The 115343-nt window shown below is 64.2% G+C and carries 90 protein-coding genes, 4 pseudogenes and 1 riboswitch (2 of these 95 cut by a window edge); of the genes and pseudogenes, 34 read left to right on the top strand and 60 right to left on the bottom strand.

Annotation, left to right across the window (positions count from 1 at the left end; translation table 11 throughout):
* The 3 genes from J2W14_RS11785 to fabF form a co-directional block, all read left to right on the top strand.
* Positions 1-723, top strand: partial view of a beta-ketoacyl-ACP synthase III gene (locus J2W14_RS11785; RefSeq protein ID WP_307462594.1) — the 3' portion only. It extends 339 nt beyond the left edge of the window; the window shows 723 of its 1062 coding nt (coding positions 340-1062); the start codon falls outside the window, past its left edge; the stop codon is at positions 721-723.
* A 129-nt stretch (positions 724-852) separates the two neighbouring features.
* A complete protein-coding gene (locus J2W14_RS11780; protein WP_079554778.1) occupies positions 853-1098 on the top strand; it encodes an acyl carrier protein in 246 nt (81 codons plus the stop codon).
* A gap of 156 nt (positions 1099-1254) precedes the next feature.
* The gene (gene fabF / locus J2W14_RS11775) at positions 1255-2490 is read left to right on the top strand and encodes a beta-ketoacyl-ACP synthase II (protein ID WP_307462593.1); all 1236 of its coding nucleotides are present in this window, start codon (positions 1255-1257) and stop codon (positions 2488-2490) included.
* A gap of 168 nt (positions 2491-2658) precedes the next feature.
* Here fabF and J2W14_RS11770 read toward each other — a convergent pair whose 3' ends face one another.
* The 5 genes and pseudogenes from J2W14_RS11770 to J2W14_RS11750 form a co-directional block, all read right to left on the bottom strand.
* Positions 2659-3162, bottom strand: coding sequence for a DUF3145 domain-containing protein (locus J2W14_RS11770; RefSeq protein WP_056426723.1), 504 nt, complete (start codon positions 3160-3162; stop codon positions 2659-2661).
* Between the two features lie 301 nt (positions 3163-3463).
* Entirely contained in the window at positions 3464-4390 is a 927-nt protein-coding gene (locus tag J2W14_RS11765) for a tyrosine recombinase XerC (protein WP_307462590.1), read from the bottom strand.
* A 111-nt stretch (positions 4391-4501) separates the two neighbouring features.
* Positions 4502-5692: a DNA-processing protein DprA gene (gene dprA, locus J2W14_RS11760; protein ID WP_307462588.1), complete on the bottom strand. Its 1191-nt coding sequence runs from the start codon at positions 5690-5692 to the stop codon at positions 4502-4504.
* Between the two features lie 73 nt (positions 5693-5765).
* Positions 5766-7073, bottom strand: a pseudogene (locus J2W14_RS11755) (YifB family Mg chelatase-like AAA ATPase); the annotation flags it as partial.
* 18 nt (positions 7074-7091) lie between these two features.
* A complete protein-coding gene (locus J2W14_RS11750) occupies positions 7092-7643 on the bottom strand; it encodes a hypothetical protein (protein ID WP_307462586.1) in 552 nt (183 codons plus the stop codon).
* A gap of 84 nt (positions 7644-7727) precedes the next feature.
* Here J2W14_RS11750 and J2W14_RS11745 point away from each other — a divergent pair, with 84 nt between their 5' ends.
* On the top strand, positions 7728-8390 hold the full coding sequence (locus tag J2W14_RS11745; protein WP_307462584.1) for a hypothetical protein: 663 nt from the start codon (positions 7728-7730) through the stop codon (positions 8388-8390).
* A 388-nt stretch (positions 8391-8778) separates the two neighbouring features.
* A complete protein-coding gene (locus J2W14_RS11740) occupies positions 8779-9360 on the top strand; it encodes an HNH endonuclease (protein ID WP_307462582.1) in 582 nt (193 codons plus the stop codon).
* Positions 9361-9614: 254 nt separating this feature from the next.
* Here J2W14_RS11740 and J2W14_RS11735 read toward each other — a convergent pair whose 3' ends face one another.
* From J2W14_RS11735 to J2W14_RS11705, 7 genes are all read right to left on the bottom strand, one after another.
* On the bottom strand, positions 9615-10112 hold the full coding sequence (locus tag J2W14_RS11735; RefSeq protein WP_307462580.1) for a hypothetical protein: 498 nt from the start codon (positions 10110-10112) through the stop codon (positions 9615-9617).
* Positions 10113-10528: 416 nt separating this feature from the next.
* The gene (locus tag J2W14_RS11730; RefSeq protein WP_307462579.1) at positions 10529-11335 is read right to left on the bottom strand and encodes a hypothetical protein; all 807 of its coding nucleotides are present in this window, start codon (positions 11333-11335) and stop codon (positions 10529-10531) included.
* Positions 11336-11682: 347 nt separating this feature from the next.
* Positions 11683-12849 (bottom strand): competence protein CoiA, encoded by a 1167-nt coding sequence (locus J2W14_RS11725; protein WP_307462578.1) that lies wholly within the window; start codon positions 12847-12849, stop codon positions 11683-11685.
* A gap of 209 nt (positions 12850-13058) precedes the next feature.
* Positions 13059-14306 carry a YDG/SRA domain-containing protein gene (locus tag J2W14_RS11720; RefSeq protein WP_307462576.1) on the bottom strand — a complete coding sequence of 416 codons (1248 nt, stop codon included), beginning with the start codon at positions 14304-14306 and terminating at the stop codon, positions 13059-13061.
* A 243-nt stretch (positions 14307-14549) separates the two neighbouring features.
* The gene (locus tag J2W14_RS11715; protein WP_307462574.1) at positions 14550-18011 is read right to left on the bottom strand and encodes an SNF2-related protein; all 3462 of its coding nucleotides are present in this window, start codon (positions 18009-18011) and stop codon (positions 14550-14552) included.
* Positions 18008-22036 carry an Eco57I restriction-modification methylase domain-containing protein gene (locus J2W14_RS11710; RefSeq protein ID WP_307462572.1) on the bottom strand — a complete coding sequence of 1343 codons (4029 nt, stop codon included), beginning with the start codon at positions 22034-22036 and terminating at the stop codon, positions 18008-18010. The genes J2W14_RS11715 and J2W14_RS11710 overlap by 4 nt, the downstream gene beginning before the upstream one ends.
* A 258-nt stretch (positions 22037-22294) precedes the next feature.
* A complete protein-coding gene (locus tag J2W14_RS11705) occupies positions 22295-23446 on the bottom strand; it encodes a hypothetical protein (protein WP_307462571.1) in 1152 nt (383 codons plus the stop codon).
* A gap of 794 nt (positions 23447-24240) precedes the next feature.
* On the opposite strand from J2W14_RS11705, the gene J2W14_RS11700 reads away from it, so the two are divergent.
* The gene (locus J2W14_RS11700) at positions 24241-24582 is read left to right on the top strand and encodes a nucleotide pyrophosphohydrolase (RefSeq protein WP_307462569.1); all 342 of its coding nucleotides are present in this window, start codon (positions 24241-24243) and stop codon (positions 24580-24582) included.
* Between the two features lie 10 nt (positions 24583-24592).
* The gene (locus tag J2W14_RS11695) at positions 24593-25738 is read left to right on the top strand and encodes an MrcB family domain-containing protein (protein WP_307462568.1); all 1146 of its coding nucleotides are present in this window, start codon (positions 24593-24595) and stop codon (positions 25736-25738) included.
* Positions 25739-25857: 119 nt separating this feature from the next.
* Here J2W14_RS11695 and J2W14_RS11690 read toward each other — a convergent pair whose 3' ends face one another.
* The 6 genes and pseudogenes from J2W14_RS11690 to J2W14_RS11665 all read right to left on the bottom strand — a co-directional run.
* The gene (locus J2W14_RS11690) at positions 25858-26649 is read right to left on the bottom strand and encodes a hypothetical protein (RefSeq protein ID WP_307462567.1); all 792 of its coding nucleotides are present in this window, start codon (positions 26647-26649) and stop codon (positions 25858-25860) included.
* Between the two features lie 96 nt (positions 26650-26745).
* Complete coding sequence (locus J2W14_RS11685; RefSeq protein ID WP_307462565.1) at positions 26746-28731, bottom strand: DUF6804 family protein; 1986 nt, start codon at positions 28729-28731, stop codon at positions 26746-26748.
* 295 nt (positions 28732-29026) lie between these two features.
* Positions 29027-31003 carry an SIR2 family protein gene (locus J2W14_RS11680; RefSeq protein WP_307462564.1) on the bottom strand — a complete coding sequence of 659 codons (1977 nt, stop codon included), beginning with the start codon at positions 31001-31003 and terminating at the stop codon, positions 29027-29029.
* Positions 31004-31690: 687 nt separating this feature from the next.
* Positions 31691-32230, bottom strand: coding sequence for a hypothetical protein (locus J2W14_RS11675; RefSeq protein WP_307462562.1), 540 nt, complete (start codon positions 32228-32230; stop codon positions 31691-31693).
* 34 nt (positions 32231-32264) lie between these two features.
* Positions 32265-32558, bottom strand: coding sequence for a hypothetical protein (locus J2W14_RS11670; protein ID WP_307462560.1), 294 nt, complete (start codon positions 32556-32558; stop codon positions 32265-32267).
* A 248-nt stretch (positions 32559-32806) separates the two neighbouring features.
* Positions 32807-32893: pseudogene (locus tag J2W14_RS11665) on the bottom strand (transcription initiation protein); the annotation flags it as partial.
* A gap of 85 nt (positions 32894-32978) precedes the next feature.
* On the opposite strand from J2W14_RS11665, the pseudogene J2W14_RS11660 reads away from it, so the two are divergent.
* Positions 32979-33159 (top strand): annotated as a pseudogene (locus J2W14_RS11660) (integrase core domain-containing protein); the annotation flags it as partial.
* Between the two features lie 16 nt (positions 33160-33175).
* Here J2W14_RS11660 and J2W14_RS11655 read toward each other — a convergent pair.
* The 3 genes from J2W14_RS11655 to J2W14_RS11645 all read right to left on the bottom strand — a co-directional run bounded on the left by J2W14_RS11655 (position 33176) and on the right by J2W14_RS11645 (position 38271).
* Positions 33176-35170: a hypothetical protein gene (locus tag J2W14_RS11655; protein ID WP_307462558.1), complete on the bottom strand. Its 1995-nt coding sequence runs from the start codon at positions 35168-35170 to the stop codon at positions 33176-33178.
* A gap of 1092 nt (positions 35171-36262) precedes the next feature.
* Positions 36263-37198, bottom strand: coding sequence for an endonuclease NucS domain-containing protein (locus tag J2W14_RS11650; protein WP_307462557.1), 936 nt, complete (start codon positions 37196-37198; stop codon positions 36263-36265).
* Between the two features lie 251 nt (positions 37199-37449).
* Positions 37450-38271 (bottom strand): hypothetical protein, encoded by an 822-nt coding sequence (locus tag J2W14_RS11645; RefSeq protein WP_307462554.1) that lies wholly within the window; start codon positions 38269-38271, stop codon positions 37450-37452.
* A 446-nt stretch (positions 38272-38717) separates the two neighbouring features.
* On the opposite strand from J2W14_RS11645, the gene J2W14_RS11640 reads away from it, so the two are divergent.
* From J2W14_RS11640 to J2W14_RS11630, 3 genes are all read left to right on the top strand, one after another.
* A complete protein-coding gene (locus tag J2W14_RS11640; RefSeq protein WP_307462553.1) occupies positions 38718-39764 on the top strand; it encodes a DUF4238 domain-containing protein in 1047 nt (348 codons plus the stop codon).
* A gap of 495 nt (positions 39765-40259) precedes the next feature.
* Positions 40260-42131 carry a restriction endonuclease gene (locus J2W14_RS11635; protein WP_307462552.1) on the top strand — a complete coding sequence of 624 codons (1872 nt, stop codon included), beginning with the start codon at positions 40260-40262 and terminating at the stop codon, positions 42129-42131.
* Positions 42132-42303: 172 nt separating this feature from the next.
* Positions 42304-44385: a KAP family NTPase gene (locus tag J2W14_RS11630; RefSeq protein ID WP_307462551.1), complete on the top strand. Its 2082-nt coding sequence runs from the start codon at positions 42304-42306 to the stop codon at positions 44383-44385.
* 549 nt (positions 44386-44934) lie between these two features.
* Here the strand turns inward: J2W14_RS11630 and J2W14_RS11625 are convergent.
* The 6 genes and pseudogenes from J2W14_RS11625 to J2W14_RS11600 form a co-directional block, all read right to left on the bottom strand.
* A complete protein-coding gene (locus J2W14_RS11625; protein ID WP_307462550.1) occupies positions 44935-47100 on the bottom strand; it encodes an AAA family ATPase in 2166 nt (721 codons plus the stop codon).
* A 211-nt stretch (positions 47101-47311) separates the two neighbouring features.
* Positions 47312-47557, bottom strand: a complete 246-nt coding sequence (locus tag J2W14_RS11620) for a hypothetical protein (protein WP_307462548.1) — start codon at positions 47555-47557, stop codon at positions 47312-47314.
* 117 nt (positions 47558-47674) lie between these two features.
* Positions 47675-47884: a hypothetical protein gene (locus tag J2W14_RS11615; protein ID WP_307462546.1), complete on the bottom strand. Its 210-nt coding sequence runs from the start codon at positions 47882-47884 to the stop codon at positions 47675-47677.
* Between the two features lie 133 nt (positions 47885-48017).
* Positions 48018-49529, bottom strand: coding sequence for a recombinase family protein (locus J2W14_RS11610; protein WP_307462545.1), 1512 nt, complete (start codon positions 49527-49529; stop codon positions 48018-48020).
* Positions 49530-49550: 21 nt separating this feature from the next.
* A pseudogene (locus J2W14_RS11605) lies at positions 49551-49802 on the bottom strand (magnesium chelatase domain-containing protein); the annotation flags it as partial.
* Positions 49803-50159 (bottom strand): YraN family protein, encoded by a 357-nt coding sequence (locus tag J2W14_RS11600; protein WP_307462543.1) that lies wholly within the window; start codon positions 50157-50159, stop codon positions 49803-49805. It abuts the pseudogene before it with no gap.
* A gap of 235 nt (positions 50160-50394) precedes the next feature.
* Here J2W14_RS11600 and J2W14_RS11595 point away from each other — a divergent pair, with 235 nt between their 5' ends.
* Both J2W14_RS11595 and J2W14_RS11590 read left to right on the top strand, forming a co-directional pair.
* Positions 50395-51015 carry a hypothetical protein gene (locus J2W14_RS11595; protein ID WP_307462542.1) on the top strand — a complete coding sequence of 207 codons (621 nt, stop codon included), beginning with the start codon at positions 50395-50397 and terminating at the stop codon, positions 51013-51015.
* 337 nt (positions 51016-51352) lie between these two features.
* The gene (locus J2W14_RS11590) at positions 51353-51748 is read left to right on the top strand and encodes a hypothetical protein (protein ID WP_307462540.1); all 396 of its coding nucleotides are present in this window, start codon (positions 51353-51355) and stop codon (positions 51746-51748) included.
* A gap of 269 nt (positions 51749-52017) precedes the next feature.
* Here J2W14_RS11590 and J2W14_RS11585 read toward each other — a convergent pair whose 3' ends face one another.
* Positions 52018-52188, bottom strand: a complete 171-nt coding sequence (locus J2W14_RS11585; protein ID WP_307462538.1) for a hypothetical protein — start codon at positions 52186-52188, stop codon at positions 52018-52020.
* 500 nt (positions 52189-52688) lie between these two features.
* On the opposite strand from J2W14_RS11585, the gene J2W14_RS11580 reads away from it, so the two are divergent.
* Positions 52689-53510: a hypothetical protein gene (locus J2W14_RS11580; RefSeq protein ID WP_307462536.1), complete on the top strand. Its 822-nt coding sequence runs from the start codon at positions 52689-52691 to the stop codon at positions 53508-53510.
* A gap of 174 nt (positions 53511-53684) precedes the next feature.
* The gene (locus tag J2W14_RS11575) at positions 53685-54038 is read left to right on the top strand and encodes a hypothetical protein (protein WP_307462535.1); all 354 of its coding nucleotides are present in this window, start codon (positions 53685-53687) and stop codon (positions 54036-54038) included.
* 21 nt (positions 54039-54059) lie between these two features.
* On the opposite strand, the gene J2W14_RS11570 is transcribed toward J2W14_RS11575, so the two are convergent.
* From J2W14_RS11570 to J2W14_RS11515, 12 genes are all read right to left on the bottom strand, one after another.
* Positions 54060-54386 carry a DUF2469 domain-containing protein gene (locus tag J2W14_RS11570; RefSeq protein WP_069952106.1) on the bottom strand — a complete coding sequence of 109 codons (327 nt, stop codon included), beginning with the start codon at positions 54384-54386 and terminating at the stop codon, positions 54060-54062.
* A gap of 96 nt (positions 54387-54482) precedes the next feature.
* Positions 54483-55154, bottom strand: a complete 672-nt coding sequence (locus J2W14_RS11565; protein WP_307462534.1) for a ribonuclease HII — start codon at positions 55152-55154, stop codon at positions 54483-54485.
* Positions 55155-55165: 11 nt separating this feature from the next.
* Positions 55166-56029: a signal peptidase I gene (lepB, locus tag J2W14_RS11560; protein ID WP_307462533.1), complete on the bottom strand. Its 864-nt coding sequence runs from the start codon at positions 56027-56029 to the stop codon at positions 55166-55168.
* On the bottom strand, positions 56030-56710 hold the full coding sequence (lepB, locus tag J2W14_RS11555; RefSeq protein WP_307462531.1) for a signal peptidase I: 681 nt from the start codon (positions 56708-56710) through the stop codon (positions 56030-56032).
* 118 nt (positions 56711-56828) lie between these two features.
* Entirely contained in the window at positions 56829-57188 is a 360-nt protein-coding gene (gene rplS / locus J2W14_RS11550; protein ID WP_307462529.1) for a 50S ribosomal protein L19, read from the bottom strand.
* A gap of 229 nt (positions 57189-57417) precedes the next feature.
* Positions 57418-58227 (bottom strand): tRNA (guanosine(37)-N1)-methyltransferase TrmD, encoded by an 810-nt coding sequence (gene trmD, locus J2W14_RS11545; protein ID WP_307462528.1) that lies wholly within the window; start codon positions 58225-58227, stop codon positions 57418-57420.
* Entirely contained in the window at positions 58228-58872 is a 645-nt protein-coding gene (gene rimM / locus J2W14_RS11540) for a ribosome maturation factor RimM (RefSeq protein ID WP_307462526.1), read from the bottom strand.
* 113 nt (positions 58873-58985) lie between these two features.
* Positions 58986-59228 carry an RNA-binding protein gene (locus J2W14_RS11535; RefSeq protein ID WP_224046810.1) on the bottom strand — a complete coding sequence of 81 codons (243 nt, stop codon included), beginning with the start codon at positions 59226-59228 and terminating at the stop codon, positions 58986-58988.
* A gap of 1 nt (position 59229) precedes the next feature.
* Complete coding sequence (rpsP, locus tag J2W14_RS11530; protein ID WP_104175432.1) at positions 59230-59652, bottom strand: 30S ribosomal protein S16; 423 nt, start codon at positions 59650-59652, stop codon at positions 59230-59232.
* Positions 59653-59856: 204 nt separating this feature from the next.
* Positions 59857-60294 (bottom strand): hypothetical protein, encoded by a 438-nt coding sequence (locus J2W14_RS11525; RefSeq protein ID WP_307462522.1) that lies wholly within the window; start codon positions 60292-60294, stop codon positions 59857-59859.
* Between the two features lie 378 nt (positions 60295-60672).
* Complete coding sequence (locus tag J2W14_RS11520; protein WP_307462521.1) at positions 60673-61548, bottom strand: VOC family protein; 876 nt, start codon at positions 61546-61548, stop codon at positions 60673-60675.
* A 69-nt stretch (positions 61549-61617) separates the two neighbouring features.
* Positions 61618-62730 carry an amidohydrolase family protein gene (locus J2W14_RS11515; RefSeq protein ID WP_307462520.1) on the bottom strand — a complete coding sequence of 371 codons (1113 nt, stop codon included), beginning with the start codon at positions 62728-62730 and terminating at the stop codon, positions 61618-61620.
* 77 nt (positions 62731-62807) lie between these two features.
* Positions 62808-62915, top strand: a riboswitch (TPP riboswitch).
* Here J2W14_RS11515 and thiC point away from each other — a divergent pair.
* Positions 62910-64736 carry a phosphomethylpyrimidine synthase ThiC gene (gene thiC / locus J2W14_RS11510; protein ID WP_307462519.1) on the top strand — a complete coding sequence of 609 codons (1827 nt, stop codon included), beginning with the start codon at positions 62910-62912 and terminating at the stop codon, positions 64734-64736. Its footprint overlaps the riboswitch before it by 6 nt.
* Here thiC and J2W14_RS11505 read toward each other — a convergent pair.
* Both J2W14_RS11505 and ffh read right to left on the bottom strand, forming a co-directional pair.
* Positions 64733-65482, bottom strand: a complete 750-nt coding sequence (locus tag J2W14_RS11505) for an alpha/beta fold hydrolase (protein WP_307462518.1) — start codon at positions 65480-65482, stop codon at positions 64733-64735. The genes thiC and J2W14_RS11505 overlap by 4 nt on opposite strands.
* A gap of 58 nt (positions 65483-65540) precedes the next feature.
* A complete protein-coding gene (ffh, locus tag J2W14_RS11500) occupies positions 65541-67127 on the bottom strand; it encodes a signal recognition particle protein (protein WP_307462516.1) in 1587 nt (528 codons plus the stop codon).
* A 152-nt stretch (positions 67128-67279) separates the two neighbouring features.
* Here ffh and J2W14_RS11495 point away from each other — a divergent pair, with 152 nt between their 5' ends.
* Positions 67280-68668, top strand: coding sequence for a glucose-6-phosphate dehydrogenase (locus J2W14_RS11495; protein ID WP_307462514.1), 1389 nt, complete (start codon positions 67280-67282; stop codon positions 68666-68668).
* A 90-nt stretch (positions 68669-68758) separates the two neighbouring features.
* Here the strand turns inward: J2W14_RS11495 and J2W14_RS11490 are convergent, their stop codons facing one another.
* Together J2W14_RS11490 and J2W14_RS11485 are read right to left on the bottom strand one after the other, a co-directional pair.
* A complete protein-coding gene (locus tag J2W14_RS11490) occupies positions 68759-69097 on the bottom strand; it encodes a P-II family nitrogen regulator (RefSeq protein ID WP_024366371.1) in 339 nt (112 codons plus the stop codon).
* Positions 69094-70467, bottom strand: coding sequence for an ammonium transporter (locus J2W14_RS11485; protein ID WP_307462513.1), 1374 nt, complete (start codon positions 70465-70467; stop codon positions 69094-69096). The genes J2W14_RS11490 and J2W14_RS11485 overlap by 4 nt, the downstream gene beginning before the upstream one ends.
* A gap of 246 nt (positions 70468-70713) precedes the next feature.
* Here J2W14_RS11485 and J2W14_RS11480 point away from each other — a divergent pair, with 246 nt between their 5' ends.
* Entirely contained in the window at positions 70714-71964 is a 1251-nt protein-coding gene (locus tag J2W14_RS11480) for an MFS transporter (protein WP_370871267.1), read from the top strand.
* Positions 71965-72066: 102 nt separating this feature from the next.
* Positions 72067-73758: a hypothetical protein gene (locus J2W14_RS11475; RefSeq protein WP_307462511.1), complete on the top strand. Its 1692-nt coding sequence runs from the start codon at positions 72067-72069 to the stop codon at positions 73756-73758.
* 98 nt (positions 73759-73856) lie between these two features.
* Here the strand turns inward: J2W14_RS11475 and ftsY are convergent, their stop codons facing one another.
* Positions 73857-75068, bottom strand: a complete 1212-nt coding sequence (gene ftsY / locus J2W14_RS11470; RefSeq protein ID WP_307462509.1) for a signal recognition particle-docking protein FtsY — start codon at positions 75066-75068, stop codon at positions 73857-73859.
* 245 nt (positions 75069-75313) lie between these two features.
* On the opposite strand from ftsY, the gene J2W14_RS11465 reads away from it, so the two are divergent.
* Both J2W14_RS11465 and J2W14_RS11460 read left to right on the top strand, forming a co-directional pair.
* Positions 75314-76225, top strand: coding sequence for a hypothetical protein (locus J2W14_RS11465; RefSeq protein WP_307462507.1), 912 nt, complete (start codon positions 75314-75316; stop codon positions 76223-76225).
* 98 nt (positions 76226-76323) lie between these two features.
* The gene (locus tag J2W14_RS11460) at positions 76324-76779 is read left to right on the top strand and encodes a hypothetical protein (RefSeq protein ID WP_307462505.1); all 456 of its coding nucleotides are present in this window, start codon (positions 76324-76326) and stop codon (positions 76777-76779) included.
* A gap of 71 nt (positions 76780-76850) precedes the next feature.
* On the opposite strand, the gene smc is transcribed toward J2W14_RS11460, so the two are convergent.
* Complete coding sequence (gene smc / locus J2W14_RS11455) at positions 76851-80459, bottom strand: chromosome segregation protein SMC (protein ID WP_307462504.1); 3609 nt, start codon at positions 80457-80459, stop codon at positions 76851-76853.
* A gap of 365 nt (positions 80460-80824) precedes the next feature.
* On the opposite strand from smc, the gene J2W14_RS11450 reads away from it, so the two are divergent.
* Complete coding sequence (locus tag J2W14_RS11450) at positions 80825-85576, top strand: DUF4082 domain-containing protein (protein ID WP_307462503.1); 4752 nt, start codon at positions 80825-80827, stop codon at positions 85574-85576.
* Between the two features lie 103 nt (positions 85577-85679).
* Here J2W14_RS11450 and J2W14_RS11445 read toward each other — a convergent pair whose 3' ends face one another.
* The 8 genes from J2W14_RS11445 to coaD all read right to left on the bottom strand — a co-directional run bounded on the left by J2W14_RS11445 (position 85680) and on the right by coaD (position 92030).
* Positions 85680-86708, bottom strand: coding sequence for a TolB family protein (locus J2W14_RS11445; RefSeq protein ID WP_307462501.1), 1029 nt, complete (start codon positions 86706-86708; stop codon positions 85680-85682).
* Entirely contained in the window at positions 86705-87997 is a 1293-nt protein-coding gene (locus J2W14_RS11440; RefSeq protein ID WP_307462500.1) for an MFS transporter, read from the bottom strand. The genes J2W14_RS11445 and J2W14_RS11440 overlap by 4 nt, the downstream gene beginning before the upstream one ends.
* Positions 87998-88001: 4 nt before the next feature.
* Positions 88002-88694: a hypothetical protein gene (locus J2W14_RS11435; protein WP_307462499.1), complete on the bottom strand. Its 693-nt coding sequence runs from the start codon at positions 88692-88694 to the stop codon at positions 88002-88004.
* Between the two features lie 130 nt (positions 88695-88824).
* Positions 88825-89799 (bottom strand): bifunctional DNA-formamidopyrimidine glycosylase/DNA-(apurinic or apyrimidinic site) lyase, encoded by a 975-nt coding sequence (gene mutM / locus J2W14_RS11430; protein WP_307462497.1) that lies wholly within the window; start codon positions 89797-89799, stop codon positions 88825-88827.
* A gap of 9 nt (positions 89800-89808) precedes the next feature.
* A complete protein-coding gene (gene rnc / locus J2W14_RS11425) occupies positions 89809-90570 on the bottom strand; it encodes a ribonuclease III (protein ID WP_307462495.1) in 762 nt (253 codons plus the stop codon).
* 21 nt (positions 90571-90591) lie between these two features.
* Positions 90592-90795, bottom strand: a complete 204-nt coding sequence (gene rpmF, locus J2W14_RS11420; protein ID WP_009356569.1) for a 50S ribosomal protein L32 — start codon at positions 90793-90795, stop codon at positions 90592-90594.
* A gap of 36 nt (positions 90796-90831) precedes the next feature.
* Positions 90832-91356 (bottom strand): YceD family protein, encoded by a 525-nt coding sequence (locus J2W14_RS11415; protein WP_282380402.1) that lies wholly within the window; start codon positions 91354-91356, stop codon positions 90832-90834.
* Positions 91357-91529: 173 nt separating this feature from the next.
* Complete coding sequence (gene coaD, locus J2W14_RS11410) at positions 91530-92030, bottom strand: pantetheine-phosphate adenylyltransferase (protein WP_307462492.1); 501 nt, start codon at positions 92028-92030, stop codon at positions 91530-91532.
* A 48-nt stretch (positions 92031-92078) separates the two neighbouring features.
* On the opposite strand from coaD, the gene J2W14_RS11405 reads away from it, so the two are divergent.
* The 3 genes from J2W14_RS11405 to J2W14_RS11395 are packed head-to-tail and all read left to right on the top strand — an operon-like array spanning position 92079 to position 94923.
* On the top strand, positions 92079-92936 hold the full coding sequence (locus J2W14_RS11405) for an SDR family NAD(P)-dependent oxidoreductase (RefSeq protein WP_307462491.1): 858 nt from the start codon (positions 92079-92081) through the stop codon (positions 92934-92936).
* The gene (locus tag J2W14_RS11400; protein WP_307462489.1) at positions 92933-94141 is read left to right on the top strand and encodes an aminotransferase class I/II-fold pyridoxal phosphate-dependent enzyme; all 1209 of its coding nucleotides are present in this window, start codon (positions 92933-92935) and stop codon (positions 94139-94141) included. Before J2W14_RS11405 ends, J2W14_RS11400 begins: the two co-directional genes overlap by 4 nt.
* The gene (locus tag J2W14_RS11395) at positions 94141-94923 is read left to right on the top strand and encodes a spermidine synthase (RefSeq protein WP_307462488.1); all 783 of its coding nucleotides are present in this window, start codon (positions 94141-94143) and stop codon (positions 94921-94923) included. Before J2W14_RS11400 ends, J2W14_RS11395 begins: the two co-directional genes overlap by 1 nt.
* Here J2W14_RS11395 and rsmD read toward each other — a convergent pair.
* Genes rsmD through thiL form a run of 4 tightly spaced genes read right to left on the bottom strand, consistent with a single transcriptional unit; the run spans position 94920 to position 99934 of the window.
* Positions 94920-95525 carry a 16S rRNA (guanine(966)-N(2))-methyltransferase RsmD gene (gene rsmD, locus J2W14_RS11390; protein ID WP_307462487.1) on the bottom strand — a complete coding sequence of 202 codons (606 nt, stop codon included), beginning with the start codon at positions 95523-95525 and terminating at the stop codon, positions 94920-94922. The two genes, J2W14_RS11395 and rsmD, sit on opposite strands and share 4 nt — an antisense overlap.
* Before the next feature lie 30 nt (positions 95526-95555).
* Entirely contained in the window at positions 95556-97805 is a 2250-nt protein-coding gene (locus J2W14_RS11385) for an ATP-dependent DNA helicase RecG (protein ID WP_307462486.1), read from the bottom strand.
* On the bottom strand, positions 97795-98856 hold the full coding sequence (locus J2W14_RS11380) for a DAK2 domain-containing protein (RefSeq protein WP_307462828.1): 1062 nt from the start codon (positions 98854-98856) through the stop codon (positions 97795-97797). The genes J2W14_RS11385 and J2W14_RS11380 overlap by 11 nt, the downstream gene beginning before the upstream one ends.
* Positions 98857-98878: 22 nt before the next feature.
* Positions 98879-99934: a thiamine-phosphate kinase gene (thiL, locus tag J2W14_RS11375; protein ID WP_307462484.1), complete on the bottom strand. Its 1056-nt coding sequence runs from the start codon at positions 99932-99934 to the stop codon at positions 98879-98881.
* Positions 99935-100122: 188 nt separating this feature from the next.
* Between thiL and J2W14_RS11370 the strand changes: the two genes are divergently transcribed.
* The 9 genes from J2W14_RS11370 to J2W14_RS11330 all read left to right on the top strand — a co-directional run bounded on the left by J2W14_RS11370 (position 100123) and on the right by J2W14_RS11330 (position 114389).
* Positions 100123-100719: a YdcF family protein gene (locus tag J2W14_RS11370; protein ID WP_307462482.1), complete on the top strand. Its 597-nt coding sequence runs from the start codon at positions 100123-100125 to the stop codon at positions 100717-100719.
* Between the two features lie 68 nt (positions 100720-100787).
* Entirely contained in the window at positions 100788-101069 is a 282-nt protein-coding gene (locus J2W14_RS11365; protein ID WP_307462481.1) for a hypothetical protein, read from the top strand.
* A gap of 60 nt (positions 101070-101129) precedes the next feature.
* On the top strand, positions 101130-102275 hold the full coding sequence (wecB, locus tag J2W14_RS11360; protein WP_307462478.1) for a non-hydrolyzing UDP-N-acetylglucosamine 2-epimerase: 1146 nt from the start codon (positions 101130-101132) through the stop codon (positions 102273-102275).
* A 240-nt stretch (positions 102276-102515) separates the two neighbouring features.
* Entirely contained in the window at positions 102516-103214 is a 699-nt protein-coding gene (locus J2W14_RS11355; protein WP_307462477.1) for a phosphocholine cytidylyltransferase family protein, read from the top strand.
* A 105-nt stretch (positions 103215-103319) separates the two neighbouring features.
* On the top strand, positions 103320-105101 hold the full coding sequence (locus J2W14_RS11350) for a hypothetical protein (protein ID WP_307462475.1): 1782 nt from the start codon (positions 103320-103322) through the stop codon (positions 105099-105101).
* A 219-nt stretch (positions 105102-105320) separates the two neighbouring features.
* The gene (locus J2W14_RS11345) at positions 105321-108989 is read left to right on the top strand and encodes a CDP-glycerol:glycerophosphate glycerophosphotransferase (RefSeq protein WP_307462473.1); all 3669 of its coding nucleotides are present in this window, start codon (positions 105321-105323) and stop codon (positions 108987-108989) included.
* A gap of 92 nt (positions 108990-109081) precedes the next feature.
* Positions 109082-112918 carry a CDP-glycerol glycerophosphotransferase family protein gene (locus tag J2W14_RS11340; protein WP_307462472.1) on the top strand — a complete coding sequence of 1279 codons (3837 nt, stop codon included), beginning with the start codon at positions 109082-109084 and terminating at the stop codon, positions 112916-112918.
* Between the two features lie 75 nt (positions 112919-112993).
* On the top strand, positions 112994-113842 hold the full coding sequence (locus tag J2W14_RS11335) for a hypothetical protein (RefSeq protein ID WP_307462470.1): 849 nt from the start codon (positions 112994-112996) through the stop codon (positions 113840-113842).
* Between the two features lie 58 nt (positions 113843-113900).
* On the top strand, positions 113901-114389 hold the full coding sequence (locus J2W14_RS11330; RefSeq protein ID WP_307462469.1) for a hypothetical protein: 489 nt from the start codon (positions 113901-113903) through the stop codon (positions 114387-114389).
* 51 nt (positions 114390-114440) lie between these two features.
* Here the strand turns inward: J2W14_RS11330 and J2W14_RS11325 are convergent, their stop codons facing one another.
* Positions 114441-115121: an acyltransferase gene (locus J2W14_RS11325; RefSeq protein WP_307462467.1), complete on the bottom strand. Its 681-nt coding sequence runs from the start codon at positions 115119-115121 to the stop codon at positions 114441-114443.
* Between the two features lie 74 nt (positions 115122-115195).
* A protein-coding gene (locus J2W14_RS11320; protein WP_307462465.1) for a fibronectin type III domain-containing protein crosses the window boundary here: on the bottom strand, positions 115196-115343 show its 3' end. It continues 2399 nt past the right edge of the window; the window shows 148 of its 2547 coding nt (coding positions 2400-2547); its start codon lies beyond the right edge, outside the window; it ends in the stop codon at positions 115196-115198.

Genomic DNA, 115343 nt, shown 5'->3' with positions numbered 1-115343 from the left:
CCGGCGCCGGCCTTTGACATCTCCGCCGCGTGCGCCGGATACTGCTACGGCATCGCCCAGGCCGACGCGCTGGTCCGCTCCGGCGCGGCCAACTACGTCCTCGTGGTCGGCGCGGAAAAGCTCTCGGACGTCATCGACAACACCGAGCGCACCATCTCCTTCCTCCTCGGCGACGGCGCGGGTGCCGTGGTAATCGGCCCCTCCGACACCCCGGGCATCGGCCCGTCGGTGTGGGGCTCGGACGGCAGCAAGTGGGACGCGATCGGCATGACCGGCTCCATGCTGGACCTCCGCGAGCTCGCCACGGCCGGCAAGCAGGGCGGTGCCCTGAGCGCCGAGGAAGCCGCCGTCACCGACGCTGCGGTCTGGCCGACCCTGCGCCAGGACGGGCAGACGGTGTTCCGCTGGGCAGTCTGGGAGATGGCCAAGGTGGCCCAGCAGGCGCTGGACGCCGCCGGCATCAGCGCCGGTGACCTCGCCGCCTTCATCCCGCACCAGGCGAACATGCGGATCATCGACGAGATGGCCAAGAAGCTGAAACTGCCGGAGACCGTCATCATCGCGCGGGACATCGCCGACGCCGGCAACACCTCCGCAGCGTCCATCCCCCTTGCCACCCACCGCCTGCTGCAGGAAAACCCGCAGCTCAGCGGCGGGCTTGCACTGCAGATCGGCTTTGGTGCCGGACTGGTTTTCGGTGCCCAAGTGATCGTGCTTCCGTAGGCGTCCTTGTCCCCCCGTCTTTCCCCAGCTTTAAACCCCACAGCAAACCGAACCCTCGGTTTGAACCATTTCCGCCCGAAGCTCCCGGCACACCGGCAGCCCACGGCAACAACAAGAAAAGGAGCCATCATGGCTAGCAACGAAGAGATCCTGGCCGGCCTGGCTGAAATCGTCAACGAAGAGACCGGCCTGGCCACCGAGGCCGTCGAAATGGACAAGTCCTTCACCGAGGACCTGGACATCGACTCCATCTCGATGATGACGATCGTCGTCAACGCCGAAGAGAAGTTCGGCGTGCGCATCCCGGACGAAGAGGTCAAGAACCTCAAGACCGTCGGCGACGCCGTCAGCTTCATCTCCAACGCGCAGGCCTAATTTCGGCCCCGGCCGGTCCGGGGGCGCAACTGCACCCCCGGACCGCGCCTTTTGCCGCACCATCCAGTGCAACACCCCAGAATTTTTCAAACGCAGGCCCCGGCAACCTTTCCCCAAGTCCCGGATACGGCAGGCGCACCGACAGAGAGTGATCCCATGGCACGCAAAGTAGTCATTACCGGTCTGGGTGCCACCACACCCATCGGCGGCGATGTCCCAACAATGTGGAAAAACGCGCTGAAGGGCGTCTCCGGAGCGCATACGCTCGAGGACGACTGGGTGGCCAAGTACGAACTGCCCGTCCACTTTGCCGCCCGCGCTTCCAACGCCGCGACCGAGGTCCTGAGCCGGGTCGAAGCCAAGCGCATGGACCCGTCCACGCAGTTCGCGGTTGTCGCCTCCCGCGAGGCATGGGCCGACGCCGGCATCACCGAGGTCGACCACGACCGCCTGGCCGTGGCCTTCGCCACCGGCATCGGCGGCGTCTGGACCCTCCTGGACGCCTGGGACACCCTGCGCGAAAAGGGCCCCCGCCGCGTCCTGCCCATGACCGTGCCCATGCTGATGCCCAACGGCCCGGCAGCGGCAGTAAGCCTTGACCTGGGTGCCCGCGCCGGCGCCCACACCCCCGTCTCAGCCTGCGCGTCCGGCACCGAGGCCGTTCACATGGGTCTGGACCTGATCCGCTCCGGCAAGGCCGACGTCGTCGTCTGTGGCGGAGCCGAAGCCGCCATCCACCCGATGCCGATCGCCGCGTTCGCCTCCATGCAGGCACTCTCGCGCCGCAACGACGACCCCGAGCACGCCTCGCGGCCGTACGACCTTGGCCGCGACGGCTTCGTCATGGGCGAAGGCGCCGGCGCCCTGGTGCTGGAGGCCGAGGAGCACGCCCTGGCCCGCGGCGCCCGGATCTACGCCGAACTGGCCGGCACCTCGGTCACCGCCGACGCGTATCACATCACCGCCCCGGACCCCCAGGGCCTGGGCGCCACCCGCGCGCTGAAGGCTGCCATGTTCGACGGCCGGATCCAGCCGGAGGACGTGGTGCACGTCAACGCGCACGCCACCTCCACCCCGGTCGGCGACAAGCCCGAGTACGCGGCCCTCAAGGCCGCCCTGGGCAAGCAGCTGGACAGCGTCGCAGTCTCCGCCACCAAGTCGCAGATGGGGCACCTGCTGGGCGCCTCCGGTGCGGTCGAAGCCGTGCTGACCGTCATGGCCATCTACGACCGCAAGGCTCCGGTGACCATCAACCTCGAGAACCAGGATCCGGAGATCCCGCTCGACGTCGTCACGACTGCCCGTGACCTGCCGTCCGGCAGCATCGCGGCGCTGAGCAACTCCTTCGGCTTCGGCGGCCACAACGCCGTGATCGCGGTGCGGAGCATCTAGCTCCCGCCACCCTCGTCACGCCAACGACAGATGGCGGCAATGTTCCTTGTGAACATTGCCGCCATCTGTCGTTTGGCGCTGCTATGGAGTGTGTTTGCGGGGGGACCTGGCGGTCCGGCCGACTTGGCGGTTCCGGCCGACTTGGCGGTTCCGGCCGACCTGTGTGTTCTAGCCGACCTGGTGGAGCCAGCGCACGGGTGCGCCTTCGGCGGCGTGCCGGAAGGGTTCCAGCTCCTCGTCCCAGGCCTCGCCGAGGGCCAGGGAGAGCTCATGGTAGACCGCTGAGGGGTCGCCGGCGCCGGATTCGTAGGCGTAACGGATGCGGTCCTCGGAGACCATGATATTGCCGTGCACGTCCGTGACGGCATGGAAAATACCCAGCTCCGGTGTGTGCGACCAGCGGCCGCCGTCCACGCCCTGGCTGGGCTCTTCCGTGACCTCGTAGCGCAGATGCGCCCAGCCCCGGAGGGCAGACGCCAATTGAGCCCCCGTGCCCGGGTTCCCGGTCCACGACAGCTCGGCCCGGAACATTCCGGGCGCAGCTGGCTGAGCAGTCCACTCAAGGTCCGTCCGCTTGTCCACAACAGAACCTATGGCCCACTCAACGTGGGGGCACAGGGCAGTTGGGGCCGAGTGAACGAACAACACACCGCGGGTCAGTGCAACAGACATTCCATCCTCCATAGCTGTAGGTACGTCTTCCCCAACGACCTCTGCCTGGATGTCTGTCTGTTGCGCGGGTCCGCCGTGAGACGGGTGGTCCTTGCCAGACTATTAAGCTATTGCCCGGTTCCTGGGTGGAACTTGATGCTCAAGAGCTTCAAGCGACACTTGAAAGTTGCCGGGCGTGACTCCTATTCTGCCGTACGCCTCCGCATTACGCCAGTGTAATTCGGCGCGTCTTCCCCGGCGCGCCGCGCGGCATGCCGTATGGGGCCATTTCCGTGAACAGGCCCGGCCCGAAGCGCCGGGCTCAAGCCCGGGGATGGGCCTGCTGGTAGCTTTGCCGGAGCCTCTCGACGGAGACGTGAGTGTAGATCTGGGTGGTGGCCAGGCTGCTGTGGCCCAGGATTTCCTGCACCGCCCGGAGATCGGCCCCGCCGTCGAGCAGGTGGGTGGCGGCGGAGTGCCGCAGGGCGTGCGGACCGGTGGCCGCGGTATCCCCCAGGGCTTCCAACAGATCGTGGACAACACTGCGGACCTGCCGCTGGTCCACGCGTTTGCCGCGGGCACCGAGGAAGAGTGCCGGGCCGGAGGTGTCCGTGGCGAGGGCGGGCCGGCCCCGGCGCAGCCAGTCGTCGACGGCGAGCGCGGCGGGCACGCCGTAGGGCACCGTACGTTCCTTGTTGCCCTTGCCGAGCACCCGCAGGGTCCTGCGGTCGGCATCGAGGTCGTCCACGTCGAGGCCGGCCAGCTCGCCGACCCGGATCCCTGTGGCGTACAGCAGCTCCAGCATGGCGCGGTCCCGCAGCGGCACGGGACCGCCTTCGGCCGCCGCGGATTCCGCGCCCTCGACCAGCCGGAGGACCTGCTGCTGATGCAGTACCCCGGGCAGGGACTTCTCCCGCTTCGGTGCCTTCAGCCGCAGGGCGGGGTCAGTTTCGATCAGTTCCTCGCGGACGGCCCAGGCGGTGAATGCCCTGGCGGTGGCCGAGCGGCGGGCCAGCGTGGCGCGGGACATCCCGGCTTCGCTCTGCGAGCCGAGCCAGCGGCGCAGGGTGCCAAGTTCCAGCCCGGCGAGGTCTTCCACCCCTTCGGACGCCGCGTGCTCAAGCAGGCTCCCGACGTCGGAGAGGTAGGCGCGCACCGTGTGGGCCGAGCGGCCGCGTTCCGCTTCCAGGTAGCGGCCGAAACCCTGGGCCGCCGCGGCCAGCGCGGCGGGGATCTGTTGTGTGGACACCCCCTTACTCTCGCAGGAATCGCCGGCTGATCAAGGAGCCTGACGGCGAGCCGCGGTCCGGTGCCGGGCCGGGACCTGCCGCCGCCGGCCGCCGCGGACGCCGGCGGCCGGTCAGCCCGCCGTGCCGGACCGTTTCCAGCCGCCGCGGTGTGATTCGGCCAGACCCAGCAGCCCGAGCCGGCCCAGGCCCGCGCGGACTGAATCCGCGGACAGGCCCGCGACGGCGGTGAGCTTTTCGACCGAGGTGGTGGCCCTCAGTGGCAGGGCGTCCAGCAGGATGAGATCCTCCAAGGTCAGCCCATCCTGGACTGCCGCCCGGCCGGCCTTGACCTCGGGCAGTGATTCCCCGCTGGGCGAGGCGAGCTCCGCAACCTCCCCGGCGTCGGTGACGCAAACCGCCCCTCCTTCCCGGAGCAGCCGGTGGCAGCCCGCGGAGTTGGGACTGTGCACTGACCCAGGCACCGCACCGACGGCTCTGCCCAGCATTTCGGCGTGATGCGCCGTGTTCAGCGCGCCCGATCTCCACCGGGCCTCCACGACGACCGTGACGGACGCCAGCGCAGCGATGAGCCGGTTGCGCTGCAGGAACCTGTAGCGCGTCGGGGCGGAACCCGGTGGGACCTCGGCCAGGACCGCTCCCTGGTTCGCGACGGTCCTCAGCAGCTCCTCGTTGCCGGAGGGGTAGAAACGGTCCACTCCCCCGGCCATCACGGCGATGGTGGGCATGCTGCCGGACGAGCCGCCGGCGAGGGCTGCCCGGTGCGCGTGCGCATCGATGCCGTAGGCGCCGCCCGAGATAATCGTGAAACCCCGCTGTGCCAGCGAATATGCGAGGTCGCCAGTGACGGAGGCGCCATAGGAGGTACTGTCCCTGGAACCGACCAGCGCAACGGACCTGGCCGGCGCGGGCAGCTCCTGTTCGACGCCGCGCCACCACAGACAGATCGGTTCCTGGAGTCCGAGGTCCGCCAGCTGGCGGGGCCATAGTTCGTCCGAAGGAATGATCAGGCGACCGCCGAGCCGCTGCATTGTCGAAAGGTCCCGTGCCGGCGCCAGATCAGGGACCCTCGGTGCCCAGCGCTGCCGGGCGATCGCCAGGCCCGTCCAGCCGCTGCCCGAGCTGTTCTCGTCCAGCAGCTGGAAGATCTCCCGCTCCAGCTCCGCTCCGTGGGCCAGCTGACCGGTGGCAATCTTCAGCGCGTCCTCCGCCCCGGCGATGCGTACGAGCGCGAGGCCCGCAGCGTCCTGCGGTTCAAACAGCCGGGACAGCGCTGCCCGGGCCGTCCGTTCGCTCTCTGTCATGGTGTTGTCCTTTCGCAGGCTGGCGGTCAGTGATGGCGCCGCGCTCCTGCGGCGGCGTCGGCGGAACGTTCTGCTAGGCGGCGACGGCTGCCTGCCGGAGATTGAGGGCCAGTCCGATGTCGTCCGGCTCCGGGACGGCCCGCAGCGCCAGGTCCGCCAGGGTCCACGCGAGGCGCAGCACGCGGTCGTAGCCGCGGGCTGTCAGCACGCCGCGTTCCATGGCGTGGTCAAGGATCCGGGTGGTCGGGGCGCCGAGCCGCAGGGCGCCCCGCAGGACGCGCCCCGGGACCTGGGCGTTGGTTTCCATGCCGAAGGGAAGCAACCGTTTGAGCTGCCGCTGCCGTGCAGCGTGGACGCGCGCCGCGATGGTGGCGGTGTCCTCCTCGGCCCCGGGCACCCCAAAGTCGGCCAGCGACACCCGCTCAACCTGCAGCTGGATGTCGACTCTATCCAGCAGCGGCCCGGACAGTCGGGCAAGATACCGCCGGCGCATTGTCGGGGTGCAGATGCATTCGACGCCTTTGCCCGTGGCCTTGCCGCACGGGCACGGGTTAGCCGCGAGCACGAGTTGGAAGCGGGCAGGGTACGCCGCTGTTCCTGCCGCACGGTGCAGCACGAGCTCACCGCTCTCCAGAGGCTGCCGGAGGGCATCCAGGACACGGCGCTCGTATTCCGGGGCCTCGTCAAGGAACAGCACTCCGCGGTGGGCCCGGGATGCGGCCCCGGGCCTCGGCAGCCCGGAGCCGCCTCCGATGATGGCCGCTGCGGTCGCGGTGTGATGCGGGTTCTCGTACGGGGGCCTGCGCACGAGCTGGAGTGAGGCTGAGGTCAGCGAGCAGAGCGAATGGATGGCCGTCACTTCCATGGCCTCGGCGTCACCGAGGTCCGGCAGAAGGCCCGGCAGCCGTTCGGCCAGCATCGTTTTTCCCGCGCCCGGCGGGCCTGTCAGGAGCAGGTGGTGGGCGCCCGCGGCGGCGACTTCCAGCGCCCGCCGGGCGTCCCCCTGCCCGGAGACGTCCCGCATGTCCGGGGGCGAATAGGACAACGTCTCAGCTCCGTCCTCCGGTTCGCCCGGGTCAGGGGCGGGGTCGAAGTCGAGGGCCAGATCCCGCGGATCGGCACCGAAATCGAAGGCCAGACGGGCCAGCGTGGTGTATCCCTGCACGCGGGCGCCGGGCACGAGTTCGGCTTCGGCGGCGTTGGCCTCCGCCACGACGACGTCGGCGTAGCCTGCCCGCACGGCGGCCATCACGGCGGGGAGGACGCCGCGGACCGGTCGCAGCCTGCCGTCCAGGCCCAGTTCGGCGATGAAGACTGTCCGGCCGGTGGACCGGACGTCGTTGGAGGCCAGCAGGGCGGCCATGGCGATGGCCAGGTCGAAAGTCTAGAAAAGACTCTTCTAAGCGGCGTGGCTCTTGATCCCAATACCCTCATGAATGCCGCTGGTTTGGTTGTCGCGCTTTGCGTACGTACCCAGGTCCTTGCGGACCGCCATGACATAGGCGTCCCGGAGTTCCACCAATCGTCCGGCGGCGTTGCTGTACAGATCTAGGTGGCTTTCCTGGTCCCCAGGCGGCATGTCCGGGTATTGCCCATTCTGGTAAACGAATGAGGCGGTGCTCCGATAGCCGTGGAGGTGGTCCTGAAACTTACGCGCCAACACACGCACGTTCTGGGATCCCACGATTTCTATGCGGGCCAATTCGGTTTCGGGGAATACCACGTCAGCTTTCCTAGAGTCACGCAGATGGGAAATCTTCCGAATCTCTTCGTTGAGGGCCGTCAAGAAGTCGGTGTAGGCCTCCGCGCGCTGGTTGCGCCGCCACTGCGTATGTTCGTTGTATTTCCCGAGACTGCCACCGAACCAGGCGCCCGCTAACGCGAAAACACCAGTAACCACGGGGATCGCAACCAACCACCACCATTGACCCTGTCTAACTAAATCTTCCATGCCCCAAACCTACTAGGAGCCGTTAGCGCCCCCCGTCACGGCCCGTGGTCATTCACTGTCTGTCACGCTCGTTATATTGATCCAATGACCGCGCCAACGCCCACCCCGACGCCATCGCCCACTTCCGGCCCTGGACCCGCAGAGGGCATTACGCCGGAGCAATGGGCGGCCATCGGTAGTTGGATTGGCGACGCTTTCACAAACAACTCCGCTCAAACAGTGATAGCCCTCCTGGCCCTGATGTTGAGCGTCATCGCTCTGGTTAGTCAGTTCTCCCGTGGTCGCAAGGCGGACTTGAGCGTCCGTTTCGCAAAGACACCGGATTACAAGTACTGCGCGGACCGCCTGGTCGTCACCAATCACGGAGCCGCCAGCGCCAAAAACATACGTCTCGCACTCACTGTTGACCTAGAGGCCAGACCGGCCGCCGACAACAGCATAGTCAGCACCCCGGAAATCAAGGATGGTAAGCAACCCTGGCGGCCATGGCCGCACGAAACGGGCCATGACCCATTCCCCGTCCAGGTGCTTGCTCCAGGAGCGTCGCTCTATATACCCATCAACGTCTACGGGAACCGGCCGGAAGAGGCCGCATTCCCCCTGGCGGAGTTGACCTGGAAAGACAAGCGCATTCGGCGCCAGACATGGACCTCCACCGTTAGTTCCACCGGGCAGGTACTTGGCGGCCCCAGCCTTGAGAACTTCCATGCCGAGAAACAAGCAAGGTTGATGAGCCTCATGACCTAACGGGTGCCCGCGCCTGTCTTCCTGCCCCGCGATTTGGCTGCGCCGCCCCGGATCCCGCGGAACGCGGCCGGTCCGTTCCGCGGTCTGGCGGCCGTGGCCATGGTGGGGCGGCGGCCCACGGGGGTGTTGAGTGCGCGGCGCGGTGAGGTATATCCCGGCCAGCCTGGTCCCCCCGCCCCTCCGGCCGGCGGCGTCCGCCTGTTCCGCCAGGGTGCGGACCAGTTCACAAAGTGCCTGTGCTTGCAGGTGATGGCGTCTCCGGCGGCGGCCAGGGGTGGCCCCTACGGCCTCGGAATGTCGCCCCATGGTCCTTCCCTTTCAAACGTTGGTTGTTGCCTCAGTGGTGGTTTTCGTCCCGGGGTCAGGGGTCGAGGGTACGATGGCGTCCATGAACGACCGCGATCCAAGTTACGGTGATGCCCAGGCTTTGAAGCAGCAGTCGGCCCGGGCAAAGGCAGGGGCTGAGGTGAACGCGGCACTGACAGATTTCTACGAACGTCTGAGTTCTGGCCCCACGCTGATGACCGATACCGAATTCGCTGCGATGCGCCGAAGTCCGTCAACGGCTGGAAACGTTGGTAACCGAAACCTGAAGACATGGACGATGGACGACAGCGAACGTCTGCCAAAGGTTCGGCGTAGGGCAGTCATCCTGCTCCACGAGCGCGACAAGGGTATTTGCGCGATCTGCCACACAAGTGTTGCTCTGGAGTTCCGCCTCCCCCACCCCGCCTCAGCATCCATTGACCACAAAGTACTGACTTCGTTCGGCGGACCGGATATCTGGGGAAACGTCCAGTTAGTCCACCTCCAATGCAATATGGAGCGGGGAACAGAATCTGTGGGCGCACTCGCACCGTCGAAGGCATTCTCCCGGCTGGAACGGGCTATCCACAAATACGAGCGTCCCGGCCGGCTTGTTAAGGGGCTGACGCCTCCTTTAAAAGTCTGCCCTGGCCTGGAAGCATAGGGGCTGTAGACTCCCCTGATGACTAGCCCCGTGTACCACTTCACGTCCGTGTACATTGCCCCGAGGCCATTCGGGAATCCGGCGACCTGAAGAACGGCCGCGCACCCGACCCCGTCAGCATGACTGGGCGGTGGCAAAGGCCGGCACGCAGGCGCGCTCCCTTCCATCTCCGGACAGGGAAGGATGAGGGCGGCCAACTCCCGTTTTCCAGCCCTGGCCCAAGCGGTTCGAACCCTATCACCCGGGGAAGTAATTTACGCGCTCAGCAGCTTCTGGGCTTGCTTCTCGAAGGCGCGGCGGGCCGTACGGTACGCGGCCTCGTGCTCATCGAAGTCGTCGTCAAACGGGAATTTGCCGTAAACCTCCCACAGTTCCGCGACGACGTCCGCCAGCTCCGGAACTAGTATTCGAACCATTGCCGAGCGGTCAGCCAAGTCTGAAGTAGCCGCATTTATCGCTACCATCCTCTCGGTGCGCTGCGATGTGAGCGCGTCGACCTGAGGACCAGGCTCCTGTCGAGCAAGGGTTTCATTGATGCGCTTGAGCGAAACTAGCCATTCCCATGTCTTGATGTCCGCGGCGGAAAGTGCTGCCACCAGCTCTGTGTGCTCTTTGCGTCTATCATCCTTGAACCGCAGCTGGGCGCGTTTGTTCTCGGAGCGCTGTTGAATCCCGGTCGCGGCAAGTGTCCCGATCACGCCCACGAGAACACCTATCAAGGACCCGAGGACGGCAAGCTGAGCATCAGTCATGAGTCCATAGTGTCAGCCCTCGAAGTTCCCGCTGACGACCGGACCGCGAGGCATCTATATCGCTGCCGGACGTCATCAGGAAGAGCGCTGGGCAGTTCACCGCCCCCAAGCTAGGGCTCGTCTTCTTTCCTTCCCGCGCCGTTGTGGGCAAACCAGCGGGTGTCGTGAGATGGATCCGATCAGCTGGGATTATGCCGCAACCTCAGAATCAAGGGCTGGTCTACCAAATTCCATCCAAGTGAGCGCCAGCGGTCAGGTCCGCGACAAACAGTGTCCTTTTCAGGGCGAGGATTTCTGGCCAGTGCGGATTTCTGCGCCGAACACGACGTCGCTGCGGCGGAACAGGTCCGGCGGAGTACGAGGTCTTCGCAGTGGGCCTCCCAGATGGCCGCTATTAGGACGCGCATGCCTTGACGTCACTCCACGCCGTAGAATGCAGGCGCCCACGTCAGCTTCACGTCGTGCGCGGAGCAAAGCGATGTCCAGTGGCTTGGTTTCTCTGGCTCTCGTTCAAGAACGAGAAACAGTCGCGAGGCAAACCCGCGATGATTGATCCGATGGCCGTAGTCCAGGACTTGTCCGAGCCCATGTCGAATTTGGAAGGCTTCATTGCCAACCGTATTACTTTTTACCTCCGCGATCCCAAATGTCCCGTCGGTCCACTGCCATGCCAGATCGAAGTTACACAGCCGGTCGAAAGGAGACAGCGGAACCAACCCACGCAAGGTCAGCAGTTTCGCCAGAGAGTCTTGCGTATTTGAATGTGCTTGGAGCCCACGCTCCATGACATCCGGATCACGGTAATGTTCACCATCACCCTGGAGCTGCCCTTTGAATTGACCTGGACGATATGGTGCACCGACGGCCCCTCCCTTAGCGGCGACCTGTCGAGCTGCTGATTCCGGTACGTTTGGAGTCATTGCCGGGGCCGGAATACCTGACCTCAGTCCAAAGAAGCCGGTTTCATCTATGATCCGTATCCGGTGCCCGGCCGATTGCATCTCTGCGACCTGCTTTTCTTTCTTCCCAAAATTTCCGTATTTCCAACGGCCGCTCCACCCCCGAACCAGCACATCTGTTGTGGACTTGTTAATCCACTCCTTTACCCGACTGGCTCCAAGCCCCAGCGCAATCTCTGCGAGGTGTTCTTCCGGGTAGCCGTCGATGTCACCAGTGAAGACCACTTCCTTGCCGGTGAGGTCATAGACCCATTCGTTCGCCATGTTGTGAATCAAACGTCATAGCTCGGCCTTTTTCAATGGCCATCACCCATTACGAATTCTGTTGCGCCCGTACAGATGGAATTATTTCACGGTGCTCGTGCTGAGGAATCTATTGAATCAAGCACCGCGCCCCGGCGTGGATGCCCTCGTCATAGTCCTCGAATTCACCCCGCAGTCCAAGCAGGTGACTCTGAAATCATTGCCATGGTCCCTTATCGCGGGTTCTCGTGGATTGCCGCTTTTCCGCGTTCCTCCGTTCTATTGCTTCCCGCCGCCGGTTCGCTCTGCCAATGAAATAACTGCGGGTGGCTCCCAACGGGTCCGCCTTCGAATAAATCCCTCTTCCCTTAACGTTTCAGCGGACGCCCCTCGACAGCGGGAACGTCACCATCTCCAGGTACGGCCACAAGGGACCACTTGTCAGACGGAAGCAGGACAATCAGCCACTCTGGAATCTCCACACTGCAACATGGGCACAAGAACGCCCCGGCGCCACGGCTGTAGGGTGCCACGCCCCGAAGAACCGCCCTGCGAACGGCTGCGTCGGACCCCAGCAACCATTCATCGACCTTCTCGAGGGCATGCCAGTTAACCTCACGCTGCCACCGGTTCTCAGCATCCAGCCTTTCCATCACCGCAGATTCCTGCGCATGCCACACCAAGACTTCGCAGGCGCTCTCAGGACACCTGATGACCGAAGCCCAAATGTGCATTTCGTATCTCGTTCTTATCTGACGGGCCGCGGGCCACAGCACATCGGGACGCTCAGCCGCCCTGGCGAAGTTCGAACCGAACGACCCGTCAGAATATCCGCCAAAGACTTCCCTTACGCGCCGCTTGTTTTCCTGCTGAGCACGCCACTGGTCAGACGGGCTACCATGCTCCCAAGTGATGCTGCCCCCGAGCAGCCCATCTATGGATTGCCCCAAGTTCCCGCCCGCGCCTGTGAGGCAGTGTCGGGTAGCGCTCTCCATCAGCTGGGCGGGCACGTCCGGGATTTTGCTGTCCTTCGCGAATCCAGTTCCGAGCATCGGCACTTTGAGCTCACGGAACTCTTCCAGCTTCGGGACCAGCCACACAGGATGGATGCCTTCCTCAAAGTAGCGCTGGCTACGGAGGCCGTACTGTTCCCGGGACTGTTTGGATAACTGCACTTCGAACGCGAAGCGTTTCCCGTCCTTACGCTCCGCCAGGACATCAGCAATCCAGGCCCGACTGCCCGGGGCATACTCAACGGTCGCCGTCCAGCCTTGAGCGGCGTTGATGCGTTCGGCGACGGCCCGCTTCATCACCAGGTGAGCCTCTGACTCCGCCTTGTGCTTTACGGTGCATTTGATACTGCCCCTGCCGTAGTGGGCAAAGTACGGTGTGCCCTTGCGTGAGGTGTAGCGGATGGCGCGTATTCCGCATTGGGGCAAGACCAGCTCAGGGTAAAAATCCTTGCGATCCATCGCCCTCCATTGTTGATAATCCATCTGGGTGGCGTCGACACGCTCACTATTCAAATAGGCCACCAATTGCACTCCGCCACCCCCGTTGACTGGGAAACGCGCCTGAGGAATTCGTATAGAACAAATGTTGCAGCTGTCAATGCTCGGAGACCTCTAGGCTTTGAGCTGTGCCTTAGCGGTTTGGTAGTACCCGGGCTCGGTCCGAGCCCGGGTATTTTCGACATGCGGTGGCGACAAGACGCCCCCACTCCAGCTCCAGCTCCAGCTCCAGCTCACGTACTGTCCACTCCCCCGCGGCCGAGGTTCGACACACCAGTCGAAATCTCCAGCTGGTATGCAAGGTTTGAAAAGTTCAGGTTATGTGCGGTTGAGACTGTGAGCGTCCCGGCCGGCTCGCCACGCTTCAGGACTGTGCCATCGGGTTGCACCGTAAGTGCGTGACCATCGAGCAGGACGTGGCAGTTCGGGCAGAGACACAAGATGTTATCCAGGGTGTCCGGTCCGTTATGGGGAATGCCCAGCGGACGGATGTGGGCGCCTTCGGAGTAGGGCCCGGCAGCCGTCTCGAGCCGAGTACTGCAAATCTGGCAGGTGTTGTCATAGAGCCTCTTGACGGAGGCAGCCACTTCATAGTTCCGCACGATACGGTTCACGGTTGAACTGCGGCGCTGAGTGGGTGTTTCTTCGCCGCGCGTCAGGGTCTCCGCAGTTTCGTCAGCGGTGATACTGTCACCAGCTACTGCCCGCAGCTGGTAAACGAGGACCTTGAAGCCGTCGCGCATGCCCCAACTCCAACCAGCGACTACGAATAGGCCAAGGTAGATGTATTCGGTGTCGGCCCGCCTGCCGGTAAGCACGGATTCCTTGACCAGGACACGGACCGGCCTGCCAAGCTTGTAGTTTTCGACAAGCCCGAGGTTTCCCTGTTCAAGTTTCTGATCAGCGATGTGACGCCCCGTGTTTGCATCTCTGCCGCCAAAACCCGTATATGTGATGAGGTCGCCCTGGATCTCATCGTCCGAGTACCCATCCGAGAGACACACGGACTGTGTTCCCTCAGCCTGGCCGGCGATACCGGCCTGAGTGGTCCGGTGCACGCCCGCGTCATAGGCTTCCCGACGATTCTTGAACACCGTTCCAGCCGGGCAGTCCGGAATCTTCCCATAAACAACGGAGGGGCCGCCTGCAGATAACGGCAACTCGACAAGGTCATGGCCGAAGCGACGCAAGGCCCGCCTGCTCTCCTCACCTCCGGAAAAGAACCGAACTTCAAGGGGGCCACGATCCGGATACTGAAAGCCGTAGGCGACCGATAACAGAGGCTTGGAGTCGATGTGAAGTCCGTCGATATGAGCGAAGTATCTAGCCGATGGCCGATGCCCGTATTTCAGTAGGAACGATTCCCGCCCCAAAGCCCTAAATTCACCGACCGCCCGGTCAACAGCCGTTGCCTCAGTAAGGTCTGATAGTGCACCCATAAACAATCCCCCCGAACGGCAAACCTTGTATTCAAGTCCCAAGCGTATCCGCCATCTGTCGTCCCCTCAGCATCCAAGGGGAATGGCTTCGGAGCGGCCCTGCCTTCCGAAACGACCATCCGCTGACCAGCGGTGACGCGAATAGCAGTGGTCGTAGAGACGCTCACTTTTAGCCGCAGCCGCGACCTCCGCGCCCGGACAACAAATCTCTCGGTCAAGCGTCATGCAGAAAGTTTGGGCAGCGTTGTCTCCCGATCTGGCAGGCCCCGAGGACAGAAATAGTAGCTATCCACCGGCGGTCGTGCTGTGTGTCCCCCTTACCGCCATCCACACGACGAGCCGAACTTCACTCTCGTTTACCACTGGCAATGGGTGGACCTTAGCCGGCGGCTGAATGCCCGCCGCCTCCAGTTCATGGGCGACCATCCCGATCCGTTCCGTCGGGGTGCCTCCGGTGTTCAAGGCTGAGCGAACCGCACGGGCGACCTTGGCGGAAGGGACGCTGCCGAGTTTACGGAGGAGCTCGCGCTGGTCTTCTGGCCCCAGAAAGGACCCGCTCTTGTAGACCAAAGCACTTGCATCCCTGAATGACTTTGGCGGTTCGGGAAGAAGATTGTTCACGTCGGTCAGGCTTCGCCAGCTCCCGAAGGCATCGTCGCGTGCAGCTTCCCAAGCATCGAACGCGCGATCATAGACTTCTTCAGTCATCCAGCGAGGAACATGTGGAGACTGAGGGTCGGCTGCTACCAGGCTGCGGAGTGTGTCAGCCACGATCCTCCGGCTACCGGGCTCTCCCGTCATCTTCCAGTGCTGATCTGCCGGCACGTATCTGAACCAGGGCTGGGAGTGGCCAGCGATTTTAATACAGAATACGTAACCGTTCCCTTCAATATGGGGGTTCTCGAACCCGCTTCCCGACCCGTAGGGCAGAGATGTGATTTCGTGTTCGGCCATGAGGTCGCTGGTGATATCGGTGAAGAGGCGGCGGCGGTACTCTTCCCCTGATAACGCTGCGCTGCTGCCTCGGGATTCGAGCAGGTCCTCGATCTGTTCGACGGCCCGGACCTTGTCGGTGAGGACGACTTCTTTGGCTGCCTTGCGTCCAGGTAAGACTTGGCCTGTTCCGACCGCCGCTTCCGCCTGGGCCAGTTTGCGTTCGAGTGTTTCTTCCAGCTTGAGCAGTAAGTCGAGTTCATCCGAAGGAAAGAACAGTCCTAGTTCGACGGTGTCGTGTTTGCTTCCGATGCGGTCGACTCGGCCGTGCCGCTGCACGATCCGCATGGGATTCCACGGCAGATCATAGTTAATGATCTGCCCGGCCTGTTGCAGGTTCACCCCCTCGGCAAGCACGTCCGTGGTCAGCAGAATGTCGTACTTGTCCTGGGCATGCGGTGTTCCGTCGTCTCCCATGCGGCCTGCGGTCTCCGGCGCGAATCCTTCGACGATCGCAGCCCTGCCGCCCTGGTCCACGCCGCCCGATTTCCCGGCTCTCTGCGTTGAGGCATATGCCCCCATCACAGGTGGAGGCAGCCGCCCGACGTAGTCGGCCAGGGCTGAATCAGGGTTCGCCGCAAGTGCCGCCGTGACGCGTTCGTGGAGATCAACGATCGTGTCGGAGTATGTGGAAAACACGATAACTTTGCGCCGGTCACTCGACGACAGCCCGTTGGGATCAATCACCCGTGCCTGGCGGGCGATTTCGGTGAGTTCGTGGATCAGCCTGTCTGCCTTTGAATCTCCGTCTTTGGCTGTTGCGACAGCCAGCTGTCTGAGCTGTTCGAGCAGCGCAAGGTCGGAAGTTACGTCCTCTCGGAGGGCTTCGTAGTGGAAACCCGAACGGCTCTCGGCCTGGCCGACATCGCTTTCATCGAGGTCGGCGACAAAAGTCTCCAAGTCGTCAGATTCGGAGGAGGCCCAATCCCGCAGAGCCTCGCCGCGCAGTACATATCCCTTGTCGAGAGCATCGAGGAACGTGTGGTGCGCGGCCGTCAGCACACCGAGAGTGTTGGCAAGGGCCTTTGGGCTGCTTTCCAGCCGCTTCAACAGCGCCGAGCGCAGGAGACCGGCGTTGCTGATCTGGAATGCTTCAAGCTCTTGGCTTAGTGAGTATGCACTGGAGGTATATCTTGCCAGCACGAGCCGGTTTGGATCCATTCGGCGTTCTGAGTACTTCGCGACCAGAGGCGTGTCGTCGGGCAGGTCAAGCGCGTAGACAACGCGCTTGATCAGCTCGGTACCCGAATCGTCGAGGTCGTAATCGATACGGCGAACCTTAGGTTTCGGGAATTTGATAACGACTGGTTTGCCGTCCGGGCCGTCGATGGTCTCATTGGGGTACTGCTCTTTGACGAACTTGCGGGTGCGACGAACCGCAACCTGGTCCATGAGGTCGAAAAGATGTTCGGGCGTCAGATTTTCCGGTTCCAACGCCTGCGCCGCCTTGATATACCCGCGGATGCTCGGAATATTGAGGCTGGCAAATTGCGCGTCGTCCCTGACGAAGTACTTGATGAGTGTTTCGAGATCAGAGAGGCTGTTGTTTACTGGTGTTGCGGTCAGCAGGACGACTTTCTTAGGGACTTTTCCCCCGAGTATTGCCCGGTCAACGGCCTCGGCGCGAGCCGTGGATGCATTGCGGAGGTTGTGAGCCTCGTCGATCACAACCATCGCGTACTCCTCGATTTGACGCCGGAACGATTCGTGGAGTGGATGGCTCTCGTCCATCCGGTTACGAATCTCCTCGTAGGAGAAAACGTCTGTCAGGCGAAAACCCCTCTTATGCAGGAAGGGCTCCCACATTCCTTTCTTGAGGGATGCGGGACAGATGATAAGCACGCGCTGACGGCGTTCTTCTGTGGCGCGGTGGATCACTTCGCCGGCCAGGAAGGTCTTGCCCAGACCAACTTCGTCGGCAACGAGAACGCCGCCGAGAGTGTTGAGCAGCCGCTCCATTCGGGCCACGCCATCGCTTTGGAATCGGGCGAGGTTGAACGCGGTGGACGGAGTCCGCTCCTCCTCAATGTTTGCCCCGTAGAGCTCCCAAAGCATGCGCATGAAGATCGTCCACGGCGTGTGGGCGTGCCACTGGTGTTCGTACAAGCCCTTGAGGTCGAACTGTTCGCTCTGCTCCCAGTAATGTTCGAACCAGTCCACGACCTTGGCTGCATGGTGCGTGTCTCCGGCGGGGTAGCCCAGGTTGAGTTCTGCGTTCATGCTGAGCCCGGCAAAAGTCATGTTGCTGGATCCGGCCAGTACTGCGGGCATCGTCGGGTCATCTGAAATGAACGCCTTCCCGTGGAGGAATCCCTTGGCGTAGCGGCGTACCTCAACTTTGGCCTCGCCCAAGGGATCGACGGATTGCAGCCATTCCACAAGCCTTTTTGCCTGCATGGTGGATTCGCGGCTAAAGCCCATGGTGTCGCGTTCAGCGTGAAGCCAATCGTCATGGTTGCGCAAGGCGGCGGACACTCGTTCGTCCCGGTCGCCGTTGTTCTCGGCGATGGCGCGTACGGAAGCCTGTTCGGGTTCCGCACCGAGCAGCAGACGGATACATGGCGCTTTTTCAAGCTCGTCAGCCAGAAGGCTGAAACCGCCAGGGTTGATGTAGGCGGTCGCGATAGCAACGGCGGGATGTTCTGCGTACTTCTCACGCAGGATGCGGAACATCTTACTCACTTCGCCCGCAACAGTTTGATTTAGGTCGGCCCTGTTGCTTGCGAAGGCAGGGAGCGTCTCCTTGCCCGTCACGCCTTATCCTTCCACGCAGCATAGTGCTCCAGAACCGCATCGAGCCGGGGAAGGTAATCCCACCCACGATGAAAGGTCTCGAAAACGTGAGTTGTCTGCGCCTCGCTGAGTCCGTACAGCAAGGCCACCAGCGCGTCGAGCTCGGCCGTCAGATCAAACCTAATTGCCGCATCTGTGACCGAACCACACGAAACGCCAACCTCAGCCGCCCAGTCAGCATAGCGGTCATCGACCGCGGCCAGATGCCCGGCGATGGCTGTGACGCGCTGACGCAAAGGATCGCTGCTATCGGGCCTAGGCACAGGACTCGGGTTAAGCAGCTCGTAGGAGAATGTCAGCTCCACCCATCGACGCATGTACCAGTCGAAGGGGATGGAGCACATCACACCTAACAAGAACGCTGTCGTCTTTGCATCGCCGGCACGCTGAACAAGCACAGGTGCCTTGTGTGTCGCCGAAGTTCCTGGAGGGATAAGGCCAACGATAGTAGTGCGCGTGTCATTCGATCTAGCGATGTCACGGAATGCGATTCGCGGCTTGTCGAGAGGGAGACCTTCGTTAGGGAAGTCAAGACCGAAATATGCAGAGCGGCGGCTCTTCCCCGCTGCTTTGAGTTTCTTAAGCAGGTGCGCCTTCAGTTTCTCCGGGTCTGCGTATGCATATGGTTTCCCTAGATCGGGATCCCAGAGATTGAAAGAGGCGCCGGCGAACACGGGAATCCGGCCTCCGGGCTCATCAACATCAAACTGCAGCAGCGCCTTGTCATTGCTGGCATCCAATTCTCGGAATGGCCGAAACTCCCACGTGTCGTCCGCTCGATCAAACCTCGGCTGCTTCCTCATCAGGCGGAAGACCTCCGCGGACGAAGCATCAGGGATGAGTGGAAAGGCGGCAGTGTCCGACCAGGACAAGAACTCATCGGCGTTCACAGCGGACAGTCTCTCCTTGGCCCGGCTCAGCTCTTCCGCGTTGCTGAACGGTCCACAGGAACGGACCACCGATTCGCCGCCGCGCTCGATTACTGTTAGGCCCACCGTGTAAGAATTGTGGACGCTTTCGAAGATCCAACCACCCGCGTTGGTCAGAAAACAGACATCCGCGAACGATCCTCCGTTGAGAACCTCCCTGCGCCAGGGAGCCACACCTGAACCGGACAGTGCACCGCGCGGGAGCACGACGGCTGAGCGTCCTCCCTCGCGAAGCAGGTGCCAATTGCGCCAGGCGAATGCCTGATACAGATCAGGGTCGCCACTGGACCCAAGTCCAGGGTAGGGCCCCTTGATCAGCACCGCCCGCAGTGCGTCGACTTTTTCAACTTCTGCCTGATACTCGGCCATCAGATCAGGCCGCGCTTGCTGGAAGGCCTTCAGTGCTGCGTTTTTCTGCTTTTGCGGCATGCCTCGCAAGCCAGGTATGCGGAGCCCCCACCACTGGTGTTCTTCCACCTTGACCTTTTCCCATGGCGGGTTGCCAAGCAGAATGTCGAAACCGGGATTTTCCCGAATGAAGACCTCCGGGAAAAGGTAGGGCATGTGTGCTGGCGCAAGCTTATCGACCGCCTCGGCCACGGTATGGCTGTGTGATAATTCGTTGAGCTCCTCCTCGGTGAAGATCGCGTCAGCGTTCACCGCTCCGAGCCGCGCGGCCACCGCCGCGTCGAAGATCAGTTTGGTCGGTTCTGCAGCTTCCTTGGCTTTTCGGGCGAGAGCAACTCCGTCTCGCACTTCTTTCTTGCTGGCTTCTCCGGCGTTGGCCGCATCGAGCAGCAACGCCTTTGCGGTGATGAGGTTGCCATCGATTATTTCGTCGAAAAAGGTGGCCTGGCCCGGGGTCCTTTTCGGTTGCAGCGCGTCTAAGGCTTCGTTAATCGTGCCGATGCCAGTGAGGCTGTTTGCGCAGACTAGACCGTGGTCGAGGCTCGACATTGGCAGGCCTGGGACGAAGGTATGGATCCATAAGGCGAGTCGGGAGAGCTCAACGGCGAGTGGGTTGATGTCCAGACCGTAGATGCATCTCCGAGCAACCTGCCTGCGCAGGAGTGCCGCTGGTTCGACCTCCCCGATCGCGGCCTCATCTCGGCCCAGGGCCGCCTTGGCTGCGCCGGCGAGGCGCATGAGTTCGTCTTTGACGCCGGGAACCTGCGTGTCGGGGTCGGCGAGGAACGACCGCATCCTTGACTCGATCCGGTCGACCGCTGCGACGAGGAAATGTCCTGACCCCATGGCGAGGTCCGCGACACGGAAGTCGAAGAAGTCGCGCGCCGCAGCTCCGTCATCGCCTGCCTCGATGTGTTCGCGGATGCGCTCGAGGTGGGTGTCCAGGGCCGGATCTAGGGACCTTTCAATCAGGTGATCGACCACGATTGCGGGAGTAAAGTAAGACCCAGTCGCTTTACGTTCGCCGGACGCGGAATGGAAGTAGACAGTGCCTGACGCCGCCTCCACTGCATCGCCGACTTTCGCCGGAATCCAGGTACCCTTCGTGTCAAGGGTGAGATCGATGTCTGTCACGGAAAGGCTGCTCTCCAGCAGACCCTCATAAATCGTCCCGAATTCACGCACGCTCAGGGATCTGAAGTCGACAGGTCCGCGCACCCCGTCCTCACCGAGGTCGATGAGCATGTGCTGCAGGGCAGGCCCCAGGACATCATCCGTGAGGCTCAGCTTTTCGAGAAGTGCGCCTTCGGGATGCAGATCGGGATCGGACCCAAAGAGTCCCCCGTTATACGCCGGCACCTCCCACAAGGGGTTGCCTTCATCGATCGCGTTCCATACCTGCACAAGGTCAAACCACAGCGATTTGGCGCCTGTACTGAATTCCTCAGGCTGGGTGTCGATCTCGCGCTGGGCGATGGTCTTGAGGCTGTTAGCGTCATAACGTGCATTACGGCCGGCAGGTAGAAGGCCACGGTCCTCGGCATAGGCCTGGAAGAGCAGCCTGAACAGCAGACGAAGGGTCAGCCGGTAAGCCGTCCCCAGGCCATCGGCGTCAGCCTCGAGCCCGAGTTGAGGAAGTTGCTTTGCCACCGCTTTAGCAATGCCCGGCACGACATGTTCGTAGACCCGTTCGCGTAGGCGCACTCCGAGGCGCGCGGCGTACCGGCTGCTGTCATCCAACAACTGCTTCGCGGTGCCGTTGGGTTCGAGTGCTTCTGCGGAGAACACGAGGGGTAACAGCGCGGCATGTGCTTCGTCGATCGCGGCTAGGTCAATTTCGAAGAAGGTCTCGACCTGGCCCTTTTGACCTACACCGACGCCATCCTTGCCGGGATAGAGACGGATCTGATCTTTGCGCAGCACGATAAGCCAGGGAACTCCCTGCCTCGCTGCCACATTAAGCCCCCATGCAACCGGAGACAGCTGAAACCGTGCACTCTTACTCTCAAAGTGTTCGGTCTCGTCCAGGAGCACAGCCACGGCACGGGGCGATTCGGTGCTCGCAGAGAGTACCAGCGCATTTCCGACGGTACTCTTGGCAGTAAACCCTAGACCGTGAATGAGCTTGAGATGCCGTAGCCCCAACAGATTCTTCGCAGCAGCGTTTTTTTCACCCCAGTCGGCGCGCTTGGGCACATTCTCTCGAAGGTGGTAGCTGGCGAACAGCCCATTATTCGTAAATCCTGGGATACTCGTGCTGTCCAAGGCCCGCCTGAGTGAGCCCAGCCTCGTATAAGCTGCCAGACTATCGGGTTCGTCCAGCGCGGACTGCAGCTGGCGCAGTCCCTGGTCGAGGGTCAGGTTGTCTACCACCGCTGTTTGCTCGTCGGGGCCAAGCAACCAGATGTTGTCACCGTTCACAGCGGCGACTACAAGGCTGATGTTGCGCTTTCCCTTGCGTGCGGCATGGAGTGAAAGCATGGTCTCGCGCGACGGCGGAGCGCTTACCTCGGCGATTGCTACTTGAAATCCGCCCATACCGTAGGGGTCCGGCCCGATATAGACCTTGCGCGGTATGGCACCGTTGGTGGCGGTGCCATTCCAGTCCACAGCTTGCGGGGCGGATAGTTGGTATCGGTTCACACTCATATAATCACTGTAGTTTCCGCGCACCCACTATCTGACCTGCCACGCACAGCCCGGACACGCAGTCGGCCTTGGCTTCGGACTGGCCGCACCCGACAGGGACCCCGACGTTGGGAGCTCATCGGAAATACCCATCCATGCCGAACAGCAGTAGTTATCAGTCTTTAGATTGGTCCTTAGGATTAGTTCTCCGCCTGACTGCTGCGAAACGAAAGCTCCGGAAAGCAGCTCCTATAGGAGGGGGATGTGCTCTGTTAGGTTCTAATCGGCCGGTTTGTAATGCACCTCAGCCAGCTGTCTTGCTAAGACTGAGAGCCGACTGATTTCCTGGGACATGTGGCCGAGACTTGTGTCTGCGTCAAACTGAATACGGGCACCGAACATGCAGGAACCGGAAATCCGTGCCTGTGCTTCGCCAAAGCCGATTCCGACCCATCTCGGAACGCCGGCAGCCCGCATTTGAGCGATCCCGGCTTTCTCATGCTCGGCTTTTCGGTTCGGAGAGTTTCGAACCCAGTCATCCCTGGCTGCCGCCATCGTCGGCCACAGCGCTTGGAGGTAGTTCCAGTCGAATCCATCGGACGAGCTGACGCTTCCCTGCCACAGCATGACTTTCGCCGAGGGGCCTAGAGCTTTGTGACGATTGGACGCTCGGTGGATCGCGGGGTAGTTCCGGACGGGCAGGCTTTCCTCGATTTCAACTTTAATCCAGTATCCGGGAACGGCTGTTTCGGCCCAAAGCGAAAGGACCCAACTTATGCCAGCGCTAGAACCGGTCAGCCCGGCCGTGTTTCTAGCATCGCGACCCAACTGACCGAACAGCCAAGACATACGGGCGCGCATAGCAACAACAAAGTCCTCCCCCTCAGTTAGGGCGTTCCAGACTGTATCCGTTCCGACCCGAGGCAACCTTGCAGCCATATGGTCTAGCCAGGATTTCGCCGCAAGCGTGACCCACTCGCTTTCACTTTCGAGATATGCCTCAAGGATCTTTTCCCAAGATATCCCTCGCCAGGGAGGGGTAGCCTCAACATCGACGGCCAATGACGCCGGGAAGACCAACGCATATGCAGTGGCGTTTGGCTCGGCTTCGTAGTAGCGATCCAGTTGCCGGGGACCGATCCCGGCCATGACCTTGGCTTCGAGCACAGCTAAGGTTGCCCCCGCCAGTTTCAGGATCACGTCGGGGCGATTGGCCGCGTTCAGGGACAGCTCGCGGTGGACGACTACTTGTTCAGGATCGACGTCTAGCCCCAGAACGCGGCAGATCGGACCTGCGTCGGTGGACACGAGAACTGCTAGCATGTCCGACCATCGATTTTCGGAGTTCAGCGGCAGGGCAAACCCAATCTTGACGCCACTGCCGGCGGGGCTGGACTCCACCTCGGCCGAGCGCTGCATTGTCGATTCCATAAAAGTCCTCCACGGGGTCAAACTTAAGACGAGCTGCTAACAATCATCTTGGCGTAGACATGACCAACTTGGATATCATTGGTGACGCCTAAAGGTCATACCTTGCGGACTGATGGTTTTCTTCCGAATATTGCAATCTGGGTTCTTCGCAGACACGCACTACCCGCCGCATGGTGACCACGGTTGCGAAATGCTGCAGTGCATCTTCATACGCACTGTAATACGGTTCGCGCTTCTCGCCGAGTAATCTGTCTTGCTACTTCTGATACTGAGATTCCTGAAGTTCGATTTGGGAGTGGATGCCCTGGTTACTTGCGCGCGGGAAAGCCGCCGCCAATGAGGGCCTCCATGGACCCAACCATGGCCGGTAATAACACGTCAGAGAGTGCCTTTCGACGCATACGACGCATCACAGTGAGCTTCTTGCTTTCAACGTGCGGGTTTCTTTAATGTGCATATCGCCGGTCAGATTCACCGCATAACGCCAAAGCTTCTGGGAGAAAGCTGGAGTACGAGGGGCAGGGGCAGATTGCCTTAGGAGCCCTTTGAAGACCGCTAAGGTAGCGGCAGGATGTCATGGGAAGGTGGGGAGCGCTGGAAGATAGGGCGCCGCTCTAACACTTTTGTGGGACAGAACGCCTACATTTAGATGAAACCATCGCCTACGTGACCGGCGCCCAAGAAGATGCGGCCCTACCTGGCACGCTGTGCGATAACGCCAGCATCCGCGATAGTTCGGACGTCCCCGCCACGGATTTAGCCGAACGACGTCCCATCGAAGGAGTGATGAATCAGTGACTAGCGATTTTGACGACCTTGTCCTCGCACTTGAGCAGTTTAAAGAGGAACGAGATTGGGGGCAGTTTCATACCCCGAAAAATCTTGCATTGGCTATATGCGGTGAGGCAGGTGAGCTTGCTTCGGAACTTCAATGGGTTGGCCCCGAGGAACTGTCCGATAACACTGTGGACAGGGCTATGGAAGAGGCCGCCGATGTCCTGCTATACCTGATTAGCTTCTCTCGATCCGTAAATCGTGACTTGCTCGCCGCTGCCTTCGCAAAATTGGAGAAAAATGGGCGGAACTACCCTGTGGACAAGTCACGCGGCACCTCGGCGAAGTACAACCAACTATGAGGACCGGTTCGTGAATCTGACGCAAGCGTTGAAAATCAGCGCCACACACTCTTATGACCGCCTATCTCCGTTGGGCGTCAAACAACCTATATTCGCTTCTCTGAACGATTTCAAAATAGCCTTGGAAGATGCAGTCCCGGAGGGCTACCGAGTAAAGGTTAGCCGCGGCGTTGGCGCCCTTCCAATTGGTCTCTGGGTAGCAATTCTAAATGAAGAGGTCACGGTCACTCCGACCGAAGGGCTATACATTGTCTACCTTTTCGATGAAGGCCGGCAGCACGTTTCCCTCAGCCTGAACCAGGGCGTAACTAAGGCGGGAGATCGAGCAAAGCTCCTGCCGATTTCGGCGAATCAAATGCTCCGCAATGAGGCGTCCGAACTTCGGACACTGTTGCCGGCACAGTCCACTGCAGGCCTATCTGCAACTGTCAGCCTAGGAGCAGGCAATATGCTCCGTGCCTACGAGGCCGGAAACGTATTTGCCAAGACGTGGACGCTCACTGGCCTGCCAGAAGAAGCCGAATTCAGTGCCACGCTAGATCTGTTCATAGATCTATACGATGCCGCTGTCGCCGCCAAGGAGAATGCGCTCACACACACTCCGGGAAGATTCGCCACCCCCGCCCGTGGCGAACGGGAACCTGCCCGTCGGCCCGTTTTCGCTCCGAAGTCCAGCGAAGATTATGTGGTAGCGGCGAAGTCCTACGTAGAACCTCAACGCCGGCAAAGAAAGCACGAACAGCTAGTCAAGGATTTCGGAGAGTTTGCGCAGGCTCGGGGACTGGTCCCGGCAACGAATCATCACCCCATCGATTTGTTGCTTCTGAATGGTACTGCGGAGTTCATCGTGGAAGTAAAGATACTCAACGATAGACACCCAGCCGGCGGCGTCCGCGAATCAATTGGCCAACTCTTCGAATACCGAAAATTCCTAAGATCACAGGCTCCGGATACGCCACTGGTGGCTGTCTATGACTGGTACCCCAACGAAGCTTTCACTGATCTGCTGGAAATGCTAGGAATTGCTGTGTGCTGGCGGACACCTTCCGGATTCGCCGGGACAGACAGGGCCGCTGATCTAGGAATTGTGGACAGGCTGGTGACCCCCCGACAGGATCGACTCGAAACCGTCACCGCACTGGAGATCGCTACATAACACGTGCAACCAAGTCAGGCACGACGGGCCGCCACAACGGGGAGTCTTGCGCTCCCCCAAAGCGGGAGGGCTCTTTATAGACGTGCGGCGTCCGGGTCCTCGGAAGTGAATACTCCGAATTACCCGGTCCTAGTAGGGCTCCCCGATACATCTTTCTCTGTCTTTTCCCGACCAGTCCCTAGCTTGGCAAGGAACTCATTTGTCAAGGATCCCTTGCCGTAAAGCGGGATTCTGTCCTTGGCTGGTCCACGGACGCCCCACCTAGCTCGCTCTTCGGAAGAAAGATCTTCAGCGCGCACCTCGCTAACTAGCCCGAGCGACACTAGCGTGTTCAGCAGGGTGGTAATCGTCCCCGACAAGTTGAATCGGTCTTTGAGCTCCCCCCGCTTCCACAGTCGCGCTCGCCCCTCGCCTCGGTACTCAGGATCCTCTTCGCACATGGCGAGAACAATTCGGACGTGCGCCGCTTCTACTTGCGAAAAGATACTGATCCATACCCCAGAATCGTCAATAAGCGAGTCGTCCCTTGTTAGATCGCCTAGCGCCCGCCCCAAGGCCCTCACCTTGTCATCGAGAACAGTCCGGCGAGCCGCGTCACACGCAGCCACGAAGGGCAGAAGTCGTTCCGGCGCCGATGTAACCACTTCGACGAAGTCATCGAGGCTCATTCCAGCTTCGGCCGTTGCCTCTTTCAACATCAGGTTGACGTTTCTCTCCTGATGTTCTTGAAGCTTAGTTCCTACACCCTTCAGGGCTGCGGCGCCGGCAGCAAACACGGGGGACCCAGCTGGAATAGCAAGACTGAGAAGTGCAACTGTCCCATCGATGGCCGAATCCATGAGCACCTTCGATGTTCCTTCAGCCCCAAGCATGTGGGGGGAGGTCCCGTCGGGATCGTTTTCGTCTTCCATCGGATCAGCCTAGCGTCCGAAGTCCGCCCAACTCGCGCGCGTTGTGACGCCCAGGTAAAAATGTGGACCACCCGAAACCACGACCAGGCGACTTTCTTAGAACGACGCCTTGTCCTTGTGGGTTGCCGGCCGTGAGGCGCGCAGTTTCCTCCCCGCTGTTGCGAAGATAGCCGCGCCCACCAGGTCGGGGAGAATCCAAAATTCCCTCGTCGCAATGACCGGAATGAGAGGGTTGAAGAGCAGCGCCACGCCCGTAAACACAACGGTCCACCCGCCCCGGCGCTGGCCACTGGCCACGACGCACGTCCAGATCGCCATAGAAGTGACAGCCCAGCGCAGCACGACGTAGAACTCGTACTGGGCACCCATGAAGCCTAGGAAGAGGAAAAGGCCGCCAACAACGGCAGGTATGACGGCCGGGTACACCGTGATCAGGGGAACGCCTTCCAGATCCTTCTCCGTGAAACCGGGTGCGGGAGGATTCCTCTCAGAATCGTGGATATAGGCATTGAATTCAACGGGCTCTACGTGTGCCGAGGGCGCTGCCGCGGCCGGGGGGACTGTTCGTTCCGCCGGAGCTGATGCCGGGTCAGGGCGGCGGAGGGGTGTCGACTGCACCGACTTGTCATGCGCGTGGGACCACACGGGTGGCTTTTGACCGTTTTCGATGCTGCGAACAAATTCTTCGGCTTCACCAACCGCGGGTTGCGGCGGCGGCCACTGCGATTCGTCGGCATGAATGATGAACTCCCCGAGCGCTTCGCGAAGGTCCGATTGGTCGACTTCCGGGTTTTCTACGGGAACCGCGTCCCAAGCGTCGCCCGTGGCGAAGTTCCCGTCACGCCAGACGCACCCGCCGTCCTTGCTCCTGAGCCAGCCCACAACGTCCGAAACGTTTACGACCAGAACGTACTCAGGGACTCCTCCGATATAGATGCGGGAAATGCCGCGGTGAACAACGTCGGAATACTCCTCGGTGACGATATCTAGGGCGACGGCCATGAGTCGCTCCTGCAGGTCCATGGAACTATTCCCCTCGGTAAGGCCGGTTACCTCGTTTGAGTCGCCCACGAGTTCGCCGTCGTGCTCCGAGGCGTCATCCTCAGGATCGTGGTCTTCGGCGTGAGTGGCCTCTAGGGCTTTCCGGGCTTCATAGTCCTCAGTGGACGATTGCCAAACTCGCTGCTGGGTATCATCCAGCGGCGGAAATTCCGACTCGAACTCAGGAAGCCCAAGATCCTCCAGCCGCTCATCCTCGAATTGCTCTGCAAGTTGTATGTATGCCGTCACCCAGAGGCGTGACAGCAGTCCGCTCAACTCTGTCGAGTCATCCCAGGCGTCGCCAACTAGGCCAGCGCTCCGAGCGAGAAGTTCGAGCAGTGTTTGATCGTCTCGGGACAGCCCAACGTATTCTGCATAGAGCACAGCGACCGCCAGAAGATTGAGGGCTTGTGACGTTTCGCGGCCCTCAAGGAATGACTCAAATTCGTCAATGAGTCGCGGATCTTCAAAGCTACCTTCGCTCTCTGCAAAGCCCGGGCTGCCTGGCCGGGTCGGGATGCCTTCTGTCCCGGGGGCTCTGGCGACGAGTCCCTCGTCAGCAAACCCTTGCTCAACCTGATTCGCGAGGGCAGCAAAGCCAAACACGGCCTGTTCATCTGATGGATCGTCCAAGTAGCCATCGAGGGCTCTGTAGAACTTAGCGACAGCGCCTGCGTTTGATGCAAGTGGGTGGAACCATGCCAGTTGATGCCAGGCGTCGATCCACCCTCGGCGTCGCGCCATTGAAGCTCCCACCTCCGGTGCGAGGGCATAAGCCAAAGGCACGGCTGCATCAACTATGAGGCGTAATGCAGCCACTTCGAAGTCTGGGTCGCGGCGTATATCAGCACCCTCAGCACGGATAATTCCCGTCCTGGCCAAATGCAGCAGCTGGAGGCGTTCGGTCTGCGCCGGGGTGTGCGCCGCAGCTAGAGCCGCCACTGCCAGCAGGTCCAAGGCGCACTCAGTGTCACCGGAGCTTAAGGTTCGAGCGAATTTCTCGTGGATAAGCTCCAGCGGTCTGCTTTGCGGTGTGCCCATGCGGAAAGCATAGGGCGACAACTACCCCAGGTCGTTATGTTTCTCCCTCGGGGTCTTGGCCAGCCCTATCCCCATCAAACGAGGCCGAATTGAACATTTCGGCCCGCCTGACACATTTGCCCACCCAGATGTCCAAGCCGTCACCAGACACATCGTGATTCATGCTTGACCTGCTTCATTATGTCCCGTCTGCTTCCACGGACTTTTGTCATGTGACAGGGATGCGGATAGACGCCAACCAGTTCGGCGGCCTATCTCCCTTAGTCTGGAGCCAGCGGGCGCGTCGGCTGTGCGCTTAGCTCGCAGCCGGACTCAGGTCGCCGATCCGGAAGTTGTCCGGCACTGTGCCGCTTCGGCCAGGCATGCTGGCCATCGCGACGTCGTATCCAATCCTGCCGATACTCACGTCGACGGCACTGAATAGGGCTCTGAGATCTGCTGAACGGCCTCCACCGAATCCGGCTCGAACGAGAGGGTGCAGGTCAAGTTCCCGGGCGAGCTCGTTCAGCAGCTTTTGCCCAGTTGCGGATCTGAATACTTCGATCTGCAAATTTTGAACGGTGAGGTAGGGCCGCAGCACCATGACCTTGTCGGCCAGGCTGCCTATTCGCCGGCCATGGTTCTGGTTAGCCCGGTGGAGGGCACTCTGCGCGCCATCGTGTTCGTCTAGATCGTTGCCGCCATCGGCGGCATCCATACGTTCTTGGGCTGAATTAAGTTGTTCCTCAGCGGCTGTCGCAAGGCCGATCAGTTGGGCAGACTGCGGGTCACCGTAAGTGGATTCCACAAGTCGGAGGAACTCGAACGTCTCCCATGAGTCCTCGAAATTTCGCTGACCGACAGCGAGATGCTGAACAAAAAGGGACGACAACGTGCTGTAGATTCTGCGGCCAGGAGCGGATTCGCGGTTCCCATACACTGCTTCGGGTGCCAGCAGGGAACACAGACCGAGCTCCCTCCCATTTTGATCGTTGACACGTAAATTCAGGAGATCCCGCACTAAATCGAATCTGCCAGCAGCTGACGCTGCAACTCCGGCGGCGTAAAAAAATTTAAGGGCGCACACCCGTTGAAGCCTTCGGACCTGTGGGTCACCGCTTCCTCGTGTCTCAATTGCGAAGCGCGCGATTTCACGTTTCCACCATTGATCAGTTTTTGCGCTCCCCCAGTAGGCTGCCGTTGCAATCAAAGCGCTGGAAACGACTGTTGCTTCCTCAACTCGGGCCAGCATGCCGTCGTACCCGCCATCCGTAGACTCGGTGCCCGTCTGGCTCAGAAGCAGATCTTTGTGTTGGTGGAGTCGATCGAATTCCTGCTGGAGATGGTCATGAAGACCTATGGCAGTTGTTCGTCCTGAGAGAAACCGTTTGGCGGTCCCCACAGCTGTGGCCGCGACCAAGGGATCTCTTGATTCCCTGTCCCTCAAGGCATCAACCGCGTCCGCCAACCGGCCCAGTGCCGTATCGGCGTCGGAGGTGATCTTGACGGCGTCGATGGAAGACCTCAGCTCATTTGCTATTGCGCTGAGCTCTCCGGGTTCTACCCAGTACGGTGTGTAAATCCGGCGGGAGCTTCTAGAGAGAGCGCGAACTAGGGCGGGATCATAAGCCGCCGACCATCCGACCAAGAGCAGGCCATGGTCAAACGTGATTCTGTCCAGGAATGCGTCAACGTTCTTGGGGTACGTAGACAGCTCTGTTTTGGTATTAAGCATGGCAGTAGGGTTTAGGTAATCGCCGTGCAGGTGTACGACCAAGGCCTGCATGGTGTGAACCGGTGGCAACCCGTCAATGTCCGATGGATAGCTCACTACGACAGGCTCCACGCCTTCATCTCTGAGGGCCGTTTCCATTAGCCGATCAAAGTTGAGTGTCAGGATGACGCGCAGGGCGCCACCCGCGACGAGGCGCGCGATCGCTCGATGTGCTTGCGTCGGTTTCTTGTGTTGCAGTTCACGTTCGACCTCGGATGGTTCGAAAAACCCCCGCAGGAGCTGCTGACGCTCGTTTTGACTTGGCGCCAACCGCTCCAGCACGCCTTCGTAAGAAGGGAGTTCCCCATACTTCGTTTCGTACCATGCGAAGGGATCGCTGGCGGTCTCCCCCTCAATGCTCGCGAGCTTTTGCAGTAACTCCTCCTGGACCCCCCAGGCGGAAGGAACACCGCTGGGAATCGAAACGCCAGCGCCTAGCACACAGGCGTAGGATCCCGGCGTCGAATACAACGAAAAGGCCAAGCTGATGAGCTGATCAAAGGGCGTCCGCGGCTGCAATGGGATGTTCTCCTTGGTATGTGCACTGGCGTACTCACTTTAGCGGGGGAATTCCTGGCGAAGCAGACGATGCGCTGGGGGCGGTGCCAGTCGCCGCGGCATTTGCAGAGGCCGGAGTACTATTTCTGAACAACTGCTATTGGGCCCCTACACAGTAATCACAACGATCCCAGACCCAGCATCGATGATGCCCTCGCTGATATTGCGTGGTGAAGCACCGATCGACACGATGCCCAGTCTCGTTAACAGGACCAGCGGTGAACTCGAGCGTGCGAACTCGCGGGCCTACCATGGAGGATCAGCGACACATGAAATTGCCGGGCTACCGTCCATGGCACTAGGTGTGCGATGCCGGGCGGGGGCACTACAAGGTGTGGAACCTGCGCGAGGGCCCCCACGGTTCCCCTGTCTTTGGGAGATTCGCCGACTCCAACGACCGGGCCTATCAACAACCGAGCTCCTGCTGCATGTGGCCTCCCGCCAAGCGACATTGTCCGAGGCAGGACGTCATCTCGGCGCAGTCTGAGGACACTGGCCTGCCCCATGACAAGCAAGATGCACTGATTCGCACGCTTTAGCCCTCCCCCGTCCGCGCCCTGCCGCGCCTTCCGATTGACGGGCCGCCAGCGACCTATGCATCATCCGCGGGCTGTGGCGCGCTCTGAATCAAAGTCGGTGTCCCCACGTCTATGCAGAGGACCCGCCGACAAATGGAACCGCTGGGGCAGCTGCTCGGTGATGAGACGGCTGCGCGGGACTGCGTTGATCTCCGAGCATTCGATTTACGTCGTTCAGCGCCCGAGTGAGAGTCTCAGAATCGTCAATCCAAGTAGTTTCGACGACACCTTGGTTTGGATAGATACTTGTTTGCGGATGAAGGTTCCGCTCCAAATAGACAGCCCGTCGTTCAAAGCCTGAAAATTGGTCCAGAGTAACGTCCAGGAACCAGCCGTCCAACTCAAGCCAGGTATGGGAATCGCCATCGGGAAAGTTATTTCCGTGGCGATGAACCCATCCACCGAGTCCGGCTTCCGCAAGTACCCGCTGCAGTATTGCCGAAGTCCATTTGCAGGCCCCGCCTGGGAAGTAACGAAACCCCGCGTAATCGTCCTTATTCTTCAGCGCGATTACACACTGGCGAACGGCCCATGCCGTTTCCGCTACTAATTGCACGTTCCGATCATTCATGCCTTCATTATCGAGCCGGATTGCGAAAACCGCAGTCACGCCGTCCAAAGTATTCGAACCTGGCTGCCAGAGATCAGCGCCGGTCGAGAACGGACCGCGGCCCTGCTGGGGCAGACTGAACGCGCACGGGAATCGCGTCGATCTTGACTAACGCCCGGTGCGCCGCCACGACGAGCATAATGACACCTACAAAGCCAGCTATTAAACCGAAGACTGCTAGGCCAATGAACACCGCATTCAGGCCGCTGTCGCTTTTTGAAGCGGCAGACCACGTCCCGAAAGTTGTCCCGATAAAGGTGAGCAGCGGGCCGCAAAAAATGAGAGAAATACCGGCCACGAAAATCCCGGCTGAACGTTTGAACTGCATAATTCCCCCTGACTAGCACGAGTGACTTCGTAAGGCTACAGCCGACGTCGAGCCCTCTCCCAGTGGAACACGCCGCCGGTGGCCCGCACCCATGAAGGCCGGAGCCCGCTGTATAACTTGCCGTCTGGGCGTGCCACTATCCCGCAGGTACCCGGATCGATGGCATTGAGCCACGCCGTCCAATGGAAATGGAATCAGTCCCGAACAATCCAGGCGGAGTGCTTATAGGTCAAAGTGGCCATCCTCGCAGCGTGGGATTCGGCGGAGACGATCGGGAACTCCTCGTCGGTGAGCACCATGGCTTCGCTCGGGAAGGAGATGAGGTATTTGGTCATGTCTCGATGGTGCCCCGCTGGCGGGCCGGATAGCGACGGGTTGTGGATAATTGAAGGCAACCATTCGGCCCCTCTGGGAGCATGCCGGAATGGGAGAGTCGAAGGCCTCAACCGCACCCTGCAAACTGAATGGGCATACCGGCAGATCTTCTACCCCAACCAAGACTGCCACGACGCACTTGCACCCTGGCTTCGACGACTGCAACAATCGACGACGCCACTCAGCACTCGGAACCCAACCCCGGATTAGCCGACTGTCACCAACGTCCCTGCCGAGTACATCTAGGCCTCCGTGTCAACGCGGGCGATGCTCCGTCCGAGCGCTTCGACCTTGGCCGCGACCAGCCCCGGTGCGTCGATCAGGCGATAAGTTATGGATCGCCCTACGCCCCCCGTCGTGCGGTTGACGGAGGCGATCAGTGGGTGTTCGAGCAGCTGCAGTACTTCCTCAATGTCCTTGGTCGAGGGCCGCGGGTCGATCTCATCCCTGACGATGAGGTAGATCTGTTCAGCTGACAGGGCACCGTGGGTCACCTCATCCGCTTCACGGGCTTCTTGCGCGAGCACCGCGACCACTTGAGAGAGCAGCATAATCCGTCGCTCGGCAAGGGACCACCCACCTTCAAGGTCCTTCCGCGCCCCGGGTCGAGAATCCACCAGACTCAGGAACGTTGAGGCTGACCTCGGCGTGGTTTCGTACCGGCGGAGTACCCGGCTGAGTTCTTCAACGGTGATGAGCGCAACGCCGTTCTGTTCGGCTCGTGCGCGGACACGGCCGCCATCGAAACTGGGCCCGACCAATGCTACGAAGTCGGCGTGGTGCTTCTCCTTGTGCTCCGAGAGAGCATCGAAGGAGACCGCGCCTTCATTTACGATCCCGCTGCGAGCGGCCTTCGCATCCAGAATGACCCGCACCGGCCTCCCCTCCGAATCTTCGACCGTGGCGAGCACATCCGTCTTGCCTCCGCCCCCGATGTGCCGCGCCGCGAATCCCAAGTACGAGAAGGCATCCGCAACAGCCTTTTCCAAACGGACGGGGGCATCACCTGCGACGGCCGCTTCCTCGAGCTCGCGCGTGAGCTTCGCCGCCAACGACGGGCGGGAATCGGTCGCTTGCTCGTCCACGCCGATGGAATCATCGTCCTCGTCCAAGGCACTCTGCAGGGGGACTTCGAGCGCGATGCGCTCTCCCAACGGTGTTGGCTGGTACCTCCAGTTAGCACGCTCCGAGATAAGACCTGCCGCTTTAAGGAGCTGCATGCGAGTTCGGATGCCTCCAACATCTACCCTGGTCATTCCGTAGTGCTCGTACGCCGCGCGGGCGAGATCCGGTGCCTTGTCGAACTCTGCCAACAGCGGGATGATTTCCAGAACGAATAAGCATCTTCGGTGCAGGATTAGCACAAGGTCAAGGGTGCTCTGGGACTCGAGCCAAGCGGTGGCTGGTCCCGACGGGGAGTAGATGTTGAACCCCGTCTGCTCGAGCAGACCGGACTTGTTAAGTGTTGTCATTACGGCGCTGAAGGAACTTTCTGAGACTCCGAAGGTTACTTGCGCGAAGGTAAGCAGGTCAGCTCTTGAGATGCGAGGAGATGCCGCGTTGACCAGGAGGTAAAGCGACTGGACGAGGTCGGTTTCACCGTTCCCGCGGGGGATATATCCGAGGGCAGGGTTTCTGCCCGCGAGGACTTCCGGCATCAGGTCCTTTATGAGTTCTGCTATCGGTTGAGGCGGCTCGGGAACGGCCACTGCTGGCGCTGTCCGAGCCATTCGCTCGGGACCCCCCAGTTGCAGACCAGGCACCATTTCCCGGCCGGCGTCGGTCAACCCCACGAGCGTGTTCGTTTTGTACTCCGTCAGCCCTATGACTGACAACCAGGTGACCCGCCTTCGGACCTGATCCAGAGTTGTCCATTGCAGCTGATACTCGGTCGCCGCCACGTTCGTCAGCTCACGCACAGTCTTGGCCCCATCCTCGAGCGCGTGCAGGAGTTCGCCGACGAACCGCACGTGACGGTGGAAGATCGCGAGCAGATCACGAGGGTCGCGTGAGGACAGCCAACGCCGCGCCTCCTCCGATAGTGCCTGGTGGTCTCGGTCTAGAGAGGTGATGAGTCCTGCTGGAGCGATCTGCTTCAGCGCGTCTCGAAGCACTCGTTGTACTCCATCGCCCAAGTCGACGGTGGCGGTAACCAGCCCTTCATTGGCATCGACAGCCGACAACAACGTCTCCAAGGTCTGGATCTGGTTCTTGCCACCGCCTGGCATGTAGGGCATCGCCAGGATCCTCGAAGCCCACGGGAGCGGGACAATCGTCGGCCGCCTGCCATTAGTAGGGTGTTCATCGCTCAATGGAGCGGCTGTTTCCTCAGTCAACTCGGCTGCGCCTTTCGGTATTCAGTGAGAATCGGGGGACCATGAGGGCCTCAGCCGTCTTTTCCACGCACGCCATCCTCATGCGGCCAAGGGCGACGCACGCCACTCGTCCCGTACGGTTTTCAAGCGATTGTGTGCCGGGCTTGCCCGTGGTTGGTGAGCCAGCACATTTTCCTATGGCGGCAGTTCAGCCCTACCGGTCCAGTGGCCAAGCAATACGTTTACAGCCCTCGCTTCTTGCTCTGTCATTCGAGCCATGAGGACAACCGTAGAGCGCCAGGTCCAACATCGGAAGCGTTCCCTCTCCCGTGCAACCAAACGTCGTCAGGGTTGTCTGACGGCCGGGCCTAGCCCCCTTCATCAGCAGCTTCCAAGCCTGCCCGCCTGGCGTGTTCACGTCCATTTGGAATTGCAGTCCCGTTACCCCCGACCCTGCTGAGGCCCGGGACCCGCAGCCGGTTCCTCAGCTCCATGGGCTCTTCTCAGGGCCGGCTTCGACGCACAAGATTTCTGCCAGCGGGCATCGCCCGATTGCGTCCGGCTCGTGAGACAGAGCGCGGAGCAGTATTCGAACGTATGTTCCATAATTGTCCAGTGATCAAGAGTGGTACTCCGGAAGACACGGAGCGGATGTTGGCTCGGATGGATGCCGAGGCAAGCCGGCCGATTGATGACCCGGCTCCCATTCGAGACTTCCCAAAGTACGGTCGGCCCTTGGTGTACGTCAACGGGGTCTACGGCAAAGCTGTCGCGTGGACACACACATACGGCCTAATAGAATGGCTTGATTCTTCCGGCAAATACCATATGGGCTGGGCACACTCGTCCAGCATCAGGCGAGTGACGCAGGAAGAGTGGAAGGGCAGCAGCTCCCTCTAATGATCGATTTCGAACATGCTGGGCATCCGAGACTCGTGTAATTAAATCGGGTACCGTCTAGAACTCTGCCGTAACGGGGGGACCGGAGGACAACCACGAGGCCCCGCACTCCCCCTATGCCGTTATGCCCTCCAGGTGAAATTCGACCCGGTACTTCATGAACCGGATATTCCGGGCCATGGACAGTGCCCGGCGGATGCGCAGGTCGTCCTCTTGGGCAATGATGACGCCTTCGACACTCTGCCCCGGCTCGAGCAGAGCGTCCTGGACGTACCCCATGTACCGCTGAATCTGACCAACGACGGCATCGCTTGCCCTCCCCCGCTTCAGCTCGACGACCAGGAGTCGGGTGCGGTCCTTGCTGATGGCAAGGATATCCATGGGGCCCGTGTCCGTTAGGTACTGCTGACCGACGGGCTGCCCGTCTTCTTCATAGATGTCGAACTCCCGGCCGAGGGAGGTGCTGGCCCAGTTGTGCACCAGGAACTCCTCTAGCTGCTTCTCCATCTGGAACGCCAGCTGCTCCTGCACCTCGGAGGTGATGACTTCGGCGATTGGCTGCGCCTGTTCGCCCAGCTGGGTCAGCGTCGCCAGCTCGGCCGCGTGAGGTGAAAGCTCCAGCAACGTCCCCACATACTTCGTCGACGTGGCCAGTGCCTCGCTCAGCTCATCCCGGCTGAAAGAGCCTCGCCAGTCAACACGGCGCCGGTGAGGCAATGCCGTGCCGGGGTGATACTCGTAGCCGCCGGTCACAACGCCGTGCTGGTACATCCGGTTCGGCTTGGGCGCCACGATGAGGTCGCCTTCCGAAATACCCACGGCGGCACGCCACAGGCTGTTGACCGCCTGCCCCGCGGCGAGCTTCGTCTTCCCGGGGTTTGTCTCGTGGAACAGCGCCGTCACTGGTGGCCGGAAGGCGTCATATCCATCGACAAGGTGTGGGGTGAGTTCGCGGTCCCCGATGAAGTCGACTCCCATGTACCCGGCCTCAATCATGTCTTCGGCGTAGGCGCCGCCTTCGCCCTGGCGCACCATCCATGCTGCCGTCATCGTTCCCCCCTTTTCATGCCCTCGTTGGGCTGCTCTGTCCGAACTTACCAAGGACTAAGCGTCGGCTGGCAGTGCTCTGGCTCATGTGCTGAGCGAGGCGCTGCTTGTTTGGCGCGAAGCTCGCGACCCAGGGGGCAGGCGTCGAACTTCTGAGGCAGCCACTGGGCCATGCTGCCGTCCCGCGTGTGCGCGCAAAAGTCGGTGCCATCGGGGCAATCTGAAAGGAATGCTTGCATTAGATGCGGATACTCTCAGCGGGGCCACGTAGTTTGCGGTGTATAGCTGTTGGGCAGGCTTTGGCCGCCTGGCAGCTCTTGCCTTAACGGGTTGCCGCAGTCCCTGTGGTTGCGCCAGCTGGAGAAATAGATGTCGAATCTGTCCATGGCGGAGTAGAAGGTATGCACCCGCAGCACAGTGCTTTCGTACTCCCGTGGCGAGCTAACTGAGTAGCCCATGCTTTCCCCGGACTTTAGTGTCACAGTCGAGGGCCGCGGCTGCCCGGCTGGGGGAACGTAATCGAAGGTCCCTTGAGTCAGGAGGATGTGGGTTTCTCCCCGCGCGTTGAGGCCTTGCACGTCGGGAATGTTCCCATCGAAGAACGTTACCGAGGCGTCTGTGGCGTTATGGATGACGCCCCGGCCGGTGATGGCAACATAGTCCACACCGTACTCCGGTGCCGGTGCCATGGAAATTTCTGTGAGGCCACCCGCCACCACTCCACCAGGGCAAGGGATGGCCGAACCTGAAGGGGTAACGTCGGCCGGGGCAGCCTGAACGGTCTGTATTACTTCCGGGGCAGTCGCCGGGAACTCTGGCAGGGGTTCGCTCGGCGCTGCAGTCGGCGCCGGGGCAGGCGTCTTCATGAGCTGGGAGGACGTAGCGGTGGGGCGGACAACGGAAAGAGACGAGACTGCGGTCGGCTGGACCGTAGGCCCGGTCTTGCCCCCAGCTGAGCTTCGGTCGGATTCGATCACTCCCGCGATGACCGCTCCGACCGCGACACCGCCTGCCACAAGACATGCCAAAATGATCAGAACCATCTTCAATGCGCTTTTCATAGCTGCGGCAGCCATATCGGAAGTGTACGCATGCATGCTCGCCCGCGTGCAGGTTATAGGTGTTCGGCCTATTCTCAGTACTTCAAGCAGCTGCTGCCTCGGGCGGCTGACTCCGCCAAGGAGTTACAGACCAAATAGGCGGCGCCGGGCTGGTGCGGGCCGGCCAATCTACGTGCACCTTAGAAAATGTCGGGCCCTGCCCGTAGCTTGCACCCATGACGAAGATGAAAAAATGTATGCCCCCTTTGCCATGGCAGAGCAGGTCAACCCGAGCCGGGATGGTGGATGTGTGACGACTGCGGGAGCGCCTGGCCTGTCGGAAGAAGTCCCGTGGCTATGTTGCGGGCGGCAAGGGCCAAGGCAGCGGATAAAGCAAGGCCGAGGAGAAGGCGCTCACTTAAGCGCTCTCGCGGCTAAGTCCTGCTCACAACAACCAGAATTTTAAGCAGTCAGGGAGATCGATGCCGAAGCCAGGAACCACCAATGATCACATAGTTCCAGTTATGTACCTCAAGCGTTTCGCCCGGCAATCAGCGAACCATCAGGTGATACAGGCCGCAATAGCTGAGACGCCCGCGGCGGACTTCACTCAAAGCATCCGTAATGTGGGGTCCTCAAAAGGCTTTTACTGGGGCACCGATCCTGACGGGGTGCCGCATCACCACATGGAGCAATTCCTTGGAATCATCGAAGGAGAAGCAGCTCCTGCTTTTCGCTACATCCTCGATAAGGGCTCCCACCCGGCTGACAATGTTTTGCCCCACAATTGGCCATCCAGGGCCGATGTTAGACACGCCATCGCATGGTGGATGGCAGCACAGATCCTACGAACTGCCAGGCAGCGGGAGCGCCTCAACAACCTGAAAACAGAATCGTTGTCCTTGCCTCGCGGCCTAGCACGCAACAACCACCACCTTGAATACATTGCAAAACAGATCGCTCCCCTGGCATTCCTCCTCACGACCCGGCCGTGGGGTATCGGCTTCACTAACCTGTGCCTCTACACCTCGGACGTTCCAGTGCAGATAATCAACGGCCAAGACGACAATGACCAGCTCAAGGCCGCAAGCTACTGGGACATCTACCTTCCCCTCGACCCGCACCGTTTCCTGTACTTGCCTGGATCAATGCACCGGGACCAACCCCGCCTGATGCGAGACCACACCATCAACCTGCCCGGGGGACTCGCCATGGCGCTCAACGACCTCATGATCGAGAATGCTCACAGGCACGTCTTCTTCCATCCGGAACACGACCCCAGAGCAAAGATGCACGCAAAGCTCATTGCCGATGCAGTAAAGCGCAGAGGCGGCAGTCCTTCAGAATCCGTCCTGTACTACGACGCTATGCCCCCGGGGACCGGGATAGAAAGAAGATGGCTGGAGCGGCATACATGGGACGACCCCAACCTGGCTAAAGAGGTAGCCGCAGCTGGCGATCCTACAGAGCACGTTGAACGAATGACAGAGCGCCTCATGGCGGCCAAAGATGCCTACCGCGGCATCTAAGAGCATTCGATCAAAGTACTCTGCACCGGCACGTTCAGAAGGCCACCTTGTGTCGGTTGCCGAGTCCTCGGCAGCGACCAGAAGTTTTCCGAGCACTTTGCGATGTATCATCAGTTTCCGCTTGGCGCAAGCGGGTAATTACGCACCGAGTGTCAGTCTACGTAGTGCGCCGCGCTGTTTTCGAGTGCTGAGTACTCAAGAGCTGGTTGAAAACGTGAGGCACACTGAGATTTGGTCGGCCACGGACACGGGGGGACATTTGATACGAACGCAGCAGGCTATCTCGCGCGAGGCTCTACCTTACGCAGACCCTTACCCACAGCAGGAATTGATCCGTCAATGGGCGTCGCTTCGGGGACGGAGGCTCTCGTTGGCGGAGAGGCAGCCGTTCCATCCTGGCGAGGACTGGGAACTCCACGGCCGCCAGGCCGGCACCCCGACGACCGGAGAAGCGGATCTCCTGCCCAATGCATTCACCGGGGAAAGGACAACTTCGTGAGCTACAACCGCGGCGATGCTGGGCGCCGGCGAAACACGGAACGCATTACGCATGGCGCCACGAGCAAGGTCATCTACTTTCTGTTCTTTGTCCTACCCCGGTTGGTGTTCTGGTACACCGTCAAGTTCATCGCTGCTGCCACGTGGCACCTCATCACGCTGACTGTCACAAATGCCGGCCTCCGCCGCCAAACGAAGGACACCCAGGCGGTTGCGTCTAGTCCACCCATAGCTGACGACACCGAACAGTTCTTTGCCGAAAAACGCCGTCGACGTAGTTCGGCGATGAAGGAATGGGATCACGAGTGGGCCCAACTTTCTGATGCCGGGCCTAAACAATCTGTTGAGGGCACCGTGCTGGGCCCGGAGCAGCGGCCAGCAAAGAAGGAGCCGCCCAACGAGCAGACCTCGAGCGGAGACGACTACCGCGCGGAACATGCCCGCCGCGCCCTCCAGCTACGCTTCCACGACGACGTCGTAAAACTGCACGCGGCACGGATCGCCCAGATGCAGGAAAAAGCCCGCCCCGAGAAGCAGATGGAAGTCCAGCCCGCTCTGGACACCGGTACCGGGCATAGAACTGTCGCCCAGCACCTCCCTGCAGGCAGAAACAACTCGGCGCCGACGGACCCAGAGCAGCTTCTCGCCAATGACCCACGAACCATGTGGGCATGGGCCGAATATAGGGAAAGGCGCCCTGCCTTGCCAGTTAGCGGCGAGGACGCCCGACAAGTCCTGTCAGCAATCCCGTCTGGAGACCACGTCGAAATATTCGGCGCCGTTACCGTAACCGAGGACTACCCCGAACGGAGCAATAACGTCCTTCCCCGGGAAGCCAGATTCGCAGCGAGAACATTCCAATGCTGGATACTGCCGTCCTCGGGGCCGCAGCCAGAGACCATACCCGCGTCAAGCACCCACTGGTACAGCTCGGAGAGCACCAGTATGGTCGACCGCGTAGCAGAGAGCCACTTCACTCTGCCCGACCACCGGCACTTTTACGCCTACGCGGACCAGAAATCGTATAAATGGTTCCACGATGGCGTAGGGCGGTCCATTCTCAGACTCCCTGACAACCCTTTGGCGCCCGCCCCGCCAGAGGTCGGGACAATACGGAGGGGCCCGACCTCAGAATCTGCTTCACCCATCCGGCTTGTTGGTGACTGGCGTACCGCGGAGGACTTAGCCCTCTGGCACATGTCAGGGCCTCTCGGCTTCTTCGGTTCCCAACTCACCGGAGGAGTCTCGGACCGCGGAGTGGACGTCGAGCACCCCGAGGCAGTGGCCCAAGTGAAGATGCAGGCAAATCCGGTCGGCTCGCCGCTGATCCGCCAGCTTAGAGGGGCGCAGCCCCATCTCACAAACCACCTCTTCTACTCGACTTCAGGCTATACAAGGGCGGCGAGCGCCGAAGCATCGGAATCTGGCGTCGCGCTGTTTACCCTTGACGGCGACGCGACAGTGCGCCCAAACGGCGCTCACGCCGCACGCCTCATCCTCGACGGACATATGCGTCACGGAGGCGACGACGCCCTCGTAGCTGGCTACATCAAGTCCGTAACCGAACGCGTGCGCAAGGCACAGGCCAACTACGGCAGCATGAACACTGACGCTTGGCTGGCCGTCTATGAAGCATTCGAGGATGAAAGACACCAGCTCCAAAGAGCCGAGAACTACCTAAAGGGTGCGGTTGACGCCATAAAACGACACCCCCGTATCGGAGCAGATACCCACAAGGCCGTCCTGAGCCACTTCCGCAATGCTGACCTGGGAGCTGCCTACTTCTGCCACGTCCTCGGCCTGCCCTATCCCGGCGACAAACCGCTCACCAGGGCGTACAGACGCTCCACAGCCGCCGACTTCTACTGAGTCTAGGAGCCAGTTGGTGGGCACAGTCATCGGTCGTACGCGAGTCGCAAGGACGTCATGAGGCAGCGACGCGCCAAACGTTGCGAAGTCCCGGTAACCGACGTATGCACTCCAACGTGGTGACGGGGTCAGAAAGTCGTTCGGGAGAAGCCCTTGAAGGTATAACTGAGAAATGCCTGAAGCTTCCCACTGGGTTGACGACCCCATCCGTTCAGCAGCTGAAGACACGCTGAATCGCTCACACATCGCTGCTCATGCGGCACGGTTGATAAATAACGCCCATTCTTGGGACACGAGCGTGGTCTTCGGCCTAACGGGACCGTGGGGCAGCGGAAAGACTTCGATGGCCACACTAATAGTCGAGGAACTTCAGAAGACTACGTCAGCGAATTGGAAGGTCGCTCGCTTCACCCCATGGGCGACTAGCGACACAGCCTCAATGATGAGTGAGTTCTTCTCGTCATTGTCGGCGACCTTGCCTCCCGGCCGTGCGGGAAAGCGAGTTCGGCAAACTCTGCAAGCATGCGCGACTGTCTCTATTCCCCTTCTGACCCTGATTCCCTTCATTGGGGGCACTATCGGAGAAGGCGCCAAACTGTTCGGCCAGGCTCTCAGCAAGTCAAAGCCTTGGGATGAAGCTTTTGCTGAGGCGTCCGTGGAATTGAAGAAATTGCAGACGCCCGTTCTTGTCATTGCCGATGACATCGACAGACTTCAGGCTGACGAGCTGGTTGCGCTACTCAAGGTTGTTCGCCTTCTTGGGCGCTTCCCTGGAGTGCATTACCTCCTCGCCTACGATGAGCAAACACTGTTGGTCAACCTCCAGCAAGCTGGAATCGGAGTGGATGACTCACAACGCGCCCGTCTCTTCATGGAGAAAATCGTCCAGTACTCGCTGAGAGTCCCCCCGCTCCTGCCCACACAAATGCTGCTTCGCTTAGATACGGGCCTCACTTCCCTTCTTTTAGATCTTGAGCGTCCATCGGACCCAAAGGACCACCGGTTGTCACATTTGACCGACGTCCTGCAATCTCAGCTATCGACGCCGCGATCGATTGAACGTTTCTTAGCGCAGGTACGCCACTACCTACCTATGCACAGGCCGGAGGACATAAATGACGTGGACTTGATCCTGTTGACTTTCCTCCACCTGCAATTCCCTGAACTGTATGAGGCCCTCCCTCGCTGGAGAGCCTTATTGACTGGGAGCCGGCAAGCCATGCGGGTCCCAGGGAACGAGGCAGAAGAGAGCCTAGACTGGGAAAAACTCTTGGCTAACGTTCCAACTCCATCACTCAGACCGGACGCCGAAGAGGTCTTACGGGCCGTCTTCCCACGCCTGCGACAATCGTCGGCGAGGCGTACCGGACCGAGTGTCTGCGTCGCAGAATACTTCGACCGGTATTTCGCTCACACCATCCCGGAGGGGGACATTGCGGATGCGGCTGTCCATTCTGCGCTAGTCGAAGCCAGCTTCGCGGGCTTGGACGCAGAAGCACTGAAATCCCTACTGACTGATCCATACCCGGGTCGTGCTGACCTTGCCATTCAGAAGTTCCGTAAAGCGACTGCCCCAGTCGGTGGCTCCTTTGCTGGGGAGCAGGTTAACCTCCATCTCATCGAAGCAGTAGCCGGATGTTTGGAAGACCTCGAGGACGCACAGCGTACGATCTTTGGACGGCAAGAGCAATGCATCTATTGGTTGTCCGAATTACTGCGTCGCCTTCCGGAATCGACACACAAGGATGACGTTGTCTCGGCTCTGGCTGCGTGCCGAAACTGGAAGCTGCGCCTGCAGGTGATGCAGCAAGCCATCAGGCCAGAGGAAGACGACAGACCCTTGCCGCTCTTAGTTCAAGTTGCCGCTGTGTTCGCCCGGGAAGCGAGCGGTCACATCCTCGAGCACCTGCGTTTGAGGGATGGAGCAGTTACTGGAAACGAAGCGCTTATTGGATTCATGTTTGTCGATCAGTTTGGCGACGCGAAGGCCCTCAAGGACTCTATTTCGGAGCGCTTGAACCTAGACTTCAGCCTAGAGGACCTGGCCTCCCGATTCGTCAGCGTCAACTACTTGATAGGCCCCACACCCATACCAAGGCTGGGTGACTTCGACGTACAAAGGTTTGCAAAGTTCGCGCCAGGAGAAGATCCGTTCTACGAGGCCCCCAGAGAACCAAATGTGGACGAGTGGGACGTCTCTTGGACGAACATGCGGGCTTACGTCCGGGGACGAGCTATCCCATCTAGTATCTGACCCTACTCGTCGGTAGTCCTCCTTGAGCAGTCGGATACGATGTCCGCTCCCAGCCCCCTGCTCGGCAGGTGAGTCCTAAGACTTACACTTCCGGCATAAATTTCGGCCAGGACGCGGACGACACCGGACGCCACATGCTGCGCATTCTCGGTAACCCCCGTAGTGAAGCGGGCAGCAAACACGAAGCCTCCCCATCGCTGCTTCCTGAGTGAAAGGACGACCACACACTGTGCAGGTCACTATGGGGCGGCGGCTGCGCGAGGGGTCAAAAGTGAAGCGGGCACGTTTAGCGCAACGCCGTCCACAGTAAATCACTTCCCGTTTGGTAGTCAGCAAGTGCCGCCCGCACTGGGAACATTCCTTCAGATACTGCTTCTCCATCTGCATGTCCTTCCTGCTTTGCTCAAATTGATCAAGGGTCATTGTTCATTCTGAAACTTCATATGCGGGGCTACCCGGGCGCGCTTCCGTCCGCGGTTCTTAGCGATCCAAACGCCCCTACCCTGTGGGCCCTGGGGAAGTGCCCACAGGGTAGGGAAGTCCAAAGGATCAGTTCAGTTGTGGCGTCCGCCTAGGTAAACCCGTGTGGCTAGCTTCTTCGAAGAGGCATTGGTTACAGAGGCTGATGCCTTTTGATGCGTTGGCGTCTGTAAGCCGGCCCGAGTGGCAGCTACTGCATGGATCGCCGGCCTGTACAGCGTTTTCTGACCCTTGCTTCCTGATTTCGGGTCCGTCCAAGTAGGAGGCAGGAAGTATAGGAACGTTAGGAAGTGTGGGAGTGGCGCTACCATACGTCGCAACCTTCCTAACGTCACCAAGCTCCTGGGGTACAGGTTCCTCGTAGGAAGGTTGGGAGCCCTTGAGCCTGTACGTGAATTCCCCGCCGAACTCGGCGTTCCGGACAGATTCCCCGACGGTGGACATGGCCATTTCGGCTACGGTCTTCCCGTAGCCGATCTGCTGCAGATGTTCCTTGAGGTCACGGGTGCGGCATTGTCCGTCCCCCTCCAATAGGTAGTCGCGTATGGCCTCCTGGCATTCTTCGGCTTTGGTTGGTTTCCTGTTGGCCTCCAGCTCCTCCTGCTTCCACTGCACCAAGAGGTTCCTGATCGTCATGAGGGCTGATGCTGGCGCTGTCAGGTGGGCTGTTGTGCCCGGGTCGTCGTTGGTTCTGGCCCGGACCTGTTCCACCGTGACATTGAACTTCACCGCGTCGACAAGGCCGGTCACGTTTGATTTGTCCGGGCCGACCCACAGGTGCTGCACGGGACTGTCGTGGTCGCTCTTGGGACGGGCCGCGAAAAGAACCATTCGGGCCTTCTGCCGGAGCACCGCCGTACCGCCCATGAGGTCCCGGATGTTCGTTGACTCGGTACGGTTGGTGTGGGTCACGAGAAGCGCTGCAAGATTGTGTCTGGTCGCCAGCTGCTTCCACGGATCCAGGGCAGCTCGCGCCTGTTGGGTGTCCCGGATGATCAGGTTACCGGCGACAGTGTCCAGCCAGGCGTCCACAACCAGCATGGCTGGTTTCGTTTCTCGTTCGTTGAGCAGAGCGTCAAGAAGGAGCATGTCGCCCTGGAATCCGCTGCCGAAGACCGGGGTTCCAGTTCCGTCGTTCTCGGCAGCGAAGAAAATGATTCTGTTCAGATCAGCGCCGGCCAGTTTCAGGCGGGACATGACTTCGGACGCTGAGTCCTCGGTGACGATGACGACGACGTCGGCGGGTTCGCGGGCGGGAATGCCGAAGGGGGCGAAGGGCTTCCCGGTGGTGATGTATGCGGCCATGTGGACCCAGAGTAGGGACTTGCCGATGCCTTCTTCCCCGACCATGACGGTGATTGCGCTTCGAGGAAGCCATCCCAGTCCGAGCCATTGCGTCGGTGGTGGGAGTTCCAGATCCGTAGCCGTCCGCAGTTTCAGTCCGTTGCCGGGTTCGCCTCTGTGATCGACCAGTTCGGTGCCCGGCTTGGGTTCGTACGCGCGAGGGCCCGGGTAAGGCTGGAGGTCGTCCATGCCTAGACCTGCGTCTAGGTGGTCGGAAACGTCCTTACCCTCTGCTGGGATCTTTACGGTCACCGCAATTCCGGCGCGTGCCAGGAGAGCCTTGGCTTGGTCGGCGTGTCGGTGTCCGGCGTCGTCGTTGTCGGCGATGATGACCACGGTAGCGCCGCGCAGATATTCGGCGTATTCGGGTTTGTTGAATTTTCCGGCGCCGTCGAAGTTGCATGTCGCCGTGTACCCCTTTGATCTCAGCCGGTCGGCGTCCTTCTCGCCTTCGACTAGGTGGACGACCTTGCCGGCTTCGATTGCGGCCGGTAGCTCCGGCAGCCGGTATAGGGGTTTCTCCGCCAGTTTCTTCACGGCCCCGGGCGGGGTGATGATGAAAGTTTTGGGGACATACCGGATTTTTTCAAATAGCACGGTTCCGGCCGCGTCGGTGTAGGGGTAGCGGGCCACTTCGACCCTGCCCGCAGCTTTGGCTGGAGGTTCGTCGAAGAGGTCCGCCATGGACAGGCCTATGGCTGACACGACGTCCTCCGTTGCGCATCCAGCGTGGCATTTCAGCACCACGCCGTGGTACTTCTCGGCGGGGTCGATCGCCAGCGACGGGTTAGAGTCATCGTGTGACGGACATTGGGCCTTGCGGCCGTTGCTGGAGAGCCGGAGGCCTTTCCTTAGGATGGCGTCAGTGACGACCTCAAGCGCCGTTCTCATTGGACCACGCCATCGGCCGCTATGACGGTGCCATCTCTGCCATGGTCTGAATGGGCTTCGCCGCTGCGGTTGTAGAGGTCCCTTTTACTGAGATCCTGTGTTGCTCGGACAGACGCTGTGGAGCAGCGCCCGTGGCTGTGAGCGAGAATCCACACATCGACCTGGGCGATGAACTTTTCGTTCGGGTGAGCAGGGCGCCGTATCTCTGCCTTCATGCGACATCACCGCCACCGGCGGCCTCGGCCTCGGCCTCAACCGCAGGGACCGGGCGTAGCAGAACGGCTATAGCGTCTAGCTGGGACTGGTCCAGCGGTGGCCAGGCCGCGACGGTCTTGCGGACGTGGTCTTCCAGCCGCGCGGCTTTGAGTCGCTGCCGGGCGCCCTGCAGTTCGGGGTCGTCCGGCTTGCGGTCGCGGGATAACGCGGCGACGCGGGCACGTTCATGAGTCCAGGACAATTTGAGCCTCCGTGGGCACGAAAAATCGCGCCCACTGTGCACAGGCCTGGTGGCGGGGGTAAGGAGCTCCCGCCGTCTCGCTACCAGCCTATAGCAGCAAACCCGGTTGGGTAGCTTCTAAACGCTATAGGTTTCGTAGATGGCCCTGAGGCGGGCGAGAGTCAGCGCTTCCACGCTGTTGGCTAGGAGCGTATCCAGGATCCGGCACAGCTTTGCAAAGTCGGCTACCTGTACGTTGTCGCGGCAGATCGTGCACTTGTAGACCCGGTTCATGTCGGTCTGCCACGTCACGCCGGGTTCGAGGGAATCCACATGTTCCCTTCCCACATCAGTGTTGTAGTCGTAGTTCCATGCATCCAAGGTGGAACGCCGGGCAAGCTTCTCCGGGCGTTGGCTGCGTGAAAGGCCAGTTGTGTCATGCCATCCTGGCGTGACCCCGGCACCCACGTTGGCGCTGCTCTCATCGACGAAGAAGAACCGCACTATGTTGGAGGGTCGGGTCTCGTGCCCGCGGCCGTTGTCGCCGGGACAGGTGACGCGGATTGTGCGTGCACTCACCTCTGGACTCCTTTGGGTGTGACGCTGACTGATTCGGGATCGAAATAGTCCTCTCCGGCGACCATCCTTTGGGCCTGCCGCGCTTCTGCGGGAGGAGACTCACGGTTGCCAGCGCGTTGATGACGGCGCGGCGGCGTCCCAGCGGGGCTTCAAGGAAGAATTGCGCTGTGTCCGGTGCTGCGAGTAGGTCCGCGAGGCCTGCCGCCCGCCCTGCCTCTGCTAGCTGGGATTCCAGCTCCAGGATTCTGCTGTCCATGCGCCCCGTTGCGATCTTTACTTGCTGTCCGTTCAGGTTGCCCTCTGCATAGTCGAGCGCGAGCTGGTCCCGGCGTGCCCGGAGCGCGGCCGCTTCCTCCCGGAGCGGGCCCACGTTGTCTGTGGTGGTCTCGCTGGAGAGCAGTCCCGCTGTTTCCGGTTGCCTGAGGACGTTGACGATGACGCGGTTCACGACTTCGTCGACGGCTGCTAGCGTCCGTGTGACGTGTGAGCCGTTGGTGCATCGGTAGACGCGCCGTCTGTCGCCGGACATGCTGGCGCGGACGGGGGTTTTGCAAACACCGCAGAGGAAGAGATTGGATCCGAGCCATTTTGGTGTGCTGCCGGTCGTGGTGCGGCGGGCAGGGTCTTTGAGGATAGACACGGCGGCGCGCCACGTTTCCTCTGTGAGGATGCCCGGCCACTGGGCCTTACCGATGATTTCGCCGCGCAATTCGGAAAATCCGGCGTTGCGTGGCCTGAGCAGGATGTTTCTGAGGTTGATTTCGTCCAGACGGAGGGACTTAGTAGACGTCGTGCGGTGGCCCTGGGCGGTCAGCTCGGAGGCGATGGAACGGAGAGATTGTCCGGCAATGAGGTTGTCTGCTGCCCGCTTCACTGCTGCGGCCTCTATCTCGCGGATGGTCAGGCCGTCCGTTTCGTATCCAAAGGGGCGAGGGCCTCCCCTCCACTTGCCTGCCTTGGCTGCCTGCTCTTTAGCCCGTCTAACGCGATCCTGGCCGTGCTCCACCTCCCGCTGAGCGATCGAGCCCAGCATCCGGGCCATCATGCGCCCGTCAGGGGTTGCCAGATCGACCTGTCCGCCCCGCACAGTGGAAACCTTCGCCCCGGTCCGCTCTATGAGGTCGATGAACTTTTCCAGCTCTGCGTTACGGCGGTGCAGCCGGTCGGTGTGCCAGGCAAGGACGGCGTTGGTCCTGCCGGATTCAAGATCGACTAACATCTGCTGGTAGCCGGTTCGGGCCCTTTTGCGCTGGTACGCGCTGATGTCGTTGTCCTCGTAGACGGTGACTACGTCCCAGCCGAGCTCGGCGGCCAATTCCTGGCAGTCCTCAGCCTGTCGCGCGACGCCGAGGCCTGCGCCTTCTTTGTCGTTGCTGATCCTGGTGTAGATTCCGGCTTTCCTTGGGCTGTTCATAGTGTGTCCAGCTTAGAGGTTCGACAGATCGAAGCCGGAGCCGCGTTTGGGCAACGACGCCGGGATGAGGTTGGCCGTGATCTTCCGGCGGCTTAGTGGTATCCCGGAGTTCTGGGCGGCCGAGCGGATCCGTTCCTTGGCCTCGTTGAGCGAAGCATCCGGAAGCCCCAGAATGATGAACGCCGGCAGCGTCTGCCCGATGTCGGCCTCCACTTCGACGATGTAGCCGTTCAGGCCGACGAGGGCCACCGCGTAGGTCCGGCCGAGTGCCAACTAACCCACCCCTTTGAGGTGCTCCACGGCGGGGTCGCCAACGCCGTCGTCGAGCACGGCGATCACATCGACCCGGCGCAGCGGCATCCGGAGTTCATGGTCGCGGCACCACGCAGAGCCCAGCCGGTGAAGCCGGGCCAGCTTGTCCACGCCGACGGCCTCGAACGGATGCCCGTACGCGAGGGACTTGCGCGTTTTCACTTCGGCGATGACCAGGGTGTCGCCGTCGAGCGCGACGATGTCGATTTCACCTTCGGGACACCGCCAGTTGCGGTCCACGATCCGCATCCCCTGGGCCTTGAGGTAGGCGGCCGCGAGTTCCTCCCCGCGCCGGCCCAGCACGTCCTTTGCTCTCATGGAACCAGCGTGTTCCCGAACGGGGCAACGGCACAGGAGCTCACTGCCCTATGTGGGTAACTTCCGAAAGTTGCCGCGGGACGCGGAACCAAGACAGGGTCTTGCGCGCACGGAACGGGATCATCTACCAGGACACGGCGAAGGCGGTTCCGGCGGATCGGGCGGATCGGGCGCGCCTTATCTTTCGTCTCTTGACGACTAGCGTAAGACGCCTCGCTCGGTTTACCGTGGGTACATGAATTCGACTACCGCCCTCAACGACTTGCAGAGCCAAGCTGTGAGCTCGCTGAGGCGCTATTACACCGTCGCCGACAACGAGCGGACCGAGACACTCCGAGAGACCGCTCGCGCCTTCATATCGGCACGCGAGCACTTCTTCACCCGCGAGGGGGCTCCAGACTGGCTTGGCCGGACCTATGCTTACCGCAGTTGGGTCCGCGAGGTCATGAGTCAGGCGAGCGTCCCCGGCAGCGACCTCTCTACGATCCAGGCGGCTATCCGCTATCACACCGGAAACGTCCTTCGCGATCGCCTGGATGACGGGGCCTTGGAAGAGCTCGGTCTCCGCTCGGCGAGCCCCCGTGAACGGTCGGTCGAAAAGCGCGAGCGGAACAGCGAAACCCTAGCCCTCTTCGGCGCGGGAGCCCCTATCTCCGACCCCGAGGTCGTCGAGTCCGCCGCCGCCCTGGTCGGGACGTTCCTACGCCGAATTGCCCTGGACGACCTCGCCGCGAAGGACCGCAGGCGGATCGCCACGGCCCTCCGCGATATGTGTGAACGCGCCAGCCTCGTCGCCGACGAGGCGGAGCGCCACGGAGGCAGCCCTTCGAGGCACGAAGCGACGCACAGTAGGTAACTTGCGCCCCCTCGTCACCATCGATTCTCCGGGCCTTCCCGGCTGAGCAGACAGACGCTCCCTGGCCCCCTTCTGCTTTGTCCAGCTGAAGGACCAAGCAGGAGACGTCCCGGAGCGACCACCCAGCCTGATACGGGTTGAGGCGTAGGGCGCCTCGCGCAAGGGAAGATCGTTAGCCCCCCGTCTCGCCGGCCGCGGCCGCCATCCGGACACTGCCGGTGTTGCATCCCTGCCTGGCGGGGAGAATTCGCTCGGCGCCGGCGCTGGGGCGACCGTCGCCAAGCTGTCGGCATCACGGCAAAGACCATTGGCCACCATTCCGAAGGAGCACTGCGAAATGATCCACGGCGACCGAGACGACCTGCTCTGGCTGGCCGGACTCCTGGAAGGTGAAGGCACCTTCGATGCCCACTGCGGGAAGTATCCTCGCATCCGACTTGCCATGACCGACCGGGACGTGGTCGGGCGCGCAGCGTCCCTCATGGACACGACGCTTCGCTTGTCCCTTCACCCCGCACCGGTCAAGGCGACCTGGCACTCCGAAATCTCCGGTCCCCGGGCCGCCGAGATCATGCGGGAAGTCCTGCCCCATATGGGCGCCCGCCGTTCGGCGAAGATTGCCGAAGTCCTCGGCGTCGTTGCCTTCCCTGCTCAGGCCCCGGTCTCCAAACCGGGAGCCTCAACTCCCGGCCCCCGAGTGACCAGACCCGCCGGCATCCTGAAGCCGGAGTGATCCGCGTAAGGCGCCTTCCGAAAGGATAGTGTTCGGAGATCCGGTGATTTGGCCGCCGGAAGCTCCCCGCCATCTGCCAGGGACCGCAGCTAGTCCCTTGACCTGAGACACCCCCGGAATGACAAAGCGGTTGTACCGTCGAGCCCTTTGCTCAGCTTCCTGTGAGGCTTCGACGGGCCGAGCGCTGCCTGGAAACAACGCTCCCCGGAGAATCAACGACCATCACGTCGACGAGACCCTGCCGACGCCGGGGAGCCGCTTCCCGGGCCCTAGGACGGCACCCAGTCCCTCACATAGGAGCCGTCCGTAAAGACGGCGATCCAGTGGCCGGGAGCTTCGGGGACGGGGAGGACGACATACCCCTCTGGAACCTTCCCCAGAAGAGATTCGTCGTCCTCCGCGCACTCGCGGGACGGCTCCGGCCCTGTCATTTCACTCATCGGCGATACCCCCCAGGTGTACCGATATTTCTTGCGTGAGGCGCCCCACTGCTTGAGCCCTCGGCGCAAGTCTAGGCCACAAGCAAGGAGAGCACTAGGGCCGGGGCAGGCCCTTCCATTGCAAAATCGTCACGAACTTCCGTCGCGCCGAATGAATCGCGGGCACTCCGGCAAGGGGCCGGCAACCGCAGTCCGCCGGCCGGGACCGGAAGGTCCGCCGGGCCATCGCCGACGGCCCGGTTGCCTCGCCGTGAGTCCGGACCGCGAAAAGATCCGGCTCCGGGTCCTGGGCGCCTCCGAACCCGGCTTCGGGGTTGTCCGCCCCGCGCTACGTCGGAGTGAAACCGTCATCGAACGCGGGCGGTGTTGCGGCTCAATAACCCTTTCCCGACTATGCTTCACGCGAGGCGCCTTGCGCAAGTACCCTCTCACTATAGCACTCACCCGAGCCCCAACGCCCGTCGTGCCAGGCTCTTCACGCCAGAACAGGAAACGAGAACATGCACAACATCGACAAGGCCCTCTGTGACATCTTCGACCGCCGCGTGACGACCGGCGAGCTTCCCCTGCAGAAGGAACGTGAGGCAATTCGCGCGGCTAAGCGCGGCGACGAGGCTGCGACCCTGAAGCTCCTTTACGCGTACGCCTGCGCCCTTCGCAAGGTCTCCGGCATGTACCGTGACGCCGGCGGCGCCTGGGCCGGCAGGCCCGGGGACTCCGGTCTCGCGGCCGACCGCCGAATGGCCGCCGTCGAGGGATTCCTGGAAGCTGTCTATGCCTTCGAGCTCGACGGCATACACTCAAGGCTCGCCGCCACTGTTGAGGGCTACGTCGCCAACTCCATCAGTACAGCCGTCATCGCTCCGGTCGCCATGAACGTACCCGAGCGGACCCTGAAGCGCTTCTACTCAATACTCCGCAAGGCCGACGGCGACCCGGTCAAGGGCGCCGGCCTTGCTCCGCAGTACAGCATGACCCCGGAGACCTTCAACTCCGTCCTTAAGGCCCTTCGGGGAACCCACTCCCTCGACTGCCCGAGCGACGACGCCGACGGCCGCATTGGCGGCCCCAGCCGACTTGAGGTTCAGGTCTGCGGCCCGGACTACTACGACGACGCCGAGGACAGGCTCCTCGTCGAAGCCGCCTTCGCCGCAGTAGACGACCTGGAAGAGGAAGTCTGCCGCCTCGCCTACGGATTCTCCGATGACGGCCCGATCCCCGACTCCGAAGTCGGACACCGCCTCGGACTCTCGCGTCCGAAGGTCCAACGCGTCCGCGCTTCCGCACTCGGCAAGATGCGCGACGCGGTCGGTATCGCGTGAGGCGCTCGTCGCGACTTGAATTGAATCGAGTGTGCTGCCTGCGTCGGCCGCTGGAGAGATGAAAGACCTCCAGACCGGCACAAATTGTCGTGGCACCGTCGTAGCCTGCAAATGCCGGCGCCCGCCGGGCCGCCGGCGAACATCATCAGTTGTTCCAGAACAAGGAGGACGAACATGACCACGAAGTCAGCATGTGAACCGTGGTGCGACGAGCACAATGGCGCCGGAGGCGAGTGCCTGACCCTGCGGTGTCTGTACTCGCACTGTGAGCCTCACTCATGGCCATCCGACAACCCTGAATTCGCGGCCTCGGCCGCGCAGTTCAGGGCCCTGGCCGGCTTCCCTGATCAGGTCGACTCAATTTTCATCGAAGTGAGCTACGTCCCGGCAGAAGAGGACCGCCCGGAGATGGTTCTTCGCTTCCGGGACATCAGCAAGGACGCGGATTCGGCAACTCTCAGCCTGACAACACTCGGCCTCAGGCAACTCCACACCAGCATTGGAGAGTTTCTGCAGGAGCTCGAATAGCCGGTACCAGGGTTCGCCGGGTCAGTTTCCGAGGTCCCCGGCCTTGGGCAGGGCGAGTTCCTCGCTGCGGGGCAGCTCTTCGACGTTCACGTCCTTGAAGGTGATCACGCGGACGCTCTTGACGAAGCGGGCGGAGCGGTAGACGTCCCAGACCCAGGCGTCCTGCAGCGTCAGATCGAAGTAGACCTCGCCGTCGGCGCTGCGGGCCTGCAGGTCAACGTGGTTGGCCAGATAGAAACGCCGTTCGGTCTCGACCACATAGCTGAACAGCCCGACCACGTCGCGGTATTCGCGGTAGAGCTGTAGCTCCATGTCGGTCTCATAGTTTTCCAGGTCCTCGGCACTCATGGTTCCATCTTGCACCATCCGGCGAGCCCCGCGCGCCACAGTACGTCCCTCGCCACCGCCGGCGCCGTCGCCGTCCGCGCGGGAGCGGTGCTGACGTCAGTCAGCGAGCAGCTGCCAGCTCACGCGGTGATACGGCGTGGGCCCGGCGGCGCGGAGCGCCTCCTTGTGCGTGGCGGTGCCGTAGCCCTTGTTCTCGTCCCAGCCGAAGGCCGGGTATTCGTGGTGCAGTTCGCGCATCATGCCGTCGCGCTCGACCTTGGCCAGGATGGACGCCGCGGCGACGCTCAGGCATTGCATGTCGGCCTTGACCAGCGTGTGCACCGGCGCGTCGCAGCCGGGCTCCGCCGGGCCGTCGTCGAACAGGGACGGCTGGGTTTCGGGCGACAGCCAGTTGTGGCTGCCGTCCAGCAGCACGACGTCCGGGATCACTCCGGCGGCCAGGACCGCAAGCCAGGCGCGCGTTCCGGCGAGCCGGAGCGCGGCGATGATGCCGAGGGCGTCGATCTCCTTAGCGGAGGCGTGCCCGACGGCGGAGGCCACACTCCAGCTCCGGACCAGCGGCACCAGGCGTTCGCGGTCCGCCACTTTGAGCAGCTTGCTGTCCCGCACATCGGCGAGCAGCTTCTGCTGCTGGAGGTCCACAACGGCGATTCCCACGCTGACGGGCCCCGCGAGGGCGCCGCGGCCCACCTCGTCGACGCCGGCAAGCAGCCGGGCGCCGGAGCTGCGGAAGCGCCGTTCGTAGTCGAGCGTGGGGGCCTCGGACATGCTGTCAGCCGCTACTTTCCGGCCGGGTCGGGCACGTCGCGGAAGACGTCCGGGTAGTTGTCGAGGGCGGTGATGCGGTTCAGCGGCCAGGCAATGACGGCGGCCTTGCCTTCGATGTCGGCGATGTCGACGAAACCGCCGTTGCTGTCCGTGTGGGCGCGCGAATCGGCGGAATGGTTCCGGTTGTCACCCATCACCCAGACCTTCCCCTCGGGGACCACGACGTCGAATTCGCGGACCTGGGGCACTTCGGCGGGGTTGATGTAGGGCTCGTCCACGGGTATGCCGTTGACCAGGAGCCTGCCGCCGGCGTCGCAGCAGGCCACGCGGTCCCCCGGCAGGCCCACGACGCGCTTGACGAGGTGCTGTTCCGAGTTATCCGGCAGCAGGCCAATGAACGTCAGCCCGTCCTGTACCCAGGTGAAGGGACCCGCTTCCTTCTCCGCCATGGGAACCAGCCAGCCCTGGGTGTCCCTGAACACCACGACGTCGCCGTGCTCCAGGGCGAACGGCTCCGGGACCAGGAGGTTCACGAAGATGCGGTCGTTCACGTCCAGGGTGTTGACCATGGACTCCGAGGGGATATAGAACGCCCGGAACAGGAAGGTTTTGATCAGGAAGGACAGCACGATGGCGACCAGCACCACGGTGGCCACTTCCTTTGCCCAGAGGAACAGCGGGCTGTGCCGCTCCCGGGACCTCGCCCGGCGCGCACGCTTCGACGCGGTTCCCGCATGGGCCGGACCGCCTGTGAACCCGCGATCCGCGCGGACGCCAGGCACAGCCGGGTGCTCCGCGGCGGGGACCGCTGAGGAGGCAACCCGGGGCTGGTCCTGCCCCTGCGGGTCTGGAGTCCGGGGTCCGGTCTCGGGCATTTACTGTCCGTTCTTCGCTGTTGTTATGGCGGCCTCCGCGGGCCGTCCTACTGCTGTAAATCTATCAATCGGCCAGATGATCTGGACCGGTCTGCCGATCACCCGGTCCAGCGGCACCATGCCTCCGCCGGGGGCGCCGAGAAGACTGCGGGAGTCGGCCGATAGTGCGCGGTGGTCCCCCATCAGCCAGAGCCGCCCGGCGGGCACGATCACGCTGAATTTCAGCTCGCTCGGGGCGTCACCCTCGTAGAGATAGGGTTCCGCAATTTGCTGGCCGTTGACTGTGAGCCTGCCGCCGGCGTCGCAGCAGACTACGTGGTCGCCGGGGAGCCCGATGACGCGTTTGATGTAGGTGGTGTCGCCGCCGGAGAGTCCGACCCAGTGCCCGACGCCGCCGAAAAAGTCCAGGAGGGGACCGTTGCCGCTGTCCAGCGGGGCGAAGGAGCCGCGGCCGTCGAAGACAACAATGTCGCCGCGGCCCACCGGCTCGGTACGGAAGTCCGTGCGCGAGACGAGGATCCTGTCCCCCTCGCGGAACATCGGCTCCATCGAGGCGGAGGGGATGTAGTAGACATCAAGCCACAACGAGCGGACCAGGCCGCTGATGAGCACAGCCAGCACCACGGCCAGGAACACAAAACGCCAGCCGAGTTTCCTGGGCTGGCGTTTTGTGTGTTCCATGATCCGTATCCTCTAACGCTTTTCTGAACTGAACAGCGCTGTTGCGGATGCTCCGTCGCTGGCCGGACCCGGTCCGTGGGACCCGCGGTGGAAGCCTGCGGTGGAAGTCGGAAGAGTCTTACTTCTTGGGCTGGAAGTCGCGCTTTTCCTTGATCTTCGCAGCCTTGCCGCGCAGATCGCGCATGTAGTACAGCTTCGCGCGGCGCACGTCACCCTTGGAGACGAGCTCGATCTTGTCGATGATCGGGGAGTGCACCGGGAAGGTACGCTCCACGCCAACACCGAAGGAGACCTTGCGGATGGTGAAGGTTTCGCGCAGGCCATCGCCGTGGCGGCCCAGGACGAAGCCCTGGAAGACCTGGACGCGGGAGTTCTTGCCTTCGATGATGTTCACGTGAACCTTGAGGGTGTCACCCGCACGGAAGACAGGAACATCGGTGCGCAGCGAGGCTGCGTCTACTGAATCGAGGATATGCATTGATTCACTCCTGGTGAACGCCACAGGTCCTTCACGTGGGGTCACGGCGGCCAAGCCCGGGCGCAAATGCGGCCCGGAAATTCCCGCCGAAAATTTGTGAATCCGGATCCGTCAGGAATTGACGGGCCCGGGGTGCCGCGCTGTTGGTGACGCTCCCCCTGTGGCAGGTTCGCACCCAGCAGGCACAAGCACTAATTTTGCCACATCCGGGGCCGTCCAGCCAATCCGGTCAGGCGGAATCCCCGCCGGCGTCCGCGCGGCGCATGAGATGGCCATCGACGATGTCGTAGCCGAGGTCCGCGAAGGCGGTGCGGTCCGCGCGGGGCAGCTTGGCGGCGTCGAACTGCTCCAGCAGGTCCGGGCGGCGTTCAGCGGTGCGCCGGTACTGCTCGTGCCGGCGCCACTGGGCGATCTTGCCGTGGTTGCCGCTGAGCAGCACCGCGGGGACCTCGCGGTCCCGCCAGCTGGAGGGCTTGGTGTAGACGGGGTACTCCAGCAGGCCGTCCGAATGCGACTCCTCCACGAGGGACTCGGGGTTGCCCACGACGCCGGGCAGCAGGCGCCCGATGGCCTCCACCATCGCCAGCACCGCCACTTCGCCGCCGTTGAGGACGTAGTCGCCCAGGCTCATGGGCCGCACCGTGAAGTGCCCGGCCGCCCATTCCATCACGCGCTCATCAATGCCCTCGTAGCGTCCGCAGGCGAACACCAGCCGCTCTTCCCCGGCGAGTTCATGGGCGGTGGCCTGGGTGAACCGCTCCCCCGCCGGTGACGGCACAATCAGGACCGGCTTGGCCGCGTCGCCCGGACGGTCCGCCGCGACGGCGGCCAGGGCCTGTGCCCAGGGCTCGGGTTTCATGACCATTCCGGCGCCGCCGCCGTACGGCGTGTCATCGACGGTCCGGTGGCGGTCCGTGGTGAAGTCCCTGAGATCGTGGACGCTAAGCTCCAGCAGACCGTCCTGGCGCGCCTTGCCAATCAGCGACAGTTCCAGCGGCGCCAGGTACTCGGGGAAGATGCTGACGACGTCGACCCTCATTTAGGCCTTGTCCCCGGTGTCGGCACGGCCTTCGGCGCGGGCACGGTCCTCGGCGCCGGCGGCAGCTGCGGGCGCCGGCTTGTCCACGGACGGCTTGTCCACGGCCTGCTCATCAACGGCATTGGCCTCGTCCTCGACGTTGACCTCGAACAGTCCCGGCGGCGGCGTGACCAGGATGTAGCCCTCCCCGACGTTGACCTCGGGGACGATCTGCTCGACGAAGGGGATCAGGACTTCCTTGCCGTCCGTGGCAGTGACGACGAGAAGGTCCTGGACCGGGAGGGTGCGGAGACCGGAAACCTTGCCGACAACCTGGTCACCGACGCGGACTTCCAGGCCCTCCAGCTCGTGCTCGTACCAGCCCTCGTCGTCGTCATCGGCGTCGAGTTCCTCCGTTTCGATGAACAGCTTGGCTCCGCGGACGGTCTCCGCCTCGTTGCGGGTCTCGATCTCCTCGAAGGCCAGCAGCAGGATGTCCTTGTTCCAGCGGGCGCTGAGGATGGTGAGCGGGCCCGCCGAGGCAGGCTCCACCACGAACTGGGTTCCCGGGACGAAGCGGTCGCCAGGCGCATCGGTGAGCACCTGGACCGTCACTTCGCCGCGGATGCCGTGGGGCTTGCCGATTCGTGCCACCTGAAGCTGCATCTGTTCCTCTGTTCGGGGTCGGTGTGTGGGTAGGGCTGCGGGGGAAAACAGTCCGGCCCCTCCACCATTATCTGGTGAAGGGGCCGGACTCAAGACAAGTTTTGCTGGAAGCGTTACCGGCGGCGGTCGGTGTCGACGACGTCGACCCTGACCGGCTCGCCGTCCGCCAGTGCTGCCACCACAGTGCGCAGAGCGCGTGCGGTGCGGCCCTGGCGGCCGATCACCCGTCCGAGGTCGTCCTGATGAACGCGCACCTCGAGGGTGTCCCCGCGGCGGTTGTTCTTCGCACTGACCTTGACATCGTCAGGACTGTCAACGATCCCGCGGACGAGGTGTTCGAGCGCTTCTGCCAGCAATTTACTCAGCCTCGGTGGTCTCTGCTGCTGCGTCGGCGGGAGCCTCGGCTGCATCGTCCTTCTTGGCCTTCTTGGTGATGGCTTCCGGGATGATCACGGAACCCTTTTCCGGGGTAACGAAGGCAGCCTTGGGAGCCTTGGTCTTCAAGGTGCCCTCCTGGCCCGGGAGACCCTTGAACTTCTGCCAGTCACCGGTGATCTTGAGGATCGCGGCAACCTGCTCGGACGGCTGTGCGCCGACGCCGAGCCAGTACTGGGCACGGTCCGTGTCGACCTCGATGTACGAGGGCTCTTCGGTCGGGTGGTACTTGCCGATCTCTTCGATGGCACGGCCGTCACGCTTGGAGCGTGCGTCCATGACGACGATGCGGTAGTACGGTGCGCGCATCTTGCCAAAGCGCTTAAGGCGAATCTTTACGGCCACTTTTGTGGTCACTCCTGTTTCTGAAACGGGGTCGAGCCCGGCGTTCTGCACCCGTGGGGCGGGCCGTACTAGGGGGTTCTAAAAGGACAAGATCCGGACGCGGAGAGAGGGGCCACGCAGATCGAGTACCTGTTTATTGTGCCAGATCAGCGGCCGGAATTCGACTTGACACCCGCAACCGGCCGATTTGGGGGCTGAAGCGGGTCAGGAAGTCCAGACGTAGAGGCCGGATTTGCTGGCGGGGTCGACCTCGGCGGCCAGTTCGGCGAGCTGCCGGACGTAGCGGGCGGCCTGCTCCGCGCCGAAGGGCATGTCTTCCTCCGCCGCCCAGCTTTCGGCGACATCGTCCAGGACGTTGCCCTCGCCCTCGGTCTCGTAGCTGAGCAGCTCGGCCAGGGCACGGACCATCGCCGGCGGCACGCCGAGCAGGGAGTCGCTGGCGACATCGACCATGGCGAGCTCGTAGTCGGCGCCGGAGGCGTGGACGGCAGTGCCGGCCAAATCGCCCAGGCGCTCGACCTCGAAGTCGGTGATGTCCGCCATCCGGACGGCCCCGGAGGCTGCCGCGGCCCCGCCGTCGAGGGCGGCAGCACGCTTGAGGGCTTCATCGTGGGTGGAAACAAAGACTTCGGTGAATCCCATGGAGCTCGTCCTTAGCTGTCCGGCGGCGCTGGGCCGCTGATTTTTGGCGTCACTTCAGCCTAGCCGCTCCGGCCCGGCGGGGACTCAGGCGGGACATACCCTCCCCTCATCGTGACCACTGGACATGAAACCACCATGGCCATTCCTGGGCGCGACCGGTGGACATGCCCCCCGGTGCTGTCAGCGAAAAATGGACATGCCCCACGGTGCTGCCAGCGAAATATGGACATGCCCCACGGTGCTGTCAGCGGCATGTGGACACGCGCTCCGCTGACCTGCACCAGTGGACATATGGACACTATGTCCAGTCGCTGCCGCCTGCGCGGGGCATGTCCGGGGGGCCGGGTAGCCGCGGTAGGGTGACCGGCCCGGCAGCATTCAGCGGACGGCGACGCGGATGCGGTTGCGCCACGGGTCCTCGAAACGCAGTTCGGCGCCGGTGTGGTGGGACTGGACCCCGGCGGTCCTGAGGCGGTCGGCGAGGGCTCCGACGTCGTCTCCTGCCGGGACTTCGATCAGCACCTCGCCGAGGCCCAGGGTGTCGCGGCGGGGGCCGGCGCCGCGGCTGTTCCAGACGTTCATGGCCATGTGGTGGTGGTAGCCGCCGGCCGAGACGAACAGCGCCTGCCCGTGCCACCCCGCCGTCTTTTCGAACCCGAGCGTTCCGACGTAGAAGTCCTGCGCGGACTGGACGTCGCCGACCTGCAGGTGGACATGCCCGACGCCGGCCTCGGCCCCGCGCTGCCCGGTCACGGATTCCTCGGTGAGGTACCGCTCGAGGTAGCGCTGCGGCGGCAGGGCCAGGCTGTCCATCACCACGGTCTTGCCGTCCCAGGACCAGGCGTCGCGGGGACGGTCCCAGTAAAGCTCGATGCCGTTGCCCTCCGGATCGGTGAAGTAGAAGGCCTCGCTGACGAGGTGGTCCGCGCTGCCGGTAAAGGACTGCGGCTCGAACTGTGCCGCACTGGCGACGGTGGCAGCCAGGGAGGGCTGGTCCTCGAACAGCAGGGCCGTGTGGAAGAGTCCGGCCTCGCCGCGGGACGGGACGCTCAGCCCGGGCGCCGGGGCGAGGTGGACCAGCGGCTTCTGCCGGCGGCCGAGATAGAGACCGCCGTCCTGCTCGGCCACGATGTCCATGCCCAGGGCGCGCTGGTAGTAGTCCGTCATGAGCTTCATGTCGCCGACCTTGAGCATCACGGTGCCCATGGTGAGTTCGGCGGGAAGAAGATCCTGGGTGCTGGTGTCTGCAGTCATGTGATCGCTCCGGTGCTTTGCTGGCCACCGACCGTCGATGACCCTCATAGGGTTAAATTACTTGAAGCTTCAATTTATTCCTAATGGGGCGGCCTGGTTCCTGCGGACCAGTTCTCCGCGCAGGACGATGTGCCGGAGGTCCTGCAGGGTGGCCAGGTCGTTGCGCGGGTCCCCGGCGCAGACCAGGACGTCGGCGCTGGCGCCGTCGGTGATCCCGTCCGCCCCGAGCCAGTTCCGGGCGGCCCAGGCGCCGGCGTCGAGGGCCGCTGAGGCGGGCAGTCCGGCGGCGTGCAGCGCCCGGACCTCGTCGACGATGCGCCCGTGTTTGACCACGCTGCCGGCGTCCGTCCCGGCGTAGATCGTGACGCCGGCTTCGAAGGCCGCCAGCACACGTTCCGCCCGGCGCTCCCACAGGGCGCGCATGTGGGCTGCATACCGGGGGAACTTAGCCGCAGCCTGCGCGGCGATGTCCGGGAACGTGGCGATGTTGATGAGTGTGGGGACGATCGGCACGCCCTGTTCGACGAAACGCGGCAGGTGCCTGGGGAGCAGGCCCGTGGCGTGCTCAATGCAGTCGATCCCGGCGTCGAGCATGTCATCGAGGGTGTCCTCCGCGAAGCAGTGTGCCGTGACGCGGGCGCCTTCGTCGTGGGCGGCGGTGACGGCGTCTTTCAGCGTCCCGGCCGGGAAGCTGGCGGCGAGGTCGCCGGCGTCGCGGTCGATCCAGTCCCCGACGAGCTTGACCCAGCCGTCGCCGGCGCGGGCCTGTTTGCGCACGGCCTCGACCAGGCCCTCGGGTTCCACCTCGACAGCGAAGCCCCGGAGGTACCGCCGGGTCCTCGCGATGTGCCGGCCCGCGCGGATGATGCGGGGCATGTCGGCGCGCTGCTGGAGCCAGCGGGTGTCGTGGACGGCGCCGGCGTCGCGGACGAGCAGGGTTCCGGCGTCGCGGTCGGTCCGGGCCTGTTCTTCCGCCAGCCCGTCCGGGACGTCCCCGCCGGGGCCGAGGCCGATGTGGCAGTGCGCGTCGACCAGCCCGGGGATGACCCAGCCGTCCAGCACGAGGTCGGGCGCGGCGGCCGGACGGTCGAAGGTCAGCAGGCCGTCCACCGACCAGAGCCCGCGGCGTTCCTGGTCCGCCGTGGTGAGGATGGGGCCGCTGAACTCGATGATGCTGGTCATGGCTTCAAGCCTAAACCTCGGCCTGGCCGGGCGCCGTCATACGCGGCGGCCGTCCGGACGGCCTGTGGTAGCTTCGTCTACGACCACACGGGAGCCCTTGCAGGGGCTGAGATCGGGCTGACGCAGCCTGCGACCGTTGAACCTGTCCGGGTAATGCCGGCGAAGGAAGTGAGTATTCCGTGAAGACGCAATTGACACAGCACAGCCCTGTCCAAAATGACGCAGCCCCGGACCTGCCCGTCCAGGATCATTCTCCGGCCTCCACGCAGTCGTTGAAGTCCCACTCCCTGGCGTTCGCCACCGACGCCGAGCACGGCATCCGCGTCCCGGTGACCGAAATCGTGCTGGCCGACTCCCCGGGCGGCGCCGCCAACGCCCCGTTCCGCGTGTACCGCACCGCCGGCCCCGGGAGTGAACCGGTCCGGGGCCTGGCGCCGTTGCGTGCCCCCTGGATTGCCGCCAGGGAGGACACCGGACCTTACGAGGGCCGGGCCCGGGAGCTGCTCGATGACGGCAGGTCGGCAGTGCGCCGCGGCGCGGCGACGGCCGAATGGAGGGGCGCCCGACCGGCGCCGCGCCGTGCCGTCGACGGCAGGACGGTCACGCAGATGCGGTACGCGCGGGACGGGCTGATCACCCAGGAGATGCGGTTCGTCGCGTTGCGGGAGAACTGCGACGTCGAACTGGTCCGGTCCGAAGTGGCCGCAGGTCGCGCCATCATCCCCAGCAACGTCAACCACCCCGAATCCGAGCCGATGATCATCGGCAAGGCGTTCCTGGTGAAAATCAACGCAAACATCGGCAACTCGGCCGTGACCAGCTCCATCGCGGAGGAAGTCGACAAGCTTCAATGGGCCACCCGGTGGGGCGCGGATACCGTCATGGACCTCTCCACCGGGGACGACATCCACACCACCCGCGAATGGATCATCCGCAACTCCCCCGTACCTATCGGCACCGTCCCGATCTACCAGGCGCTGGAAAAGGTCAACGGCGAGGCCAACGCCCTGACGTGGGAGATTTTCCGGGACACCGTGATCGAGCAGTGCGAGCAGGGCGTGGACTACATGACCATCCACGCCGGGGTGCTGCTGCGCTACGTGCCGCTGACGGCCAACCGGGTCACCGGCATCGTGTCCCGCGGCGGAGCGATCATGGCCGGCTGGTGCCTGGCCCACCACCAGGAGAACTTCCTTTATACCCATTTCGATGAGCTCTGCGGGATCTTCGCCCGCTACGACGTCGCGTTCTCGCTGGGTGACGGTCTGCGGCCCGGCGCGACGGCAGATGCCAACGATGCGGCGCAGTTCGCCGAACTGGACACCCTGGCCGAGCTCACGCAGCGGGCCTGGGCTTTCGATGTACAGGTCATGGTGGAAGGGCCCGGGCATGTGCCGTTCCACCTGGTCCGGGAGAACGTCGAACGTCAGCAGGAACTCTGCAAGGGGGCCCCGTTCTATACCCTGGGGCCGCTGGTCACCGATATCGCACCCGGCTATGACCACATCACCTCGGCGATCGGCGCCACCGAGATTGCCCGCTATGGAACAGCCATGCTCTGCTACGTCACGCCCAAGGAACACCTGGGACTGCCCAACAAGGACGATGTAAAGACCGGCGTGATCACCTACAAGATCGCCGCCCACGCCGCGGATCTCGCCAAGGGCCGCGCCGGTGCGCATGAACGCGACGACGCCCTGTCCAAGGCACGGTTCGAGTTCCGCTGGCGGGACCAGTTCGCGCTGTCCCTGGACCCGGTGACGGCCGAGGCGTTCCACGATGAGACGCTCCCCGCGGAGCCGGCCAAGACGGCACATTTCTGCTCGATGTGCGGACCCAAGTTCTGCTCCATGCGGATCAGCCAGGACATCCGGGACGAATACGGCTCAGCAGATCCGCAGGCTGCGTCGGCGGCCGGAATGCGGGAAAAGAGCAGGGAGTTCATCGCCTCGGGCGGCAAGGTCTACCTGCCGGCGCCTGCCGTCGGCGTGCCCGCAGCCGGCTAGGATGCCTCGGCGTGCTGCTGCCGGCCGACGTCGGCGATGAACGCCCGGATGATCCGGTTTCCCTCGGCCGAGTCCTGGGGCCGGTGCCCTCCCGGCGCGGTGCGGTGCACGGCGCCGGTCTCACGCAGGTACCCCGCGATCTCTTCATAGAGCGGTTCCCAGCCGCCGGTCAGGACCAGGGTGGGGACGCCGGGGACAATCTGCAGCGGGGCTTCCCAGGGCGGGACCTGCAGGCGCAGACGGCGAGCCTCCCGCTGGTCTTCCGGGCTGGGGGCGCCCAGGGTCGCCTGGGCCGGGGTGTGGGCCGCGAACACGCGGCGGACGAATTCGCGGTGGAAATCCTCATCGCTCAGGTGGTGGCGGACCTCGAAGAGCGGCTGCATCAGGGCGCGGTGCGCCGCCGTCGCCGGCAGCTCCGCGGTGAGCGAGAGGCAGGCCGGCTCCACCAGGGTCAGCGACTGCACCAGGTCCGGGCGTTCGACGCCGGCCATCATCGCGGCGATGGCACCCTGCGAGTGGGCAACGACGTGGCCGCCGGCCTTGCCGCGGCCGTCGTCGGCCAGCGCACGAAGGACGATGGCGGCGTCGGCGGCGAAGTCCGTTTCCAGCGGCTCGGCGACGGGGTCATACCCGTGGCGGCGCAGGAACAGCGCGTCGTAGTCCAGCGCCATTCCGTGCTGTTTCGGCCACGCGGCAGCACCGAAGCTGCCCGCCCCGTGGACGAAGACTACGCGTGGCTTGTACATGGTCTAACCCTATGACACCGGCCCGGCAATGGGCCGGCGGCATCTCGGCCGTCAGGGCCTATTTGCCGCCGCCGAGGAACTTGTCGAAGCCCTTGGGCAGGTTCAGCTGGGAGGGATCGAAGTCCCCGCCCTGCTGGCCGAACGCGGCACCGGTCGGGAGGGCCTTGGCGCCCTCGGCCCGACGGGCCTGGGCCTCCTTGAGCTCCTGCGCGGCCTTGGCCGGGTTGCCGGAGCGGGCCTTCTTCTTGGGTGCGCTCTTGGCACCCTTGCGGGCCCCGCCGCCGCCCATGCCGGGCATCCCCGGCATTCCGGGCATGCCGCCGCCGGCAGCCATCTTCTTCATCATCTTCTGGGCCTGGGCGAAGCGTTCCAGCAGGCCGTTGACCTCGGAGACGTGAACACCGGAGCCGCGGGCAATCCGGGCCCGGCGGGAACCGTTGATGATCTTCGGGGCCACGCGCTCATGCGGGGTCATGGACCGGACGATCGCCTCGACGCGGTCGATCTCACGCTCGTCGAACTGCTCGAGCTGCTGCCGGATGTTCTGTGCTCCGGGCATCATCATGAGCATCTTCTTCATGGATCCCATGTTGCGGATCTGCTGCATCTGGGCGAGGAAGTCGTCGAGCGTGAAGTCTTCCTGGTCGGCGAACTTCTGCGCCATCCGGGCGGCTTCGTCTTTGTCCCAGGACTTCTCCGCCTGCTCGATCAGGGTGAGCACGTCACCGAGGTCGAGGATGCGTGAGGCCATCCGGTCGGGGTGGAAGAGCTCGAAGTCGTCCAGGCCTTCGCCGGTGGACGCGAACATCACGGGCTTGCCGGTGACCGAGGCGACGGACAGCGCGGCACCGCCGCGCATGTCGCCGTCGAGCTTGGAGAGCGCGATGCCGGTGAAGTTGACGCCCTCGTCGAAGGCCATGGCCGTGGTGACGGCGTCCTGGCCGATCATGGCGTCGACCACGAACAGCACTTCGTTCGGAACGATGGCGCGGCGGATCTGGCGCGCCTGTTCCATCATGTCGGCGTCCACGCCGGTCCGGCCGGCGGTGTCAACGATCACGACGTCGTGCAGCGTGCGGCGGGCTTCCTCGACGCCGGCGCGGGCGACCGAGACCGGGTCGCCGGCCGGGTGGTCCAGTTCGGTGGAGGTGGCACCCGGGTGCGGGGCGAAGACGGGAACGCCGGCGCGCTTGCCGACGACCTGGAGCTGGGTCACGGCATTGGGGCGCTGCAGGTCGCAGGCCACGAGCAGGGGGCTGTGGCCCTGCGCCTTGAGGTGCTTGGCCAGCTTGCCGGCCAGGGTGGTCTTGCCGGCGCCCTGGAGCCCGGCGAGCATGATGATGGTGGGCCCGGTCTTCGCGAGGCGGATCCGGCGCGTCTCGCCGCCGAGGATCTCGACGAGCTCCTCGTTGACGATCTTCACGATCTGCTGGCCGGGGTTCAGGGCGGCCGAGACCTCGGCGCCGAGGGCACGTTCGCGCACGCGGCCGGTGAATTCGCGGACCACGGGCACGGCAACGTCGGCATCCAGGAGGGCACGCCGGATTTCGCGGACCGTGGCGTCAACGTCCGCCTCGGTCAGGCGACCCTTGCCACGGAGATTCTTGAAGGTTGCTGTCAACCGGTCAGAGAGTGAATTGAACACGCGCCGTGCACTTCTTTCAGTGGATCTTCAGATGGCGGCCGGGCCGGCACGCCAGCGTCGCGACTGATGTTCGCCGGAACGAACTGCCTCGACAACGGGACTCGACTATCTAGGGTACCAAGACACGCCTTCAAGATGGCATGCTGACGTAGGTGACCAGCCAAACAACCGTAAAAACCCTGCTCATCCTCGGCGCCTCGGGCGACCTCACCGGCAGGCTGCTGCTGCCGGGCCTGGCCCGGCTCGTGTCCCGGGGGCGCGCCGACGGCCTGACCCTGGTGGGCGCCGGCTCCGACGCCTGGACCCCCGGGCAGTGGCTGGAGCGCATCGAGGAGTCGTTCGCCGACGCCAACTCCCAGGCCGAGGCCTACGGCCGGCGGGAGCTGAAACGGATCCGCGACACCACCGCGTACCACCAGCTCGACGTCACGGCCGACGGGCAGCTGGCCGGACTGCTGGCCGGGCTGGAGGGGCCCGTGGCCATCTACTTCGCGCTGCCGCCGCGCGTCAGCCAGCTGGCCTGCGAGGCGCTGGCCCCCGGACAGGTGCCGGCCGGGACCCGGCTGGTCATGGAGAAACCGTTCGGTTCCAGCGAGGAGTCCGCCCGGCACCTGAATGAAACCCTGTCGGCCCTGGTCCCGGAGGACCACATCCACCGGGTGGACCATTTCCTGGGCAAGGCGACGGTGCTGAACATCCTGGGGCTGCGCTTCGCCAACACCTTCCTGGAACCGGTGTGGAACCGCGAGCACATCGAAAAGGTCGAGATTGTCTTTGACGAGGACCTCGCGCTGGAGGGGCGCGCCCGTTACTACGACGGCGCCGGGGCGCTGCGCGACATGATCCAGAGCCACCTGCTGCAGATCATGGCCCTGATGGCGCTCGAACCGCCGGCCTCGGTGGACGAGCGGGACCTCCGCGACGCCGTGGCCACGGTGCTGCGGGCCAGCAGCATCAAGGCGCCCTACGCCAGGAGCACACGGCGCGCCAGGTACACGGCGGGATCGGTCGACGGCCGGAAGGTTCCGGACTACGCCAGCGAAGACGGCGTCGACCCGGCCCGGGGCACCGAAACGCTCGCCGAGGTGGAAGTGCGGATCGACAACTGGCGCTGGCAGGGCGTCCCCTTCATCCTGCGCTCCGGAAAGGCCCTGGGCGTCAAGCGCAAGGAGGCCGTGGTGACCTTCCGCCCGGTACCGCACCTGCCCCGGGGTTTCACCGGGGTGGACTCCCCCAACCAGCTGCGGATCGGCTTCGGCCCGGACACGCTGCAGTTCGACGTCGATGTGAACGGCCCCGGCGATGTCCTCAGCCTGGACCGCGCCACCCTCGAGGCCGAGCTCAGCGCGTCCGAACTGCTGCCGTACGGGGAGGTCCTGGAGGGTGTCCTGACCGGCGATCCCCTGCTCTCCGTCCGCGCCGACACCGCGGAAGACTGCTGGCGGATCCTGGAGCCCGTCCTCAAGGCCTGGGCCCGGGACAGCGCACCGCTGGAGGAGTACGCCGCCGGGAGCGCCGGGCCGGAGGGCTGGCGGGCCTGACCGGCGTCGCCGTCGTTAGTGCGGTCAGACGCACAAAAGCGGGCCGGGTACCTTTTCAGGTTCCCGGCCCGCCTTGTTGACTGAGGCTGGCTAAATAGCCGCCGAGCCGCGTTCTCCGGTGCGGACCCGCACCGCTTCGAACACATCCATCGTCCAGACCTTGCCGTCACCGGCCCGGCCGGTGTTCGAGCTGGCGATGATGACATCGAGGATGTCGTCCGCCTGTTCGTCGGTGGCCAGGACCTCTACCCGGATTTTGGGCAGCAGGTCCACGTTGTACTCGGCACCGCGGTACACCTCGGTGTAGCCCCGCTGCCGGCCGTAGCCGCTGGCCGCGCTGACGGTGAGGCCCTGCACCCCATAGGCCTCAAGGCCCTCGCGGATGGTGTCGAGCTTTTCGGGCCGGACGATTGCTGTGATCAGTTTCATGCCTCCACACTTTCCTTACCTGCTGCTGCGGTCTTCTTGCCGTTGGACGTGGCGTCCACCGGCTCGGCGGCCGGGGCCGCCCCGGCGTCGCCCTGGGCCTTGCCGGTGATGAGTTCGTGCAGCGGGGTGAAGCTTCCACCGTGGCCGCCGACGCCGAATTCGTAGGCGGTTTCGGCGTGCAGGCTGAGGTCCACGCCCACGACTTCCTGCTCCTGGGAAACCCGGAAGCCCATGGTCTTGTGGATGGCGAAGGCGATGAGTGCCGTCATCACTGCGGAGTAGGCGATGGCAATACCGGCCGCCGCGAGCTGGGCCCACAGCTGGGTGAGGCCGCCGCCGTAGAACAGGCCGCCGCCAACACCGTCGGCCGGGAGGGCGATGAAGCCCAGTGCCACGGTGCCGATGATGCCCGAGACGAGGTGGACACCGACGACGTCGAGCGAGTCGTCAAAGCCCCAGCGGAACTTGAGGCCGACGGCCAGGGCGGAAGCCGCACCGGCGATCAGGCCGAGGCCCAGGGCGCCGATCGGGCTGACGTTGGCGCAGGCCGGGGTGATGGCGACGAGGCCGGCAACGACACCGGAGGCGGCACCGAGCGAGGTCGGGTGACCGTCGCGGACACGCTCCGTGATGAGCCAGCCGAGCATTGCCGCGGCCGGGGCTGCCAGGGTGTTGACCCAGATCAGGCCGCCCTGTTCTGCCGTTGTTGCTGCGCCGCCGTTGAAACCGAACCAGCCGAACCACAGGATCGCGGCACCGAGCATAACGAACGGGATGTTGTGCGGGCGGTGGTTGGGGTCCTTGCCGAAGCCCTTGCGGTTGCCGATGATCAGGACGAGGATCAGCGCGGCAACACCGGCGTTGATGTGGACAACCGTGCCGCCGGCGAAGTCGATCGCCGGGCCGAGGGCCTGGCCGATGGCGCCTTCCGGGCCGAACAGCCCGCCGCCCCAGACCATGTAGGCCAGCGGGCAGTACACCAGGGTGACCCAGACCGGGACGAAGACCGTCCAGGCGCCGAACTTGGCGCGGTCAGCGATCGCCCCGCTGATCAGGGCAACGGTAATGATGGCGAACGTGGCGGCGTAGCCGACCTTGATGAGTCCGTCAGGAGTGTCGATGCCCTCCAGCCCGAAGGTGGCGAACGGGTTTCCAACCATCTGCATGAAGCCTTCGCCGGAGCTCATCGAAGCGCCCCAGAGCACCCAGACCACACCGACCATGCCGATGGAGATGAAACTCATCATCATCATGTTCAGTGCGGCCTTGGCGCGCGTCATGCCGCCGTAGAAAAATGCGAGTCCTGGTGTCATGAACAGCACGAGTGCTGCTGCCACCATCAGCCATACGTGACCTGCGGTAAGTTCCATGGTGCACGTCCTCCCTTGCTTAGATGCGATCTAAAAGATGTTGCGGAGTTCTCCGCGTGCCTCAACGCGGTTTGCGTTCTAAGAAGAGTTTGTCGTCGCCGTGTTTCGCCGGCGGAGGATTTAGATTGCCGGGTTGTTACAAGAACCTCCCGGAAGTAAATGGTGCAAATCCTTCTTGTTACGGTTATGTTTCACGCGTTCCAATATCCCCTCCCGCATCGCCCGCATCACCAGGAAGCCGCCGCCATGAGTAAGACCCCCCGCCCCGCGGGATCCCCGCCGCAGGGCGGTACCCGGACCCACGGCAAGCCGGTGCTGCCCCGGGACATCAAGGTGATGTTGGTGGCTGCCTTCCTCATCGCCCTCGGCTTCGGTCTCGTGGCACCGGTCCTCCCCCAATTCGCCACCACTTTCGACGTCGGCGCGACGGCGGCCGCCGTGATCGTGAGCATCTTCGCGTTCATGCGGCTCGTGTTCGCCCCCGCGGGAGGCGCGCTGATTGTGCGGCTCGGGGAACGGCCGGTCTACGTGGCCGGGCTGTTGATTGTTGCGGCGTCGACGGCGGCGTGTGCCTTCGCCCAGGACTACTGGCAACTGCTGATCTTCCGCGGTCTCGGCGGGGCCGGCTCGGTGATGTTCACGGTGGCGTCGATGGCCCTGGTGGTCCGGCTGGCCCCCCCGGAGAGCCGCGGACGGGTCTCCGGCGCCTACGCCTCGGCGTTCCTCATCGGCAATGTGTGCGGGCCGGTCGTGGGCGGGCTGCTGGCCGGCTTCGGCCTGCGGGTGCCGTTCCTCGTCTACGCGGCCGCCCTCGTCCTGGCGGCACTTGTGGTGCAGACCCAGCTGAGCCACGTGCCGGCGGCCTCCCGCCCGGACGGGAGCACGGCGCCGGCGATGGAGCTGCGCGAGGCACTGCGGGACAGCGCGTACCGGGCAGGGCTGTTCTCCAGCTTCGCCAACGGCTGGGCGACCTTCGGAGTGCGGATGGCCACGGTACCGCTCTTCGCCGTCGCCGCCCTGAACGCGGGACCGGAATCGGCGGGCTGGGCGCTGGCCATGTTCGCCGCGGCCAACGCTGTGGCGCTGACATTCTCCGGCAAACTCGCGGACAGCCTGGGCCGGAAACCCATGATGGTCTCCGGACTGCTGGTCACCGGAACGGCAACGGCAGCCATCGGCTTCACGCACGAGTTGCTCTGGTTCCTTGTGGCGACCGCTGTCGCCGGCATCGGTTCAGGCCTGCTCGGTCCCGCGCAGCAGGCAGCCATGGCCGATGTGATCGGCAACGAGCGCTCCGGCGGCCGGGTCCTGGCCATCTTCCAGATGACCGCGGACAGCGGGGCGATCATCGGACCGGTCCTTGCCGGGCTCCTCGCGGACCGGCTGGGCTACGGCTGGGCCTTCGGCGTCACCGGCGGCGTCCTGGTGGCGGCTGCCGCGGGCTGGCTGCTGGCCCGGGAGACCTTCCCCCGGCCGGCGGCCCGCCGCGGCGCCTGACCCGCCCGGGGATGCCCGTCCGCCGGCCCCGCGTCGAACGGCACCGGCGGACTTCGTTAGGCTGTTGGGAGATCCCACCCAGAAGCTGGAGAAGTCTTTAACATGCCACCCACTGAACGTTCACCCGAACACACCGCCGACAACAGACCGGAGGACGCGGCCGGTGCAAGGCGCAGGAACCTCCGTCCCGCCGTCGTGATTTCGGTGCTCGCGGTCATTGCCGTACTCGCGTCGCTGGTGTTTTTCCTCGGGCCGGGCGCTGCAGAAGACTCGGCGGCCCCCGCCGCGGGCCCGGCGACCACCTCGGCCGTGCCGGAGGCGGCATTGCCTCCAGCCCCGGCCGTCACGTACTACAAGCAGCCGGGCCCGCCGGCCGGTTCACCCCTGGAAGCGGTGGAACCGCTCGACGTGAAGGTTTCGCAGGATCCGGTGGGCACCTCGCTGACCAAGGGCCTGGTCGGAATCTCGCTCGAAGCCACCGACCTCGCCGATCCTGCCCTGAGCAGCAGCAACGCGTCGACAGTGAAACTGCTGCAGGAGGCCGACCAGCCGGTGCTCCGGTTCGGCGGCAACGCGGTGGACCGCCGCTTCTTCTGGACCTCAAGCAACGAGGCGGTCCCGTCCAGCTACCGCGGAGACGCAGCACACCCGGTCAGGGCTGTGGGCCCGGCGGATCTCGCCCGGCTGAACACCCTGCTGGAGGCTGCGGACGCGACCGTCAGCCTCACCGTGGACCTGGGCCACTACGACCCGAACCGCGCCGCGGATATGGCCAAGCACGCAACCGAGATTTTCGGGCCCAGGCTGCTGAGCATCACCGTCGGCAACGAACCGAACGGATTCGGATCCAATGGTGTCCGCCCGGGTGGCTACAACATTGAGAAGTACGTCACGGAGCTCAAGGCGTACGCGGCCGCGATCAACGCCGTGGCCCCGAACGTGCCCATCTCGGGCCCGGGCGCCTACGACCAGAAATGGTGGCAGCCGTTCATCGACGCCGACATCCCGCAAAAGAAGATCCTGACCTTCCACAACTACCCGCTCTACAGCTGCGACGGAACGGTGGACCCCAAGGCCTCTCCGACCCTGGCGAACCTGATGAGCCGGCTGATGCATGACCGGGCCGCGGATTACCAGCAGGCGGCGCTGAAGGTCGGCAAGGACGCGGGCCTGGAAACCTGGCTTCCGGAGACGGGGATCGCGGCCTGCCCGGGGTCGAATGAGACATCCCGCACTCATGCCTCGGCTCTCTGGACCACGGACTACGCGCTGAACGCCGCGCAGCTGGGTATTACCCGGATCGGCTTCCACAGCTCGATGCTGACCTGCAAGGGTGGTCCCCCCATGTCCGCCGTCTGCACCGGCGGCCCCTACCTCAAACCGAACGGCGAGGTCTCCGGCCGTGCCAACTTCTTCGGCATCTCCATGGTCGCCGAGCTGGAGGCCGGCAAGTTCCTGAAGCTCGACTCGAAGGGCGGTGGCTTGATGTTCAGCTACGCCCTGCAGAACGCCGACGGCAGCACAACCGTTGTCCTGGTCAACGAGAACGACCCCGAGAAGGCGGCCCAGACCGATGTCACGGTCCAGCTGCCCGCGCGGGCACTGACCGGAACCATGACCCAAATGACCGGGCCCAGCTACGGGGCCGAGGACAGCACGGTGATCGACGGCGCCAAGTCCGAACCGATTCCGCTCCCGGACCGTGCCACGGTTGAGGGTTTCGCCTACGGTTCACAGACGCAGACGTTCAAGCTGACGGCCGGCACCGTGACCGTGCTGAACTTCAAGCACTAGGCAGGACACAAACAGCTGGCTCCCAGCTGGTGGCGTTCCGGTGGATCCGGGCGGCACCGGCTGGGAGCCAGTTGGGTTTAAGCGTTGCTGCGGTGGGGCTAGTTCAGGATGGCGTCGACGAAGCTCTCGGCGTCGAACGGGGCGAGGTCGTCCGCCCCTTCGCCGAGGCCGATCAGCTTGACCGGGACGCCAAGCGACTTCTGGATGGCCACCACGATGCCGCCCTTGGCCGTGCCGTCCAGCTTGGTCAGGACGATGCCGGTGATGTTCACGACCTCGGCGAAGACCCGGGCCTGGTTCAGTCCGTTCTGTCCCGTCGTGGCGTCGAGGACCAGAAGCACCTCGTCAACCTCGGCGAGCTTCTCGATGACACGCTTGACCTTGCTGAGCTCGTCCATCAGGCCCACCTTGTTCTGCAGGCGCCCGGCGGTGTCGATCATCACGACGTCGACTTCCTGGTCGATGCCGGCCTTGACCGCCTCATAGGCGACCGACGCCGGGTCCGCACCGTCGATGTCGGACTTCACCGTGGCGACGCCGACGCGCTGTCCCCAGGTGGCCAGCTGTTCGGCGGCAGCGGCGCGGAAGGTGTCCGCCGCGCCCAGCAGCACGTCCTTGTCCTCGGCGACGAGCACACGGGCGAGCTTGCCCACCGTGGTGGTCTTGCCGACGCCGTTGACGCCCACCACCAGTACGACGGCGGGTTTGTCGGCGTGCCGATCGACCCGCAGGCTGCGGTCCATCGTCGGGTCGACCATCTTGATGAGTTCCTCCCGGAGCAGGGCTTTGACCTGCTCCGGGGAACGGGTGCCGAGCACCTTGACGCGTTCGCGGAGCGCGTCCACGAGCTGCAGGGTCGGCTCGGTGCCGAGGTCGGCGAGCAGGAGGGTTTCCTCCACCTCGTCCCAGACATTTTCATCGATCTTGTCCGCGGACAGCAGTGCCAGCAGGCCCTTGCCGAGGATGTTGTTGGACTTGACGAGGCGCTCGCGCAGGCGGATCAGGCGGCCGGCGACCGGCAGCGGCGTTTCGACCGGGACCAATTCCAGGCCGGCGACGTCGTCCGGGACTTCGACTGTTTCCGGCGCCTCGAGGCCGACAGAGTCCGGCGCCTTGCGTTCGCGCGTTGGCGCCGGGCGGTCCTCGAGGAGTGTTCCGCCGCCGGCACCGGGCGCCACTGGATCGTTCTCGTCACGCTTTCCGGGGTAGTTGGTGATGTTCTTCCGGGTCTTCATTAGGACCGGAATGAGTGCACCGAGGACCACCAGGGCGGCGAGAATGGGCAGAAGAATGGGGAGGATGTCGTTCACTCCCCTAGCTTCTCACAAACCCCAAATGCGACGCGGGGCGCGATCAGCCCGAGGGTCCGGCTCCGACGTTCCCGGCCGCGACGGTCCAGGGTGCTAGGATCGGGGCGCTGTTCAGCTCCATGGTCGACTCGATTGCCTGGGACCCGATCCCGGACCCGCCACTCGACCGAAGGCCGTCACTTCATGCCGCACACAGCTCTTCCCGTGACACTCGCCCATTCGACGGTCCGCTCCGGAGCCGGCGGATGACCACCGAACTGACCGAAGCCGAAGCAGAAGCACTCCTGGCCCGCAAAACCTACGTGGCCAAGGCCAACAGGCGCTTCGGCAGGCGGCTCTCCATCGCGGGCGTCGTCCTGGTGGCGCTGTGCCTGGTCGTGCTGTTCGGAGGGGGACTGGTTCTGACCCTGGTCGGCCAGGCCGTGGCAGCCGGAACCGCAAATGACCAGCTCGACGGCCTGGCCGGCATCGCCAAGGGAAGCCTGGCGGCCTTGCCGGCGCTCATCCTGCTTTTTGCGGTGTGCTGCCTGGTCACGGGGGAACAGCTTCGCCGCGGTTCGATGGCGCCGTCGTCGAAACCTCGGACGGGCCCGCTGCCCACGGCGTCGGTGGTGTCGGAATTCCGGGTGCTCGGCGTGGGCTGGCACCTGCTTTGGTCGACGACCGGCCTCGTGGTGGCTGCCCTGCTCAGTGGCATCCCGGTGGTCTCGTGGTTCACCGGTGCGTGGCCGGAGACGGTCTCCGACGACCACAGCTTCAGCGGGCTCTGGATGATTTATGGGTCCTTTGCCCTGGGAATCACGCTCGCTTCGTTCACGTCGCTCATCAAGAAGCTCGGCTACGTGCGGCAGTACCGTGTTCGGGGCGCAGCGATCAGCGACGGCGGCCCGGGCAAGTCCTTCTGGCGCTGGGTGGACTATCGCTGGCGTTTCGACCTCTGGCTGACCGGCGCCGGCGGAGTGCTGCTGGGGCTTTCTCCGATGAACCTCTCCATGGCCGTGGGGCCGTATGGCTCGGCGGACGCGCTGTCAGCCGAGCTGCCGGGCTTCTTCCGGCTGGCAGGTCCCGGAGTGCTGCTCGTGAGCCTCGGCATTGCCGCCGCCCTCAACTTCTGGCGCGCGGGCGAACCCCTCGGCAGCGGCGAGTCCTTCACGTGACGATGCAGCGGAACCCACGTGCCACCGCTGATGACCGTGCCACTCATTGGTTCCGCATCGGCAAGCCCGTTCCGGTCGCAAAGGCATTTCGCGCGCTCGTGGGCGCGGCACTGATCATGCCGGCGTCGCTGGGCTTGTCCGGATGCTCCCAGGACGATGGCGCCGGTGACGTCAAGGACGCGGTCTCGGCGCTGCACGCGTCGCTGCTCACCATCGACGGAGTCGAAGAGGCCGAGATCAGTGGAAGCGCCGATGGCGCTCCGGACCGGCGGCGGATCAACATCACCCTCTATCTGGACCACCTGTCGCCGCAGTCGGTGACCCCCGCGGTCGAGCAGGCGCTGGCACAGACCTGGGAATTCGACGCCTACATCCCGGTGGGTTACTCCGTCCAGGTCTGGCCGGCTCCCGTGCCGGCGCCCCCGCGCGACGCCGACACGATGGTCGACCTGACCACGACCCAGGCGGAGCTGGGGCTCGGCGGCTATGTGTACAACCGTCAGCTGTTCATCACCGCCGGGGAACTCGAAGCCAGGCTCGGGGCCAGGGAATAAGCGCTTCCGGGGCGGGCAAACACGGATGGCCCGGCCCCGGCCCCTAGTACGCGAACGCGGGCCGCCCCGCCTCAGACCTGCGCGCCGAGACGCTGGCTGATGACAGTGGAGACGCCGTCGCCGCGCATGGTGACGCCGTACAGGGCGTCGGCGACTTCCATGGTGCGTTTCTGGTGCGTGATGATGATGAGCTGGCTGGATTCGCGCAGCTCCTCGAAGATGGTGATGAGCCGGCCCAGGTTGGTGTCGTCCAGGGCTGCTTCCACCTCGTCCATCACATAGAACGGTGAGGGCCGAGCCTTGAAGATCGCCACGAGCAGGGCCACCGCGGTCAGCGACCGTTCGCCGCCCGAGAGCAGCGAGAGCCGCTTGATCTTCTTGCCGGCCGGGCGCGCCTCGACCTCGATGCCGGTGGTGAGCAGGTCCGAGGGGTCGGTGAGGACCAGCCGCCCCTCGCCGCCGGGAAACAGCCGTGCGAAGATCCGGACGAACTGCGCCGAGGTGTCCTCGAACGCCTCGGCAAAGACCTTTTGGACGCGCTCATCGACTTCCTTGATGATGTCCAGCAGGTCCCTGCGGCTGGACTTGAGGTCTTCGAGCTGGGTGCTGAGGAACTGGTGGCGTTCCTCGAGGGCTGCGAATTCCTCCAGCGCCAGCGGGTTGACCCGGCCCAGGGCGGACAGGTCCCGTTCGGCCCGCTTGAGCCGTTTCTCCTGCTCCTCGCGGACGAAGGGTTTGCCGGGCACGATCCCGCGGCCGTCCTCGTCCACCGGGGCGCGCAGGGCAGCCCATTTATCCGCCGATTCCGCGGCGGGCACGGGTACGGGCTGGTCCGGTCCGAAATCTGCGACGAGTTGGTCGGCGGTCAGTCCCAGCTCCTCGACACTCCTGAGTTCAAGGGCTTCGATGCGGAGGCGCTGCTGCGCGCGGGCCAGTTCGTCGCGGTGCACCGAGTCGGTCAGTTCGGCCAGTTCGCGGGCGAGGGCATCATTGCTGCTGCGCAGGGCCGCCAGCTCGCCGTCCATTTGTTCCTTGCGTTCCTCGGCGCTGTCCCGCTCCTGCCGGGCGAGTTCCACGGACACGTCGAGGAAGCCGACCACCTGGGCGACGGCGGCGGAGACGGCCGCGGCGCGTTTGGCCTGGAGCCTGCGGCGGCGGGCCCGTTCGGCTGCCTCCCCGCGGGCGCGCCGCTCGGTGGCGGCGGCTCGTTCCAGCGACAATGCCCGGTTGCGGGTGGCCGAGAGTTGTTCCTCGGCGCTGCGCAGGCCGAGCCGGGCCTCCATTTCGGCGCTGCGGGCCAGCGACGCGGCCAGGGCGAGGGCATCCCGGTGCTCCGGGGAGGGTTCCTCCTCCGCCGGTGCTTCCTGGGCGGCGGCGAGCCGTGCCGCCACAGCCTCCAGCGCCTCCTGTTCGAGGACGATGTTGGCTTCGGCTTTGGCCAGGGAACCGGCGAGCCGCTCGCTTTCCCCGACGGCGCTGCGCAGCACGGAGTTCAGGTGTCCCAGGCGTTCGGCGACGGCCGCCAGCCGGGCATCCGAATCGTGGAGTTTCTCCAGGGCAGCATCGGCACGGTCCTGCGCCGCGGCGCGGCGGGCCCGGGCGGCGGCGAGGGCGAAACGCTGGCGTTCCAGCGCGGCGGTCACCGCGGCCAGCCGGGAGGCTGCGTCGTCGACGGCGGCCTGCACTTCGATCAGCGAGGGCGCCTTCGCGGAGCCTCCACTGACTGTCAGGGCGGTCAGGACGTCGCCGGCCCGGGTCACGGCGGTCAGTTCAGGGCGCGCCGCCACCAGCTCGGCCGCAGCGTCCAGGCCCTCGACGACGGCGACGCCCGCCAGCAGCCCGGACATGGGCAGCCGGGACGCGGCCTCCTCGGCGCCGGATGCCGTGACGAGCTGCGAGGCCCACCGGGCGTCCGCGGGGAGCTCCCCGCCGGCAGCAGCGGGCCGGGTCTCGGTTGGGGTGGCAGCTGCGGCGGCCAGCAGCAGCGCGGCCCGGCCGGCGTCGTCGTCCTTCAGCCGCTGCACGGCGGTCGCCGCGGCCTCGCTGTCCTGCACGACAATGGCGTCGGAGGAGGCTCCCAGGGCCGCCGAAATGGCGGCTTCGAAACCGGGTTCCACCTTGATCATGGATGCGAGGGCTCCGAGCACCCCGGGGATTCCTGCGCCGAGGACGTGGTCCGAGCCGTCCTTGCGGTTGAGTCCAAGCTGAAGGGCATCGCGGCGGGCCAGGAGGGCGCCGCGCTCTCGTTCGCCGTCGCGTTCGGCGGCCGTGAGCGCGTCGATCTCGGCGACGATACCGTCGAGGGCGGCGCTGGCGTCCTCGAAGTCGGCGTCGAGGGTTTCCTCGCCGTCCTCGACCCCGGCAACCTGGGATTCCAGGGCGGTGAACTCGCTGTGGGCCTGCCTGCGGCGTTCCTCCCCTGCCTTGAGGGATTCCCGGAGCCGGCCGAGTTCCGCCTGGGCGGATTCGACGCGGGAGCGTGCGGCACCCACCTGACCGGCCAGTTTGGCCAGGCCTTCGCGGCGGTCTGCGGCGGCGCGGAGCAGTGTGGCGAGCCGCTTATCCTCGGCGGCGGCGGCATTTTCGGCGTCCTGCTTGGCGGCGGCGGCGGCCTCCAGACCGCCGCTGCGGTCCACGATCTGGCGCTCCAGCCCGGCTTGTTCCTCCCGGACGCGGGCCGCCTGCCGGTCGAGTTGCTCGGGGTCGCGGCCGGAATCGGGGACGTTGTCGGAGGCGCCGAGCAGCCGGCGGCGTTCCTCGGCCAGCGATCCCAGCGAGCGCAGCCGTTCCCGACCGGCGGAGAGCTGGTACCAGGTGTCGCGGGCGGTGTTGAGCCTGGGCGTGGCTTCGGCGGCGAGTTGCTCGAGGCGGGCCTGCCGCTGCCTGCCGAGTTCGAGTTCCTGCCCGGCGACGCCGCGGCGGGCCTTGAGCGCGCTCTCATCCGCCACATCCTGGGCCAGGGCCTGCTGCAGCCGGACCAGATCGTCCGCTAGGAGGCGGGAACGCGCGTCACGGACCTCAAACTGGACGGTCTGGGCCCGGCGTGCCACTTCGGCCTGTTTGCCTAGCGGCGTCAGCTGCCGCCGGATTTCGCCGGTGAGGTCGCTGAGCCGGGCGAGGTTGGCCTGCATGGCTTCGAGTTTGCGGACCGTCTTTTCCTTGCGGCGGCGGTGCTTGAGGATGCCGGCCGCTTCCTCAATGAAGCCTCGCCGGTCCTCCGGGGTGGCGTGGAGGACCTTGTCCAGTTGCCCCTGCCCGACGATCACGTGCATTTCGCGGCCCAGTCCGGAATCGGAGAGGAGTTCCTGGATGTCCAGGAGGCGGCAGCCGGCGCCGTTGATGGCGTATTCCGAACCGCCGGTGCGGAACAGCGTGCGGGAAATCGTGACTTCGCTGTACTCGATCGGCAGGGCGCCGTCGCTGTTGTCAATGGTGAGGGAGACGTGGGCGCGCCCCAGCGGCGGGCGGCCGGACGTGCCCGCGAAAATCACGTCCTCCATCTTGCCGCCACGCAGGGTCTTGGCGCCCTGCTCGCCCATCACCCAGGCCAGGGCGTCCACGACATTGGACTTGCCCGAACCGTTAGGGCCGACCACGGCGGTGACGCCTGGTTCGAATTCGAAAGTCGTCGCCGAAGCGAAGGACTTGAATCCCCGGACGGTCAGGCTCTTGAGGTGCACGGTGGTTCGTATCTCCTGGCTGGCGGAAACGGCTGTTCCTGTCCTAAATCTACCGCCGCCGCGCGAAAATCAGCGGATTTAGGCTTTTCCGAAGGAATTCCTTTGTTGCCTTTCCGCGGACCACCTTACGATCGCGCTAGGAGTTGCTTGACGCTACTCGGACCGGTGGTCTCACACCGGCCCGACGTTGGCAGGGCGCAGCTGATGCTGCGCTCCACCACTGGCGCAGGGGGGGCGCAAGCCGTGCAACACCGGCATTGGGGAGAACTGAATACAGTGGTTGGCTGCGCCGGGGGGTGGCGGCACGGGACGGGGCACGATGCGCCGTCCCGATACCGCGAGAGCGCACTCACTCAGGAGTACACATGTCCGTTTCCTCAGCCGCCCGCCCGCTGAAAATGCTCAAGCGAGCCGTCATTCCGCTGGCCATCGCCTTGGTTGCGGCGTTGTTGCCGGCTGCTGGGCCGGCGGCTCTCCTGCCTACGGCCAGTGCCGCGGATCCGTGCGCTCCGCTCCTGAATGCCGTGGCCTGTGAAAATTCGAAGCCCGGGGCACCGCCCGAGGAATGGGACATCACCGGCGCGGGCGATTCAGACATCCAGGGATTCTCGACCGAGGTCAGTGTCAATGCCGGCCAGCCCATCCGCTTCAAGGTGGACACCAACGCGGCCAGCTACACGATCGGCATCTACCGGACCGGCTGGTACCAGGGACTCGGCGCCCGGAAGATCGCCAACGTCACTCCGGCCGCGTTTCGGCAAACGCAGCCCCAGTGCCTCACCGACGTCACCACCGAACTCTACGACTGCGGAACGTGGGCCGTGTCCGCGACCTGGCAGGTTCCCGCGACGGCCGTCTCCGGTGTGTATGTTGCGCTGCTGACGCGGCCGGACAACGGCAGCCGGAGCCACATCACCTTCGTGGTCCGCTCCGATGGCAGCCATTCCGACGTTGTCTTCCAGACCTCCGACACAACATGGCAGGCCTACAACGATTACGGCGGCTCGGATTTCTACCAGGGCGCCCAGAACGGCCGGGCCTACAAAATCAGCTACAACCGTCCGGTGAATACGCGGGGTGCCATGGACGGCCGTGACTTCTACTTCAGCAACGAGTACCCCCTGGTCCGCTTCCTGGAGAAAAACGGCTACGACGTCAGCTACATCAGCGGGGTGGACACTGACCGGAACGGTGCCCAGCTCCTGAACCACAAAGTCTTCCTCTCGGTGGGCCACGACGAATACTGGTCCGGCGCACAGCGGGCCAATGTGGAGGCAGCACGCGACGCCGGTGTGAACCTGCAGTTCCTCTCCGGCAATGAGGTGTACTGGCGGACGCGGATGGAGCCGTCGCCGGTCGACGGTGCGGCCGGCCGCACGATCACCTCCTACAAGGAGACCTGGGCCAACGGCAAGATCGACCCCAGCACGGAATGGACAGGGACCTGGCGCGATCCGCGGTATGCCGCCCAGGCCAACGGCGGGGGCCTTCCAGAAAACGCATTGACCGGGACGATGTACGTCTCCAACTACACGGACCTGCCCATCACGGTCAGCGCCGCCGAGGGAAAAGCACGTCTCTGGCGCAACACCTCCCTGGCGACGCTCGCGGCCGGCGGTTCCGCGCAGCTGGCGCCGCACACGGTAGGCTACGAATCCAATGAGGACCTGGACAACGGATTTCGGCCGGCCGGGCTGATCCGGCTGTCCACCACCACGGGGACCACGCCGCAGTATCTGCAGGATTTCGGCAATAGCGTCGAGCCGGGAACCACCACCCACAATACGACCATGTACCGTGCCGCCAGCGGGGCCCTCGTCTTCTCTGCGGGCACGGTTCAGTGGACGTGGGGCCTGGACGAGGAGCACGACGGCGACGGCGGCGCCGCGGATCCGCGGATGCAGCAGGCGCAGATCAATCTCCTGGCCGACATGGGCGCCCAGCCCGCCACCCGCGACACGGCGCTGTCAGCCGCGTCGGCCAGCAGTGATACGGCGGGCCCGACCGTGGCGGTCTCCTCGCCTGCGGAGGGCGCGACTATTCCGCACGGCACCAGCGTCACGGTGACCGGAACGGCCAGCGACACCGGCGGCATCGTGGCCGGAGTCGAAGTCTCCACCGACGGCGGAAGCAGCTGGCATCCTGCCCAGGGCCGGCAAAACTGGTCCTACACCTACATCCAGAAGGGCCTCGCCACGGCCAGCATCCAGGTGCGCGCCGTCGACGACAGCGCCAACATCGGGGCACCCTTCACCCGTCAGCTCCAGCTCACCGGGCCCTACTCCGTCTTCGGGCAGCAGAAACCCGCTGTGCCGGATTCCCAGGACGGCGGGGCTTACGAGCTGGGAATGAACATCACGCCCAGCGTGGACGGTTTCATCACCGGGGCACGCTTCTACAAGAGCACCGCCAATACCGGGACCCATAGCGGTTCGCTGTGGAGTTCCGCCGGCGAGCGGCTCGCAACGGCCACGTTCACAGCGGAAACGGCATCCGGCTGGCAGCAAGTCCGCTTCGGCCAGCCGGTTCCGGTGGCCGCCGGACAGAAATACGTCATCTCGTACACGGCACCGAACGGCCACTATGCCAGCAAGGAATACCAGTGGGTCAGCTTTGGGCTGACTGACCCGCCTTTGACCGTAGCCGGCGGATTCGGGAGCCCCCCGGCCGGAGTCTACGCCGCTCCGGGGTCGTTTCCGTCGACCAGTTTCAGCAACGGCAACTACTTTGTCGACGCCCTGTTCGACACCGTTGACACCTCCGAGCTGACGGCGGCCGGGCACTGGCCGCTGGACGGCTCATCGAGCGTCCCGCAGGCCACAACGGTGGGGGCGGTGTTCTCCAAGGCCGTCACGGCTTCCAGCGTGCAATTGACGCTCACGGCAGACGGATCGGCGGTCGCGGGCACCACCGGATACGACCCCGCGACGCGGAAGGCCACCTTCACGCCGTCCGCCGGCCTGGACCTTGGCACCACCTACACTGCGACGCTCAGCGCCGCGGATGCGAGCGGCGGTTCCTTGACCAGCGGCGCGACCTGGTCCTTCACCACGGTGGTGTCTCCGCCGGTACCGGGGAGCTGCCCCTGCAGCTTCTTTGATGATGCTGTTGTCCCGGGTATCCAGGAGATCCGGGACGGTGTGCCGCTGACGATTGGAGTCCGCTTCTCCAGCACTGCTGCCGGGACTGTCACCGGCGTCCGCTTCTACAAGTCGGCGGGGAACACCGGCACACACACCGGCACCCTCTTCACTGCCTCCGGGCAGCAACTCGCCACTGTCACCTTCGCAAACGAGAGCACGTCCGGCTGGCAGACGGCCCACTTCAACCAGCCGGTTGCCATGACGGCGGGCACCGAATACATCATGGCCTACAAGAGCACCACCGGATCCTACTCCGCGACCGTGAACGGCTTCGGGCCCGGACTCAGCGTCGGGAACCTGCGAACCCCGGCCGACGCCGGGGCCTACTCCTACACGAATGATTTCCCGGGCAACCGTTCCAACGCCAGCTACCTGGTGGACGTTGTGGTCCAGTATCCCGATCCGCCATTCATGGCCGGGGCACAGACGCCGCTGCCCGGCTCGTCCAGCGTCGCCCTGGATGCCACGGTTTCGGCAGCTCTATCCAAGCCTCCGGCGGAGTCCGGTGCAGTGATGACCCTGACCGGTCCCGACTCCAGTGATGTCCCCGGCACGTCCGGCTTCGACGGGACGACGGGCCGGGTCACGTTCACGCCGGCTGCCCCCCTGAGTCCCGCTACCAGCTACACGGCCACCGTGACCGCCACGTCGGCCACGGGGCAGGCGCTCAGCGGCGGCACCTGGACCTTCACGACCGTTCCGCCTCCGCGGACCGAAGGCGTCTGCCCGTGCTCGCTGTACCAGGACACCGTGACTCCGGGCGCGGAATTCAATGACGGAGTGCCATTGACCCTGGGCGTCCGCTTCGCCAGCGATACTTCCGGCCAGGTCACGGGCATCCGCTTCTACAAGTCCGCGGGAAATACCGGGACCCACACCGGTGGCCTTTACACCGCCGCCGGCCAGCAGCTCGCGGCAGCCACCTTTACGGGCGAATCCTCCTCCGGGTGGCAGACAGCCACCTTCAGCCAGCCCGTGGACATCGCCCCCAACACCGAATACGTGGCTGCCTACCGCACGCCCACCGGGGTGTACTCGGCGACAGCGGGCGGTCTTAGTACCGGGCTCACCAACGGACCGCTCCGGACGGCATCTGGCGCCGGGGCCTATACGTACAGCGGCGACTTCCCGGGATCGTCGTCCAGCGCAAGCTATCTCGTGGACGTGGACTTTGTCGTGACCGTGCCACCGCTCAGCGTGACGGCGCAGGTGCCGGCAGCAGATTCGGAGGGCTTCCCGCTGAACTCGAAACCGACGGTGACGTTGTCAACGCCTCTCCAGACCGGCTTCAGCTTCGCCCTGTCAGCCGGCGGTGCCGCCGTCGCCGGTTCCTCCGCCTTGTCAGCGGATGCCAGGACGATCACTTTCTCGCCGGCAGCGCCGCTGCCGGCGGCGACCGTGATCACCGCCAGCGTCAGCAATCTGGTCTCTGCCCAAGGCGCAGTGCTGGCGCCGTTCAGCTGGGAGTTCACAACGGCGGGCCAGACCGGCGCCGACCAGACACTGTTCGGTTCCCTGCTCCCGGCCGTCCCGGCCGCGACCGGAGACAACTCCTCCATTGAGCTCGGCACCGCCTTCTCGGTGTCGGTGGCCGGCAGTGCCACGGGCATCAGGTTCTACAAGGGCGCCGGCAACACGGGAACGCATGTCGGCTCGCTGTGGACTGCCGCCGGCGAGAGACTTGCCCAGGTGACCTTCACGAACGAGACGGCCACCGGCTGGCAGACGGCCTCGCTGTCTGCTCCCGTCGCGCTTGAGCCGGGGCAGAGCTACGTCGTGTCGTACCTGGCTCCGAACGGCAATTATCCCTACACCGCGGCGTTCTTTGCCGAGTCCTGGATCAACGGTGTCATAACCGCGCCGGGACCGCGCAACGGCCTGTACCAGTACGGCTCCGGCGGGTCCGTACCGACGAACTCCTGGAACTCCACCAACTACTTCGTCGATGTCGTCTTTGCCCCCGCTTCGCCCTAAGCGTCATCCGTTGCTCCACAACGGCCCTTTTGAGGCTTGAAAACGGCAGTTATGGAGCAATCGACGGGTATTCAGGGCTCAGGATCCACGGCGGAGACTCCGGTCAGCGCAGCACCGACGGGGACCAGGCGTGTTCGATATAGAGGGAGGAACGGGACGCGGGATCGGCGCTGATCTGCCAGATATCGCTGTCTCCGGCGGCGCCGTCGCGGGCGAGTCCGTAGAGCAGTGTCTGGTCGTCACGCCACTCAATCTGGTCGTCGACGCTCCGCGGCTCGGACAACACGGTTTCCTTCCCGGTGGCCAGGTCCAGGAACGCGACACGCCAGTGCGCGGCCAGCGGGCTGCCGGTGTTCTTTTTGTACGCGATCCGGGTGCCGTCGGGCGAAAGCGACGGGCACTCCACGCCGTCGTGGATTGCCGTGAGGGTTCGGGCCGAAATACTCCCCTGCACCAGCCAGATGCGGCCCGATGATGCCGCCGTCGCGTAGAACGTGTCGCTTTGGCCCGGGGCGAAGGTCACACCCCAGATATTGCGGTCTGCGGCGGTGACGCGCGTGCCGTTGACGAGGAGGGCGAAGTCCTCCAGGTTCCCGGTCCCGCCGCTTCCCTGCGCGGTCGTGATGGACGTCTCCGTGGAGAAGCCCCCGCTGCCGTACGAATGTCCCGTGACAAACACCGTGGTGGCCACCAGGGTCCCGTCGGCATTCAGCCGGGTGCGGCTGGGAATGCCAGGTACGGCCCAGTTCCTGGCCGGCTGCCAGTCCGGGTTCAGCAGGACAGCTTCGAAGCTGGTCACCAGCCCCCGGCTGGTCTTCAGGCAGACGATGTTCTGCAGGGTGCCGTACACCCGGTCGCAGGCCACTCCTGCCAAAGACCGCTCCCCGGCAGGGTCCGAGAGCGGAACGGTGCCAATCATCCCGTACCCCTGTCCGGGCGCCGTATTGCGGAACAGGACAGAGCCCCTCGCCAGCACGGCGGCGCCGGACGCCACCCGCGCGGTCGATACCGCCGTCCGGCTGTCCTGGAAGCGCTGGAAGGCAACGGCGGCGTAGGCTCCGGCGGCGACAACCACCAGCGCAGTGACCACCAGCAGAATCCCCCACCGCAGTTTGCTCCCGACGGCGGTCAAGCTGCCGGCCTCTGCCGCAGGCCGCCGCGAAGAATGAACCAGGACGCCACAACGCCCACGGCCAGGAAGCTACCAACCACCACCATCGCCACGGAGGGACCCAGCGCGAACCACAGGACACCAAACCCGACGGAGGCGGTCATCCGGCTCAGCGCCACCACCGTCTGGGCGGCGCCGAGGCCCGTGGCGAGTTTGTCCGGCGGCGTCAGCTGGCTCGCCAGCGCCGCCAGCACCCCGTCGGTCGCGGCATAGAACGCTCCGAGCAGAACCAGGCACGCCACGGTGGGTCCAAGTCCCCCGACCGGGGCCGCAGCCAGCAGGTAACAGGCAAGAAGGGCGACGTGCCCGGCAATAAAGACCCGCGCCTTGCCCCAGCGGTCCGCGAGACGGCCCAGCGGAACGGCGAGGATCAGGAACACCACGTTCGTGCCCACGTACAGCAGCGGGAACCACTGCACAGCAAAGGAGTCCCGGTCCTGCAGCACGAGGTAAATGAAGCCGTCCCCCACCGTGAGCAGGCCCAGGAGGCCGGCGGCGACCAGGAGACGGCCAAGGCCGGGCTCACGCAGGAGGCGCCAGCGGAATCCCCGCCCGGGCCCGGTCTTGCTGTCCGGCGCCGCGCTGCCCGGCTGCCGGGTTTTCAGGTTCGGGACCAGAAGCGCGAGCACTGCGACACCGATGATGGCGAAGGCCAGTGAGACGACGAAGACGGTGCCGTATCCGTTGGGCATCAGCATGAGGATGAAGAACGCCAGCAGGGGACCGCCCGCCGCCCCGATGTTGTCCAGCATCCGGTGCACGCCGAAATGCCGCGCCAGATGTTCCGGCTGGGCTGACACTGTGATGAGAGCATCGCGCGGGGCCGTCCGGATGCCCTTGCCGATACGGTCGCCCGCCACGACGGCGCTCAGGGCCCAGAATCCGCTGGCGAACAGCAGGCCGATCCGGGCCACCATGGAAAGGCCGTAGCCTGCCAGGGCCACCCGTTTGGGGCTCCCGATCCGGTCGGACGCATAACCGGCGGCGATCCGGACGACGGCGCTGGCGCCCTGGTTGATGCCATCAAGGATTCCAAACGCAATGGCTGACAGGCCAAGGAACCCGGTGATGTACAGGGGCAGGATCGCGGACACGGACTCGGACGATACGTCGGTGAGCATGCTGACCACGCCCAGCCAGAGAATGACCGGGGAGAGACGGAAGGGCGTCTGCAGCGGTCCGGCCGGCCCTGTGGCCGGCGGAGCCAGGTCCTTCTTGCCGCCGTTGCGGTCCGACATGGAGAGGTACATGTCGTTACCCGCCTGTCGCCGCGTGCAGATTCCCCAAGAGCAAGAACCGCGTGCTCCCCGTCCCGGTGGCAACGGTGGTGAGAGTCACCGAGTCATTGCCCCTGCTGAACCGCATGGACTGCTGCCCCTCCCCGGCCGGTACGCGTTCGGACCAGAACTTCAGGGGCCCCAGGATCTGCTGGAAGTGCCCCACGACCGAGTCCTGGCTGGAAGTGACGATGGCGTCCGCGGAAATCTGCAGGGATCCATCCGCCGGGGAGACACCCGTTGAGACAACCACCGCTCCGTCCGGGAACGAGATCGCGTCCCCGGGGAATCCGTCCACGATTTTTCCCTGGGCTGATGCCATTGCGGGCAGGGGCAGGCTGACGAGGGGAACCGGAGGCGAGGGCACCGGCAGCCCGGAGGGCGACGCGCTCACGGGCGGCAGGACTTCACGCCCGCCGGGCGCCGGGGCGGAACCGTCGGCGGCTCCGCCGTCCGGCGCGGCCGCGCCACCGCCTGCACCCGCCTGCGCCGCCCCGTCGGCCGCGACGGGACCGGTGCTGGATCCGGCGGCCGTCGGACTGCTGCCGGCCACCGGCGCGGACCGCGACTCAGCGGGCGGGCCCGCCGATATCTGGTCCAGCACGACGGCGGTGCCCCCGAGGATCGCAGCCACGCCGACCCCGGCGATGACCAGCCGCTTGGCCCTCACCGGCTGCCCGCAGCACGCGCAAACGCATCCACCGCCACCACGGTTCCCAATCCCCTAGCACCCATCGCCACAGTCTTTCAGCGTGGTGCGCGGTTCGAAAGGAGTAGGACTACCTGTTTTTCGGGTGCCGCTACCAACGACCGTTGCGCGGCCGGGGCTGGCAGACCGGGCACGAGTAGGAGGAACGGTTCATGAACTGGTCCCGCCTCATCACGCCGGCCAGGCCGGCGGCGGCGCAGCGTTTGCATTCCCTGCCCTCGCGGCCGTAGGCGTTGAGCGAGCGGTCGAAGTAGCCGGAGGCCCCGTTGACGTTGACATAGAGCGAGTCGAAGCTGGTGCCGCCGGCCGCCAGGGCCTCGGTCATGACCTCGCGCGCGGCGTCGAGGACACGCGCGGCCTCCGCCCGCCGGAGCGTGTCGGTGGGCCGGGCGAAGTGCAGCCGGGCCTTCCAGAGTGCCTCGTCGGCGTAGATGTTGCCGATTCCCGAGACGAGGCCCTGGTCCAGCAGCGCGCGTTTGAGCCCTGTCTTGCGGCTCCGCAGACGCCGGTAGAACTCGTCAAAGGAAAAGTACGGGTCCAGCGGGTCGCGCGCGATGTGGGCGGCTTCCTCGGCGATCAGCGGCAGCGGCGTTTCGGCGAGTCCGCCGGGCGCGCCGTCGGCCGTGGGGATCAGGGAAGTGAGGAAGAGCCCGCCGAAAATGCGCTGGTCCACGAACCGGAGCTGTTCCGGCATGCCGTCAGCGGGGCTGAGCAGTAATCGCACCTTCAAATGCTTCTCGTCCGCAACGGAGGAGTCCTGCATCAGCAATTGCCCGGACATGCCCAGGTGCGCCATCAGGGCCACGGAGGGCTGAATGGTTCCGCCGGCGGCGCGGGCACCGGGTTCAGCGGCGGGAGTGTCCGCCAGCGGAAGCCAGAGGAACTTTCCCCGGCGGACCACGTCCAGGACGCGTGCGCCCTCCAGGTTTCCGGCGAAGTCCTCCGGGCCGAGCGCATGCCGGCGGACGGAGCGCGGATCCACCACTTCAACAGCGGTGATGGTCCGGCCCCGAACCCAGCTCACCAGGCCGCGGCGGACCACTTCGACCTCGGGCAGTTCAGGCACGGTGCGTGCCTAGGTGCCGGTCTGGGACTGCAGCTGCTGCGCTTCGGGCTCCACGGCTTCAACAGGCGCCGCTGGTTCCGGCGCGGCAGCCGACGGCGCCGACAGCCTGCGCCACGCATCCGCGGCAGCTTCCTGCTCGGCTTCCTTTTTGGAGTTGCCCGAGCCGGTGCCGTAGTCGTTGCCGCCGATCCGCAGAATGGCCTCGAACGTCCGGGCGTGGTCCGGCCCGGAGCCCTCCACGGCGTAGTTGATCGTCCCGAGCTGCCGGCTGGCCGCCAGCTCCTGGATGCTGGTCTTCCAGTCGGTGCCGGCGCCGAGCGCGGCGGCGTCCTTGAGCAGCGGCCCGATGAGGCGCATGACCAGCTGGCGCGCCGTCTCGATGTCATTGGAGACATAGGTGGCGCCGATCAGCGCCTCCACCGTGTCCGCAAGGATGGAGGCCTTGTTTTTGCCCTCGGTGAGCTTTTCGCCCTGCCCGAGGTAGATGTAATCGCCAAGGCCGATGCTGCGGCCGATGCCCGCCAGGGCCCGGGTGCTGACGACGGCGGAGCGGCGCTTGGCCAGGTCCCCTTCGGGCAGCGTGGGGTTGTCACGGTACAGCGCGTCGGTTACCGAGAACCCCAGGATGGAGTCGCCCAGGAACTCGAGCCGTTCGTTGGTGGGGATGCCGCCGTTTTCGTAGGCGTAGGAGCGGTGTGTGAGCGCAAGACGAAGCGTCCCGGCGTCAATAGTGACACCGAGACGCTTCAGAAGCTCTTCAGTTGAAGACATCTTTTTCAGCCAGTTGGCGGATTAGACGTCTGCGACCTTGCGGCCCTTGTATTCAAGGAACAGCGCGGTGCCAGCCGAGTCGGTTACGACCTTTGCCTGGTGCGGCAGGCTGTACGTGACCTGGCCGTTCTCGACAGTCTTCACCAGGTGGGGGGCAGTTGCCTTCCACTGGGAGCGGCGGGCGCGGGTATTCGAGCGAGACATTTTCCGCTTCGGGACAGCCACGGCTAACTCATTTCTCTCTAGAAAAACACTTACAAATCAGTTTTGCCGGTCAGGCTTAGCCAAGTCAGCTAGGGCAGCCCAGCGAGGATCTACGATCTCGTGGTGATGCCCCGGCTCGTCTTCCAGGCGTACTCCACATTCGGAGCAAAGGCCCTGGCAGTCTTCCCGGCACACCGGCTGGAACGGCAGCATGGTTACAACTGCGTCCCGCAACACCGGCTCAAGATCGATCAGATCGTGCTCGACTCGACGTTGCTCTTCTTCGTCTTCTTCATCCGAGAACTCAGCGTCCTCGTAGAAGAAAAGTTCTTGCACATTGACCTCCAGGTCATACGCAAGGGGATCCAGGCATCGGCCGCATTCGCCAGTAACTTCGACGTTTGCGATTCCTGATACCAAAATTCCTTCGTGTACGGCCTCGAGCCGCAGATCCAGCTCGACATCCGAGCCTTCCTGCACGCCAATGAGTGCCACACCGAGATCACCCGGTGCGGGTACATGTTCCGTCAGCGTCCGCATGCTTCCCGGACTGCGTCCGAGGTCCTTGACGTCGAACGCCAGGGGCGAACTAGCATCTCGTTTAATGAGAACTCCTGTTGAACATATGACCGACGTACTATCTTAGCCTGATCTTCCGGGCGGACTCAAACCGGGGGCACGCCTGCGGTTCACACCGCAGGCCGCTTTGGATTCGGCCTCGCAACCGGCAGCAGGCCGCCGAGTACCGATCAAGCCTACCCTCTGCGCGGCTGATCCCGGACCGGCTCGCCGGAGGTCAGCCGTTTCAGCACCGAGCGGGGCACGAACTCGGACACATTGCCGCCCAGGGTGAACACTTCCTTGATCAGGGTGGAGGACAGGTGGAGGTAGTGGCCCTCGGCGGGCAGGAAGACAGTTTCGACGCCGGTGAGCTGGCGGTTCATCGTCGCCATCGGCAGTTCGTAGTCAAAGTCGGAGGAGGACCGGAGGCCCTTGACGATGGCGTCCACGCCCCGCTGCCGGCAGTACTCGGCGAGGAGCCCCTCCCCCACCGGCTCCACCACGATGCCGCGCAGGGAGGCCAGGGTTTCCCGGGCCATGTCGATGCGTTCCTCGAGCGTGAAGCGGTATTTCTTGGCGTAGTTCGTGGAGACGCCCACTATGACCTCGTCGAAGAGGCCGGCGGCCCTGGCAATGACTTCCAGGTGGCCGTTGTGGATGGGGTCAAAGGAGCCAGGGCATACGGCGCGTCTCATGCTCCGAACCTACCGTATTGCTGCCGCGGGCCGGGATAACATGGCTGAATGTCAGCATCAAGCATTCCTTTCACCGTATCCGGAGGCGTGGTTCTCGTGACGGGAGCCGCCATGGGCATGGGCCGTCTGTACGCCCTGCGGGCGGCCCGCGAGGGCGCCGGCGTCGTGATTCTCTGGGACGTCGACACCGACGGCCTGGCGAAGACCGCCGCCGAAGTGACCGCCCTCGGTGCGCGCGCCGTCGTCCGCCGGGTGGACCTCGCCGACCGCGCCGCCATTGCCGACGCCGCTGAGGCGTGCCGGGAGGAGGGCCCGCTGACGCTGCTGGTCAACAACGCCGGCATCGTCCGCGGCGCACTGTTCTGGGAGCACCGCCCGGAACGGGACATTGCCCTGACCATGGAGATCAACGCGCTGGCGCCGATGTACGTCACCCATGCGTTCCTGCCGGGCATGATGGGCGACGCCGGCCGGCCGCGCCGGATCCTCAATATCGCCTCCGCCGCGGGCACCGTGTCCAACCCCAGGATGAGCGTTTATGCGGCGTCCAAATGGGCCGTGATCGGCTGGAGCGATTCGCTGCGGCTCGAACTCGAACAGCAGGGCTTCGGCCACCTCGCCGTGACGACGTTCTGCCCCAGCTACATCTCCACCGGGATGTTCGACGGCGCCCGCGGCCCGCTCCTGACGCCGCTGATGACGCCGGAGGACGCCGTGGACCGGGCCTGGCGTGCCACCGCCGCCGGACGGCCCCAGCTGGTCGCCCCGGCCACGGCGCAGCTGGGTAAGGTCCTGCGCGGCCTGCTACCGGTGCGGGCGTGGGACTTCGTGGGCGGGAAGGTCTTCGGGATCTACTCCACCATGGACAAGTTCACCGGCCGCGGCGAGAAGGCGGGCACCCGATGAGCTCCCCGATGCAGTCCCCGTGGCAGCGGACCGCGACCGGCGCCAACCTGCTCTCCCCCGACGGCACGCTCGGCGTCACGATCTTCGAGGAAATGACCACCCTCGCACTCCAGACCGGCGCCATCAACCTTGGCCAGGGCTTCCCGGACGAGGACGGCCCGGTGGAGATCAAGGCCGCCGCGCAGGCGGCCATCGCCGCCGGCGCCAACCAGTACGCCCCCGGCAAGGGCATCCTTGAGCTGCGCGAGGCGATTTCCCTCCACCAGGAGCGCTTCTACGGCCTGGAACCGGACCCGCAGACCGAGATCATCGTCACCACCGGCGCCACCGAGGCCATCGCTGCCTCGCTGCTCGCCCTGGTCGGCCCGGGCGATGAGGTCCTCACCTTCGAGCCGTTCTACGACTCCTATGGCGCCATCATCGGCCTCTCCGGCGCCCGCCACGTCACCGCCCCGCTCCTGGCCCCTGACTTCATGCCGGACCTGGAGGCCCTGGAAGCGGCATTCAACAGCCGCACCAAGGTCGTGCTGGTCAACAACCCGCACAACCCGACCGGTGCGGTGTTCCCCCGGGAGGTGCTGGAACTCGTCGTCGAACTCGCCGTCCGGCACGACGCCATCATCATCACCGACGAGGTCTACGAACACCTCACTTTCGGTGCCCGGCACATCCCGGTGGCCACCCTGCCGGGCGCCGCGGACCGCACCCTGACAATTTCCTCCGCGGGGAAGACCTTTTCCTTTACCGGCTGGAAGATCGGCTGGCTCAGCGGGCCGGAGCACCTGGTCTCCGCCGCCCGCACGATCAAGCAGTTCCTGAGCTACAGCTCCGGCACCCCGTTCCAGAGCGCCATTGCGGCCGGGCTGGGCCTGCCGGATGAGTTCTATGCCGGCATCGCCGATACCCTCCAGCTCAAACGCGACATCCTCAGCGAGGGCCTGCGGGCCGCGGGACTGGACGTCTTCACGCCGCAGGGCACGTACTTCGTCAACGTGGACACCGCGCCGCTGGGCATCTCCGACGCCGTCGACCTGGCCCGCCGGCTGCCCGCCCTGGTGGGCGTCGCCGCGATTCCGGTGCCGGTGTTCTGCCACCCGGAAGGCGCCGAACGCACCCGGAGCCTGCTACGCTTCGCGTTCTGCAAACGGATTGATGTGCTGCAGGAAGCCGCCGAACGGCTCGCGACGCTCCGCGACCGGCTCTGATGGCGGACACGCCCGCCGCCGCGCGCTTCCTGCGCACCACCGGCCAGCACGCCACGATCGAGCCCGATGCCTTCACCGAGGGCGGCTTTGTGCTCAGCATCGGCGGGGCGGAACAGTCGCACGTCAACCTGGCGGACCCCTCGGACATCTTCTACGAGTACCTGCGCCGGATCGGCCACGTGGTGGATCTCGCGGCACCGTGGGGCGAACCCATCACCGCCCTCCATCTCGGGGCCGGGGCGCTGACCCTGGCGCGCTACATTCAGGCCACCCGCCCGGGCTCGGTGCAGTACGCGGTGGAGCTGGAACGGGAACTGCTGGACTTTGTGCTGCAGCAGCTCCCCCTGCCCGAAGGCACTGAGCTGCACCCGCTGATCGGTGATGCCCGGGACGCCTTGGCCGAGCTGTCCCCGGACCTGCGCTTCGACGTCGTGATCCTGGACATCTTCTCCGGGCCGGAGGCGCCCGGGCACATCGCCTGCACGGAGTTCTACCGCGAAGCTGCAGCGAAACTCAGTCCCCGCGGCGTGCTGATCGTCAACGTGGGCGACGAACCCGGGCTCACGCTGGTCCGGAGCCAGGTGGCCGCGCTGCGCCGGGCGGTGGCCGATGTGTCCGCCTTTGCCGAGGCCGGCATGTTCAGCGGCCGCTACCCGGGCAACATCATCCTGACCGGAACGCAGGGGCCCTGGCCGGAAGCATGGACGGCGGCGCTCACCGCCCGCGGACCACACCCCGCGAAGGTGCTCTCCGGCGTCGCGCTGGACGCTTTCGCGGACTAGGTGATGTCCTCCGGTTCGGCCTCCGGGCCTTCTTCCGCGCTGGGTTCGGCAAACCAGAGCTTCGTTTCCCCGTACTTCCGTTCCGCAAACCGTTCCATTCCGTCGGGCCAGGACGGCTCGGGGGTCCGGGACGAGCGCTCCACGACGACGACGGCGCCCTCGGCCAGGTGCGGGAGCAGCTTGGCGAGCACCCCGGCGAGCGCCGGTTCGTCGAGAGGGTAGGGCGGATCGAGGAAGACGAGGTCCCAGCGGACGGCGTCCTGGGTCCGGTCCAGGAACGAGTCGACCTTGGAGCGGTGCACCGTGACCACCTTGTGCCGCGCGACGGTGTTCACGAGGTCCGCGTTGCGCTGGCAGACCTCGCTGGCCTTCCCGTCGGATTCCACCAGGTCCACACTCTGCGCACCGCGGCTGGCGCTTTCCACGCCGAGTGAACCGGACCCGGCGTAGAGGTCCAGCACCCGGGCGTCCGCGATCACCTCGAAGGCGTCCAGCCGGGAGAAGAGCGCCTCCTTGACCCGGTCCGTGGTGGGCCGGGTCAGGGACCCCGGGACGCTGACCAGGGTGGTTCCGCCCGCGGCCCCGGCAATGATGCGGCTCATGGCCGGGCCGCCCTGGATGCATGGATGGTGTTAGCCGCGTTCAAGGAACGCCTCCTTTTCCGGATTGAGGTATTCGTCGATCGCCGCGGCGAGGACGGGGTGGGCGCCCAGTGACGGGTCGCCGCCGACGATCTGCCAGGCGTCCTGCCGGGCCCGGGCGATCACGTCCTCGTGTTCAAGGACCCGCAGCAGCTTCAGCGTGGACCGGCCGCCGGACTGGGAGGCGCCCAGGATGTCGCCTTCACGGCGCAGCTTGAGGTCCTCCTGGGAGAGAACGAACCCGTCGGTAGTGGCCGCGACGGCGTCGAGCCGGCGGCGGCTCGGGTGGCCGGGTTCCAGGCTGGTGACGAGCAGGCAGGTGCCCGGCAGCCCGCCGCGTCCCACCCGGCCGCGGAGCTGGTGGAGCTGCGAGATGCCGAAGCGGTCCGCATCCAGGATCACCATGAGGGTGGCGTTGTGGACGTCCACGCCCACTTCGATGACGGTGGTGGAGACCAGGAGCTTGGTCTGGTTGGCGGTGAAGGAGGCCATGGTTTCGGATTTCAGCACCGGGTCCAGCCGGCCGTGCAGGGGGGCCACGGGCACACCGGCCAGGGCCGGTTCGTCCCGCAGGAGTTCGACGACGCCGGCCACGGAGGCCAGCTCGCGGGCCCCGTTGTCGCCGGCCAGGTCGGCGGCCGACGGTTCGGCCTCGCCGGGACTGAAGTCGCCGTCGTCGTCCGAGCCGATCTTGGGACAGACGATGTACACCTGGTGGCCGGAGTCGATCTCTTCCCGGGCGCGGCTCCAGATGCGCGTGGCCCACGCCGGGTGCTCCGCGAGCCCGACGACATGGGTGGTGATCGGTGCGCGGCCGGCCGGGAGTTCGTCGAGGACGGACGTTTCGAGGTCGCCGAACACGGTCATGGCCACGGTCCTGGGGATGGGGGTGGCGGTCATCACGAGCAGGTGCGGGGGCTTGCTGGCCTTGGACCGGAGCACATCGCGCTGTTCGACGCCGAACCGGTGCTGCTCGTCGACCACGATCAGGCCCAGGTCGTAGAAGGAGACGTTGTCGCTGAGCAGGGCGTGGGTGCCGATGACGATCCCGGCGGTTCCGGAGGCGGCGTCCAGCATCGCCTGTTTCCGGGCCGCGGTGGGCATGGATCCCGTGAGCAGCGTGACCTGGACCGCGTCGGGGCCGAACCCGCCCAGCATGCCGTCGCGGGAGAGCGGCCCGAGGGTGCGGCGGATCGATTCGAAGTGCTGCGCGGCGAGGACCTCGGTGGGGGCCAGCAGGGCGGCCTGACCCCCGGCGTCCACCACCTGAAGCATCGCGCGCAGGGCCACGATGGTCTTGCCGGAGCCGACCTCGCCCTGGAGCAGGCGGTTCATCGGCGAGTCCTGGGCGAGTTCCGCGGCCAGGGTTTTGCCGACGGCGGCCTGGCCGGCGGTCAGGGTGAACGGCAGCTGCCGGTCAAAGGCGGCCAGCAGCCCCTCCGGCACGGCGCGGCGGGCGGTCGCCTCCTCGGCGGCGAGCTGGGCGCGGCGCCGGGCGAGGGCTGACTGGAGCACCAGGGCTTCCTGGTAGCGGAACCGGTCCCGGGCGTGCTGCCAGTCCGCGGGGCCGTGCGGGGCGTGGATGAGTCGGTAGGCGTCGGCGACCGGCACGAACCTCTCCCGGGCCGTGATCTCCGCCGGCAGCGGGTCGGGAACGGCGTCCAGGTCCGCGGTGTCCAGCAGCGTTTCGACGACCTTCTGAATGGACCAGCTGGTCAGCTTGCTGGTGGCCGGGTACACCGGGATGGGCATGGCGGCGAGCTTCTCCGGGTCGACCCCGGGGGTGTCCGGGTCCTTGTCCAGCAGCTGGAAGTCGGGGTTGGTCAGCCCCAGGGCGCCGCCGTAGCGGGTGATCTTCCCGGAGAACAGGGCGCGGCGGCCCGGCTGCAGCTCCGCCTTCGCCCGGTGGCCGTTGAAGAAGCTCACCTTCAGCGTGCCCGGCCGGCCGGTCCCGGCGCCGGCGTCGTCGGTGATCACGACGTCGGTCAGCGAGCCGCGGCGGGTCTTCATGAACCGGGTGCTGCTGGAGACCACCCGGGCAATCAGGGTGACCTCCTCGTCGAGCGGAACCTCGCTGATGGGGGTGAGTTCACCGCGGTTCATGTAGCGGCGGGGGAAGTAGTTCAGCAGCCCGCCGACGGTGGTGATACCGAGGTGTTTTTCGATGACCGCTGCGGAGCGCTTGCCGATCCGGCGTTCAAGGTCCAGCCCCAGTTCGGCGTTGGCCAGGTCAGTGTTCATGTCCGTCGGGGACCTGCCCTGCGGGTTCACGGTCGCCGGCGCTGAGGGGCTCGGCATCCGGCACGGCAAGCTCGCTGACGCTGATGTCCGAGGGTTCGCCGAGCGAACGGATCAGGGCCACGGCGGGCCCGGAGTGCGGCACGTGGACGTGGACACGCCAGCGGTAGGCCCCGGAGGCGTCGGCTGCCCCGCTGACCTGGCTCATGATGACGGAGTCACCCATTTCGTCGAGACGCTGGCGCATCATGGCGGCGTCCAGCGGTGAAAGGGTGATGGTGCACATGACTTCCACGCCGTCATCCCGGGGCATGCCGGCGTGGATGTGCGGGTCCTGGACGTCGTAGCCGTGCAGGCCGTCCAGCAGCTGGTCCTGGAGTTCCTCGCCGAGGACGGCGGAGCGGAGGCAGTCGAGGATCAGCAGCATCCCGACGCCGCCGGCATCCACCACATGGGCGGCGTGCAGTGCCTCCAGCTGGTCCTCCGTGCGCACCACGGCCGCGAGGGCGGCTGCTACGGCGGCGTCGAGGGCCAGGCCCAGGGTGTGGTTGCTGTCATCGCCGTCGTGGGCCGAATCCACGGCAGCCGCGGCGCGCGCGGCGGCTTCCATCACGGAGAGCATGGTGCCGGGAACCGGGTCGCTCAACGCTGACCAGGCCCGGAGCTGGGCCCGGTTCAGCGCGGCAGCCAGCAGCGGAGCGCTGAGCCGGGGGTGGCCGGCAAGGGGTTCAGCGGCGGCGCACAGGAAAACGGCGAACAGCGTGCCGGAGTTGCCGCGGGCCTTTTCCATGGCCGCCAGGCCGGCCCGGGCGAGGATAACGCCGACGTCGTGCTGGGCCGGATCCGGCGGAGGAAAGGAACGGACCGGCGGATCCGCGGCGATCTGGGGTATCGCGGCGGTGTCAAGGCCGTGGAGTGCCTGGGCGGCGGCACGCACCGTGAGGTAGAGGTTGGTGCCGGTGTCGCCGTCGGCGACGGGGAAGATGTTGATGGCGTTCAGGCGGTCGCTGTGGTTTCCAAGCGTCGTTTCTGCCTTGCTCAACCACCGCTTCATCGCTTGCGCGTTGGCGGCAATTTTAGTCTGCAAAGTGATCCCATCCCACAGTGTCAGCGGGCCTGCCCGCTATCTTGACGCCCGTGCTGTCCGTTGGTGCAGGGGCTTCTACCGAGCCTATCGCAGTGAAACCGCGAGGCAGCTGAAGACCTGGGGGGAATGTGGCCAGCAGTCCGTGGTCCTCCCCGCCGCCCAGGATCCAGGCCATCGGATCGGTGCCGAGCAGTTCGGCGGCGGGCAGGAGCGGAACCGCCAGTTGCTCCAGTACCGACGCGTCCAGGTTCAGGACGGCGTGGCTGGCGGAAGCCATCCGGTGGCCGTCCCGGACCAGCCCGTCGGAAATGTCCATCATGGCCGTCGCGCCGGAATCCCGGGCCAGTGGACCTCCCGCCAGCGGCGGCAGGGGCCGGCACTGGGTGTCCATCAGGGCGCGCTGCGCCCTGGTCAGCGCCTCGACCGGGACTGCCGATTCCAGCAGTGCGAGACCCGCCGCGGCGCGCCCCACGGTGCCCGCCAGCGCGAGAATGTCCCCCGCGCGGGCGCCGGAGCGCAGCACGGGTGAGCCGCCGTCGAGGGTTCCGAGAATTGCCACACTGACCGCCAGCTCGCGGCCGCGGCCGAGGTCGCCCCCGGCCACGGCGCAGTCCGGGGCGCCCAGTTCCCGGATGCCGGCACTGAGTCCGTCGGCGAAGTCCTCGACCCAGGCGACCCGGGTGTCCGGGGGCATGGTGAGGCTGACGACGAGTGAGGTTGCGCGGGCACCCATGGCGTTGATGTCGCTGAGGTTCTGCGCGGCCGCCTTCCAGCCGACGTCATAGCCCGTGGTCCGGTAACCGTTGCTCCATTCGAGCCGGAAGTCCTGGTCGGCCACCTGGGTGTCGATGCTGAGGACTGTCCGTCCGTCCGGGACTGCCACGATGGCGGCGTCGTCGCCCGGGCCCAGGATCAGGGACGGGTTGTGTTCCTGGCCGTAGTGCAGGCGCGGGAAGATGCGCTCCAGGAGCTGGGATTCGGAGAGCTCCGCTACGGTCAGGGGCGCTTTGGGCAGGATCGCATCAGACGGAGCCGCTTCAGGCACGGTCGCTTCAGGCACAGTCGCTTTAAACGGGGGGACAGTCTTGTGTTCAGGCACAGCCCTAACGCTACCGCGAGGGGGGCGCCAACGGCGGAGGTTCGTTGTTGCGGGGGTTCCCTGGGAAAGCTGCCTGGGACGCCGCGCTGGCAACGTTTTCCCCGCTCCCTCGAGGCCATGCGAGACTCGTAGGCATGCCCCCGCCACTGCCAGCGCTGAACGCCGCACCCCGGCGTGTCCGCTGGGTTCTGGCCGCCGTTTCCGGCGCCGCGATGCTGTGGCTGGTGGTGGCAATTCAGTTATTCGTCAATGTGGATCCCTTGAGCCTGCACCGCACGGACGCTGTGATCATGCTGGGCGGGGCCGCGTCCGAACGCCTGCCGGTGGCACAGAAGCTCCAGGGCGAGCTCGAAGCACCGGTGCTGGTGCTGTCCCACACAGACACCCTGGGCAATGCGGCGGCCGACGACATCTGCAACTCGGCCGCGTTCCCCCGCCCGGGACTGGTATGTTTCCGCCCCAGTGGCATGGACACCCGGAGTGAGGCAGAGATCATTGCGGACCTTGCTGACGCCAACGGCTGGAAGTCCCTCACTGTGGTGACGTCCAGCTACCACGTCACCCGTGCTGGACGGCTCATTCAGCAGTGCACGACGGCGGACGTTCAGATGGTTGCCTCCCGTCCCGTGCTGAGTCCGGGGCAGTGGCTGCGGCGGTTTGTCATTGAAACCGGGGGCCTGATCGATGTGTCCCTGCGGCCGGAATGTACGGATCAGCGGGCGGGAATGTAAGAATTGGAGGCGATCAGGTTGAGTCCCTCAGCCTAGTGACGATGTATTGAGGCGAGGAGGACCGGCTGTTGGGTGATCCTGCCGACGATGCTCCCCGGCTTGTAGCGGCCCCGCGCCACCTGCGGCGCCGCGCCCTCCGCGAGGAGATTCCGGACACGCTCCTGGTTCCAGGTGTGGAGCCCGTCCCTTACGCCCCCCGGAGCGCCGCCCCAGCCAAGCGCGCTGCCGAACTGGACCCCGACGACGGGGAAGTGGCCTACCGCCGCAAGCGCCTGGCTGCGCTGGTAGCAGTCATTCTCGTCGCCGTCACCGTGCCTGCCCTGGTCATCGCCCTTCTGCTTCTGGGCTAAGCCCCCCGTCCGATTAGTCTTGCCAGACCGCACTGCCCGAGTCTTTTTGGGGGAACATCCATGCACAGCATCATGCCGATCTTCGGCACCAGGCCCGAGGCAATCAAAATGGCGCCCGTGATCAACGCCCTTGAGCGCTCGCCGCATTTTCGCTGCATCGTTACAGTGACTGGCCAGCACCGCGAAATGCTGGACCAGGTCAACGAACTCTTTGGGATCGTGCCCGACCACGACCTGAACATCCTCCAGCACGGCCAGTCGCTGTCCGCCATCCTGACACGGACCATCGATGGGCTGGAGAAGCTGTTCACGCACACCCGGCCGGATGCCGTGGTGGTCCAAGGGGACACCACGACCTCCACCGCCGCCGCGATCGCAGCGTTTTACCACGGGATCCCCCTGGTGCACGTCGAGGCAGGGCTCCGCAGCGGGGACCTCCGCTCCCCCTTCCCGGAAGAGGCGAACCGCAAGATCACAAGCCAGATCGCGAGCCTCCACCTGGCGCCGACGAGCGTCAGCAAAGGCAACCTGATTGCGGAGGGCATTAGGCCGGAAGACGTCGTCATCACGGGCAATTCCGTCATCGACGCCCTCCTCACCACCGTAGGCAAGTCCGTTGCCTTTACTGACCCGCAACTTGAGGACCTGGCCGCCAGCGGCAGGAAAATCCTCCTGGTCACAACCCACCGCCGGGAGAACCAGGGAGATGCCATGCGCGGCGTGGCACGGGCCTTGGCCCGGATCGCCGACGCCGAGCGCGAACTGGTGATAGTCCTGCCGGCCCACAAGAATCCCGTTGTGCGCGAAGCGTTACTGCCGCTCCTCGAAGGAAAAGCCAACGTCGTTGTCACCGAGCCTCTCCCCTATGGAGAGTTCACGCGGCTGCTGTCCCTGGCGCACTTCGTGATCACGGACTCGGGAGGCGTGCAGGAGGAAGCTCCCAGCCTCGGCAAGCCTGTGCTGGTAATGCGGGACAACACCGAACGGCCGGAAGCCGTCAAAGCCGGGACCGTGGCGCTCATCGGCACGGATGAGGAGCGGATTGTTGCCGAGGTGACACGTCTGCTCAGGGACCCCCAGCACTTCGCAGCCATGGCGAACGCCGTCAACCCCTACGGGGACGGCGAGGCTGCCGGCCGAACCGTCGCAGCCATTGCGGAACTGCTCGGCGTCGGATCCCGCATCGGCGAGTTCGCCGGCGGGTAGTGCGGCACCGCACCGACTGCACGGCGGCCGGGGCCGGGGAAGTTAACAGTCGGGGCCGGGGGCGTTAACGCAGAGATAACGTAAGGTTGCTGGCTTTCTTGGGCTGGCAGGGGGCAAGCCGGTATGCTTGGCTGCGGGGGACGCTCACCTTGGCCCGTTTACGGTGCCGAGACGCCTGATCGAGTGATGCTACGGCTCGCCGCTCCCCGTCCCAAAGCACACTCGTTGAAGAGGAAACCAATGAAAATTCAAGCCGTAATTCTGGCTGCCGGAATGGGCACGCGTTTGGCGCGCCCGCACCCGAAGCCCATGACGGAGCTCAGTGATGGCCGGACCATCATGCACCAGCAGGTCCAGAACCTGCACACCAAGTTCGGCAAGAAGCTGCGGCTGACCATTGCGGTCGGCTTCAAGCTGGAGATGATCCTCGAACACGTACCGAACGCATCTTTTGTGTACAACGAGAACTTTGACCAGACGAACACCTCCAAGAGCCTCCTGAAGGCGGTCCGGAACTCCGCCAAGGGCGGCGTGCTGTGGATGAACGGCGACGTGGTCTTCGACCCGGATATTCTCGGGATGCTGCTGCCCTATATCCAGCGTGACGAGTCGTTCATCACCGTGGACATTTCCTCGGTTTCGGACGAGGAAGTCAAGTACACCACCGACGCGGATGGCAAAATCTTGGAACTGTCCAAGGTTGTCCCCGCCGACGTGGCCCACGGAGAGGCTGTCGGCATCAACTTTGTCAGCTCGAAAGACAAGAAGAAGCTCCTCAAGCGACTGATTGAAGTCGACGACCAGGATTACTTCGAGAAGGCCATCGAGCTGACCATCAAGCAGGACGAGGTCAAGTGGACTCCGGTCGACATCAGCGATTTCTACGCCGTCGAGGTTGACTTCCCGGACGACCTGGTCAGGGCCAACGCCAGCATCTAGGGCAGCCCTAGCGACTACGGCGACCGTTTGGACACCAGGCCTGACGATTGCCCCGCCGACTCCAACAGCAAAGGGCCACACCAGCACGTGCGACAAAACGGCAGGATGCAAGTATCGCGACGGGAGGCCATCAAGTGGTCTCTCGCCGGCGCGACCGGAGTCACCCTGCTGGGCTTGTCCGACTCCACCGGCCCGGCAGGCGCCGGCGGCGGCTCACACCTGAGATCTTCTCCTGTCTCATCGCTGACAACCCTGGACGCCACGGTTGTCCTCGGACCCCAGCGTGCGTCCCGGCTGCCCTACCGGTTCCTTGCCCCAGGTCCGGCCCTCGCAACCCAGGTCCGCGAGGAGCTGTGCGCGCGCAACAGCAGTTCCAACGGCCAGCGGACGGGGCTGGCCGCTTTTGGGCACCTGACGGACAGTCACGTTCTCGACGCGGCCAACCCGGGGCGGCTGTCCTTCTTTTGGCAGTACTTCGATTTCGCTGACGGGTTCCCCGTCTCCGGGCTGTTCCGGCCGCAGGACCTGCTCACCGTTCATGTGCTGGACGCGACGGTCCGAAAGCTCAACGCCGTCGGACTGGGCCCCATCAGCCGACGACCTCTGGATTGCCTCGTCACCACGGGGGATCTCACCAACGCCTTCGCCCTCAGCGAATTGTCCGCCGCGGTCAGTGTGTTTAAGGGCGCTCCGGCAACATCCCACCCGGCCGACACGTACGAGGGTGTCCAGGATCATGGACCGGCCCCCCTCGAACTGTCCCAGAACATCTGGCATCCGGAACCGGAACCTGAGCTGGCGCCCCGGGATGACTGGAAAGCCGTACACGGATATCCCACTGTGCCTGGACTCCTCGAGGCGGCCATCAGGCCGGTAGACGCCGAGGGCTCGGACTTCCCCTGGTATATCGGCGTCGGAAACCACGATGAGGCCGGGCGTTCAGACGGGGATCCAGTTTCAGCGAAAACCGACTTCGTCGACACTCTCCGCGTCGGCGACCGGCTTCCGATGCGGCTGCCCCCCGGCATCGACGAATTGGACTTCTGGGAAGAAGTCAATGAGTCCAGCGCGAACGAACGCCGGGCCCTCATGGCGTCCATGCCTTCGCGAAAGGTGCAGGCTTCGAAACTCCGCCGCGAGTTCAGCAAGGAAGACTTCATGGATTCCATTGCAGGCAACGGCGGGCACGCCGGCGCGGCCGCCGGCCGCCGTCCCGAAGGCCAGCCGTACTACACCTTTGACATCTCACCGCAGGTTGTCGGCGTCATGCTGAACACGGCTAGCCCGGACGGCGGCGGCGGCGCAGTGCTTGACGCCGCCCAGGCGGCGTGGCTGGAGGAGCAACTTGAGGGCGTATCGGCGAAGTCCTACGATCCGAAGGGCAAACTCACCGTGAGGACTGTTGAAGATCGACTTGTGGTCTTGTTCAGCCATCACCCGCTGCCTTACTTTGACGAGGCCACGCGTTCGCCGGACGACGGTGAACCTCCCCTGGACCGTTCAGCGGTGCTGCGGCTCATCTCCAGGTTTCCGAACGTGGTGGCCTGGCTGAACGGCCACACGCACAAACACCAGGTGACACCGCACGAATCCGAATTTGACCTCGGTGGATTCTGGGAAATCACGACAGCGTCGCTCATTGACTATCCGCAGCAGTCGAGAGTGCTTGAGCTCATGGACAACGGCGACGGAACACTGTCCCTTGCCGCAACACTGGTGGACCATTCGGCTCCGGAGAGTGTGCTCCATGACGGACCTCACAGTCCGGCATCCATGGCCGCCTTGAGCCTTGAGCTGGTGTTGAACCGGCCCGGCCTCGACCCCGCCGAGGTGATGGGATCCGCCGGGGACCAGAACGTCGACCTGGTATTGCGGAAACCCTTTTGACGCTGGCACCACGAACGGCACCATGAGGTGACGTGCCAGTATTGACGGAATGCGCCGAGCCACTGCGCCCGGAACGACCAATGACTTGCAGCAATTGAAATTGAAGTGACAACCACCGGTTGGATCCGGACGAGGGAAGCGAATCCAAGAATGCCAGGTCCCAAGCAGAGCCAAGCTATAGCTGCGTTGAAAGCTGCCGCCGAGAGAAATCTCCGGCGTGTGTGGCGGGCATTGCCCCCGGAGCAGCGGAAGCAGATCCGCAAGGTGGCGCACCCGGCCAGCGTGGCCAAGCTCCAGAGAACCGCCGCGGCGAAGCCCGTGGCAGCCCTGCAGCGGCCCCAGCTCGCCGTTGTCGTCCTCCTGACAGAGGACGCCGGCGATCCCGCCGCGACGTTGCGGAGCCTGGTGGGCCAGGAGCCGGCCGCCCTGGAAATGTTTGTCGTGGACACCTCCCTGGCCGGTCTCGGCCGAGCGCAGGTCCGGGAGTTTGCGAAGCGCGACGGTCGGGTCAAGTACCTCGCGCTTGCAGGCTCCGGTGAAGAGGCAGCCCGTGGCCACGCCGTCGCGCAGAGCCACGCCCCCTTTTTGATGTTCCTTGCTGCCGGGGACATGATCGAAAAGGCCAGCCTGGATCCTATGCTCCGGTCGCTGCGGACGAGCGGTTCGTCCTTCGCCGTCGGTATGACCGGAATCGTCAAGGGCAAGATCAGCTCGACGCCGGTATGGCAGCGGGACATCCATGCAGAGCCGCGGCCGGCCGCGGCTGTTTCGGAGCTTCCGGCGATTCTGCGTGACGGTGCCCTCGCCAACAAGGTGTTTGGGCGGGAGTTCTGGACGTCAGCAACCGCCGATATATCGACCGGAGGTGAGCACTGGCAGTACGAGGCGGTTCCCACCCTTTACTCCCGGGCAGAATCCTTCGACATCCTTGACCTCAAGGTCGTCAATACTTCCGCGGACGCCTCTGTCCGCCCCCTGGCACGCGAGCTCCTCTGCCAGATGCAGTACCTGGAGGACCGTCTCGCCAGGCTTGAATCCCTCACCGCCAGGTTGCGCCCCACACTGGACCCGGAAGCCTATCGGCGGGTGCTTTCGCAGGAACTGGGCAACGGCCTCTTCCGCTTCTATGAAGTGGTCCCCCGCACCGATCAGGCTTTCTGGGACACGCTCCACACCGCGGTCCGCCGCCTCAGTGAAGGCCTGGAACTGGACTGGGACGGCATCAGAATCCACAACCGACTGATCCTCTCGGCTGTCCTCGCGGACCGGCGGGAGGACGTCGTCCGGATCTGCAACCACCGGAGCGACTACAACTCCAGCTTCCCCACCCAGGTCACCGGGGACGGGCTGTTGGCGCAACCCAAGTATCTGGTCGAGCTCTCCCACTACGACCCGGAACTCCTGCCCTGCCGCGAGCTCGACCTCCGGTTTGTCAGCAAGATGACGCACTTCGCCTGGCAGGCTGACGGCCGGCTGGAAATCGGCGGTCACGCGTACATCTCCTCCGTGGATCCCGTGGAGGGGAACCTTTCGATCGGGGTGTCCCTGGTCAACGCCGACGGCGGAGTAGTCCCGCTGGCGGTGCAGCGCCACACGGACCAGTCCATCGACTGGGAATCCAACGACAACTGGACCTCCTACGCCGATGCCGGTTTCCGTACCGTCATTGACCCGGCTGCGATGCTGGAAGGACCCGGGGCCGGCGGCCCCGCCGAGTGGCATGTGGTTCTGACGGTCACTGCCGCCGGCAGGAGCTTCGAGGCGCCCCTGACGCGCCGGGACGCCAACGGTTCCACCGGGACACTGCCTGTGGGCCCCCTGCTGGACACATCCCGGATGGCCGTGGAAATGCGTCCCGCCACGACCGGCCTGACCTTTGTGCCGGTAAAGCCCTTGTACGTTGCCACCTCACTGGAACTGGCGGGGCGGACCCTGAAGCTGGCAGTGGAAGCGCATTCCGCCCCGGTGGCCGCAAAGGTCTCCCTCGAGTCGCTCAAGTTCGGTATCCGCGCCACGGCCACCTGCCTGAGCGTGGAGGGCGCCCGGGCGCTGTACGCCATCGACGTGCCCGACCTGGCACCAGGTGCCGCCGCGACAGCCGAGTACGAGTGGCAACTGCGCCTGGACAGCGGTTTCAAGACACCCCAGCCGGTTGCCTGGCCGGAAGGCTCTTCGGAGCTGGAGGCCCAGTCCGACCAGACCCGGAGCCTCAGGCTGGGTCTGACCGGTTACGGGTTTGTGACCCTGAAGGAGCGCAGGACCCGCGTTATCGCCTCCTCCGTGGAGGTGTCAGCGGATCAGCGCACCCTGCGGATCGAGGGCACTGCGGATCTGCCGGTCATGCATGCTCCCCGTTTCGTCCTCTCCAGCGGGAAGGCAGTCATCCCCGCAACGGACGCTGCGCTGACGGTGCGGACCAATAACGGAAGCAACGCGTTCACCGCCGATTTCCTGCTCCCCCACAACCCGTGGGACGGCGAGGAAGTGATGCCCGAGGCCGGCGCGTACAGCGTGCGCTTCGTCGCCCCGGGGGTCGCCGACCACCAGGGGTACTGGATCCCGGCGTCGTCCGGGCTGCAGTCCCAGATGCCCCGGCGGATAGCGGCCGACCGGGTGGAAGTCGGAGTAAGCCGCACCCCCAAGAACGCCGCCCTGGCGATCCACCTTCGGCCGCCCCTGGCGGCGGATGAGGTGGGACGGTTCGGCCAGCAGCTGCTCCGCACCCCGGTCACGGTGGGCGGGGAGGCGGAACTGAAGGACGCCATCCTGTTCATGTGCTTCGGCGGACGGCGCGCCACGGACAGCCCGCGGCGCCTGCTGGAGGAATTCCAGCGCCGGGGCAGCCAGTGGCCGATGTACTGGGCCGTTGCTGACTTCTCGGTGCCGGTGCCCGCAGGAGCCGAACCGGTGCTCATAGGATCCCGGCGTTGGTACCAGCTCCTGACCGAGTCCAGGATCCTGATCAACAACAACAACTTCCCGTTCTACTTCCGCAAGCGTGAGGGACAGGTCTACATCCAGACCTGGCACGGGACGCCTTTGAAGAAGCTCGGCAACGACGTCGCCCGCACGAACTTCTCGCTGTCCTACTGGAACCTCATGGGGCGGGAGGCCGAGTACTGGGATGCCCTCCTGGCCCAGAACGACTACGCGGCCGGCGTTCTGGCCAAGTGCTTTGGCTTTGACGGGCGTGTTGTCGCCGACGGCTATCCCCGCAATGACAGCCTGACCCGCGAGCGGATGGAGCAGGACCGGCCCGCAATCCGCCGCCGGCTCGGCATTCCCGAGGGAAAGACCGCGATTCTCTATGCCCCCACCTGGCGCGACGACGCCAAGAACGCCTCGCGGCAATACGAAATGGTCACTTACCTCGATTTCGAGAAGGCGCAGCAGCAGCTGGGCGACGACTACGTGCTGCTCCTCCGCGGGCATCACAACATCGCCGGCCAGCGGCAGACCGCGGCGAACGAATTTGTCATCGACGTGACCGAGTACCCGGAAGTCAACGACCTGTACACGGCCGCGGACATCCTGGTCAACGATTATTCGTCCGTCATGTTCGACTTCTGCGTGACCGGCAAACCGATCATCTTCCTGACGCCGGACATCGCCCAGTACCGGGACGAGACCCGGGGCTTCTACTTCGATCTGGAGGAAACGGCCCCCGGCCCGCTGCATAACACCACCGAGGAAGTAGTGCGGTCCATCAAGAACATCTCGTCGGTTTCCCGCCGTTACGAGCCCAAGTATGCTGCGTTCGTCGAGATGTTCGCGCCGTACTGCGACGGCGACGCCACCAGCCGTGTCTTTGATGCGCTGTGGCCGGACGGCGCGGAGCGTCCGCTGGCGCTTGGTTCGGGCCAGCCATCGTCGCCCTCGGAGGGCTAAGCGGCCGAGGGCGCACCAACGAAGCAAACATTGCCAGGCGCCAGCCAGCCCTGCCACATTTCCAGCAACAACATTAGGACGCAGTAAACAGCATGAGCTCCGCACACAAGGCAATCGAACACGGACTACTTCTTGAGGAGCGGAAAGACTGGACCGCCGCCGTCGAGGTGTACACGGCCATGCTCGACGCCGCGGAGGGTCCCGACGCAGAGCTGGCCTTCCGTCTCGGGCATGCGCACTTCCACCTCAGGCAGTGGACCGAAGCGGAGGATTTTCTGCGCATGGCAATCAGCTGGAATCCCCATCCGGCTACTTGGCATTACCGCCTCGGTTTCGTCCAAGAGCAGCTGGGACTCTTTGCCGAGGCTGCCGGAAGCTACAGGGCTGCGCTGGATCTCGAGCCGCATCGGGAGCGCTGGCAGCTCCGGCTGCGTGCTGCTCAGGCGGCCTCTGACCTGGCCGATCCAGAGGGTGCGCTCGCCCGCTCACAGCACTGGAATCCCGACTACCACTCGGAAAAGCTCGAGCGGCTTCGGGAGAACAAGGGCCCGTTGTGGCAGCAACTGCAGGTTCTGGCAGCCGGAAGAGACGCCCACGAAGCCAGTGTGGAGTGGGTAGTCCAGCTTGGCGCCGCCCAGTACGGCATGAATCGCTACGTCGACGCGGCGGCAAGTTATGCGGCAGCCAGCGTGATGCGTCCCGGCAACGCGGAATGCTACTTCTACGCCGGGCACGCATATGAACTCAGTGGCGAGGCGCAGAAAGCCGAGGAGTCATATGCGCAGGCCGTACTTCACGATAAGAACCTGAAGTCGGACACCGTCGGAATCGGTGCGTTCTTCCAGAAGAAGGGCCAGTGGACTGAGGCGCTGGGCCATTATCAAGCCCATCTTCGCCGACACCCGGCCAATGCCCAAGTTGCCTACCGGGTCGGACTTGCTTTCGACCGTTGCTACCGCTGGGCTGAAGCGGCGGACGCATACGAGTACGCGATCATCCTCCAACCGGACGTCGCGTACTGGCACTACAAACTGGGGCTGGCCCGTGAACGCACCCTCCAGTGGCCGCAGGCTGCCGAGGCGTATGGACATGCATGGCGGTTGGATGACTCCAAGAAATACTGGGCCTACCGGGCCGGCTACGCGCTGGAGACGGCCGGACGGGCTAAGGAGGCTTGCGACTTCTACTTGGCCTCAGCGACCTACCCGCACCCGGGATCACCCGCCGACAGCCCGATCGATGTATCGGGCAGTGACGGCCGCTACCTCAAGAACGTGCTTGACCAAAGGCTGCCCGGCCTGGCCGCCACGCAGTCCATCGAGGTGATGCAGCGTGTCGGCCAGCTCGCTGCGCAGTTGGGCGAATGGGATACCGCTGGGTCCGCCTTTGCAGACGTCGCCGCGCGGAGCAACAAACTCGATCCACGCAAGTTTTACCAGCTGGGCGCAGCACGCCACCAGAGCGGGGCGTTCAGCGCCGCCTGCGACGCATTCCGCCAGATGCGCCTGTTTAAGACCTCCGACGGCATAGACGTCGACAGCTACGTGAAGAACAAGGCGCAGAAGACGAGCCTGGAGTACGTTGAGTACTACGAGACCCTCCCTCTTGAGCCGAAGACCATCCTCTGGGAAAGCAACCACGGCGCGTCCATAGGATGCCACCCGCTGGCAGTCTTCGACGAGGTCTGCTCAGATCCCCGATACCAGGACTTCAGTCACTACTGGGCTATCAACAACGAGGACAACATCCCCGACCGTCTCCGCGGCCGCAAGAATGTGCGGTTCGTGCAGACAAATTCGGACTTGTACAAGAGAGTCCTGTCCGCGGCCGGACACCTCGTGAATAACGTGTCATTTCCGCCGTATTTTGTGCGCAAAGATGGACAAAGATACCTCAACACCTGGCACGGAACGCCGTTGAAAACGCTGGGCCGGGACATGGCAGGCGGCCCGGTCGCCCATGCCAACATTGCCAGGAACTTTCTGCAGTCAACCCACATCATGAGTCCGAACCAGCACACCTCGCAGGCCCTGATCCAACGACACGACATCGAGGGTCTATTCAGGGGCAAGATCGCGGTCACGGGTTCTCCGCGGATTGATGGCCTGGTCAACGCTGGTGAGTCCAAACGCCGTGAACTGCGCAAGAGGCTGGGGATCTCTCCGGATGACCAGAAACCGGTGGTTCTTTACGCACCCACGTGGCGCGGCGCCTCGGACGACCGGCACGTCGACGCCGTCAGGCTTAGGGACGACCTGGACGCCATGCGCGGAGCGGACCACCACGTGTTCTTCCGAGCCCACCGCCTCACGGAGGGCCTGCTGACCGGATTCGACGCCGGCACTTCGGTCGTTCCCGGTGACATCGATACCAATGACCTCCTTGCCGCGGTTGATCTACTCGTCACGGACTACTCGAGCATCTTCTTCGATTTCCTTCCAACGGGCCGGCCCATCGTCTTCTACGCCTTCGATCTGGAAGACTACGCAGAAAACCGTGGCCTGTACTTCGATATGCAGCAGATGCCCGGCACCGTGGTTCGGGAAAGGTCGGGACTCGCCGCAGGCATCCGGTCTTCGCTGAGGGCCGATCCGGAATCCGATCCGGAGTATCTCACCGCCCGGAACCAGTTCTGCCCGCAAGAGGATGGAAAAGCCGCGAAGAGGGTGGCCCGGTTCTTCTTCGAAGACGACCCGGATGGACTCGCCGAAGGTCCTGCGGACGAGAAAACCACTCTCCTGTTCCACCATGGTCTCCTTCCCAACGGTATTGCGACCTCCTTCAGAAACCTGGTCGCCAGCCTGGACACATCACGCTTCCGCGCCGTACTGGTGGTCGAACCGGCCGTTCTGGCAGCCGACCCGGCACGAATGAAGAAGCTCAATGAACTGCCGAGCCATGTCCAGATAATCGGCAGGACGGGTGTCCAATCCCACACCCCGGAAGAACGCTGGATTTCCCGAAAATTGACGGCGACCCTGGACCTGCCCTCCGAGGCTCAGTGGAAGATCTACCGCTCATCGTTCAAGCGTGAATTCCGGCGCATTTTCAGCGACAGCGTTTTCGACTCAGTCATCGAATTCGACGGCTATGCGCCGTTCTGGTCAAGTCTGATCGCTTACAGTCCGGACGGGGCCCACAGGTCGATTTACATGCATAACGACATGGCCAACGAAAAACTCATGAAGTTCCCCGTGCTGGAAATCATCTTCCGTCTCTACCGGGACTTCGATGCGCTCATCTCCGTGGCCTCGAGCGTCTCTGACAAGAACCGACGCGAGCTGGCGGTCCCATACGCCTTGGACCGCGAAGCTTTCACGCACTGCGACAACCAGATTGATCCGGACAGGGTCCACTCGGGAGCCGCCGAACCGTTGGACCACGACATTGCCGAATGGTACGAAACCGGACCCTACAACTTCGTCACGATTGGTCGGCTGTCCCCGGAAAAGGACCATCGAAAGCTGATCCGGGCCTTTGTCCGGTTCCACGACTCCAATCCCGGGGCCAAGCTCATGATCATCGGCGACGGTCCTCTGCGCTATGAGCTTGAGAAACTGATCCTCCGGCAAAAGGCTTCCGGATACATCTGGCTCGCCGGACAGCGCCAGAATCCGTACCCGGCGCTGCAACGCGCACAGTGTTTCGTCCTGTCCTCTCTCCATGAAGGCCAGCCCATGGTTTTATTTGAGGCCATGATTTTGGGTCTTTCGATCATCTGCACTGAAATGCCCGGGCCCCGGGATGTCCTGCAGGACCGTTTCGGCCTGATCGTGGAAAATTCCGAGGACGGACTTCTTGGAGGATTGGCAGCCGCCGGGCGAGGCACAATCCCCCGTGAACGCTTCGAGCCTTCGGACTACGTTGAGAGTGCGCTCAATCAGTTCCTGACGCGTAATCTGGGCAGCAGAGACCTTGCCATCAGCTAGTCCCAGTCCCCAAGCCCCTGACGGCTGCGGCGATCACTCAGGAATCCCGGGTCCCCAAAAGAATGAGACGTCCGCATGAAGTTGGTCAGTCCTTACATTGCTTCGCCGCGGCCGGTGCACTTCAAGTTTCGGCCAGCACGGAAGGGCGCCAGGCATATCATCGTGATCTTCACGTCCATCCGGGCCGAGATGAACTGGCTGGACTTTGACCACGATGGCCCCCTGCTCGCCCACAACAGGGCCAATCTATTGTGGATTTACGACACGTTCGGCGCGGAGTATTCCTATTACCTGGCCGAAGGGCGCAATTTTGAAATTGAAGAGTCGGTCGCGCAACTCATAGAGGAAGTTATCGGGAGTTTGCACCTCAGCAGCAACGATTGCACCATGGTGGGCATGTCGAAGGGCGGTTCGGCGGCGCTCAGACTGGGAATAAGATGTGATGCGAAAAACATCCTGGCTCTCACCCCCCAATTGGCCATTGGTTCGTACCTGTTGAATCGAAAGCGAACAGAAATCATCAGGTATATGAGTGGCAGCACTGAGAAACACGACGTCGACTGGTTGAACAATTTAGTTCCAGACCGGATTCGGTCCGATCCCAACAGAGCGCGCAATGTTTACCTGATCACGTCCCCCTATGATCCCCATTGCATCGACTATCTGGATGATGTGCTGCCCCATTTTCGTAGATATTCGAATTTCAGCCTCCTATCGACTGCTTCGGATTTAGCCCGCAACCATCTGCAGACACTTCACTACAACATTCCGTTCGTTGTTTCGCTCTTGGGAATACTGGCCGAAGGCCTTTCTCCACGCTTCGGCGAGGACTCCAACGGCTTCGGCTTTGATGGCAGTGGCCACAGGGACCGGCACTTCAAACTCGGGCAAAAATTCGGTGGACTTCTGCCCGGCTCCGCCTAGCTGCCTTTGGCAGGATTATCTGCTTCCTATTTGCCCGCGGAATCCGCCGCCAGAAGGCTTGAACGATGGTTCATTTTTCATTCCGGTTCACAGAGAGAATTGCAGCCCTTCAATGCCGCGCCAGCAGGTTCAGAACGACCATCACGTTGGACGTGACCGGCCCCTTAGCTTCACCCCTCCCCCAAGCCTGGCTGCCATCAGCCTGACGCTCGAACAAGGTCTGAAGGTAGCCCCGCAGGCAACAAAGCTGTGGTTCTATACGTCCCGTTGCCTGGTGGTGGACATGGAGTGGAGCGGCCGGAAAGTTGCGATCGATATTGTTCTGACTGACGATGACGACATCATTGTCAAGATGCATACAAGGGCTGCAGACGGGCATGAGATTTTGCAGAGGGTAGTTGCGCGCACCGGCTGTGTTCTAAGATCGGGAAAATATTTGATCGCCCGTGTTCCGCTCGGTGCTGACGCGAGCGCCACCGGCCACGCACTTCTCGGTGTCCTGAATAATCTCTATGCGCGGAGCCAGGAGCCCACCGACGCTCCGTAGTGCCGGGCACCTCACGGCGACAAGATCATCCTCCGCTGGCGGCCGGCAGGCCTAGTTTCCCACCAATTCATCAGCGGAAAAGATCGAGGGAACACTGTCCGGAATCTCGTTCATTTGGAGATGCGTACGCACCCAGTTGATCTTCTCGCGGTGGACCGTCGCCGGGGATCCTAGGGCCAAGGTGTGCGGCGGGACGGGGCGTGATCTGGTGACAACACTCCGCGCCCCAATGACGCACCCGCTACCGATCGTTGAGCCGGGCATCACGAAAACTTCCTGGCCTATCCACACGTGGTCCCCGACCGCTATGGACCGGGAAGGGTTGATACGCTCACCCGATACCCCGTCGTAGATCGGGTGGGAATCGTCGGCGCGAATGCGGCACTGATTTGCTATCAGTACGTCATCGCCGAAGGTAACGCCCGCGCCCTCCGCCGTCGATATCTGCAAATCAAAACCGCTGTAGAATTTCTCCCCCATCGACACGGCGCATTCCAGTCCCAAGGTGATGCGGCCCCGGTACCAAGCCCACTTTCCCATGCTCACCGAAGAATTGTTCCGGTGGAATACGATCGCGCCGCCGAATTTGGATCCGGTCCCGAAGACGACCCGGCAATTGGCGCCCTTGAACTCAATCGACGCGCCCGGGGAACAAGCGGGCGCGCCTACGATGCTGTTGCCATTCGCGTCCGAGTAGTCACGTATGTCGTGGCCCCTGAGTATTGCCGTCATGTTCCTCCGCTAGTCGCCGCAGCCGCCGTCCGGCCACCAGCAACCCTATCGCACGCCCGTACGGTGGCCCCTGGTCAGGGCAGTCCCACCTTCGCCACAAGCATGTTGTGGTCCGAGGGGATGATGCCGGTGAAGTTGCCGGCGCTGTCGATGTTGGCCACGGTTTCCCACTGCGATACGCGCATCTTGGACGTCAGGATGTAATCGATGTAGGAGCCGTTT

Source organism: Pseudarthrobacter oxydans, assembly GCF_030812335.1.
In the GTDB taxonomy this organism is placed as follows: domain Bacteria; phylum Actinomycetota; class Actinomycetes; order Actinomycetales; family Micrococcaceae; genus Arthrobacter; species Arthrobacter oxydans_B.
Note: the sequence above shows the minus strand (reverse complement) of the source record. Positions and strands in the feature narration are given on the sequence as shown.

Bases quoted from the DNA above. Each gene is read 5' to 3' on its own strand.
- J2W14_RS11780 (WP_079554778.1), top strand. From the start codon at position 853: ATGGCTAGCAACGAAGAGATCCTGGCCGGCCTGGCTGAAATCGTCAAC.
- fabF (WP_307462593.1), top strand. From the start codon at position 1,255: ATGGCACGCAAAGTAGTCATTACCGGTCTGGGTGCCACCACACCCATC.
- J2W14_RS11770 (WP_056426723.1), bottom strand. From the start codon at position 3,162: ATGTCTGTTGCACTGACCCGCGGTGTGTTGTTCGTTCACTCGGCCCCA.
- dprA (WP_307462588.1), bottom strand. From the start codon at position 5,692: ATGACAGAGAGCGAACGGACGGCCCGGGCAGCGCTGTCCCGGCTGTTT.
- J2W14_RS11750 (WP_307462586.1), bottom strand. From the start codon at position 7,643: ATGGAAGATTTAGTTAGACAGGGTCAATGGTGGTGGTTGGTTGCGATC.
- J2W14_RS11745 (WP_307462584.1), top strand. From the start codon at position 7,728: ATGACCGCGCCAACGCCCACCCCGACGCCATCGCCCACTTCCGGCCCT.
- J2W14_RS11740 (WP_307462582.1), top strand. From the start codon at position 8,779: ATGAACGACCGCGATCCAAGTTACGGTGATGCCCAGGCTTTGAAGCAG.
- J2W14_RS11735 (WP_307462580.1), bottom strand. From the start codon at position 10,112: ATGACTGATGCTCAGCTTGCCGTCCTCGGGTCCTTGATAGGTGTTCTC.
- J2W14_RS11730 (WP_307462579.1), bottom strand. From the start codon at position 11,335: ATGGCGAACGAATGGGTCTATGACCTCACCGGCAAGGAAGTGGTCTTC.
- J2W14_RS11710 (WP_307462572.1), bottom strand. From the start codon at position 22,036: ATGAGTGTGAACCGATACCAACTATCCGCCCCGCAAGCTGTGGACTGG.
- J2W14_RS11705 (WP_307462571.1), bottom strand. From the start codon at position 23,446: ATGGAATCGACAATGCAGCGCTCGGCCGAGGTGGAGTCCAGCCCCGCC.
- J2W14_RS11690 (WP_307462567.1), bottom strand. From the start codon at position 26,649: ATGGAAGACGAAAACGATCCCGACGGGACCTCCCCCCACATGCTTGGG.
- J2W14_RS11685 (WP_307462565.1), bottom strand. From the start codon at position 28,731: ATGGGCACACCGCAAAGCAGACCGCTGGAGCTTATCCACGAGAAATTC.
- J2W14_RS11670 (WP_307462560.1), bottom strand. From the start codon at position 32,558: ATGCAGTTCAAACGTTCAGCCGGGATTTTCGTGGCCGGTATTTCTCTC.
- J2W14_RS11655 (WP_307462558.1), bottom strand. From the start codon at position 35,170: ATGCCCTACATGCCAGGCGGTGGCAAGAACCAGATCCAGACCTTGGAG.
- J2W14_RS11650 (WP_307462557.1), bottom strand. From the start codon at position 37,198: ATGACGGCAGCATGGATGGTGCGCCAGGGCGAAGGCGGCGCCTACGCC.
- J2W14_RS11645 (WP_307462554.1), bottom strand. From the start codon at position 38,271: ATGGCTGCCGCAGCTATGAAAAGCGCATTGAAGATGGTTCTGATCATT.
- J2W14_RS11640 (WP_307462553.1), top strand. From the start codon at position 38,718: ATGCCGAAGCCAGGAACCACCAATGATCACATAGTTCCAGTTATGTAC.
- J2W14_RS11630 (WP_307462551.1), top strand. From the start codon at position 42,304: ATGCCTGAAGCTTCCCACTGGGTTGACGACCCCATCCGTTCAGCAGCT.
- J2W14_RS11625 (WP_307462550.1), bottom strand. From the start codon at position 47,100: ATGAGAACGGCGCTTGAGGTCGTCACTGACGCCATCCTAAGGAAAGGC.
- J2W14_RS11610 (WP_307462545.1), bottom strand. From the start codon at position 49,529: ATGAACAGCCCAAGGAAAGCCGGAATCTACACCAGGATCAGCAACGAC.
- J2W14_RS11600 (WP_307462543.1), bottom strand. From the start codon at position 50,159: ATGAGAGCAAAGGACGTGCTGGGCCGGCGCGGGGAGGAACTCGCGGCC.
- J2W14_RS11595 (WP_307462542.1), top strand. From the start codon at position 50,395: ATGAATTCGACTACCGCCCTCAACGACTTGCAGAGCCAAGCTGTGAGC.
- J2W14_RS11590 (WP_307462540.1), top strand. From the start codon at position 51,353: ATGATCCACGGCGACCGAGACGACCTGCTCTGGCTGGCCGGACTCCTG.
- J2W14_RS11585 (WP_307462538.1), bottom strand. From the start codon at position 52,188: ATGAGTGAAATGACAGGGCCGGAGCCGTCCCGCGAGTGCGCGGAGGAC.
- J2W14_RS11580 (WP_307462536.1), top strand. From the start codon at position 52,689: ATGCACAACATCGACAAGGCCCTCTGTGACATCTTCGACCGCCGCGTG.
- J2W14_RS11575 (WP_307462535.1), top strand. From the start codon at position 53,685: ATGACCACGAAGTCAGCATGTGAACCGTGGTGCGACGAGCACAATGGC.
- J2W14_RS11570 (WP_069952106.1), bottom strand. From the start codon at position 54,386: ATGAGTGCCGAGGACCTGGAAAACTATGAGACCGACATGGAGCTACAG.
- J2W14_RS11565 (WP_307462534.1), bottom strand. From the start codon at position 55,154: ATGTCCGAGGCCCCCACGCTCGACTACGAACGGCGCTTCCGCAGCTCC.
- lepB (WP_307462533.1), bottom strand. From the start codon at position 56,029: ATGCCCGAGACCGGACCCCGGACTCCAGACCCGCAGGGGCAGGACCAG.
- lepB (WP_307462531.1), bottom strand. From the start codon at position 56,710: ATGGAACACACAAAACGCCAGCCCAGGAAACTCGGCTGGCGTTTTGTG.
- rplS (WP_307462529.1), bottom strand. From the start codon at position 57,188: ATGCATATCCTCGATTCAGTAGACGCAGCCTCGCTGCGCACCGATGTT.
- trmD (WP_307462528.1), bottom strand. From the start codon at position 58,227: ATGAGGGTCGACGTCGTCAGCATCTTCCCCGAGTACCTGGCGCCGCTG.
- rimM (WP_307462526.1), bottom strand. From the start codon at position 58,872: ATGCAGCTTCAGGTGGCACGAATCGGCAAGCCCCACGGCATCCGCGGC.
- J2W14_RS11525 (WP_307462522.1), bottom strand. From the start codon at position 60,294: ATGGGATTCACCGAAGTCTTTGTTTCCACCCACGATGAAGCCCTCAAG.
- J2W14_RS11520 (WP_307462521.1), bottom strand. From the start codon at position 61,548: ATGACTGCAGACACCAGCACCCAGGATCTTCTTCCCGCCGAACTCACC.
- J2W14_RS11515 (WP_307462520.1), bottom strand. From the start codon at position 62,730: ATGACCAGCATCATCGAGTTCAGCGGCCCCATCCTCACCACGGCGGAC.
- J2W14_RS11505 (WP_307462518.1), bottom strand. From the start codon at position 65,482: ATGTACAAGCCACGCGTAGTCTTCGTCCACGGGGCGGGCAGCTTCGGT.
- J2W14_RS11490 (WP_024366371.1), bottom strand. From the start codon at position 69,097: ATGAAACTGATCACAGCAATCGTCCGGCCCGAAAAGCTCGACACCATC.
- J2W14_RS11485 (WP_307462513.1), bottom strand. From the start codon at position 70,467: ATGGAACTTACCGCAGGTCACGTATGGCTGATGGTGGCAGCAGCACTC.
- J2W14_RS11480 (WP_370871267.1), top strand. From the start codon at position 70,714: ATGAGTAAGACCCCCCGCCCCGCGGGATCCCCGCCGCAGGGCGGTACC.
- J2W14_RS11475 (WP_307462511.1), top strand. From the start codon at position 72,067: ATGCCACCCACTGAACGTTCACCCGAACACACCGCCGACAACAGACCG.
- J2W14_RS11465 (WP_307462507.1), top strand. From the start codon at position 75,314: ATGACCACCGAACTGACCGAAGCCGAAGCAGAAGCACTCCTGGCCCGC.
- J2W14_RS11450 (WP_307462503.1), top strand. From the start codon at position 80,825: ATGTCCGTTTCCTCAGCCGCCCGCCCGCTGAAAATGCTCAAGCGAGCC.
- J2W14_RS11440 (WP_307462500.1), bottom strand. From the start codon at position 87,997: ATGTACCTCTCCATGTCGGACCGCAACGGCGGCAAGAAGGACCTGGCT.
- rnc (WP_307462495.1), bottom strand. From the start codon at position 90,570: ATGTCTTCAACTGAAGAGCTTCTGAAGCGTCTCGGTGTCACTATTGAC.
- coaD (WP_307462492.1), bottom strand. From the start codon at position 92,030: ATGAGACGCGCCGTATGCCCTGGCTCCTTTGACCCCATCCACAACGGC.
- J2W14_RS11405 (WP_307462491.1), top strand. From the start codon at position 92,079: ATGTCAGCATCAAGCATTCCTTTCACCGTATCCGGAGGCGTGGTTCTC.
- J2W14_RS11400 (WP_307462489.1), top strand. From the start codon at position 92,933: ATGAGCTCCCCGATGCAGTCCCCGTGGCAGCGGACCGCGACCGGCGCC.
- J2W14_RS11395 (WP_307462488.1), top strand. From the start codon at position 94,141: ATGGCGGACACGCCCGCCGCCGCGCGCTTCCTGCGCACCACCGGCCAG.
- rsmD (WP_307462487.1), bottom strand. From the start codon at position 95,525: ATGAGCCGCATCATTGCCGGGGCCGCGGGCGGAACCACCCTGGTCAGC.
- J2W14_RS11385 (WP_307462486.1), bottom strand. From the start codon at position 97,805: ATGAACACTGACCTGGCCAACGCCGAACTGGGGCTGGACCTTGAACGC.
- J2W14_RS11380 (WP_307462828.1), bottom strand. From the start codon at position 98,856: ATGAAGCGGTGGTTGAGCAAGGCAGAAACGACGCTTGGAAACCACAGC.
- J2W14_RS11370 (WP_307462482.1), top strand. From the start codon at position 100,123: ATGCCCCCGCCACTGCCAGCGCTGAACGCCGCACCCCGGCGTGTCCGC.
- wecB (WP_307462478.1), top strand. From the start codon at position 101,130: ATGCACAGCATCATGCCGATCTTCGGCACCAGGCCCGAGGCAATCAAA.
- J2W14_RS11355 (WP_307462477.1), top strand. From the start codon at position 102,516: ATGAAAATTCAAGCCGTAATTCTGGCTGCCGGAATGGGCACGCGTTTG.
- J2W14_RS11350 (WP_307462475.1), top strand. From the start codon at position 103,320: ATGCAAGTATCGCGACGGGAGGCCATCAAGTGGTCTCTCGCCGGCGCG.
- J2W14_RS11340 (WP_307462472.1), top strand. From the start codon at position 109,082: ATGAGCTCCGCACACAAGGCAATCGAACACGGACTACTTCTTGAGGAG.
- J2W14_RS11335 (WP_307462470.1), top strand. From the start codon at position 112,994: ATGAAGTTGGTCAGTCCTTACATTGCTTCGCCGCGGCCGGTGCACTTC.
- J2W14_RS11325 (WP_307462467.1), bottom strand. From the start codon at position 115,121: ATGACGGCAATACTCAGGGGCCACGACATACGTGACTACTCGGACGCG.